This is a genomic window from Azospirillum sp. P4_B5, from assembly GCF_056402275.1.
This window is the reverse complement of record NZ_JBFUHT010000014.1, coordinates 1-99,313: the sequence shown is the minus strand read 5'-3', so window position 1 is coordinate 99,313 and position 99,313 is coordinate 1. Positions and strand designations below refer to the sequence as shown.

The window sequence follows — 99,313 nt, the reverse complement described above, 5'->3', positions numbered from 1 at the left end:
GGTTCTCGCTTCGGATCCCGCCTCAGCAATCGCTGTTCAGGCCAGAAAAGCGTGTCGTTCTGGCGTCATCAACCGAAACGGCGACCCACTACATATAGATGGGCGGCTTCACGCAACTTCATTACCTTTGCATTCCCGGTAGTGACGATGGCTTATGCATGAGTTTTTGCTGTCCTATGCTGATAGCCCTCATGCTGTGGAGGCGGTGCGGAAGCTTTCTGTGAATCCAAAGAGAGAGAAGTTCGAGAAGTACTTGTATTCTCACTGGACATTGGCCGACTGGTTTAATTACACATCGCTAATTTATAATTTGCGGTATCGCAACATCAGCCCTCATCATATGGCGCTTCTTTTGGATGCTATTACTACTGGGTTTGTTCTAAAGCACACGTAAAATTTTGACGTTCTAAGTCTAGGTCGGCCTTTGCCAGCGGAGAGTCTTTTGAGTTCTGTTTTTTTAAGGGCTCCCGCCGCTTCCTTCTGGTCTGCGCTGGCCTGATGCGTCGGTGCATTGGCGCCGCGGTACTCTTCCTCTGCATTCATTCGACTGCTAACTGTCCTTCTCAACAGGTTGCAGCCTACACAGGTCTATAGGATGCGAGGCATATTCGGCTAGCGCTGCAGTATTCGCGGCGTTTAGAGACAATATAAGCGGCGCGTAGTTGACGAGCGGGAGATCAAGGCGACGGCATGGCTCCCGCTATCGTCTGCGCGGTCAGCCAGTCGCGGAACTGTGGCGCCTCGGTGTGGCCGCGCTGGCGGCTTTCCAGCAGGTAATAATGGCCGGACACCACCCCCTCGGCCCCCAGCGGCGCCGTCAGCCGCCCCGTCTCCAGCGGGCGCTCCACGAACAGCCGCGGCACGATGGCGACGCCCAGCCCGTCCTCCGCCGCCTGGATGGCGAAGTAGGTGTGGTCGACCTCCATCCGGTTGCGGAAGGCGTCCAGCTCCAGCCCGTGCGCCGTGCTCCAGGCCGGCAGCAGGTCGGCGCGGGCGCGGATGGTGATGACCGTCCGCCGCGTCAGGTCGGCGGGGCTGCGCAGAGTCTCCAGCCCCGGCAGGGACGGGCTGCACACCGGCACGCAATGCTCGCGCATCAGCGGCAGCGGCTTCAGTCCGGCGAAATGGGCGGGGTCGCGGCGGATGGCGTAGTCGAAGGGCCGGCTGGTGTCGATCGGGCCGGGGGCGGTGGACAGCGACACTGCCAGCTCGGGGAAGCGCTGCTGGAACAGGGGCAGGCGCGGCAGCAGCCAGTGCATGGCGAAGGTCGGGATGCAGTCCACCCGCAGCGTCCGCCCCCCGTCGCCGTCGAGCAGCGTGTCGGTGGCCTGCTGGATCTCGGTGAACAGGTCGGCGATGCGGGTGAAGTAGCGCGCCCCGGCCTCGGTCAGCCGGACCTGCCGCTGGCTGCGGTCGAACAGGGGAACGCCGAGGAAGAGTTCCAGGCTGCGGATCTGCCGGCTGACCGCGCCGGGGGTGACATTCAGCTCCTCCGCGGCGAGGCGGAAGCTGGAATGGCGGGCGGCGGCGACGAAGGCCCTCAGGGCGTTCAGCGGAGGAAGGCGGGACGGCATCCGTTGAGTTTTTCTCACCGGTCGGCGGAAGACAAGTCGTTTGTCGGTGTCCGACCGGCTGGCTAGGGTGCCTGCCGCTTTCCGTGCTCCCCTGGTCCGTCATGTCGCACATCACCCGCCGGCTGGTCTGGTTCCTTGGCGTCTCGCAGCTCTTGTGCTGGGGGATTTCCTATTACCTGATCGCCATCTTCGGGAACCCCATGGCCGCCGACCTGGGCCTCAGCCTGCCGGTGGCCTTCGGCGGCTTCACGGCGGCGCTGCTGGTCATGGGGGTGGTGTCGGGCAGCGTCGGGCGGGCCATCGATCGCTGGGGCGGCCGCCCGGTGATGGTCATCGGCTCGCTGCTGACGGCGGCGGGCTGCCTGGGGCTGGCATTCTCGACGGGGTTGGTGAGCTACTACGCCTCCTGGCTGGTGCTCGGGCTGGCGATGCGGGCGAGCCTGTACGAGGCGGCCTTCGCCGCCCTGGCCCGGTTGGGCGGCCCGCTGGCGCGGGTGCCGATCTCGCAGATCACCCTGCTGGGCGGGCTGGCCTCCACCGTGCTGTGGCCGGTGGGGCAGGCGATGGCCGACGCCTGGGGCTGGCGCGGCGCGCTGGTCGCCTACGCGGTGATCGCGCTTCTGACCATTCCGCTGCACGCCACCATCCCGTCCGACCGCTACGTGCGCCCGCCGGTGCCGGCCGGGACGGAGCCCGCCGGACCCGCCGACCCGCGGCGGCGGAGCTGGGTGGCGCCGCTGTTCTACATGGTGATGACCACGGCGGTCGGCGTGCTGACCTCGGCGATGTCGGCGCACATGATCGGCATCCTGGTCGGGCTGGGGGCGGCGCCCGCGGCGGCGGTGTGGATCTCCACGGTGCGCGGCATCGGCCAGTCCTCGGCCCGGCTGTGCGAGGTGCTGTCGGGGTCCCGCCTGCACCCCACCGCCCTGGCGCTGCTCGCCTGCGGCCTGCTGCTGCCCGGCTTCCTGATCGGGCTGTGGAGCGGCGAGGCGCTGGCCGCAGGCGTCGCCTTCTCCCTGCTGTTCGGAGCGGGGGCCGGGCTGGCGACGATCGTGCGCGGCACGCTGCCGCTGGTGCTGTTCGACCCGCAGAGCTACGGCCGGACGGTCGGGCGGCTGCTGGTGCCGAGCTTCTATGCCGCCGCTCTGGCGCCGATGGGCTACGCGGTCATCATCGAGCGGGCGGGGGAGACGGCGGCGCTTCTGCTGTCCGCCGTCCTGGCGCTGGTGGCGGTGGGAGCGGCGGGCGTGCTGTGGGCGACCGGCCGCCGCTGATCCTCGAACGGCGTCGGTCAGTCGCCGCCGTTCAGGCGCTTGTTCCAGTCCTCGACGCCCTGGGTCAGCCGGCGTTCGGCCAGCGTGCGCCACGTCTGGGCCAGCACCGGCAAGGCGGCCATCTCGGCCAGCGCCTCGCGGTTCAGCGTGTCCACGTAGAGGACGTGCAGCAGCCGGGCGAGCGTCCATTGCGGATAGGGGCGCTCCACCAGGGTCAGCCGGTCGCCGGGGCCGATCCGGCCGGGTTCCGGCACGCGATAGTACCAGCCGGTGCGCCCGGTGGTCTGGACGCGCTTGGCCATGTCGGACACGGCGAAGCGGTGGTTCAGCTTCCAGCAGGGCTGGCGGGCCTGGGCGACCTCCAGCAGGGCGGTGCCGGCGCGGAAGCGGTCGCCGACGCAGACGTCGGCCTCGGTCAGCCCCAGCGTCGCGAGGTTCTCGCCGAAGGCGCCGGGCTGGCCAAGCAGCGGCACGTCCCCGCCCAGCTCGTCCCGCCACGCCGGGTGGTGGTCCAGCGGGTAATGGTGGATGGCCTTGTCCGGCCCGCCATGGACGCGGCGGTCGGCCTGCTCGTCGTCCAGAAAGCCCTCGGGGCCGACGGCGCGCGGGCCGTCCACCGGGAGCTTGGCGATGGCGCTGGTCCGCCCCGGCGGGCCGAAGGCGGCGGCCTTGCCGACGAGCACGGCGGTGATGGTGGTTTCGGTCACGGTGTCTTCTTCCCTTTGGGCGGCTTCGAGGCCCTGGCCTGTTCCTGCAAGGCCACGTAATGGTGCCAGACGAGCTGCGCGGCGAGGCTGCGGTGCGGGCGCCAGGGCTCGGCGACGGCGAGGAGCTGTGCCTGGGTCGGCTTCTCTGCCCAGCCTTTCAGCCGCTGCACGCCGAGCTGGATGGCGAGGTCGCCCACCGGCCAGATGTCCGGCCGACCGAGCGCCATCATCAGGTAGATCTCGGCGGTCCAGCGCCCGATGCCCTTCAGCGCGATCAGGGCCGCGATGGCCTCCTCGTCGTCCATCCGGTGAATGGGGTCGAAATCGAGTTGGCCGTCCGCGACGGTCCGGGCCAGCCCGCGGGCGTAGCCGATCTTCTGGCGCGACAGGCCGCAGGCCCGCAGATCCTCGTCGGGAAGGGCCAGGATGGCGTCGGGTGTTACCACCCCGACCATGGCCTGGAGCTTGGCCCACAGCGCCGCGGCGACCGTGGTGGAGAGCTGCTGCTCGATGATCAGGCAGAGCAGGCCGGAGAAGCCGTCCGGACGGCGGAAGTCGCGCACCGTCGGGCCGCCGACGCGCAGGGACTCGGCGAAGATGGGATCGAGCGCGGAGAGATGGTCGATGGACATGGTCGAACGAAAATGGGGGATGCGCAGCGGTTGCGCATCCCCCATTTTCCGACAGGCAGGATTGAGCGCGGACGGCCTCAGGCCACCAGCTCGATCGCGTAGTCTTCGATCACGGTGTTGGCCAGCAGCTTGGTGCACATGGCCTCGACCTCCTTGCGGGCGGCGGCCTCGTCGGTGCTCTTGAGCTGAAGCTCGATGACCTTGCCGGCGCGGACGTCCTCGACGCCGTCGAAGCCCAGCGTGTGCAGCGCGTGCGCGATGGCCTTGCCCTGGGGGTCGAGAACGCCGCGCTTGAGGGTGACGTGAACCTTCGCCTTCATCGGATGTCCGCTCGCTTGATGGTGCTGATGGGTTGGGGAAAACTGATTACTGGACCGTCGTTTACTGGACCGTCTTGGGGCCCTTGACGTCCACCGGGCCGCCTTCGGGCAGGATGCCGAGGCGCCGGGCGACCTCCTGGTAGGCCTCCTCGACCTGACCGAGGTCCTGGCGGAAACGGTCCTTGTCCAGCTTCTCGTTGGTCTTGATGTCCCACAGGCGGCAGTTGTCGGGGCTGATCTCGTCGGCCAGGACGATGCGCATCTCCTCGTTCTCCCACAGCCGGCCGAACTCCAGCTTGAAGTCCACCAGCCGCAGGCCGATGCCGAGGAAGAGACCCGACAGATAGTCGTTCACGCGGAGCGACAGCGCCACCATGTCGTCGAGGTCCTGCGGAGCCGCCCAGCCGAAGGCCGTGATGTGCTCCTCGGTGACCATGGGATTGTTCAGCTCGTCGGACTTGTAATAATACTCGATGATCGAGCGCGGCAGCGGGGTCCCCTCGGGGATGCCGAAGCGCTTGGACAGCGAGCCGGCGGCGGTGTTGCGCACGACCAGCTCGATGGGGATGATCTCGACCTCGCGAACCAGCTGCTCGCGCATGTTCAGACGGCGCACGAAGTGAGTCGGCACGCCGATGTCCGACAGACGGCTCATCAGGTACTCGGAGATGCGGTTGTTCAGCACCCCCTTGCCGGTGATGATGCCCTTCTTCTGGTTGTTGAAGGCGGTCGCGTCGTCCTTGAAGTACTGCACCAGCGTGCCCGGCTCGGGACCTTCGAACAGGACCTTCGCCTTGCCTTCGTAGATGCGCCGACGTCGTGTCATGAGAGATCGTCCAAAAACGTGTAGCCTGGACCGGCGGGTGACCGGTCCAGGGGATATGCACAAGTGATATAGCAAGCTGGCCCAGGGAACACAATGCGCGGGGTCCGCGGCGGCTCCTACCCCAAGGAGACGGGCTGCCACGGTGCCTCGTGAGGACGGCCGGCGGCGAAGTGCCAGACCGGGTCCAGATCCGGGCGCTCCACGGCGGGCAGGGCGATCAGCGCGCTCGACACCGTGCCGAAGCCGGTCGGCAGCAGGAAGTTCATCGCCCCGCGCTCGCCCCGCTCGCCGTCCCAGATTCGGCTGGCCAGCAATTCCGGCCAGCCGCCCCACCGGTCGCCGGCCTCGCCCCGCTCCGGGTCGGGCGGTGCTGCGTGCTGGAAGAGGGGCAGATACTGGGCCTGCCGCGGGTCCTCCGTCATGTCGTCCAGATCGCTGGCGGTGACCATGTGCACACCTGCGGGGATCTCGATCACCTCCGGGCGGTTGCGCGGGGAAGGGCCGCGATGAACCAGCAGCCGGGCGTCGCGGTTGTCGGCGATCAGCAGGTTGAAGGGGCGATAGGCCCGCGTGTCGAGCTGCGCCATGGCCAGCGCCGCCTCCGCCGCATCGGCGAAATCCAGCGCGTCGAGCACCAGTTCACCGCGGGAGCGCTTGCCGGCCTCCGGCCCCAGCGTGCCCATGCGGTTCAGCACGGCGGCGACCACCCCTTCGTCGTTCATGCCCAGCCAGGAGCCGCCGGCCAGCTCGTCCAGCCCGGCGACGACGTTGGGGCGGTCGGGCCAATGGCGCGCCGGCGCCTGCCAGGGCCGTCCGGCCATTTCGTCGCGGTTGGCGCCCAGGATGAGGGGCCATGTTGCGTCCGGTCGTCGCAGGAGGATCACGCTGCACATGGGGAATCTTGCCTTCCGCTTCCCTCTTGGGTATGTCGCCGCACGCCGGATTCGTCGATTGGCCGGTGGGTAGGGGCGATGACGACGCCCGATCCACCGGCTATATAGTCTTGTATCTGGGAGCGCAAAACCAATCCAAGGAGCCGGGTCCCATGACGACCTTCGACGAGCGCGAGAGGGCCTTCGAGAACAAGTTCCAGCACGACCAGGACCTGCTCTTCAGGATTCGCGCGCGCCGCGACCGGCTGGCGGGACTCTGGGCGGCAAGCCTGCTGGGCCTGACCGGGGGCGAGGCCGACGCCTACGTCCGCCAGATCATCGACGCCGACATCGGCGCCACCGGACCGCACGACATCCGCGACCGTCTGGCCGCCGACCTGCACGCCAAGGGCGTGGACATCTCCGACCACCGGGTGGAGAAGGAGCTGGCCCTGCTTCTGGACGTCGCCCGCCAGCAGGTGCACGCGGAGTAGAGTTGTCGCGTGGGGGAGGTGTTGCCCCCTTCCTGACCCTCCCCCGCTCTCGCAGGGGAGGGGATAAAGCTCCCTCCCTTGCCGAAGGCGGGGGAGGGAAGGGGCCCGCGAAGCGGGAAGGGTGGGGGCTCCGAAGATCATCGAAGCCCCCGAACCCTCACTCGCCGAACACGCGCTTGAACACCATGTCGACGTTCTTCGTGTGGTAGGTCATGTCGAACATCGGGGCCAGCGTCTCGCGGGAGATGTGCTTCACGACGTCGGCGTCCGACGACAGCAGGTCCAGGAAGTTGCCGCCCTTTTCCCACACCTGCATGGCGTTGCGCTGCACCGCCTTGTAGCTGTCCTCGCGGCTCATCCCGGCCTGGGTCAGGGCCAGCAGGACGCGCTGCGAGAAGACCAGGCCGCCCAGATCGTCCAGGTTCTTCTGCATGCGCTCCGGATAGACCACCAGCTTGTCCATCATCCCGGTCAGGCGGGCCAGCGCGAAGTCCAGCGTCACCGTGGCGTCGGGGCCGAACATGCGCTCGACCGAGCTGTGGGAGATGTCGCGCTCGTGCCACAGGGCGACGTTCTCCAGCGCCGGGACGACGGCGGCGCGGACGATGCGCGCCAGACCGGTCAGATTCTCCGACAGCACCGGATTGCGCTTGTGCGGCATCGCCGAGGAGCCCTTCTGGCCCGGATGGAAATACTCCTCCGCCTCGCGCACCTCGGTGCGTTGCAGGTGGCGGATCTCCACGGCCAGATTCTCGATCGACGAGGCGATGACGCCCAGAACCGAGAAGTAGAAGGCGTGACGGTCGCGCGGGATGACCTGGGTGGACACCGGCTCCGGCGTCAGCCCCATCTTGGCGGCGACGTGCTGCTCGACCCGCGGGTCGATGTTGGCGAAGGTGCCGACGGCGCCGGAGATGGCGCAGGTGGCGATGTCGGCGCGGGCCTGGACCAGACGCTCCCGCCCGCGGGCGAAGGCGGCGTAATGGCCGGCCAGCTTCAGGCCGAAGGTCGTCGGCTCGGCGTGGATGCCGTGGCTGCGCCCGATGGTGACGGTGTCCTTGTGCTCGTAGGCGCGGCGCTTCAGCACGGCCAGCAGCTTGTCCATGTCGTCGAGCAGAAGGTCGGCGGCCTGGGTCATCTGCACGGCGAGGCAGGTGTCCAGCACGTCCGACGAGGTCATGCCCTGGTGGACGAAGCGCGCCTCCGGCCCGACATGCTCGGCGAGGTTGGTCAGGAAGGCGATGACGTCGTGGCGGGTCTCCCGCTCGATCTCGTCGATGCGGTCGATCTCCCACTTGCCGCGCTCCCACACGGCGGCGGCGGCCTCCTTCGGGATGACCCCCAGCTCCGCCTGCGCGTCGCAGGCGTGCGCCTCGATCTCGAACCAGATGCGGAACCGGTTCTCCGGCTCCCAGATGCGGGACATTTCGGGGCGGGTGTAGCGGGGGATCATCGGACTCTCCGGGGGTGGCGGACCTGAACGCTTGGGGGCGGGCGGGGCGTATCGGGACTTTGCAGTGGCGGAAACCGCCCCCTGTTGCTCGCGCGCGGGACCATAACCGCGCCGGACGGCGCTGCAAAGCCCCTTCGCAGCCTTGATGGACGCGGGGGGCGCGTCATAAGGTTTCCAAGGACGGGCTCGTCTTCCCGGAAAAATCGCAAAGACTGGCAATTGGTCGCGCCGGCTGCTTCACCTTGATCTTGCCGAGCCCCGGCCACGCGCACTAATGATGTGGCATATGCGCCGCGGACGGGCAACGCCGGGCGTGGTTCCAGGAGGGCTTTCGTTGTCCGATCCGATCGCCGAGTTGATGCGCGAGCCGTCCCGGACTTCGGACGAGAGGCGCCTTTACCGTCTGCAGTTCCTGACCTCTCTGTTTCTGGTCGCGGCGGTGGTGGTGGGCTTGGGCGCCTACTTCATTTGGCAGCACCGGCTGGATTTCGACGCCGACCTGAAGCAGACCGAAGCCCGCTACCTGGAAGTGCAGCGCCAGACTCTGCAGGAGGAGCTGGAGAACGCGCGCTCCTACCTCGCCTACATGCGGTCGCGCACCGAACCGCTGCTGCGCGCCGAACTGCGCGCCAAGGTGGACGAGGCCTACGGCATCGCCTGGACCATCTACGAGCGTGAGAAGGAGTATCTGCCCGAGGCGTCGATCCGGCAGTCGATCAAGGAAACCCTGCGGCCGCTGCGCTTCTTCGGCGGACGCGGCTACTACTTCATCGACGACATGCAGGGCACCTGCGTGCTGCTGCCCACCGAGCCGCAGCGGGAGGGCAGCTCGCTGCTCGACAACCGCGACGACCAGGGGCGCCCGATCATGCGCAACCTGATCCGCGCCGTGGACGATCCGGAGATGCAGGGCTTCACCCGCTACCGCTGGTACGCGCCGGGCAACCCGCACAGCATGTCCGACAAGTTCGCCTACGTCCGCCGCTTCGAGCCGTTCAACTGGCTGATCGGGACCGGCGACTATGTCGGGGCGGTGGAAGAGAAGCTTCAACGCGAGACGCTGGAGCGTTTGCGCGCCCGACGTTTCGGGGATTCGGGTTTCATCGCCGTGCTGCGGGAGGATGGCGAGGTGCTGCTCTCCCCGACCTCCCCGGCGGCGGAAGGCAAGAACGCCCGGGACCTGCCCTGGGAGACCGAGCGGGATCTGGTCACCCGACTGCTGGAGGCCGGCCGGCAGGGTGGCGGGGAGCTGCGCTTCGACTGGGTGCATCCGGTCACCGGGCGCCCGGCGCCGAAACTGTCCTACGCGACGGCGCCGGACGTCTGGGGATGGGTGCTGATCGCCGGCTTCTACACCGACGACATCGATTCCGTGCTGGCGCAGCGGCGGGCCGAGATCGGCGCCGGCATGAAGAAACGCATCCTGACCACCCTGGCGGTGCTGGCGCTGGCGCTGGGGGCATCGGCCGGGGTGTCCTGGCTGGTCACCGGCTGGGTCCGCCGCATCGTCCGCGGCTACCAGTCAAACATGCGGGAGAGCGACAGCATGCTGCGCGAGCGGGCGCGGCAGCTCTATCTCGCCAACTTCTTCGTGGACCATGTGTCCGAGATCGTCGTGCTGGCGGATGCGGAGCTGCGCATCGCCTACGTCAACCCCTTCGGCTGCGACGCGCTGGGCGAGCCGCTGGCCGGGCTGGCCGGCAGCCACGCCGACCTTCTGGAACGTTTCCGCGACGAGGCGGCGGAGGCGTCGGCCCATTACGAGACGCTCTACCACACGCGCGACGGGCGGGCGCTGGAGCTGGAGGTGACGGCCAGCCGCGTCACCTACGAGGGCGACGCCTACTACTGCGCGATCGCCCGCGACATCTCGGAGCGCAAGCGCGCGGAGTGGGAACTGCGGCTGTCCGCCAAGGTGTTCGACAACGCCGCCGAGGGCATGGTCGTCACCAACGAGAGGAACCGCATCGTCGCGGTCAACGACGCCTTCTGCCGCATCACCGGCTACAGCCGCGAGGAGGTGATCGGCGGCGATCCGGCCATGCTCGCCTCGGGCCGGCAGGACGGCGCCTTCTACGCCGCGATGTGGGTGAAGCTGAGGGAGGAGGGCCACTGGTCCGGCGAGATCTGGAACAAGCGCAAGTCCGGCGAGGTCTATCCGGAATGGCTCAGCATCCAGATGGTGCGCAACGAGGCGGGGGAGGCCGTCAACTACATCGCCGCCTTCTCCGACATCACCGAGAAGCGCGCCCAGGAGGAGCGCATCCGGCATCTGGCGCAGTATGACTTCCTGACCGACCTGCCCAACCGCTTCCTGCTGCGCGACCGGCTGGAGCGCGCGATGCTCGCCGCCGACCGGCACGGCACGAAGGTGGGGCTGCTGTTCGTCGATCTCGACCGCTTCAAGACCATCAACGACAGCCTGGGGCACGGCGTCGGCGACCGGCTGCTGCGCGCGGTGGGGGCGCGGCTCCTGGAGACGGTGCGGGCCAGCGACACCGTCAGCCGCCAGGGCGGAGACGAGTTCGTCATTCTGGTCAACGACCTGGACGGACCCGACGCGGCCTGTTCGGTGGCCCGCAAGGTGCTGCGCGCGATGGCCGAGTCCTTCCCGGTGGACGGGCACGAGCTGCAAATTTCCCCGTCCATCGGCATCGCGCTCTATCCCGACGACGCGACGACCATCGACGCGCTTCTGAAATGCGCGGACATGGCGATGTACGCCGCCAAGGAGGCGGGGCGCGCCAACCACCAGTTTTTCACGCCGGCGCTGAACAAGCGGGCGTCGGAGCGGATGTGGCTGGAGAGCAACCTGCGCCACGCCCTGGCCGACAACGAGCTGGAGCTGCATTTCCAGCCGCAGTTCGCGGTGGACGGCCGCCGTCTGGTGGGGGCGGAGGGCCTGCTGCGCTGGCGCCGCCGCGACGGCACGATGATTCCGCCCGGCCAGTTCATCCCGGTGGCCGAGGACACCGGCCTGATCCAGCCGATCGGCGACTGGGTGCTGGGCGAGGCCTGCCGCCGCGCCGCCGACCTGCTCGCCCGCGGCCATCCGCTTCTCATCGCCATCAACCTGTCGGCGGTGCAATTGCGCCGCCCCGGTCTGGCCGACCGCGTGGCCTTTTGGCTGGACGCCTACAAGGTGCCGGCCCGCTGCCTGGAACTGGAGGTGACGGAAAGCGTCCTGATGGACGAGTCCGACATGGTGACCAACACCTTCGCCCGGCTGCGCGAGATGGGGGTGGCGCTGGCCATCGACGATTTCGGCACCGGCTATTCCAGCCTCAGCTATCTGAAGCGCTTCCGCGTCGACAAGCTGAAGATCGACCGTTCCTTCGTGACCAGCCTGACCGACGGGTCCGACGGCGGGGCCATCGCCGAGGCGATCATCGGCATGGCGCGCTCGCTGCGCATGCAGACCCTGGCCGAGGGGGTGGAGACGGAGGAGCAGTTCGGCGGGCTTGCCCGGCTGGGCTGCGACCAGATCCAGGGCTATCTGCTGGGCCGCCCCATGCCCTACGACGATTTCGTGGCCTTCATCGCCCGTCACGCCGCCCCGGAAGCGGTCGGGGTGGTCGGCTGACGGGCGATGCGCCGCGAGGTCGGGCTTACGCGCCCAGCACGCTGCGGTCGTTTTTGGCGACCAGCGCCTGGAAGTAGGGGCCGAGCTTGGCGTCGTCGAGGCCGAAGGCCTGCTGAAAGCGTGCGATCAGGTCACGCTCGCCCTGTTCGGCCTCGCCGTCGGCCATGGCGCTGTCGAGCATGTTCAGCAGGATGCACAGCCGCTGCTGCTCGCTCAGGTTCGGCGTGGCGGCGGCCAGGAAGGCGTCGGGCGGGGTGCTGCGCGCGTATTTGAAGCAGCGGTCCAGCTCCTCCCGCGTGGCGCTGCGGCCCATCACCGACAGCAGGTGGCCGACCTCCTCCGGGTCCAACTCCCCGTCCGAACCCATGCAGTAGATCAGCGAGACGACCAGCGCCCGGCGGGGGGTGAGATCCAGCGGCGCCGATCCCTTGAACATGTCGAAAAGGCCCATGGTGTTACCTCTGTGGTCACGAACGCCGCACATATGGGGGCGCCGATCCAGGCGACAAGATGGAACTGCGGGACAGGGTTGCGGCTACATCAACCCTTGGGCTTTGAAGCTGACATGCTTGCCCTTGCCGACGATGACGTGGTCGTGGACCGCGATTCCCAGGCTGTGGGCGGCGCGCAGGATCTCCTTGGTCATCTCGATGTCGGCGCGGCTGGGGGTGGGGTCGCCGGAGGGGTGGTTGTGCACCAGGATGATGGCGCTGGCCGACAGTTCCAACGCCCGCCGCACCACCTCGCGCGGGTAGACCGGGGTGTGGTCGACGGTGCCGGTCTGCTGCACCTCGTCGGCGATCAGCTTGTTCTTGCGGTCGAGGAAGAGCAGGCGGAACTGCTCCATCGGTTGGTGCGCCATGGCGGCGGTGCAGTAGTCCAGCAGCGATTGCCAGTTGGCCAGCACGGGGCGGTCCATCACCCGCTGCCGCATCCCGCGCAGCGCCGCCGCCCCGACCGCCCGCAGCGTCGCGACGGCCTTGTCGGAGGCCAGCGAGACCTCTCCGACGCAATAGCCGCGCAGGCGGGGCGGCGGGGCGTTGACGACGCTCCAGAGGTCGCCGAAATCGCGGATCAGCGCCTTGGCCAGCGGCTTCACGTCGCGGCGCGGGTTCACCGCGAACAGGATCATCTCCAGCAGTTCATAGTCCTGCAGCGCGTCCGGCCCGCCGTCGAGGAAGCGGCTGTAGAGACGCTGGCGGTGGCCCTTGTGATGGGCCTCGTGATGGGCTTCCTCTACGGAGACGTCCGGGGGCGGCTCCAGCCCGGGAAGCCCTTGAGCCTCCTCCGCATCCCCCGGCCGCTTCGCGCTCTTCCGTCCCGCCATCCCGACGCCACCATACGAATGTGTGCGTCGGGACTATACCTCTTTCGCGCGAAAATCACAGCCGCGGGAACATCATACGGCCGCGGTCGCCTCCTCGGCCGGGACGGCGTAGGGGGGCTTGTGGAAGCCGGCGGGGGACAGGGTGAAGATCTCGCAGCCGTCCTTGGTCACGCCGATGGAATGCTCGAATTGGGCGGACAGCGACTTGTCCTTGGTCACCGCGGTCCAGCCGTCGCCGAGGATCTTCACGTCGTAGCGGCCGGCGTTGATCATCGGCTCGATGGTGAAGATCATGCCCTCGCGCAGGACGGCGCCGGTGCCGGGGTTGCCGAAATGCAGGACCGACGGCGGCTCGTGGAAGACGCGGCCCAGCCCGTGGCCGCAAAAGTCGCGGACGACCGAATAGCGGTGGCCTTCGGCGAAGGTCTGGATGGCGTGGCCGATGTCTCCCAGCGTGGCGCCCGGCTTCACCTGGGCGATGCCGATCATCAGCGCGTCGTAGGTGACATCGACCAGCTTCTTCGCCTTCACGCCGACGTCGCCGCACAGATACATGCGGCTGCTGTCGCCGTACCAGCCGTCCAGGATCGGGGTGACGTCGATGTTCAGGATGTCGCCGTTCTGCAGCCGCTTGTCGCCGGGGATGCCGTGGCAGACCACATGGTTGACGGAGATGCAGTTGGCCTTCGGGAAGCCGCGGTAGCCGAGCGGCGCCGGGACGCCGCCATGGTCGCGGATGTGCTGCTCCAGCAGCCGGTCCAGCTCGCCCGTGGTGACGCCCGGCTGGACGTAGGGCGTGATGAAATCGAGCGTGGCCGCGGCCAGCCGTCCGGCCTTGCGCATGCCCTCGAAATCCTCCGGCCCATGAATCCGGATGCGATGGGAATCGAGGTCGTCGTGGTCCAAGAGAGTCGTCCCTTACAGATCAGGTCCCAGGAAAACGCGCCGGAAGGCCCGGCGGTGAACGAAGAGCGCGGTCAATCCGTGCGGATCGGCCCATGCAGGATCGGCAAAGGCCGTTCCAGCTCGATCGCCTGCGGGGTGATCCTACAGGACCAGCACACGGCTTCCACCCCCGATTCGAGCGCGAGGCGCAATCCTGCGGCGTAGGCGGGGTCGATGTCGGCGGCGACTCGGAAGTGGGTGCAGTCGGCGCGCTGCACAAGATAGACCATGACCGCCCGCGCGCCCTGGCGGACCATCTCGGCCATCTCCACCAGATGCTTGGCGCCGCGGGCGGTCACGCAGTCGGGGAATTCGGCGGCCCGCCCGTCGCCCCGCGCGGGGCGGCGCAGATGGACGTTCTTCACCTCGACATAGGCGGGCGGCCGGGCCTCGTCCTCCAGCAGGATGTCGATGCGGGAGTTGCGGCCGTACTTCACCTCGCGGCGCAGCCGGGCGTAGCCGGCCAGTTCCGGGATGGTGCCGGCGGCGATGGCGGCGGCGACCAGCCCATTGGGATGCGACGTGTTGACGCCGACAAGACAGGGAGTGTCGGGCTCGTCCAGCGCCTCGACCAGCTCCAGCGTGTGAGCGAGCTTGCGCTTGGGGTTGTCCGACCGCGACAACCAGACGGCGGCGCCGGGAGCGTTCAGCCCGATCATGCTGCCCGAATTCGGCACATGGGCGGTGACCAGGGTGCCGTCGAGGTCCACGTCGGCGAGAAACCGCTTGTAGCGGCGGACGAGGCGGCCTTGCAGGAGGGGGGTGGGGAAGCGCATCTTGGGCCCCAGGTTAAAGCGCGCCCCCGCCGCCCGGCAAGCCCGCCATCCCCGCCACAACCGAGAACGGAGCCGACTCCGCATGTCCGCGCCCTCCCCGAATCCCAACCCGACCGCCGCCGTCCTCGTCATCGGCAACGAGATCCTGTCGGGCCGCACCAAGGACGCCAACCTGCCGCACATCGCGGAGAAGCTGGCCGGCATTGGTGTCCGCCTGCGCGAGGCCCGCGTCGTCCCGGACGTGGAGGAGGAGATCGTCGCGGCGCTGGACGCCCTGCGCGGCCGCTACGGCTACGTCTTCACCACGGGCGGCATCGGGCCGACCCACGACGACATCACCTCGGCCTGCGTCGCCAAGGCCTTCGGCGTGCCGCTGGAGCGCAACGCCGAGGCCGTGGCCCGGCTGGAACGCCATTACGGCGATCCGTCGAAGCTGAATGAGGCGCGGCTGCGCATGGCCAACATCCCGGCGGGCGCGTCGTTGATCGACAACCCGATCAGCGCCGCGCCGGGCTTCCGCATCGGCAACGTCTTCGTCATGGCGGGCGTGCCCAACATCATGCAGGCGATGCTCGACGGCGTCCTGCCGCAGCTGGAGGGCGGGCCGGACCTGCACGCCCGCACCGTCGCCTGCGAACTGGCCGAGGGCCAGATCGCCGCGGATCTCGGCGCCCTGCAGGATCGCTACGCGGATTTGGAGATCGGCAGCTATCCCTATTTCCGCAACGGCTTCTTCGGCGTCAGCCTCGTGCTGCGCGGCACCGACGAAACGCGCGTGGTGGCGGCCACGGAGGAGCTGGCGGGCATCGTCCTGCGCTTGGGCGGTACGCCGAACGTCACGGTGGGGACCAAAGGCTAGAGAAACCCTTAGGACGCCAAGCCACCCTTGGTCATATTGTCGCCGCCCTGGGTAATTCTATGTTGAGGACTGGGATGTGACGGTCATGAAAAGTCGTGCCATGAAACCCTTCGAAAAAGCGGCGATCCTGTTCTTGCTGAAGCATCTGGCATCCGGCGTGGCCGGGGCTGTTGTTCTGGCGACGGGGCTTTTGGTTCTTGACGTCGCCAATCTGGCGACTCTGATGGGAAACAGCGATCACGGCATTATTGCCGCGATCATGCTGTATGCCAGTCTCATCCTCACCTTCGGCAGCGTGGCGATGGGCATCGGCATCATGACCCTGAACGAGGACACGCGCCCCTGACCGGCGCCGGACACCCGTTTGGATGAAGCCCGGCCGGGCCTGGGCCGCTCAGAACGGCCCGAAGCTGTCGTACGCCCAGACCAGCGCCACGATGGCGGTGATCCAGACCGCCGCGTAGGGCAGCCAAGTGTTGCGGTTGCGCCGCAAGGCCGCCGGGACGACCAGCACGGCGATCATCAGCACGCTCACGACACCCAGCCAGTTGATCGATTCCAAACTCACCTCCCTTGAACGCCAGGGTTGCGGGGATTTTTGCGTGTCCGGCGCCTCAAGCGCGCTCAATCCTTGACCAAACGCCCGCCGATTGTCTAAGTCAATCCAGCGGAACGGTGGGGTGCATACAATGATATGCAACTCCGGCGGGCGGGGGCAACCCGTTCTCCGAGCCGATCCGCGACGGTGCGCGGGCGTGGCGGAATCGGTAGACGCAAAGGACTTAAAATCCTTCGCTTAGGCATGCGGGTTCGAGTCCCGCCGCCCGCACCATAAATCCAACAATGGCGATATCCAGGATCTCGCGCCGATGGGCGTGGACCGGGCTGGTGGCGGGCTACGATTGCCCCGCTTTGGGCTTCCGTGGGTTCTGTTGCTCTTCACGAGCATTGCAGAGCCGGCATCCGAAACTTCCCATATTTCAAGAAAAGTCGTGTTGATATCGCAGATTCATGAAGTAAAACTGTCAAAATTCGTTGGGTTGATTTTCTGCATCTCACTTCATCGTACAGCCTTACCGGCATTGTTTTTGATATTCACTCGCAATTGCGATGGCTGTTCTGATGCGGTGTGGAGAATTTGTTCTGTCGACTGCCGTCCAGCCGGTTGCCAAGGCTCGACAAATGGGGCATGGTCATTCCAGAAACGTCGCGATTCGACAAACAAACCGCATGGAGGCAGGGCGTGAAGGGCGATCCGCAGGTCATCACCCATTTGAACAAGATCCTGACCAACGAGCTGACGGCGATCAACCAGTACTTCCTGCATGCCCGCATGCTGAAGAACTGGGGCCTGAAGCGCATTGCGCACAAGATCTACGAAGAATCCATCGACGAGATGAAGCACGCCGACAAGATGATCGAGCGCATCCTGTTCCTGGAAGGTCTCCCCAACCTTCAGGACCTGGGCAAGTTGATGATCGGTGAGGACGTGCCGGAAATGCTCGGCAACGATCTGAAGGTGGAGCACAAGGCCCGCACCGATCTGATCGACGCCATCACCCTGTGCGAGCAGGTCCGCGACTACGAGACGCGTGCGCAGCTCACCGAGCTGCTGGACGACACCGAGGAGCACATCGACTGGATCGAGACGCAGCTCGACCTGATCCAGCGCGTGGGCATCGTCGCCTACCAGCAGGAGCAGATCTACGGCGAGAGCTGATCCGCTCGAAGCCGCTCGAAGCCGCTCGGGACTGATCGGAGGGGCGTGGACACGGGCCGCGCCCCTTTGCGTTTCCCCCCTTTTTCGCAGAGTGGCGGGGCGGTGTCGGCAACGCCTTGTTAACCATGTTGCCGTAGATTGCGGGTTTCCGCTTCAGTCTGTACGGGAACCGCCATCATGCTCCCCATCACGTCCTTGCAGGTTGACGACCTGACGCCGAAGGAGACCGCCGCCGTCGCGCACGCCTATCTGGCGGCGCTGGATGAAAGCGACCTGGATCAGGGCGATCATGAGAGTGCCTTCGACCGGGCGCTGGAGACGTTGCGCGGTTACCGTCCCGGCTTGCCGCTGAACGTTGCCGCGGCGGAGCTGGAATTGCTGCTGGCCTCCCTACCGGCCGCCGTCTCCGCCGCGCAGGAGCCCGCTCTGGCGTAAGGCGCGCCCGGCCGTTTTCTCTTCGGCTTACGATGAAGGCCCGCTCCGGTTTTCCGGGGCGGGCCTTTTCACTGTCCGGACCGGCGGCCCCAGCGCGCCGGTCACAGCCCCGTCGTTCACAACCCGGTCTGCGGCTTGCCGGTGTCGGCCGTCTTGGTCACGCCGGGGTCGATGAGGGGCTGCAGCGCCGGGGCGATGCTCTTCAGCAGCTGGGCGGGCAGGGCGCTGGTGAAGCGGTAGTTGTCGGCCTCCGGGCCATGGACGAAGGCCGTCATGGTGCCGAAGAAGCGGTCGCCGATGTAGAAGGCGAAGGTCGCCGTCCGGTTCACCGCCCGCGACTCGATCAGGTGTCCGCCGGGGCCGTAGCGGTCCAGCCGGTGGTCGCCGGTGCCGGTCTTGCCGCCGATCGGGATGACCGCCCCCGCCGAGTCCTTGAAGGAGCCCCAGACCCGCTTGGCCGTGCCGTTCTGCGCCACGTCCATCAGCGCCTTGCGCAGGGTGGCCGCGACCTCCGCCTTCATCACGCGCTGGCCGCGCAGCTCGCCCAGGCCGACGATGGCCTCGTAGGGCGTGCCGGCGGCGAAATGCAGCTTGCGCACGCGCACGGTCGGCTGGCGCACCCCGTCGTTCTGGATGATGCCGACCAGTTCGGCCAGGGCAGCCGGGCGGTCGGCGGAGCTGCCGATGGCGGTGGCGAAGGACGGGACGAGCGTTTCGAAGGGGTAGCCCAGCTTGCGCCACTGCTCGGTGATGCGCTGGAAGGCCTCCTCCTCCAGCCCGATGCGGATGCGGGTGTTCTGGGCCGACTGCCCCTTCTTGAACAGCCAGCGGTAGCTTTCCTGGCGCTCCTGCACGCTGGCCTCCAGCACCTCCTGCCGCTTGGCGTCGGGGCGCTTCTGCAGGTAGGAGACCAGCCACAACTCCAGCGGATGGACGCGCGCCAGATAGCCGAGGTCGTTCAGCGGGAACTTGCCCGGCCCGTATTTGCCGTAGAGCGACGCGATGTCGCCGTCGTCCAGCTTGGCGTCGGGCAGGCGGGCGCGCAGGAAGGCGCCGAACTCCTTCACCCCGGCCTGCGGGCGGGCGGTGCGGAAGATCACCGACAGGCGGTGCGGCATCGGCCGCGACCGGGCGGCCAGCATGGTCAGCATCGCGTCCGGCGTGTGCTTCCGGTAGCTGTTGTAGAAGCGGTTCAGGAAGTCGCTGCCTTCCTTGTCGGCGAAGCGGGCGAGATAGGCCTGGCGGGCGGGGTGGTCGGGGTTGTGCAGGATGTCGGTGCTGTCGTCGCCGCCTTCGGACAGATAGAACTGCACGACGTCGCGCATCATGCGGATGAAGGGCAGGTTGACCGAATTGCGCAGCGACTCGGTCACGGTCAGGATGCTGCCGTTGTCTTTGGCGTTGAAGTTCACGAAGCTGTGCAGACCGCCACCGGTGAAGAAGGCCTCGCCGGGGTTCGCCGAATAGCGGCGCTCCATGGCGGCGTCGAGCATGGCGCTCAATCCGCGGTTGCCGGACGTCGACAGCCAATTCGCCGCCCAGCGCGTCAGGTTGTCGGACGCCTCCTCCTCCACGTCGGCGAGGAAGTCCTTGGGCAGATGGGCGTAGCGGGTGTGCAGCTCCGCCACGATCTCCAGGTAGGTGGCCAGGGTGCGCAGCTTCGCCGTGGAGCCGAGGTCGAGCTTGGCGCCCTCGTTGATGTCCAGCGGCTGGTCGAGGTTGTCGGCCTGGACGCGCAGGTAGTTGGCGTCCGGCCCGCGTTCGTAGAGCGTGACCGAATAGATGATCTTGGACAGGTCGCTGCCCTTGACGTCGAGCAGCCGCTCGCCGGTCAGCCCCATCTGCGCGGCGAAGGCCGGATCGCCCAGCTTCGCCAGCACCTCGACCACCCGCTGCTGCGCCGGGGCGTCCAGCGTCGATTCGGCGGTCAGGTCGATGCGGTCGAGCTGGTAGAGGCTGGACACGCCGAGCATGGAGAGAAGCCGGGCGCGGATGGCGTTGGGGGCCTTCTGCTCCACGAAATTGGCGGTCTGGGCCTGCGGCGGGTCCTCGCGGAACTTCAACGTCAGGCCGAGGGCCGCGTCGCGCAGCGCGGTGTCGATCACGCCCGCGTTGTGCAGCACGCGCAGATGGCTGTCGGCCAACCGCTCCAGCGCTTGGCGGTCCTGAATCAGGTAATAGGAGGGACGGCGCTGGGCGAGCAGAAGGCTCAGCACCTGCTTGTAGGCCAGCGCCTTCACCTGCAGGGCGCGGTCGTCGGCGGGCTCCTCCGACAGCACCTTCTCGGCGATGGCGAGGTCGGTGCCGAACCAGGCCCACAACCCGTCGCCCAGCCCGTTCACCTCGCCGAAGCCGGGGCGCCCGGTCAGCGGGGTGGAGTTCAGATAGTCGATCAGGATGCGGCGGCGGTGGGCGCCGGTGTCCTCGCCGTCCAGATAGGCGCGGGTGCTGGCCGAGATCATCTGGCGCAGCTTCTCCGTGGCGCCGCTGGTCTGGCCATCGGGGGAGTGGCGGTACTTCTCGATCTGCGTCGCCAGGGTCGAGCCGCCGGGCGAGCGCTGGCCGGGCTTGACCCACTGCACCGGCAGCATCGCCACGGCGCCGGCGAAGCGGTCCCACTCCACGGCGGGGTTGCGGCGCGGCTCGTCGGTGTTCAGCAGCTCGCGGTTCTCAATGAACAGCAGCGTGGCGGCGACCAGCGGCGGCACGTCCTCGAACTTTGCGAAGACCCGCTCCGGGTAGCGGGCGGAGAACAGCGCGGTGCCGTTGCGGTCCAGCAGGGTCAGGCCGGCGCGCGTCTTCTCGTGGTAGATCGGGAAGCCGCCGGCGGCCATGAACTGGTCGAGCGTCGGCGACAGATGCGCCTGCATCTCCACCGCGTACATGTCCGAGGTCAGCGAGCGCAGATAGCCGGGCAGCCCGACATAGCCCATCCGCTCGTTGTAGGGACCCTGGGTGGGGTGGCGCGCGGCGGGGTTCGGTCCCTCGCTCAGCGTGTAGGTCATGTCCTTGGCGTAGCCGGCGAGCAGGCGGGCCTGCAGCCGCGACGTGCGCATCTCCTCCTGCGCCAGAAGGGCGCCGCCGCCCAGCGTCGCCGCCAGCGTCACACCCCAGATCGCGCGCCGCACCCACAACCGTGTCATGTCCGGCTCCAGCCATGACCGCGGGCGACGCCCGCGAATTGGTTAAAATGCCCGGCAAGCTGGCCGAGCGATATGGCCGGAATGTAGAGGTGCCTTGGTTAACAACCGGTGTAATCCCCTGACCTTCGGGGGTGCGAGTCCGCCCCGAAATCGGTGTAACTCAAATTCGTAGCGGACCGTTGCGGCGGCGCCACGAATGCGCCCAGTGGTTGTGGGGTTAAGGGGCGTGACCGCGCGCCGCCACGAAATCCGTTAACGCGGTGCGCAGGCGGGCAACCACGCCGGACCAGTCGCCGGAGCGGTCCTGGCCGAACACCCGCATGGTCGGGTACCAGGGGTTGACCTCCCGGTTGCCCAGCCAGCGCCAGCAGGCGTCGGCGCGCGACAGCGTCCAGGTGAGCCGACCCAGCCCGCCCGCGAGGTGGCAGACGGAGGTGTCCACCGTGATGACGAGGTCCAGCGTCATGGCCAGCGCCGCGGTGTCGGCGAAGTCGCGGACGCCGCTCATGGGGTCGGCGATGTCCATGCCCGCCGGGGCCTCGGCCAGCTGCGCCGCGCCCGGCCCCATCTGAAGGCTGACGAAGCGCACCCCCGGCACCTCGGCCAGAGGAGCCAGGGCGGCCAGAGGCAGGCTGCGCCGCCGGTCGATCGGGCTCGCCACCCCGCGCACCGTGCGCGGCGACCCCGCCCAGACCAGCCCGACGCGCAAACGCCCATCCTTCACCGGAAGGCGCTCGCGCCACGCCGCGACGTCGGCGGGATCGGCGCGCAGATAGGGCACCGTGGCCGGGATGCTGTGCAGATCGGTCGCGAAGGCGCGGGGCAGGCTCATCATCGGGATGTGCAGGTCGAAGGCAGGAAGCTCCCCGCCCCAGGCGACGGCGGCGGACACGCCGTCCACCCGCTCCATCAGCCGGACCAGCGCGGGCGAGCAGCCGACGACCACCCGCGCCCCCCGCCCGGCCAGCAGCGGCGCGTAGCGGACGAACTGCAGGGTGTCGCCCAGCCCCTGTTCGGCGTAGAGCAGGATGGTCCGTCCCGCCACATCCTCCGCCCCCGTCCATTGCGGCTGCGGAAAGCTGCGGTGCACGGGGTCGAGCTGCCGGGTCTCCCACCGCCATTCGAACTCCTCCCAGCCCTCGCGCAGTTGGCCGGAAGCGAGCAGGGCGACCGCGAGCGCCAGATGGGCCTCGGCGTCGGCGGGGGCGCGGCGGATGGCCTCCCGCCCGGCGGCGACGGCCTCGTCGCGGCGGCCCTCGTGCAGCAGGAGCGACAGACGGTTGCGGTGGAAAGCGGCCCGTTCCGGGGCGATGCGCGTCGCCCGCCCGCACAGGCGCAGCGCCTCCGCGACGCGGACGGTCTGTTCGAACAGCGGCACCATGTTGCCGTAGGCGTCGGCGTTGCCGGGGTCCAGGACCACCGCCCGGCGCCCGGCGCGCTCGGCGTCGTCGAAGCGCCCAAGCGTGACCAGAAGATGGACGAGGTTGGTCTGCGCGTCGGCCAGCGTGGGGTCGAGCCGCAGCGCCTCGCCCAGCGCTTCCACGGCGCCCTCCGGGTCGCCCGTCTGGGCCAGTGCGGCGCCGAGCATGCGGTGCGCCTCGGCGCGCTGCGGGGCGAGGCCGCGCGCCTTGCGGAAGGCGTCGGTGGCGCCTGCCCAGTCGGCGGCGGCGTAGAGCCGCAGGCCGGCCCGCTCGAAGGCTTCGGCCAGCGGCTCGCTGTCGGTGGCGGCGCTGGCCGTCAGGGCGCGGGTCAGGGCGCGGCGGGCGGCGGGACCGTCGCCGGCCTCGGTCAGGGCGCCGCCCAGGGCGAACCAGTCGCCGGCGCCGTCGGGTTGCAGGGCTAGGACGCGGCGGAAGGCGGCGGCCGCCTGCGCCGCCCCGTCCGGCGTGCCCAGCGCCATCAGCGCCTTGCCGAGATTGCCGTGGATGTCGGCGGCGAGCGGCAGGAGGGCCGCCGCCTTGCCGATCATCGCCACCCCGTCCGCCACCGCGCCGGTCTGGGCCGCCAGCAGCCCGGCGAAATGCAGGGCGTGGGGGTTGTCCGGGTCCACCTCCAGGATGCGGCCGTAGAGCAGCCGCGCCTCCTCCAGCCGCCCGGACAGATGATGGTCGAGCGCGAGGTTCAGGGCTTCGGCGACGCTGGCCATGGGCGGGGGCCCTCTGTGGTGGGGAGCTATGACCCCAGCAGTTCCTTCGCCTTGGCGGCGAGATCGGCCAGCGGGACTTCGACCTGCTCGCCCTTCACCAGATGCTTCAGCGTCGCCGTGCCGCGCGCCTTCTCGTCGGAGCCCATCAGGACGACCAGCGGGATGCCCGCCTTGTCGGCGTACTTGATCTGCTTGGCGAGCTTGCCGCCGTCGAGCTGGATTTCCGTGTTGAGGCCCGCCGCCCGCAGCGCCGTCGCCAGACCGTAATAGTCGGCGGACAGGGCCGGGTCCATCTGCGTCACCAGGACCTGGGCGGTCGCCCCGCCGTCCTTGATGATGCCGGCTTCCATGAGCTGGTAGAACAGCCGCGTCGCGCCGATCGAGATGCCCACACCCGGCAGCTTCGACTTGGTGTAGTGGCTGGCGAGGTTGTCGTAGCGCCCGCCGGAGCACACGCTGCCGATCCCCGGATGGTCGTTCAGGAAGGTTTCGTAGACCGTGCCGGTGTAGTAGTCGAGGCCGCGCGCGATGGCGAGGTTGATGCGCACCACGCCGTCCGGCACCTGGAGGGCCTTCAGCCCCTCGATGACGGTGGTCAGCTCCGCGACACCCTGGCGGAAGGTCTCGTTGTCGATGCCCAGCGCGCCCAGCGCGGCGAGCGTCTCCTCGTTGGTGCCCTTGGCGTCGATCAGGGACAGGATCTTCTCCGCGGCGTCGGCGGCCATGCCGAGGCCGGTCAGGCTGTCGCGCACCTTGTCGCGGCCGATCTTGTCCAGCTTGTCGATCTCGCGCAGGACCAGGACGCGCTTCTCCGCGTCGTCCACGCCCAGCCCGTCGAGCAGGCCGAGCAGAACCTTGCGGTTGTTCACGTTGATGGTGAAGCCGCCGAAGTCCAGTTCGCGGAAGACGTGGTAGATGACCGCCGGGATCTCCGCGTCGTAATGCGCGGACAGGCTGTCCTTGCCGATCACGTCGATATCGCACTGGTAGAATTCGCGGAAGCGCCCGCGCTGCGCCCGTTCCCCGCGGTAGACGCGCTGGATCTGGTAGCGGCGGAAGGGGAAGGCGAGGTCGCGCTCATGCTCCGCCACGTAGCGGGCGAGCGGCACCGTCAGGTCGAAGCGCAGCGCGATGTCCGGCTTGTTCCCCTGCTGGAGGGCGCCGGTGGACTGCACGAAATAGACCTGCTTCTCGGTCTCGCCGCCGGACTTGGTCAGCAGGGTGTCCACCGTCTCGAACACCGGGGTTTCCACCGGCACGAAGCCGAACCGCTCGTAGCCGCGGCGGATGGTGTCGAGCAGACGCTGGAAGGCCACTTGCTGGCGCGGCAGCAGCTCCATCGTTCCGGGCGGGGTGCGGGGGGTAATGAGGCTCATCGGCGCGGGTCCGGCTTCGAATGTCCCTGGGGATTCGGCTAGGGTTCTAGCGGCTTTCGCCGGTCCCGTCACCATTGCAGTGGCCGGATACCGCCCCGATACCGCCCCGATACCGCCCCGATACCGTTGAGCGGGGGGCCGTAAGGGGCTAGAACTCCGGCACCCCCCATGCATCCGTGCCGGAGCCGCCATGCCCACCGACCGTCTCGTCCTCCGCCGTCCCGACGACTGGCATGTGCATCTGCGCGACGGCGCCATGCTGAAGGCGGTGCTGCCCTTCACCGCCCACCAGTTCGGCCGCGCCATCATCATGCCGAACCTGAAGCCGCCGGTGACCAGGACCGCCGACGCCGTGGCCTACCGGGAGCGCATCCTGGCCGCCCTGCCGGAGGGCCACGCCTTCACGCCGCTGATGACCGCCTACCTGACCGACGGCACCGACGCCGAGGATCTGGCCCAGGGCTTCGAGGACGGCGTGTTCGCCGCCGCGAAGCTCTACCCGGCCAACGCCACCACCAACAGCGCCCACGGCGTGACCGACCTCGGCAAGATCGCGCCGGTGCTGGAGCGCATGGCGGAGATCGGCATGCCCCTGCTGATCCACGGCGAGGTGACCGACGCCCATGTGGACATCTTCGACCGCGAGGCCGTCTTCATCGAGCGCACCCTCGGCCCGCTGCTGGAGCGTTACAAGGCGCTGCGCGTGGTTCTGGAGCACGCGACCACCGCGGAGGCCGTGGCCTTCGTGCGCGAGCACGCCGCCTCGGGCCGGGTGGGGGCGACCATCACGGCGCATCACCTGCTGATCAACCGCAGCCACCTGTTCGCCGGCGGCATCCGCCCGCACCTCTACTGCCTGCCCATCGCCAAGCGCGAGACGCACCGCGTGGCCCTGGTCGAGGCGGCGACCTCGGGCGAGGGGCCGTTCTTCCTGGGCACCGACACCGCCCCGCACACGGTGACCGCCAAGGAGAGCGCCTGCGGCTGCGCCGGTTGCTTCACCGCCGCCAACGCCCTGGAACTCTACGCCGAAGCCTTCGAGGAGGCGGGCGCGCTGGACAAGCTGGAGGCGTTCGCCAGCCTGAACGGCCCGCGCTTCTACGGCCTGCCGGCCAACGAGGACAAGGTGGTTCTGGAGCGCACGCCGTCCACCGCCCCGGACATCGTGCTGACCGCCGACGGCGAGGCCGTGCTGCCCTTCCGCAGCGGCGAGACGACGCGCTGGAGCTTCGTCGGCGCGGCTTGAGGCGCCGGCGCGGGCGTTGCCGCTGCGGGTGCCCCCACCCCGGCCCTCCCCCGCTATCGCAGGGGAGGGTGCCTTCTGCGAAGCGGCGTCCGTCCCCTCCCCTGCGATAGCGGGGGAGGGTTAGGGTGGGGGCAAGGTTCCCCCTCAGAACAAACTCCCCTGAACCGGCGGGCGCTGCGGCTTCTTCGGTTCGGGCTTGGCCTTGGTGGCCTTGGGCTTCGGCTCCGGAACCGCGGCGGGCGGCGCCTCCACCCGCGGCCCACCGTCCACCGTCGCGGCCGCCTGGCCGTCGGCGAAGACCAGCGACACCGCCAGACCTGGCGTGGCCTGGGCGGCCCTGGTCAGCGGCTTGCCGTCGCCGGACTGCACCAGGGCGAAGCCGCGCTCCAGAACGCCCTTGTAGGAATAGCTTTCCAGAAGCTGCCCCACCGCCGCCAGCTTCGCCGCACGCTCCTCCACCGCCTTGCCGTAGCTGCGGTCCAGCCGCGGCGTCAGGTCGGACAGCCGTCGGCTGCCATCGCCGAACTTCACGCGGATCGGGCCGAGCGTCAGCCGCCCGCTCACGCGCTCATACTGGCCGCGCGCCGCGACGACGGCGTGGCGCAGCGCGCCGTCGAGCGCCCGGGACTCCGACGCCAGCCGCTGCCCGGCTTCCGCCAGCTTCTCGCGCGGGTGGCGCAGCGCGGCGCCCAGCTCGTTCAGGCGGGTGCGGCGGCGGTCGAGGAGCGAAGCGGCAGCCAGGGCCAGCCGCTCCGCCCGGTCGTCCAGCCGCTGGGCATGGCTTTCCAGCAGGGCGCGCGGGTCGCCGAGGCCGCGGGCCAGCCCCTCCACCCGCGTCCGCCGCTCGGCCAGCAGGCGGGTGGCGGCGCCGACCATGCGCCGCTCGTCGTCCAGCACCTGGGCCAGCAGTTCCGCCCGCACCGGAACGGCCATCTCCGCCGCCGCGGTGGGGGTGGGGGCGCGGCGGTCGGACGCGAAGTCGATCAGGGTGGTGTCCGTCTCGTGCCCGACCGCCGAGATCAGCGGAATGCGGCTGGCCGCCGCCGCGCGGACGACGTTCTCCTCGTTGAAGGCCATCAGGTCCTCCAGCGAGCCGCCGCCGCGCGCCACGATCAGCAGGTCCGGCCGCGGCACCGGCCCGCCGGGCGGGATGCGGTTGAAGCCGTCGATCGCCGCGGTGACCTCCGCCGCCGCCCGCTCCCCCTGGACGGCGACCGGCCAGAGCAGGACCCGGCGCGGGAAACGGTCGTGCAGCCGGTGCAGGATGTCGCGGATGACCGCCCCGGTGGGGGAGGTGACGACGCCGATCACGTCGGGCAGGAAGGGAATGGGCTTCTTGCGCCCGGCGTCGAACAGCCCCTCCGCCGCGAGGCGCTTCTTGCGCTCCTCCAGCATCTTCAGGAGGGCGCCCTCGCCGGCCAGCTCCATCGACTCGATGATGAGCTGGTATTGCGAGCGTCCGGGGTAGGTCGTCATGCGCCCGGTGACGATGACCTCCAGCCCCTCCGCCGGCTGGACGGCCAGCTTCGACGCGGTGCCGCGCCAGCACACCGCCTCGATCACCGCCGTGTCGTCCTTCAGGCGGAGGTAGCAGTGGCCGGAGCTGTGGCGCTTCGGCTGGGAGATCTCGCCGCGCACGCGGACGAAGCCGAACTCCTCCTCGATGCTGCGCTTCAGGCGCCGGGCGAGGTCGCCCACCGAGAATTCCGGAAGGTTCGAGCCGGGGCGCGGCTCGGGAGCGATCAGCGGAGAGGTCATATCAAGGTCTTGAGTCATGGCGGCACCATGATACAAGGCGCGGTGTCGGCAACAAGCGTGGAAGGACGAGGTGCCATGAAAGTCCTGGTGGTCGGGTCGGGTGGGCGCGAGCATGCGCTGTGCTGGGCCATTCAGAACTCGCCGCTGTGCGACACGCTCTACTGCGCACCGGGCAACGCCGGCATCGCGGATGTGGCCGAATGCGTCGCCATCGGCGCGGAGGATGTGGACGCTCTGGTCCGCTTCGCCCAGGACAAGGCTATCGACTTCGTGGTCGTCGGGCCGGAAGGGCCGCTGGTGCTCGGCCTCGTCGACAAGCTGACCGCCCTCGGCATCAAGGCCTTCGGCCCCAGCGCCGCGGCGGCGGAGCTTGAGGGCTCCAAGGGCTTCATGAAGGACATCCTGGCCAAGTACGGCGTGCCGACCGCCGCCTATGGCCGCTTCAAGGACGTCGAGGCCGCCAAGGATTTCGTCCGCAAGAACGGCGCCCCCATCGTGGTCAAGGCCGACGGTCTGGCTGCTGGCAAGGGCGTGACCGTCGCCCGCACCGAGGAGGAGGCCTTCGCCGCCATCGACGAGGCCCTGGTCGAGGGCCGCTTCGGCGCCGCCGGGGCCGAGGTGGTGGTCGAGGAGTTCCTGGACGGCGAGGAGGTCAGCTTCTTCGCGCTGTGCGACGGCGAATCGGCGCTGCCGCTGGCCTCGGCCCAGGACCACAAGGCGGTGGGCGACGGCGACACCGGCCCGAACACCGGCGGCATGGGCGCCTACTCCCCGGCCCCGGCGCTGACCCCGGACCTCCAGGCCCGCGTGATGCGCGAGATCGTCGAGCCGACGGTCAAGGGCATGGCGGCGGAGGGACGTCCCTTCAAGGGCGTGCTGTTCGCCGGCCTGATGATCGGCAAGGACGCCGCCGGCAAGCCGGTGCCGAAGACGCTGGAGTTCAACGTCCGCTTCGGCGACCCGGAATGCCAGACGCTGATGATGCGCCTGAAGTCCGACGCGCTGGCCGCGCTGATCGCGGCGGCGGACGGCCAACTGAAGAACATCGACCTGCGCTGGCACGACGAGACGGCGCTGTGCGTCGTCATGGCGGCGAACGGCTATCCCGGCGACTACGTGAAGAACACCGAGATCAAGGGCTTCGACGCCGCCAACGCGGTGGAGGGCGTGACCGTCTTCCACGCCGGCACGAAGCTCTCTGAGGGCCGGGTGCTGTCCACCGGCGGGCGCGTGCTGGGCGTGACCGCCAAGGCCCCAACCGTGGCCGAGGCGCAAAAGCGCGCCTACCAGGGCGTCGACGCGCTGAATTGGCCGGACGGCTTCTGCCGCCGCGACATCGGCTGGCGGGCGGTGGGGCGCTGACGGCGCCCCGCTTCGGCGCTATATTGGAAGGATGGCGACGGCGCTGCAATTGCCGGCTGGCGTGTCAGCCGAAGACATCAAGGCTCTGGCTTCCCGCTTTGGGGCCAGCAACCTGCGCGTCTTCGGCTCCCGTGCCATGGGGAGAGCACGGCCCGACAGCGACCTGGACCTTCTCGTGGAGTTGGAGCCGAGGTTCGCTTTGGAGGAGCGAATCGGCGCTGCCGTTGATGTGGTGACGGAGTGTGGCCTATCCCCCTAAATGCGCGAAAGTATTCTTCAGTCGGCACGGTCCTTGTGACCCCATACAGCTCTTATTTGGAATACGTCCGCGAGGCGATCCGCCGTGTGATGGAGTATACGGCAACCGGACACGATGATTTCTTCGCCGTACGCTCCTTCAGGATGGCGTGATCCGCAATCTGGAGATCATTGGCGAAGCGACGAAGAAGCTGTCGCCGGACCTGCGGTTGCGCTAATCCGAGTTGTCATGGAGGGAGATGGGGCCGCTTAATGATGTGCTGGCTCCAAACTAAAGTGGATGCTGAACGTCGGAAGTTCCGTTTTGGTGTTGGAGATACTGCAAGTATACCAATAATAAGGATGAAATTAATTCTGGGTATTAATTTGTTATCTATTTTGATGTGATCTCAGAGTTTTCTAGCTGGCGTGCAATTTCTTGAATGTTTCGGAGAATTGACGGGTGTATTTCGTTAGATGATGGACAAATTTTTGGGTTACTGATAGCTTTATTAAGCAATGGGATGGACAGGTATGAACGAATTTTGTTATCGTAGCTAATAGATTTAGCATAAAAAAGTAATTTAATTAAAAAATACTTATTTTCTTTATCTTTGCATGCTAATTTTACTAGGAGATTAGTTCTGATTGCTGTGGTTGATATTAAAGACGCCTCGGTTATTATTCTGCGAACTCTGAGAATGTACTCCATTTCTCTCTGATTGTGTTCTGTTTCGGCTAGGTATTGTAAGCGTCTTGCGACCAAATAATCTTGAGAAAGAGGCGGGTATTTTTGAAATAAAGCTTCTATCATTGAGGCGTAGCTAGATGATTCATCAATCACTAAGCCCTGATTTTCTTCAAGGATAAAGATATTGTCAATCACTGCGCCTCCAAAGCGCGTTTTCCATACCATATTTTTGTATAGAAAAGCGCCCTGTAGTTGAGAATCCGCGAGATCGGCTCCCTGAAGATGGGTATGAGCAATAATTGAACCATGAAGCAGAGATCTTATAAGTGCTGCTCCCTGGAGGTGTGTATCGACGATTTTTGCTCCTTGAAGCTGTGTTCCTGTAAGATTTGCCCCTTGCAGCTGAGCGTTGTTGATATCTGCCCCCTGAAGGGAAGCGTAAGTGAGATCTGCTCCCTGGAGGTAGGTTTCAAAAAGGTGCGCTCCTTGAAGTTGCGCCCTGGGCAGGCGTGCGCCATTTAGTTTTGATTTAACTATGTAAGAATTCTGCAGTTGAGCTTCTGCAAGTTCCGCTCCCTCGAGCTGTATCATTTCAAGATAACAATCTTGAAATTCTGTTCTGTTGAGCTTCGCCCTTTGAAACTGAGTTCTTTCCAATTTTGCTTCTTGTAGCTGAGCTCGGGTAAGATCTGCTCCGTTGAATTGGGTGTCAGTCAGATTGGCTCCTTTAAGAGAAGCATAAAGAAGATTAGACCCATTTAGCTGAGTGCCTTGCAGGTCTGCGCCTTGAAGTTGAGCTCCAGTTAGTATAGACCCGCTCAGATTCATGTCTGCCAACTTTGCCTTGCGTAAGCTGCGCCGTGAAAAATCGCGGTGGCTTAGCTCCAAGCGCGGCAGCCCGGCTTTGCTGATGTTGTCCGCATCGCTGTCAGTGCGTGCAATCGCCAAACGCGCGTTCGGGGCGCGTGGACTCAGGCTGCGCGGAACCGTGCCCTCAGCCAGCAGATCGCCCAAAGGGCGCCCTTCGACCGTTACGCCGTCGGATAGGAACTCGCCCGGCGTGGTCGCGACCAGCAGGGAAGCGGCCACCACGGCCGGCACCGCATTGGCGGCCAGCCGGCGGGACAGGCGATCGGGCCATCGCTCGCCCTCCGGCCGTCTGCGCTCGGCGTGGCGGCGCAGCAGCCCCCCGAAGAGCCCCGTCCCCAGGTCGCGCATCGCACGCGCCGTGCCGGCCCAGGTGAGGCCCGCCTCCCGCGCCGCCGCCGCCGACAGCGCCAGACCGGCGAACAGGCTGACCCGGTGCCACCACGTGATCCATTCGTGCTGATAGGCGAGGAAGCGGATCTGGAAAGCGCCGTACAGAAGCACCGGGGCCAGCACCAGAGTCACCGCCGCGGCCAGCACGGTCAGCGCCTGCGGCAGGGGTGGGGTCGCCGGGCCGCAGGCATCCCCGCAGCGCACGGTGTCGAACCGCGCCAGCAGGCGGGTGACGACGAAGCCGTCCACCCGGTGGCGCAACGCCTCCAGCACCGCGCCGGGCGAGGCCGCGTGCTTGGCCGCTTCCCGCTCGGCAACGGTCAGGTAATGGCGCACCGCGTCGGCGATCACCGACACCTTGCGCACCATGTACAGCTGAACCAGCCAGAACAGGGCCGGCGCGCCGATGAAGAACTTCAGGAGCCCGACCTCCAGGTCGAAGATCGGCAGCTTGATCGGCTTCTCGACCAGCAGGTCGTAATCGGTGACCGCCGTGACTGTGAAGATCAGATAGAGCCACAGCAGGAGATAGGTCAGCGATTGGGTCGCGGCTGCCTTGCTGAGATCGTTCAGCGAGCCCTCAAGCTTGTCCAGACCGGGAGTGTCCACCACCGGATGGGGCAAAGTCGGCCGGCTCCCATGATCCGATGGTTCATCGTTGCGCAGCATAGTGATGTTAGGGTTGTTTCGACGAAAGGATATGCAATTCCATTCGGCGCGGCAACCTCCTGCCTCAACCGGGGCGGCGTTTCCTGAAGAATTCCCGCAGCATTTCCCCCGCCCGCGTCTCGTCGATGCCGCCATAGACCTCCGGGGCGTGGTGGCAGGTCGGCTGGTGGTAGAAGCGGGGGCCGTGCTCCACCCCGCCGCCCTTGGGGTCGTAGGCGCCGAAATAGACCCGCCGCAGCCGGGCGAAACTGATCGCCGCGGCGCACAGCGCGCAGGGTTCCAGGGTCACATAGAGGTCCAGCCCCGGCAGGCGCGGCTCGTCCAGGGCCGTGCAGGCGGCGCGGATCGCCAGCACCTCGGCGTGGGCGGTGGGGTCGTTCAGCTCCTCGGTCCGGTTGCCGGCGCGGGCCAGAACGGTCCCGGTCGCCGGATCGACCACCACGGCACCCACCGGCACCTCCCCGCGGGATGCGGCGGCCTCGGCCTCGGCGAAGGCGATGTCCATGGGGGAGGGGGGGCGGCTCATGCGGGGCACCCTGCCCGGCGGTCCCTGTTTTCGTCAAGCCGCGGAACGCCCTCCGGCGTTGTTAAGCATCGGACGAAACTGGGAGGACATCCATGAGCAACCATGTCTACAAGAAGGTGGAAATCGTCGGCACCGCCGAGACCACCATCGACGACGCCATCCGCAACGGCATCGAGCGGGCGTCCAAGACGCTGAAGAACGTCGACTGGTTCGAGGTGGGCGAGATCCGCGGCCACGTCAGCGGTGGCAAGGTTGCCCACTTCCAGGTGGTGATGAAGGTCGGCTTCCGCCTCGAAGAATAACGGCGGGGACCCCGTGCCGTGGGTTGCGGGCGGGGCTTGCAAGCCCTATGGTCCGTGCCCATGGACACCCCCGATTTCGAACATTCCAAAGCCATGCCCGGCGCCGCCGATGCGGACGCGGGCGAGCCCGATGCCGGCGAGCGCATCGCCAAGCGGCTGGCGCGCGCGGGCCTGTGCTCGCGCCGCGACGCCGAGCGCTGGATCGCCGACGGCCGCGTGGCCGTCAACGGCACGACCCTGGACAGCCCGGCCTGCGTCGTGCGGTCCGGCGACGTCGTGCAGGTGGACGGCAAGGTCATCCCCGAGCCGGAGCCGGCGCGGCTGTGGCGCTATTACAAGCCGTCCGGGCTGGTCACCACCGCCCGCGACGAGAAGGGACGCACCACCGTCTTCGAACGGCTGCCGCCGGACATGCCGCGCGTCATCTCGGTCGGTCGGCTCGACCTGACGACCGAAGGGCTGCTGCTGTTGACCAACGACGGTGAGCTGGCCCGTTTCCTGGAACTGCCGGCCACCGGCTGGACCCGCCGCTACCGCGTGCGCGTCTTCGGCGAGGTGAACGAGGTGAAGCTGGCCGAGCTGGCGAAGGGACCGACCATCGAGGGGGTGAAGTACGGTCCCATCGAAGCCGTTCTGGACCGCATCCAGGGCCGCAACGCCTGGCTGACCGTCAGCCTGAAGGAAGGCAAGAACCGCGAGATCCGCAAGGTGATGGAGGCGTTGGACCTCCAGGTGAACCGGCTGATCCGCGTGGCCTACGGCCCGTTCCAGCTCGGCAAGCTGGAGGAGAGCGCCGTCGAGGAGGTGCCGAAGCGCGTCGTGCGCGAGCAGGTGTCCCGATTCTTCACCGGCGCCGATCCGGCGGAGGAGGGCAAGGCCAAGAGCGGCGGGAAGACCGCCGCTGCCAAGGCCGCCGCCAGGAGCGGGAGCGCCGGCGCCGAAGGCTCCACGAGCCGCCCTGCCGCTCCGGCGAAGGCGCCCAAGCCGCGCGACGCCAAGGCCGGCTGGGCCAAGGCGGAACCGAAGGCAGCGTCCGACCGGCGCGGCCCGGCCAAGCCGTCCTCGGGCGGCTTCGCCTCCGGCAAGCCCGCTTCCAACAAACCGGACGGCAAGCCGGCGGGCAAGCCCGGCACGCTGACGCTGAAGGGCGGAAAGCCCGGCGGCGGGAAGCCGGGGCCGAAGCCGCGCGGCACCGGTGGCGCGTCCGGCGGTGGCGCGTCGGGTGGCCGGGGACCGGAGCGGACCCGTGCGGATCGTCGGCGGTAAGCACCGCGGGCGGCGGCTGGCCGCCCCGGCGGGGAGCGACACGCGGCCGACCACCGACCGCACCCGCGAGTCCCTGTTCAACATCCTGTCCCACGCCGACTGGGGGCCGGACGGCGCCGACCTGCTGGAGGGCGCCGTGGTCGTGGACGCCTTCTGCGGAACCGGCGCCCTGGGGCTGGAGTCGCTGTCCCGCGGAGCCGCCCACGCCAGCTTTCTCGACATGGGCCGCGCCGCTCTGGAGGCCGTGCGGGCCAACGTCGCGGCGCTGGGGGAGGGGGCGAACACCGCGGTCCTGCGCGCCGACGCCACCCGCCCGCCGCCGCCGCTCCGCCCCTGCACGCTGGGCTTCCTCGACCCACCCTATGGTCAGGATCTGGCGCCGCGGGCTCTGGCCGGGCTGGCCAAGGCCGGCTGGCTGGCCCCCGGCGCCGTCCTGGTGGTCGAGGTCGCCGGGCGCGACCCGCTGCCCCTGCCGCCCGGCTTCACGGACCTGGACGAGCGCCGCTATGGCGACACCCGCATCCAGTTCCTGCGCTACGCGTCGCCTCAGCCGTAGGTGAAGAAGGACGAGGCGACCTGGATCGGGGCGATCCCGGCCAGGAGCAGCCGGTCGCCGCCGCCGAAGTCGAGCAGAGCGCTGCCGCTGCCGTCCGATCCCAGGCGGTAGGTCATGTTGGACGCGATCTGGATGCGGTCGTTCTGCGCGCCGCTGAAGTCGGCGATGCGGTCCTGACCGCCGCCGCGCGTGAAGACGAACAGGTCCGCCCCGGCGCCGCCCCACAGCGCGTCGTTGCCGGCATCGCCCCACAACGTGTCGTTCCCCTCGTCCCCCATCAGCAGGTCGGCGCCCGAGCCGCCGTGCAGCGCGTCGTTGCCGGCCTGCCCGCGCAGCGTGTCGTTTCCGGCGTCGCCCCACAGCAGGTCGTTGCCGGCACCGCCGAACAGCTGGTCGTTGCCGCTCAGCCCGCTCAGCGTGTCGTTGCCGGCCCCGCCATAGAGGCTGTCGGCCCACGTGTTGCCGGTCAGCGTCAGGTTCTTCGGGATCTCCACGATCTGGAAGCTCTTGCCGGTGAACTGCTCGGCGTAATAGTCGATGGAGTTCATGTAGTTGGGGCGCAGCGTCGGGGTCAGGTCCGACATGATGGTGCCGGTGGCGGCGAAGTTGCCGTAGGTGGCCCCGCCCGCATACTCGTCGAAGGCGCCGATCATGTGCCCGAACTCGTGGGCCGCCAGCTCGTCCTGGTAATCGGGGCCCCAGTCGGTCTGGGTGCACCAGTTCAGCATGTCGCAGCGCCCGTAGCTGTTGCTGACGTTCACGTTGTAGTGCTGGTTCCCGGCCGCCACGAACTGCACGTCGAAGCGGATGGCGTAGCTGTTGGCGCCGTCCGACAGGCTGTACTTGTCGCCCCAGATCCCCTCGATCCCCTGCTCCCAGACCTGCTTCATCGAGCCGGCGTCATCGCCGGTCAGATGGATGCGGGTCTGCACGACGAAGGCCGTGCCGTCGAAGGCGAGGTCGTACTTCACGTCCCAGCCGAAGCCGCCGTCCGCCCGCGTTTCCGCGTAGTTGATGGTCACCGGGGCGAAGCTGGTGGGGACCGGCGCCGCGGGAGTCGCCGCCAGGGCGCCGGCGTTGTTCCCGTAGGCGTAGCTGACGGCCTGCGTCGTGGTGGTCTGGCTGGCGCCGTTCTGGGTGGCGCTGCCCTTGGCGGCGTTCTGGCGCATGGCACGCTTCATGGCACGATTCCCCTGGTTCTGTGCGTCTTGGGGGACATCATGCGGGCAGGATTGAAGGCTTTCTTGTGACCTTAACTATACATTAACCTTTTTCCTAAGGGCGTAGGACACCCCCTTACGGTTGGCTCGGCGTGGTGGAGGGACCTCGGCCGGTCAGCCCTGTTATGGCCTAGGCAGTTTTGTGTGGGGGCGGGCCATGATCAAGGATCTCTGGTACAAGAACGCGGTCATCTACAACCTGTCGGTCGGCAGCTTCATGGACGCCAACGGCGACGGGATCGGCGATTTCCAGGGTTTGCAGCGCCGGCTGGACTATCTGCAGGGGCTGGGCGTGACCTGCCTCTGGCTGGGGCCGTTCCAGCCGTCGCCGATGCGCGACCACGGCTATGACGTGGCCGACTACTACAACGTCGATCCGCGCTATGGCACGTTGGGCGACTTCGTGGAGTTCAGCCACGCCTGCAAGCAGCGCGGCATCCGCGTCATCATCGACCTCGTGGTCAACCACACCTCGGACCAGCATCCCTGGTTCCAGGCGGCGCGCAAGGACCCGGAGTCCCCTTACCGGGGCTGGTATGTCTGGTCGGACAAGAAACCGCCCGACGCCGACGAGGGCGTCGTCTTTCCCGGCGTGCAGAAGACGACCTGGAGCTGGGACAAGGAGGCCCGCGCCTACTACTTCCACCGCTTCTACGAGTTCCAGCCGGACCTGAACACCGCCAACCCGGAGGTGCAGGCCGAACTGCTGAAGGTGATGGGCTTCTGGATCGAACTGGGCGTGTCGGGCTTTCGCGTGGACGCCGTGCCCTTCGTCATCGCGACCAAGGGACCGGAGGTGAAGAAGCCCAAGCAGCAGTTCGACATGCTCCGCACCTTCCGGGAGTTCGTGCAGTGGCGGTGCGGCGACGCGATGCTGCTGGCCGAAGCCAATGTGCTGCCGGACATCGACCAGGAGTATTTCGGCGACGACGGCGACCGCATGCACATGGTCTTCAATTTCCAGGTCAACCAGACCCTGTTCTACGCGCTGGCCACGGCGGACACGCGGCCACTGGCCAAGGCCCTGGACATCACCCGGGTGCCGCGTCCCAGCACCAACCAATGGGGCCTGTTCCTGCGCAACCACGACGAGCTGGACCTCGGGCGCCTGACCGAGGCGCAGCGCAAGCGGGTGTTTGACGCCTTCGGCCCGGACAAGGACATGCAGCTCTACGACCGCGGCATCCGGCGGCGGCTCGCCCCGATGCTGCGCGGCGACCGGCGGTGGCTGGAGCTGGCCTACAGCCTGCTGTTCACGCTGCCCGGCACGCCGGTGCTGCGCTACGGCGACGAGATCGGCATGGGCGACGACCTGTCACTGCCGGAGCGCGACTGCGCCCGCACCCCGATGCAGTGGTCGGACGAGCCGCAGGGTGGCTTCACCAAGGCGGACGACCCCGTGCATCCGGTCATCAGCGGCGGCGCCTACGGCTACGAGCGGATCAACGCCGCCCACCAGCGCCGCGAGCCTTCGGCCCTCCTGAACTGGACCGAGCGCATCATCCGGATGCGCAAGGAATGCCCGGAGATCGGCTGGGGGGACTACCGGGTGCTGCCCACCGGATCGAACGCGGTTCTGGCGATCCGCTACGACTGGCGCAACAACTCCGTGCTGGTCGTGCACAACCTCGACGACCGTCCCCACGAGGTGGCGTTGGCGGTCGATGGCACGGGGGAATCGCCGCGGCTGGTCAATCTTCTGGCGGAGGACCACAACGACCCCGAGGAGGACGGGCGGCATCGCCTGGTGCTGGAGCCCTACGGCTACCGCTGGTACCGGCTGGGCGGGCTGGACTATCTGCTGCGCCGCACGGAGGGGCCGGTCGGCGGGGCAAAGCGGTCTTGACTTTTTCCGGCCCGCTGGGGGACGCTGGCCGTGCCGTCCCCATCCGGGGGCGGCGCATCAGACGCTTGTTCTCAGGGCAGGGTGAAAATCCCGACCGGCGGTAGCCTCTCGCAAGAGGGGGAGCCCGCGAGCGCTCCCGGCCGTCAGGCCGGGAGGTCAGCAGATCCGGTTCAAGGCCGGAGCCGACGGTGACAGTCCGGATGGAAGAGGACGAGCCGGTCATCGACCGTGGTCCGCCCGCAACGCATGGCGTTGGGCGCGGTCCGCGTGCGCTGGCCTGCGACGGCGGTCCGCGCGGGGCATCCCGCGCGCCGCCGGATGTCTCTTTGCGCCCTGATTCAGGCTCGCCCCAACCGGAGTGAGAACCATGAATCAGACCTTTGCCAGCAACCACCTCTCGAGCGGCCTTCTCGACCGCTTCGGCACCGCCGAGGAACGGGTGATCCGCGCCGTGGAGGCGATCCGCCAGGGTGGCGGGGTCGTCGTCGTGGATGACGAGGACCGCGAGAACGAAGGCGACGTGATCTACGCCGCCGAGACCATCACCCCCGAGCAGATGGCCCTGCTGATCCGCGAAGGGTCGGGGATCGTCTGCCTGATCCTGACCGACGCCGACGCGCGCCGCCTCGACCTGCCGCCCATGGTCGGCAGCAACACGGCGCGTTTCGGCACCGCCTTCACCGTCTCCATCGAGGCGCGGGAAGGGGTGACCACCGGCGTGTCGGCGGCGGACCGGGTGACCACCATCCGCACCGCCATCGCCGACGGCTGCCGGCCGGAGGACCTCGCCCGGCCCGGCCACGTCTTCCCGATCCGCGCGCACGCGGGCGGGCTGGCGGCACGGCGCGGCCACACCGAGGCGACCGTCGAGCTGACCACCCTGGCCGGGCGTCGTCCGGCGGGGGTGCTGTGCGAGGTGATGAACCCGGACGGCACCATGGCCCGCCTGCCCGAACTGGTGGCCTTCGCCGAGCGCCACGGCATGCCGATCGTGAGCATCGAGGATCTGGTCGGGGCGATGCGTTTGCGCGCCGCGGCCTGACCGGCCTGGGTTGAGTGAGTGGGACCGGTTCCGCCGTCGTGGGCGGGGCCGGTCCCATCGATCTGTTGGAACGGTCGACTTCCGCTTCCGCCGGAGCGTTATCACACCCGCCCGCTCTTTTCCCATTGAGGGCAACCGGATTGCCCTGTACGCGGTGCCCGGCGATATGCGGAGGCCGCCCTTCGCCGTGCCGCCGCGTGAACGGTCGTGCGCGCGATCCCGGGAATTGAGTGGAGACGGTTGATGAGGACGAGGCTGCGCGTGTGTTTGGCGACGGTGGCGCGATTGATGGTCGCCGCCTTGCTTGTGGCTTCGGCCCCGGCGCGCGGGGAGAACTGGACGGTTGCCTCCGAAGACTATTTCCCGCCGTACAATTTCACCGAGCGCGGCAAGCGCACGGGGATGGACACGGAGATCGTCGATGCCATGCTGAAGGACATCGGCGTCTATCCGGTTCATCGTCCCATGGCCTGGCCGGAAGTGGTGCGTGCGCACGACGAGAACGACGTGGACGTCGCCTTCCAATTCTTCACGTCGCCACGCCGTTTGGAGCGTGGCCATCTGATCGGTCCCTACCGTGTCGGGGCGACCGTTCTCATGGTCCGCAGCAACTCGGAGATCGACTACACGCGCATCGACGACTTGCAAGGTCTGCGGATCGGCGTCGTCGACGGCTTCGAATACACCCCCGAGTTCGACAAATCATCCCTGTTCGAAAAGGTCCGCAGCAGCAGCAACGTCGTGTCCTTCCGCCGTCTGCTTCTCGGCCGCGTCGATGCCATCGCCGGCGACCTGCAGGTGCTCAAATATCTGGCCGAGAGCGAGGGCCGGGCGAGTGCGGTCAAGATCCTGCCCAAGCCGCTGGCCATGGTGCCGCGCTACATCTCCGTTCCCAAATTGCGGGCGGAGAAGGCGGAGCGATTGCAGGCGGCCTACGAAAAGCTCAAACGGGACGGCACCATCGACGCCATCGTCCGCGCCTGGGAGCGGTAGGGACCATTGATGCAGGACACGCGCCGGCAGCGTGTCTGAAGGTCCCGCCGTTGTCGGGCCACCGATGGACCAACCTCCTCCCAGCCGAACCCGAAGACCCGGCTGCCGGCGGAGGCTCAATGCCCCGCCAAAACTTCCAGGCAGGCTGCGGGTGGCTCGGGGATGGGCTTGGGTGGCCGGGGCGCCGGCGCTTCCTTCGGAGGCTCGAACCAGCTCAGAAGGTCCTGGCCGCAGCCGTCGCCCGGCGGAATGGGGGCTTGCGGAACGCAGGCCGTCGATCCGGCCGGGCAGTTCATCCGCACATGGAAGTGCGAGTCGTGTCCGGCCCAGGGGCGAACGGTGTTCAGCCAGGAGCGGTCGCCGTGCTCGCTCTGGCACAGCGCCAGCTTGATCGCCGGGTTCACGAACACCCGCGCGACCTTCGGGCTCGTCGCCGCCAGTTGCAGCAGGCGCGCCTGCCGGGGGCCGAACCGCTCCGGGAGAACGCGCTGCGTCTGCCGGTTCACCATGGTCGGGAAATCCGTTCGCTCCCGCGCATCCCGCGCGAGAGGCGGCTGGTCGAGATCGAACCACACGTCCACGTCGAGGCCGATCTGGTGACTGGCGTGACCGCTTTCCATGCGGCCGCCATAGACCTTGGAGATGTCGCCGATGGCCAGCCGCCCGAGCCGCTCGGCCTGTGCCCGGCGGGCAAGCTCCTGGACGAACGCGACGGTGTCGGGGTGGCCGTGGTTCCGGTTCCGCGACAGGTTGACCGCCTGATAGCCGAGGCCCTCGGGAGGCAGCGTCTGCGCGCCGCGAATGCAGCCGTTGGCGTAGCTGCCGATCGGCTGTGCCGAGAGGGACGGCATCGGCGGCTGCAAGGCCACCCTGCTGAAATCCGTCGGGACCGCGCCGGAAGCCGAGGGTGCCGACCGGGGAACCGAGTCGGCCGCCGGCGCGTCACGGGTGATCCAAACCCCGCAAAGGATCGTCAGCACAGCGAAAGACCATCGTCGAGCCATGACCGGCCTGGACCCTTTCATCGTTGAGCCGATCCGACATTAGCACGGGGCTTGTGGTCTGGGCGTGCATTGGGTGGGAGGTCAGGGTCTCATCACCAAAGCCGCCCGGCACCAAAGCCGCCCGGCGCACACCCGCGAACGTTGGCCCGGGGCGTGCGCCGGCAGCGGCGGGCGTTGTCAGAGACCGTGCTGATCGAGTAGCAGCTGCCCGTCGCGCGCCACGTCGTCGCCATGGTCGAACAGGTTGCGCCAGGACGCGACGCCCGCGGTGATGTCGGGGTGCGACACGGCGGAGGAGAAGGCTTCGACGCCGATCAGGCCCTGATAATTGGCCGCCTTCAAGCGGCGCAGCATCGGGGCGAAGTCGATGGACCCCTCCGTCAGGCGGCCCCGGTGGTTCTGGTCGATCTCGAAATAGCCGAGATGGGGCATCGCCAGTTCAAGCGCGCCCAGCAGGTCGTTCTCCTCGATGTTCATGTGGAAGGTGTCGAGGTGGATGCGGACGTTGTCGGCGCCGATCAGCTTGACCATCCGGACGGCCTGTTCCGCCGTGTTGATCAGGTTGCTCTCGTAGCGGTTGACCACTTCGAGCGCCAGCAGCATTCCGTAGGACGCGGCCCGTTCGGCGACGATCCGCAACCCGTCCGCCGCCGCCTGGAAGTTGGCGTCGCTCGGCACCTTCGACGCCTTCCCGAAGGCGCTGTAGAGAATGCCGCCCATGCGGTCCGCGCCCATGTCGCGCGCCAGGGCGAGCGCCGCGCAATGCCGCTCGATCCCGCGGCGGTGCACGTCCGGGTCGGTGCTCGAAATGTCGTTGTCCACCTGAAGCGGCGAGGTCGCGACCGGCCGGATCCCGGCCCGCTGGCACAACGCGGCGATGGCCGCCGGCTCGATGCTGTCATGGTCGCGGATCGGCACGACGAGCTGGCCGTAGCCGAAGGCCGCGGCGCGCTCGGCCGCGTAGGCGCCGTCCTCGGTGGACCACTTCGGAATCCAGGTGTAGCTGTGGATCGACCGTCTGTTCATCTCGTTTCCTCCTGATCGCGCCCGCGTGCGGGGTCGTTGGTCTTGCCGACGGCTCGCAAAGGGCAAGCGGCCTCCGTCCCCGCAGGTTGTGCGACCGGCTTGGCCTTGCGTTCGTCAGCGATGTCTGGATGAACCGTCCGGTGTTGGGCTCCCTCGGCGGGGCTCCCGGACGGGGTCTATTCGAAGAGAATGTCGTGACGCTTGAGGATGTCGTCGCGCATCGCCTCGATCATCTTCAAATGCGCCAGCAGGAGCGATTGGGTCCCCGCGACGTCGTTCGCCATGATCGATCGCATCAGCTTGACGTGGTCGGCGATCGCATCGTCCTCATGATGGGCCTCCCGAAGCTCGAGGAAGCGCACCCGTGTCAGATGCGTCCTCACGTCGCTCAGCATCTCCTGCAGCATGGCGTTTCCCAGAACCCCGATGACGGTGTCGTGGAAAGCCACGTCCAGTTCGGTGAAACCGACATAGTCCTTCTCCCGCACGACTTGTCTTTGCTGCTCGATCAGCGACAGCGCCTTGGCTTGCGCCGCGCTGTGATCGGCGGTCCTGTTCCAGATGCGCGCCACCTCTCCGAACGCCGACACCTCCAGTGCTTCCCGGATGAACTGGGCCTCCTTCACCTTGGCCGCGGACAGGCGAGAGACCTGCGCGCCGCGCTGCGGCAGAATGCTCAGCAAACCTTCGTTCGCCAGCCGGGAGAAGGCCTGACGGACCGGTGTCCGGCTGACGCCGTACTCGTCGGCGACGGCGTTTTCGTAGATCATCGAGCCGGGCTGGAGCGACAGCGAAATGATCCTCTTCCGCAGTTCCTTGTAGATCACGCTGTCCAGTGTGTTGCGTTCCAACACCAGCCGTTCGTTCTTCACCGTGTGCCCCCAGCCGCTGCGTCAGCGGACATCGCCCTTCCCGAGCCCAGAATCGCGATTATCGCCGGATCGGACGGACCCACGCAAGGTCGCGGCGCCGCTGAACACAGCCCGGAACACGGGTGGAAACGAGCCGACGTCTGGTGTGGCTGGTCGAGCACTTTGACATTATTGGTTGCGCCTCCCTTCCACCACGCCGCCCCCCCACCTGACGGAATTCCGTCCGAAACCGCGTTCGATCAGACACTGATCATGACGCCTTGTGGATGATCCGTAGCATCTTGCATCCTTGGATACAAGTGTGCAAGATGGCCGCAAGATGCGTTGGCTGGGCCGTTCACCGTCCGCGCGTCGACCGTTCGCTCCGCACGAGCGAACAGTAAAAGGTGGCATAAGGGCATTCTCAGGCTCCGCGCTCAAAGCAACGGGCGCCCTTGATCTCAGAACTCATAAGACATTCTAGGGAGTAGGAAGTGACCAACATGTCCAAGCGCCTTGGCGCTTTTCTCGGAGCCACCGCGCTGACGCTGATCGCCGGCATGGGCATGGCCCAGGCCCAGGAAAAGCACATCCTGCGCATGAACCACGTCCACAGCCCGGTCGAAGCCTATCATTCGGCGTTCCAGGAATGGGCCAAGCGCGTCGAGGAGCGGACCAAAGGCGGCCTCAAGATCGAGGTGTTCCACAGCGCCCAGCTCGGCAACGAAGAGGACATCATCGAGCAGATCCGCCAGGGCGCCAACATCGGCCAGAACACCGACGCGGCGCGCCTCGGCAACTATGTCCGCGAGATCGCGGTCCTGAACGGCCCGTACTTCGTCGATACGCTCGACGAGGCCTTCGCGCTGTCGAAGCTCGACACCGTCAAGAAGTGGAAGACGGAGCTGGCGGACAAGCACGGCCTCCAGGTCGTCTGCTTCGACTTCGTGCAGGGCAAGCGCCATGTCTTCGCCAACAAGCCGGTCCGTAACCCGGGCGACCTGTCCGGCCTGCGCATCCGCACCCCGCCGGCCCCCATCTGGCAGGAATCGGTGCGCGCGATCGGCGCGGCCCCGACGGCGATGAGCTTCGGCGACATCTACCCCGGCCTTCAGCAGCGGGCCGTCGACGGCGCGGAACTGACCTACGCCAACATCCGTCCGGGCAACCTCCAGGAGGTCGTCAAGAACGTCAGCGAGACCGGCCATATCACGCTGATCAACTTCGAGGTCGTGAGTTCCGCCTGGTTCAAGAAGCTGCCCGCGGACTACCAGACCGCGCTGGTCGAGGAATGCAGCGCCGCCGGCCAGAAGGTGTCGAAGGTGCTCGCCGACGCCGCCGAAAGCGAGAAGGCCGCGCTGGTCAAGGGTGGCATGAAGGTGACCGAGAACGTCGATCTGGAGGCCTTCCGCAAGGCCGGCGACGCGGCGTATCAGAAGCTCGGCCTCACCGAGGTGCGCGCGGCCGTCTACAAGGAAATGGGTCGCTAAGTCATCCGAAGCCGGCGAGGCCTGCCTTTATGAAGACTCTCTACGACTACGTCCTGAAGCTGGAGGCGATCCTCGCCGGCTTGTTCCTGATGCTGATGGTGGGGTTGCTCCTGCTGGGCGGTGTGGCGCGGATGATGCAGCACCCGCTCAATTGGACCATCGATCTGGCGACCTGTTTCTTCGCCTGGGCGGTGTTCCTGTGCGCCGACATCGCCTGGCGCAAGGACATGCTGATGTCCCTCGATCTGGTGACCGCGAAGCTGTCCGAGCGGTACCAGCGGACCCTGCTGTTCGTGAACTACGCGGCGATCGCGCTGTTCCTCTGCTACGCCATCTACGGTGGGACCCTGCTCGCCTGGACCAGCCGGTCCCGGACCTTCAACGGCATTCCCGGCGTCAGCTATTCCTGGGTCACCGCCAGCATCGCCGTCGGGGCGGCCCTCATGCTCATCACCACGCTTCTCAAAATTCGGACGCTGATGCGGTCCGACGGCGTCCCGTGCACCGCCGCCGCCAGCGGGGAGGCCGCCTGACCATGCTGCTTGTCGTTCTGGCCTTCGCGGTTTTCCTTCTCATCGGCATGCCGGTCGCGTTCGCGATCGGCATCTCGGGGGTCCTGTTCTTCCTCCAGCACCCGGAGCTGCCCTTCACCATCCCGCTTCAGGTGACGGTGTCCCAGACCCAGAATTTCGCCCTGCTCGCCGTTCCCCTGTTCATCATGGCGGGCAACTACATGAACCGGTCCGGCATCACCGAAAGCCTGTTGAATCTGGCGTCGGTGGCCACCGGACACTTCAAGGGCGGGCTCGCCCAGATTTCCATCGTCCTGTCGGCGCTGATGGGCGGCGTGTCGGGGTCGGCCATCGCGGACGCGGCGATGCAGTCGCGCATCCTCGGCGAGGAGATGACGAAACGGGGCATGTCGCGCGGCTTCACCGCCGGCGTGATCTCCTTCACCTCGCTCCTCACCCCGCTGATTCCCCCGGGCATCGGCATGATCCTCTACGGGACCATCGGCCAGGTGTCGATCGGGCGGATGTTCGCGGCGGGCTTCGCCCCGGCGCTTCTGCTCGGCATCGCCATGAGCATCGCCGTCTGGTACACCTCCAACAAGCGCGGATACCCTCCCGAGCGGGCGAAGCGGGCGTCGCTGGCCGAGGTCGGCAGCGCCCTGAAGGGCGGCGTCTGGGCGCTGCTGTTCCCGGTCATCCTGCTCGTCGGGTTGCGCATGGGCATCTTCACGCCCTCGGAGATCGGCGCCTTCGCGGTGCTGTACGCGCTGTTCATCGGCTTCGTGGTCTACCGCAGGCTCAAGACGAAAAGCTTCATCGAGGCGCTGGAGATCAGCCTTGCCGACGTCGGCTCCGCGATGTTCCTCATCAGCCTGTCGGCGATCTTCAGCTACGGCATCGTCTTCGAGCGCATTCCGGAAGTCATCGCCTCGTCCCTGACCAGCCTCACCGACAACGTCCAGCTGGTGATGGTCCTGATCGTCCTCCTGGTTGTGGCCGCCGGGCTGTTCATCGACGCGACGGTGATCATCATCATGATGACCCCGATCTTCCTGCCCGCCGTGCGGGCGATGGGCGGCGATCCGGTGCATTTCGGCATCGTCTTCATCGTCGCGGCGACGATCGGCAACTTCACGCCTCCGGTCGGGGCGGCGATGTTCACCGTCTGCTCGATCCTGAGGGTGTCGGTGGGCGCCTATGTGCGGGAGTCCCTGCCCCTGATGGTCGCCATCGGGCTGACGACCCTGCTTCTGATCTTCGTGCCCGAGTTGATCCTCCTGATCCCGAACCTGCTCTTCGGATGATGGCGGCGTGCCGGTTGCGGCGGCGGAAACGCCGCCCTCCCGGCCCGTCCGATGGAGACACCGAATCCCTGCATCCAAACCGGCGCCCCGTACGGCGCCGACTGGTGGAGTTCCAAACACGATGACCGGCAGACTAGACGGAAAACGCGCCCTGGTGACCGGCGCGGGACAAGGCATGGGACGGGCCATCGCGCTCGCCTTCGCCCGGGAGGGGGCCAGCGTCGTCGCGGCCAGCCGCACGCTGTCCAAAATGGAGGACCTGCCCCGCATCGATTCCCGGATCACCCCGATCGCGCTCGACGTGACCGATCCGGTGGCGGTCCGGCGCGTCGTCGCCGAGGCCGGGCCGCTCGACATCCTCGTCAACAACGCCGGGTGGGTCCACAACGGCACGATCCTGGACTGCAGCGACGAGGATTGGGCGCGCAGCCTCGACCAGAACGTCACCTCGATGTTCCACACCATCCGCGCGGTGCTTCCGGGCATGATCGAGCGGCGCCGGGGCTCCATCGTGAACGTCGCCTCGGTGGCGTCGAGCCTGACCGGCGTCGCCAACCGCACCGCCTACGGGACCAGCAAGGCGGCGGTGATCGGCCTGACCAAGGCCGTGGCCCGCGACTTCATCGGCGCCGGCGTCCGCTGCAACGCGCTGTGCCCCGGCACCACCCACTCGCCATCACTGGAGGAGCGCATCCAGTCGAGCGCCGATCCCGAGGGCATGCGGGCGCAGTTCGTCGCGCGCCAGCCGATGGGCCGCCTGGGCACCGTCGAGGAGATGGCCGCCGCCGCGGTGTATCTGGCCAGCGACGAGTCCGGCTTCATGACCGGCGGCCTGCTCGTCGCCGACGGAGGGCAGACGCTGTGACCGGACAGGCTCAGCCGACCGCGCGCTACCACGCGGATTCCCTGGACTCCTTCTGCCGCGCGGTGTTCCTGGCCGCGGGAGCGGACGAGGCGACGGCGGACGCGGCCACGCGCGCGATGATGCACGGCTCCCGGCTTGGGGTCGACAGCCACGGCGTGCGGCTGCTCGGGCATTATGTGGCCACGATGACCCGGGGACGGGTGAACCCGCGTCCTGCATTGCGCGTCCTGTCCGAGTTCGGGGCCGTCGCCACGCTGGATGCCGACCACGCCCACGGCGCGCTCGGCGCCTACCGCGCGCAGGAAAAGGCGGTCGAACTGGCCGGCCGGTTCGGCATCGGCGCGGTTGCCATCCGCAACAACTCCCATTTCGGTCCGGCCGGCGCCTTCGCGCTCGCCGCGGCGGAGGCGGGCTGCATCGGCATGGCTTTCTGCAACTCCGACAGCTTCATGAGGCTGCACGACGGCGCCGAGCGCTTCCACGGCACCAACCCGATCGCCATCGCCGTTCCGGTGAAGGACGGCGATCCGTGGCTGTTCGACATGGCCACCAGCGCCATTCCCTACAACCGCGTCCAGCTCTACCGCAGCCTCGGGCTTGCGCTTCCCGAAGCCACCGCGTCGGACCCCGAGGGGCGCAACACCACCGATCCCGAGCGGGCCGAAATGCTGGCGCCGCTGGGCGGAGAGTTCGGCTTCAAGGGGGCCGGGCTCGCGGGCTTCGTGGAAATCCTGAGCGCCGTCCTGACCGGCATGAAGCTGAGCTTCGAGATCCTGCCGATGCCGGGGCCGGACATGAGCACGCCGCGCGGCATGGGCGCCTTCGTGATGGCGATCCGTCCGGACGCCTTCCTGCCGCGGGAAAACTTCGAGGACAACATGGCGCGTTATCTGGCCGCTCTGCGCGGATCCCAGGCCGTGCCGGGCCGAACGGTCATGGCGCCCGGCGACCGCGAATGGGCCGAGGCGGGGCGCCGCAGGACGCTTGGCATTCCCATCGACCAGACGACCATCGACACCTTCAACCAACTTGCCCAGGCCTATGGCATTCCCGCTCCGGTCCCGGCGGGCTCGCCAACATAAGGCCGAGTGGGACTGGACGGCTCTGTCGCACACTCGTCGTGCGCGCGTAATGATGGCAGGGCGGGTCCCTGTTTCCCGAACAGTCGGGTAAGCTCGGTTCGCCCAGGATGAAAGGCGAACCCGGCGACGGGGAAGCGGGGACCGGATCAGACCCCCTGGAACCGAACGATTCCAGGGGACTGTCTGTTATGAGGGCGGAAAAGCCCTGGATTGTTGAGACGCAACCGGTTGCCCGAGGCTGCGCCATTCACGGCTGTTGCCGGTTTCCAACGCCGTTCAGCGTGCTCTGACAACGGTGAGGAAGGCGGGGTTGTCGAGGGCTTGGTCGATGGCCGCCTGCATGCTGTCGTTGGTCAGTTTGCTCAGCTCCTCAACCGAACCGAAGACACCGGTTACGAACGGGTTTCCCGTGTCCTCGCGGTCGTCTTGCACGACCTTGCTGTAGACCGGCTGGCCCGTGCTCTTATCCAAAACCGCGACACGGAACCGCGCGTGCGCCTCCTTGCGGACCAACTGACTGCAATCGAGCTTCTCGACCGTGATGTCCAGGCCGTAGCTTCCGCCATTGGTCGAGGCGAGAAGGCCGCGCGCGTTGAGAGCGTCCTCGAAAGCCTTGTGCACCACGTCCTTGACCGGGCCTGACGCTTCGATGGTCTTCAAGGCGTTGCCATAACCGCCGCGGATCGCACCCAGATGCTTGCCGGTGTATTTGCGCGCGTCCGTGACGGTGAGCACCTCGACGTTCGGCTTCGCCAACGGTGGTCTCTGCACGGCGGCAGGACTGTAGGTCATCGGGACCTGATGCGTCGAGCATGCGCCCAGCAAACTTGCCGCCATCAGCGCACACAGCGCGGCCATTCGCATTCCAATTTCCCCTTCGGTTGTCGAGGCGGTCTCCTCATGCGCATTCATGAACGGAAAAACCACCGGGGCGAGCATATCCATGGATGCGGGGTAGGGGAACTGAAAATGGCAGGCAGGCCATTGACTGCAACCATTCAAACAGGAAGTATGCCGTCCTCGCGTCACATCGACAAAGGACAGGCCTGTGCGCAATATTCTGGCGGCCGCCGCCATTCTCTTTCTCGCCGCCTGCCAGACCCGGCCGATCACGACGACCCAGGAACACGCTGTGCCCCCTGGGGCGCAGGCCCTGCCGCTGAACGCCATCGAACTCGCCATCGTCGAGGCCGGTGCCCGGCGCGGCTGGCGTTTCCAGCACCTTACGGATGGACAGGTCCGCGCCACCTACACCAAATGGCCGTGGGTGGCCGAGGCCGATGTGCTGTTCTCGAACCGGAGCTACCGCATCCAATACGTCAGCGCCAAGAACATGGAGCGCAGCAACGACGGGGTGGAGCGGGCCTACAACCGCTGGGTTGGCAACCTCGAACGCGACATTGCGGCCAAGCTGGACCAGATCGCAGATCGCCGCTGAGTTCGATCGCTTGACGTTGCTCCGCCAACAGGGGTAGGAGGTCGCTTCTCCGACCGGCAAGCCTCATGGAGACGGCATGAGCATCCGGGCCTGCGCCATCATCCCCAGCCACAATCACCATACGGCGCTCGGCGGTATCGTCGCGGCGCTGCGGGGGCATGGGCTGGAGGTCATCCTGATCGATGACGGCAGCGGTGAACCGGCCCGCACCGCCATCGCGGCACGGCACGCCCCCGCGGACGGGGTCGAGGTGCTGCGGCTGGAGGTGAACCGGGGCAAGGGCGGCGCCGTCATGGCCGGACTCCGGCGCGCTCATGAGCGCGGTTTCACCCACGCGGTGCAGGTGGACGCCGACGGGCAGCACGACCTTGCTGCCGTTGCCGACCTCCTGTCCACCGCGGCGGCGCATCCCGATGCGCTGGTCAGCGGCCGGCCGGTCTATGACCACTCCGTCCCCTGCTCACGGCTGATCGCGCGCTGGGCCACCCATGTGTGGATTTGGGTGGAGACGCTGTCGCTGCGGGTGAAGGACAGCATGTGCGGCTTCCGCGTCTACCCCCTGGCCCCCACCATGGCGGTGCTGGACAGCGAACGGCTCGGCACCCGCATGGACTTCGACCCGGAAATCGTCGTCCGCCTGTTCTGGCGTGGCGTTCCGCTGATCCACATCCCCGTGCGGGTGGTCTATCCCGAGGGAAACACCTCCAACTTCAACCTCCTGCGGGACAACCTGCTGCTGACGCGCATGCACACGCGCCTCGTGCTGACCATGTTGCTGCGCCTGCCCTCGGTGCTGCGCAACCGTCCGCCAAGAACGGGAGCCGACGCGCACTGGTCGACCGTGGGGGAGCGGGGCGCCTGGTGGGGCATGAGGCTGGTGACGCTGGTCTACCGGCTGCTCGGCCGGCCGGGCTGCATCGCGCTCCTGTGGCCGGTGGTCAGCTATTTCTATGCGACCAACGCCGTGGGGCGGCGGCATTCGCTGGACTTCCTGGCGCGAGCCAACGCGGCGAAAGGCCTGCCCGCTCCTTCCTGGCGGGACGGGCTGCGTCACCACATGAGTTTCGCCGTCAAGGCGCTTGACACCTTCATCGCCTGGGCCGCCCCGGAGCGCACCGGTCCCATCGCCGTCGACGGCGCGGAGGCGCTGAGCCGCCTCGCCGCGGAGGGGCGGGGGGCGCTGCTGATCGTTTCGCACCTGGGCAACGCCGAGTTGTCGCGGGCCCGCCTGGGGACCCGGTTCGAGAAGGACATCAACGTGCTGCTGCACACGCGGCACGCCGTCCGCTACAACCGGATGATCCGCTCCGTCCGTCCCGACGCCGCGGACCACACCATACAGGTCACCGACATCGGCCCGCAGACCGCCATCGATCTCAAGGAGAGGGTGGAGCGTGGCGAGTGGATCGCCATCGCCGGGGACCGCACACCGGTGGAGTTCAACGGCCGGGTCAGCCGGGTTCCGTTCCTCGGCCGGGAAGCCGCCTTCTCGCAGGGGCCTTACGTGTTGGCGGCGTTGATGGGCTGCCCGGTCTATCTCCTGTTCTGCCTGCGCGAGGGGCAGGGCCACCGCGTCACCTTCGAGCCCTTCGCCGAGCGCATCGAATTGCCGCGGCGCGGGAAGGACGACGCGCTCGCCGCGCTTGCCGCACGCTATGCCGCAAGGCTGGAACACCATTGCTTGCGCGACCCACTGCAATGGTACAACTTCTTCGACTTCTGGGCCGACCCGAAGGCCGGACAGCGGTGAGACCACTCTACGGAATTTTACAGCCTGAGATGGCATTGCGTGGGGCGTGGCGTTTAGAATGTTGGGCTCTCGTCCTGCATTGCCCGGCTTTCCTTCCATGACGCATCGTCCCTCGTCCGGTCAGTCCTCGGCGTGGCCGATGCCGACGTTCGGCGGTTGGCCGGCCGGGGAGCACGAGCATCATGCGGTGGTGGTCGGCGCCGGGATCGGCGGGCTGTCGGCCGCGGCGACCCTGGCGGCGCGCGGCCTGAAGGTGCTGGTGGTTGAGGCGCACGACCGGCCGGGAGGCTACTGCTCGTCCTGGCTGCGCAAGGTCCGCGGCCGGGACGGTTCGGTGGGGCGCTACGTCTTCGACGCCGGGGTGCAGGATTTCAGCGGGCTGGGGCCGCGTGGCCCGCTGCGGCGGCTGCTGGACGGCCTGGGCGTGGCGCAACGCATGGATTGGCGCCGGGTCCGCCACCGCTATGTGCAGGACGGCCTGTGCCTGGATGTGCCGGACCACCCGGCGGATCTGGTGACGCGCCTCCAGGCGCTGTTCCCGCAAGAGGCTCAGGGGATCGCCGCCTTCTTCGCGGAGATGGGGCGCGTCTATGCCGATCTCTACGCCGATGTGGACGAAACCGGCGGCGTGCCGACGCCGCCCGCCACGTTGGAGGCCATGCGGTCCTGGACCGCCCGCCGGCCCGACGCCTGGCGTTGGATGCACCGCCCCTACGCCGAGATGCTGGACACCCATCTGCGCGACCCGCGGCTGAAGGCCCTGCTGACCACCATCAGCGAGTACGTCACCGACCGCCCCGAACTGCTGCCCGTGCGTGAGATGGCCCCGCTGTTCGGCTACTATCTGGAAGGCGGCTGGTACCCGGCCGGCGGCTCTCAGCGGCTGGCGGACCTGCTGTGCGCGGTGGTGCGGGAGCGGGGCGGCGCTGTCCTTCTGCGCACCCGCGCCGAACGCATCCTGACCGAGGGCGGCCGGGCTGCCGGCATCGCCACCGCCGACGGAACGGTGCACCGGGCGCCGCTGGTGCTGGCCAATTCCGACGTGGTCGGCACGTTGACGCGGCTGGTGGACCCGGCGCTGCTGCCCAAACGCTACGCCCAGCGTGTGAAGGGTCTGAAGCGCGGCCCTACGGCGGTGCTGGTCAGCCTCGCCGTGGATGGCGTTCCGGACCTGCCGGCCCGCGTGTTCGTCGGGGCGGACGGCCTGCATTTCGGAATCGGCAACCCGAGCGCGATCGATCCGTCCCTGGCCCCCGAGGGCCACGCTGCCGTCACCATGCTCTGCCTGCGGCCCGAACCGGAGGCCGCGGAATGGTTCGCCGCCGACAAGGCCGCCAACCGCCGGCGCAAGGAAGCCTTCGCCAACCGTCTGGTCACCGCTGCGGAGAGCGTGCTTCCCGGGCTGCGGGGGCGCATCCTCTACCGTCAGGCAGCCAGCCCGACGACCTTCACCCGCTACGCGCTCGCCGACAACGGCGCCATCTACGGCGCCGCCCGCGGCCAATGGTGCCCGCCGAACAAGACGCCGTTGCCGGGGCTGATGCTGGTCGGCGCCGGCTGCCAAAGCGGTCCCGGCGTCGAGGCGGTGGTGATCTCCGGCATGAGCGCGGCGAACCTGGCGACGGGGGTCCCGGCGGAGGCCAAGGCGGCGGAGTAGGCGCCCGTCTACCCGCGCCGGAACACCAGCGACGTGTTGATGCCGCCGAAGGCGAAGTTGTTGGACATCAGGAACTCGGTGTCGATCCGCCGGCCCTCGCCCATGACGTAGTCCAGCTCGGCGCAGCGTTCGTCCACATTGTCCAGGTTGGCGGTGGGGGCGAACCAGCCCTCGCGCATCATCTCGATGCCCAGCCACGCCTCCAGAGCGCCGCAGGCGCCCAGCGAATGGCCGAAATAGCTCTTCAGCGAATGGATGGGCGCGCGCGGGCCGAAGACGGCGTGGGTCGCCGCGGTCTCGGCGATGTCGCCCCACTCGGTGGCCGTGCCATGGCCGTTGACGAAGCCGATGGCGTCCGGAGTCAACCCGGCGTCCTCCAAGGCCATGCGCAGGGCGATCTCCATGGTCCCGGCCTGCGGCTGGGTGACGTGGCTGCCGTCGGAGTTGCAGGCGAAGCCGACGATCTCCGCATGGATGTTGGCGCCGCGGGCAAGGGCGCGCTCGCGTTCCTCCAGGACCAGGGTGGTGGCGCCTTCACCGATCACCAACCCGTCGCGGTCGCGGTCGTAGGGGCGGGGGCTGGTGTGCGGGCGGTCGTTGCGGGTGGAGGTGGCGAACAGCGTGTCGAAGACCGCCGACTCGGTCACGTCCAACTCCTCGGCGCCGCCGGCGATCATGGCGTCGGCCTTGCCCCACTTGATCGCCTCGTAGGCGTAGCCGATGGCCTGGCTGCCGGAGGTGCAGGCGCTGCTGGTCGGGATGATGCGGCCGGTCACGCCGTAGAACAACCCGATGTTCACCGCCGCCGTGTGGCTCATCATCTGGATGTAGCTGGTGGCGTTGAGCGTCTTCGACGCGCCCTGGGTCATCAGCTCGGCGAAGGCGATCACCGGGGCGGGGCTGCCGAACGACGATCCGTAGGCGATGCCCATGCGCCCGCCGCGGACGAACGGATCGTTCAGCAGGGCCGCGTCGTTGAGCGCCTTTTCGGTGGCGTAGACCGCCATCCGGGAGACCGGCCCCATGGTCCGCGTCTTCTTGCGCGGGTAGCGGTCGTCCACCGTGAATCCGGTCACCGGGGCGGCGAGGCGCGTGTTGATTCCGTGGAAACGGTCCCATTCCGCCATGGTGCGGACGGCGGTTTCGCCCTTCGCCATGCGGGCGCGGATGGTCGGCCAGTCCTCGCCCAGCGCGCTCACCCCGCCCATGCCCGTGACGACAACCCTGCGCATCACACCATACCCCCGTTCACCGCGATCACCTGCCGCGTCACGTACGCCGCCCCCTCGGAGCAGAGGAAGGACACCACCGACGCCACCTCCTCCGGCTGGCCGGCCCGGCGCATGGGAACCAGCTTCAGGGCCTCCTCCATGGGCAGCCCGTCGGTCATCTGCGTTTCGATGATGCCGGGCGCCACGCAGTTCACCGTGATGTTCCGTTTCGCCAACTCGATCGCCAGCGCCTTGGTGGCGCCGATGATGCCGGCCTTCGCGGCGCTGTAGTTGACCTGTCCGCGGTTGCCGATCAGACCCGACACCGACGACAGCGTCACGATCCGCCCGCCCCGGCGGGCCGAGACCATCGGCATCACCAGCGGCTTCAGCACGTTGTAGAAGCCGTCGAGGTTGGTGTTCAGGACCGAATCCCAATCGTCGTCCGCCATGGCCGGGAAGGCGGCGTCGCGGGCGATGCCGGCGTTCAGGACGGCGCCCCAATAGGGGCCGTGCGCCTCCATGTCGGCCTCCAGCGCGGCGCGGGTCGCATCGCGGTCGGCGATGTCGAAAGCGAGCAGCCGGCCCTCGCCGCCGGCCCTGCGGACGTCGGCCAGCGTCGCCTCGCCGCCGGCCGCGTCGCGGCCGTAATGCACCACCATCGTGAAACCGTCGGCGGCCAGCCGTTCCGCGACCGCGCGGCCGATGCCCTTGCTGGCGCCGGTGACCAGGATCGTCTTCTTCATCGTTTGACCTGTACCCCTTGACTGGCAAGCAGCGCGGCCGTGTCCTCGGGCTGGTAGACGGTGAGCTGCGCCTTCGCCAGTTCCTCCCCGGTGCCCGCGCGCGTCACCACACAATCGAAAGACCCGATGTTCTCGTCCCGGAAGACCGGGGCCACCGACACCTCCAGCCGCTCGCCGACGGCGAACCAGGGGACGGAGGCGCGGAAGTCGCGCGTGCCCAGCAGCAGCCCGAGGCGGACGTCGCCGCCGGCTTCCCTGGCCTCGGCTCCGACCTGGGCGCCGCAGGTCTGCGCCATCCACTCCACGGCGACATGGGCCGGGACGCCACGCCCCGTCACCACGAAGGGCGCCCCCTCCCGCACGGTCAGCGCCGACACGAAGCGGCCGTCCACCTGTCCGACCGCCTCGTCCAGCAGGATCATCGGGCGTGCGTGCGGCAGCAGATCCTCGATGGGCCACGGATACGCGCTCATCGCCATTCCCCCCGGCCCAGCACCAGGGCCACGTTGCTGCCGCCGAACGCGAAGGAGTTGCTGAGCATCGCCGCCGGCCCGTCGGGAAGCGTGGCGCCCGGTTTGATGGCGCCGGTTCCGATCAGGTTCAGCGGCGGAATCTCCGGGTCGGCCACGCCGTCCCACAGGTGCGGGGGCAGCAGGCCGTTCGGGTTGTGCGCCGGGTTCAGCGTCAACCACAGGAACGCCGCCTCGCAGGCTCCGGCGGCGCCCAGCGTGTGACCAGTCATCGCCTTTGTGGAACTGCACGGGGTTGCTCCGCCGAACAGCGCGTGCACCGCCTTGCCCTCCATGGAATCGTTCAGCGCCGTCGCGGTGCCGTGCAGGTTGACGTAGGCGATGTCCGCCGGCGTCAGCCCGGCGTCGTCCAGCGCCGCCCGCATGGCGGCGAAGGCGCCGCGGCCCTCCGGGTCGGGGGCGCTGACATGGTGCGCGTCGGAGCTTTCGCCCACGCCCAGCAGCCGCACCGGGGCGTCCTCCGCGGTCAGCAGGAAGACCGCCGCCGCCTCGCCGATGTTGATGCCGTCGCGATTGGCGCTGAAGGGATTGCAGAGGCCCGCCGACACCGCTTCCAGCCCGCTGAAGCCGCCGAGCGTGGTGCCGCACAGTGTGTCGGCGCCGCCGACGAGGGCGGCGTCGCACAGCCCGGCGCGGATCAGCCGCCGGGCGGACGCGAACACCTTGCCGCTGGAGGAGCAGGCCGTCGCCACCGTGTAGGCCGGCCCCGGCAGGTCGAGCGCGCGCGCCGCGAACTCCCCCGGCCCGCCGGTGGCAAGCTGGTCGTAATGGAACGGCCCCGTCCACGCGCCGTCGCGGCGCATCGCCGCGAAGCCAGCCTCTGCCTCGGCCATGCCCGAGGTGCTGGTGCCGATGACCACGGCGATCCGGTGCCGGCCGTGGCGCGCGGCCGCCGTTTCGACGGCGTCGCGGATCTGCTCCAGGGCCAGCAGCAGCAGGCGGTTGTTGCGGCAGTCGTAGGTCTCCAGCCCCGCCGGCACCGGCGGCAGCGGCGCGTCCACCGAACCGACATGCACGGCGCGGCCGGGCACGAAGCCGGAGCGCGGGCGCAGGCCGTCGCGGGTGCCGGCAAACAAGGCGTCGGCGACCGCGCCCGTTCCGGTGCCGATGGGGGTGGCGAGGCCCAGGGCGGCAAGTCCGAGTGGACGGCTCATTGCGCCGCCGCCGTGGATGCCGGCGTGGGCGCCGCTGTGGACTGCACTTCGATCTCGTAGCCCCAGGCGAGGTTGGCGTAGCGCAGCGTGCCGTTCCACGGCGCGCCGTCGGCCCAGCTGCGTTCGGCGCGCAGCACCTCCTCGCCGCCGATGCGCACGCTGCGCCGGTGCGCGTCGGCGCTCAGCGTGCCGCCCGCGGGAGCGAGCGCCTGCCGCACGACCGCCTCGGGCCAGTACAGCACGACGATGTCGGCCAGCATGCTGCCCGGCCGGAGCGCCGGGGGCAGCCAGGGGGCCGTTTCCACCTCCAGCCCGGCATCGCTCCAGGTGACGGTCATGGCGCGGCGGCCCAGGCTGTCCACCCCGACCAGCAAGAAGCGCTCCGGCGTGACGCTGATCCGCCCCTCGAACACGAAGGTCTGCCCGTCGCGGCTGGCGGTGATGAGCTGCGCCGCCTCGACGCTATGCCCGAGATCGGACGGGCGCGGCAGGGCCAGCGGCTCACCGGGGGCGAGCAGCGGCGTGCTTGGGTCCGCCGGGCCGCTGCCGGGCACGGAGGCACACGCTCCGAGCAGGAACAGGAGCGCGACCCACCCCTTATGCATGGTCATGACGTGAGGTGATTTCCCAGAAGCGAATCTGACGTAAAGCATACACCAATCAGAGTAGGCGCGCATTGTTTGTGGTTTCATTATGGCGTGTGCCGCGCGCGGCCAGCGGTGCGAAAAGAAAGGCAATGGAGATTCCAACCAGCATGGTCACGCCGAAGCTGTGCACCGCCGGAACGGCGCTGAAGGCCAGAAGCCCGAAGGACAGCAGGGTCGTCAGCGTCGCCAGCCACACCGCCAGCATGGTCACCGGCTGCTGCTCCACGCCGCTCTCCGCGCAGAAGACGGCGTAGTCCACGCCGATGGAGAGGATCAGCACCAGCGCCATGGCATGGAAGAAGGTGAAGTCCTGGCCCATCAGCCCCACCGCCGCCGGCGCCAGGAGGAGCGCCGCCCCGGGTGGCAGCAGCGCCCACAGCCCCCCGCGCCAGCCGTAGCGCCACATCAGCACGGGCAGCATCAGCAGCCCCGCCAGCCCGGTCAGCAGCAGCGCCCGGTGCCGGTACTTGGCGAGCAGCGCCGAGAAGTCCGCCGTCGGATTGACCAGCCGGACGCCCGCCGTGCCGGCCACCGCGGCGCGCACGGCGTCCGGATCGCTCAGCCCCTGCAAGGCCACCACATGCAATCCCGGCCCGAGCACGAGTTCGCGCAGGAACGGCACGCTGTCCGCCGCCAGCGCATCGTCCAAAGTCAGCACCCCCTCCGGCGCCTTATTTCGCTCGGCCGGCGGCAGGCCGAGGCTGGCGCGCTGCGCCGCCAGCAGCGGGGCGTCGAGCGCCGTGGCGACCAGCGCGCGGTTTTCCCGCTGCGTCCGGGCGGACGGCACGAAGGCGGCCGGCATCTGGTAGCCGGCGATGCTTCCCTTCGCCTTCAGCCCGGCCAGCGTGGCGGCGAGGTCCTCCTGCCGCCGCAGCGCCGCCTCGTCGTCCGCGGCCTGCACCAGCAGGAACTGCGCGGCGGTGGTGGCGCCGATCAGCCGTTGGATCTCGTCCTGCTCGTGCCTCAGGTCCGCCGAGACCGCCTGCAACCGCCGGACGTCGTCGTCCGCCGACAGCCGCGCCAGCCCGACCGCTCCGGCCAGCGCGCAGGCCAGCACAAGAACGAGGCGCACGCCACGCCAGCGCCGCTCCTCCCAGAAGCTCCACAGGCCCGCCGCGGCGCGCAGCATCCAGGCGCCGTGCGTCAGCCGTCCCGCCCGGTCGAGCGACGGCAGCCACAGCACCACCGTCAGGAAGGCGCCCACCAGCCCGATGATCGAGAAGGCGGCGATCTGCCGGAGCCCCGGAAAGGGTGCCAGCATCAGCGCCGCGTAGCCGATCAAGGTGGTGACCAGCCCCAGCGCGATGCCCGGCAGCACGTGGCGCAGCCGGTCGCGCGGGCTCCCCGACAAGGGGTCGAACAGGCTGGCGTTGTAATGCAGGCTGTAGTCCACCGCCACGCCGATCAGGCCGGACCCGAACAGCAGCGCCGCCACATGCAGTTCGCCGAACAGCAGCAGGCTGCCGCTCAGCCCGACCATCATCCCGACGCCAAGGGCCAGCAGATTGTGCAGCAGCGGCCCCGGCCGGCGGAAGGCCAGCCCCACCAGCAGTATGGTGCCGACCAATGACAGCGTGCCGAGCGTGGACGCCTCGGCGATCGCGGTCTTGGAGCCGGCATGGGCGAAGAACACGGCGCCCAGCCGTTTCACCGTAACGCCCGGCATGTCCCGAACGGCGGCGTCGAAGGCACCGACCAGCCGGTCCTGCAGGTCCAACTCGAACGGCTCGCCGGCGAGCACGGCGCTGACCAGCACCCAGGTCGTGCCGTCCTCGGTGACGCTGAGCATCCCCTCGTCGGGGGTGAGGCGCGACAGCGGGAAGGGCAGGTTGGTGAGGAAGGAGGGCAGCAGCAGGAACGGGTCGTTGCGCAGCAGCCCGGCATCCACGAGCCCGGCGAAACCGAACGCCTGGGACAGCGCGCGGGTGGCGACCTCCTCCCCCTTGCCGGCCGCCAGGAGCGCCCGGTCGCCATCGCTGAGCAGGCTTTGGCGATGGGGGAAGTAGAGAGCCCCCAGCCGTTTCAGCCGGTCGACGTCGATGCCCTCGCCGATCCGCTCCACCTGTCCCGTGGCCAGAAGGGCGTCGCCAAGCGTCGCCGCCGCCTTGCGGGCGGTTTCGCGGTCGGCGTGGCCGACCAGCGCCAGCACCCGGCGACCCAGCGCCTTGGTCACCGCGTCGTTGGCGCGCTGCAGGACAGGGTCCTGCTCCTCGCGCGGCAGCAGGGCCAGCAGATCGGTGCGGAAGCCCAGCCCGTCGTGGAGGCGCAGCGCGAGATAACCGCTGGCCAGCAAAACGAGCGCGAGCCAGAGCAGCGCGCCCAGACGTCTCACGGGCGCGCCGCCGAGGCCAGCAGCGCCGCCTCGTCCACCGTCGGCGGCTCCGCCTTCAAAAACTGGTCGCGGAAGGTCAGGCGGTCGCGGTCGCCGTCGGGCTTGACGATGTCCACCTCGTCCACGAAGCGCCCGCCGCGCACGTCGATGGCGCGGATCGGCATGGTCGGGTCGTCGGCCCGGCGCGGCGTCAGGTGGAGGGTCCAGGCGTCGGTGCTGCCCCCGCGCTCCACCGCGAACATGTCTTCCAGCGCGTTCCAGTCTCCGGTCAGCGCGCCGCCCAGCATGGTGTAGAGCTTCGACATGAAGGGCAGGCGCGCGGCGGGCAGGCGCATGGTCTCGTTGCCCTTCACCTCCTGCACGAGACCGGCGGGGCTCATGACGGTGGTGACGGCGAAGGGGGTTTCGGTGCGCCAGATCAGCCCGCGGCCGGGCGCCAGGGCGAAGCGGCCCTCGCTCTTCAGCGGCGCCTGGAAGCCCTTGAGGAAACGCTCCTGCACGAAGGCGCCGCGCAGCACCTGCCCCTCGCTCAATGTTTCGGCGGCCAGCGCCGGAAAGGCGGCCAGCAGCGCCAGGAGGAGAACGACGATGCGCGTCACAGCAGAGCCCTCACCTTGTCCGTGAACACCGCGGGGCATTCGAAGCACAGCTCCCCCCCGTCCTCCTTCACCGCGAGCTGCACGGTGCGCGCCTTGGTCAGCAATTCGCCGCTCGGCTCGTCGTGGATGCGGTAGTCGATGCGGATGCGGTTTTCATACTCGACCAGCGTGGCCGTGATCCGGATCGACTGGCCGAAGCGGATCGGCCGCACGTACTTCACATGGAGGTCGACGATGGGGAACACGTATCCCGACGACGCCATTTCCGGGTAATTGTAACCGATGCGGTCGAGCAGCGCGCAGCGCGCCTGCTCCAGATACCGGGCATAGTTGCCATGCCAGACCACCTGCATGGGGTCCAGGTCGTAGAACTGCGCGCGGGTGCTGACCTCTGCCGAAATCATGGGGCGATCCCCTCCACGCCGATGGAGCCGGAGGACAGCGTCTCGTCCCCGCAGCGGTACTCGAAGGTCAGGCGCCGCCGTGCCGGGGCGTGGCGCAACGCCAGCGTCACCAGCGTGTCCGGAACGGTGACGCGCCGAAACTTCACCTGGAGCGACTGCGCCGCCTCGATCCCGAGGCCGAGATGCGCGTTGGCGAACATCACCGCCCAATCGATCTGCGCCACGCCCGGCACGATCGGCATGCCGGGGAAATGACCATCGAGCTGCGCAAGGCCGCCGGGAATGAAGAGGTCCAGTTCCACCCCGTCGGCAAGCGGCCGGACGGCGCGAACGTCGGGGGCGGTTGGCCGATGTGTGGCGATCTCAGACAGGGCGGTCTCCTGGAACAGGGCGGCGATGTCGGCCTGCCGGCGCTTGCCCAGCGCGCCATCCGGCAAACGGCTCACGAAACGCCAGCGGCGCGGCAGGCCGGCGGGCTCCTGGACGGCGGACAATTCCCGCCGCAGCAGGCGGCCGAAGCGGAAGGCGCCGAGGTCCGCCAGGCGCGCCGCGCCCTCGGCGCTCGGCACCACGACGGCGCAGAGCTGCTCCAGCATCAGAGCGGTGGCGTCGGCCACCAGGGGGGAGCGGCGCAGCTGCGCCTCCACCTCGGGCAGGCTGACGCGCTTGCCCTCCACCTTCGCGATCCGGTCGGCGCGGCCAAGGACGCGGAAGCCGCCGTCCTCAGCCATCTCCACGAGGTCCGAGCCGATATGCTCCCGACCCTCGACGTGCGTCGCCCCGACCCGCAGGCGACCGTCCGGGGTGCGTCCGGCGACGACGCCGGGCAGCGGGCGCCAGGACGGATCACCGGCCTCTCGGCGGCGGTGGGCGATGGCTCCGGTTTCGGTGCTGCCGAAAATCTCGGTGATCGGCGTGCCGAAGAGGGCCGCCGCTTCGCGCGCGGCCGGCTCCGGGAGAGGGGCTCCGGCCGACAGCACCAGCGCCGGACGCCGCGACGGCGGCAGCGGCGCGATGCCTGCCAGCCGCGTCAGGTGCGCCGGGCTGGTGACCAGCACGGACTCCGCGTCGAGCGCGGCCAGCGCCGTCTCCCACAGTTCGTGCATGGCGCTGGCGAAGGGACGGCCGGTGACCAGCGGCCACAGCAGGCGGAAGTTCAGACCGTAGACGTGCTGGTGGGGGACCGTGGCGTGCACGCGGGCGGCTGGCCCGGCGAGCCGTCCGAGCACAGCCTCGGTCGCCAGCGCTTCGGCCTCCAGCATGCCGAGGGTGCGCACCACCCGCTTCGGCTCGCCGGTCGAGCCGGAGGTGAAGAAGGTCAACGGCGTCTCGGGGTCGAGCGGGGCCAGCGTCATCCCCTCGCCACCGGGGCGTAGGTCGTTGCCGACCGGCACGGCCCCGTCCACGGTCAGGGCGGCCAGCGTTCCCGGCTGGGCGTTGGGCGGTATCGTCACCTCGGCGCCGGCGTGCAGCAGCGCCAGCAACCCGACCGCCCCCCAGTAGCCGTCCGCCGCGACCAGAAGCCCGCGCCGGCATCCCTTCAGCCGTGCCGCGTTGCCGGCCACGTCGGCGCGGAAGCGGGCGAAGGTGACGCCGTCGGCAACCGGCGCGTCGTCCGGCCGCCCCACGGCGAACAGGCGGGAGAGCGGGATGGCGCTCATGCCCCGGCGTGCCTCCGGCGCAGGGAGCGGCGGACCAGGATTTCGCCGCCGAACAACAGGCCCATGACGATGTAGGCGATGAGTCCGGTCCACAGCGCCCACGCCTCGTCGCTGCCCCACAGGGCCAGCGCGCCGGCAACGGCGGCGTTGAACACCAGCCAGACGGTCCACACCACGGTGACGGTGCGGCAGTAGGCCTGACCCGCCGGCGGCAAGTCGGGCTCATGAAGACGGGCGAACCGCTCGACGAGGCTGGGCGGCTGCCGCAGCGAGGCGCCGAACACCGCCGCGGTGCCGAGGCTGAGCGCGACCGGATAGGCCTTGGCCGCCAGCGCGCCATCGAGCGCGGCGAGCAGGCCGACCAGGGCCGCCGCCGCCGCCAACGGCAGGCGCCAGACCCGTGCCTCAGGCGCGGAGCAGGCGGCAATGCGTGCGCCGATCAGCACCAGGGCCACCGCCACGAAAGCCAGCGGCGGCACCAAAGCCCGACCGCCATAGACCAGCACGGGATAGAGGGCCCCGGCGACGACCAGGGCCGCGACGCCGAAGGGGACCGGCCTATTCCTGGAGGAGGGCATGCACGCGGTCGAGAACATCGCCGACCGTGCGGACGCTCTTGAACTCCTCGGGCTTGAACTTGCGGCCGGTCAGTTCCTGCAGCTTCACCACGAGGTCGACCGCGTCGATGCTGTCGAGGTCGAGATCCTCGAAGAGCCGCGCCTCGCGGGAAATCTTCTCGGGCGGCACCTCGAACATGTCTTCGAGATAGCTCTGCAGACGTGCGTAAATCTCATCCGGCGTCAGCATGGCCCTTACTCCGCACGCTGGGATTGAATAAAGCGGGCGAGGGAGCGCACGTTGGCGAAGTGCTGCTTCACGTCGTCGGTCACGGACTCGATCTTGATGCCGTAAGCTTTGCGCAGCGCGACACCCAATTCCAATGCGTCGATGGAATCGAGGCCCAACCCGTCGTTGAAGAGCGGTTCCTCGCTGTCAATCTCTCCCGGGTCGATGTCTTCCAGCTTGAGCGCGTCTACAATCAAGGTCTTCAACTCACGTTCAAGCTTTTCCATCGGCCAACCGTTCCGCAAAATAATCCTCGAGGCTGCGCACCAACTTCCTGGCCGCCAGCGAGCGGTACTGATAGCCGAGCAACCCTGTAACGTCCAGACGATCCCCTACCATGACGCGAAAAATCGGTCGGCGCGGCGGGATCATCCACCATTTTTCGCCCTTTATGAGCGTGGGCGGATCGCAGGTTATCGTGACCGGTTGCACCTCGGCTTCCAGCAGGGTTGCCAGATTGGCGAAACCGCGGCGGAAGCGGACCGGCTCGCCGGGGACGGTGCGCGTGCCTTCGGGGAAGATGATGATTCCGTCTCCGGCCTCCAGCGCGGCGCGGCAGGCGTCGAGCAGCGCCTCGGGGTCGAGGTCGTTGCGGATGTAGCCGGCGCCGCGCACCATGCCGCCCAGCCAGCGGCTCTCCCACAGCTCCTTCTTCACGATGCACTGGGCGCGTGGCATCAGCGCCATCAGAAGCACCACGTCGAGCAGCGAGGGATGGTTCGCCACCACCAGCTTGCCGCGCCCGTCGCGCAGCCGCTCGGCGCCCTCGACCTCCACGTCGATGACGCGCAGCACGCGCAGCATCCGGATGTAGAAGCGGAAAATGAGATGGACGAGATGTTGGCAGCGCTGGCGCCGCACCGCGCCCGCCGGGCTGGTCAGCGCCACCAGCGGAAAAACGGTGGGCGCCAGGATCGCGCCGCCGCCGAACAGGAAGGCGAAGGCGAAGCCGGTGGCCGCGCGCCGCCACAGCTTGTCGAAAAACCTAGTCAGCACGGCGCCACACCCAGTCGAGCCGCGCCCCGTGCGAGGTCGCCTGCGGTGCCCCGGACAGCAGGAAGCGCAGGAAATCCACGGCCGTGGACTCCGCAGGCAGCTCGCCGTTCGCGGGCGCGCACCGCAGTGCGAGTCCTTCGCCCTCTCCATCCGCGGGGCCGAGCACCAGGGCGACCGCCAGCGGCAGGGCTTCGTCGGCGGCGGTGCGGAACGGCGCGTACTCTTTAGGCATCGGCGCGTCGGCGTAGAGCAGCAGCACCGGCTCCGACGGGGTTTCGGCCACGCTGGCGGCGGCCTCCAGGAGTCCGAAGCCGAAGCTGTCGGGACCGGCGGCCAGCGCCGTGTGGCCGCGGCGGTTGCCGGTGTGGATGGACAACAACCCGGCCAAGCCGTGATGCACGGACAGGCTGAACTCGGCCGGCGACGGCAATTCGCCCTGCCGCAGCGAATCGATGATGCCGACGGTCCGCGCCAGTTCCCCGTGGCCGGAGGCGAGGACGTAGCGCGCCGTGTGCGCCGCGTCGCCGCAGGCCAGCGCGGCGGCGATCAGCTTCTGCCCGATGGGCGAGGTGCGACGGCGCAGCATCATGGGGAGCGCCGGCGGTTGGGCATCGTCGGGGATTGCCGGCGCACCCGCCCAAGCCCGCCACGCAGCCCGAGTGCTGCGGTCCGGTGCCCAGGCACACCAGCCGCGGATGGCGACACGCAGGGTTTCAGTCATGGTGCGGGCCGGACTCAGTGTTTGGCTTGGCGCAGGCGCCGTTCGATCTCGTCTTCCAACGCGCGCACCAACGTGTTGTAAGCGTGATGAACGGTTTCACCACGCTCCCGCAGGTTGGTCGTGGACACATGATCGATGGTGTAACTTTCATGCGAATACCGGATTTCAACGACCGCCTCGTGTTCCTTCCATGCCTTCGTCGCCAGAATCTCACCGGGCGCCTTCCACTCCGCGGACCAGCCGCGGTCGGTCGCCGCCTCCATGATCGTCCGCTGGAGCGCCGCGGCGGGCAAATCGCGCGATGCCGCCGGGATGGGGTGGTCGGTTACCCTGTAGATGGGTTGCCGACGGCTGCAGCCGCCAAGCACGGCGACCGTCGCCAGAATTAGGAAAAGCGTGCGGATACCGGTCTTCAAAGTCATATCCTGACGTTACCGGACGCCACGGGGGCGAGTCGGGACCCTATCATGACAGGGTCACGTTGTGGATAGAGGCCCGCATCAATTCTGCGGTGCGGTGGCCGGCGTGGGCAGGCGGCTGCCGGTCTTGCCGTCGATGGCCGGCTTGGGAGCGCGTTGGGCGGCCGCCGTCCGGGGCGGGGGGCAGCCGCGGTTCGGCCTGGTCATCAGAGCCGGGCATGCCTGGGCGCGCGCGTCGGCGCCGCTTGGCAGGGCGCGCCGCGTGTCGGACACCCACGCGGCCACGTCCTGCGTCACCCGGTCGCCGTCCAGCGTGCGCATCAGCAGGTGCCGCCCTTTCGGATAGAGCGCAATGCGCGTGTCCGGTGGCAGAGACCGGGCCAACGCCGCCACCCCGTCGCGCGGCACATGCACATCCAGGTCGCCCAGCATCAGCAGCACCGGAACGTCCACCTTGCGCGCCTCGAAACGGGCGTCGTGCATCAGGTCCACGATGCCGGCCAGCGTCTGGAAGCGCGTCCGATGGATGATCAGAGGGTCCTCGCGCATGCGCCGCAGGACCACGGGATCGTCGGTGGAGGGGGTGGCCACCCGGAGCGGCGGCACGGTCATGTCCGGCACCAGCGAACCGAGGATCATGGCCGCATCCAGCGTCACCGTCGCCCGAAAGCCGGTGCCCCAGACCGCCGGAGCGGACAGCACCATGCCGGACAGCAGTCCCCGCTCCGCCCGCGCCGCCGCCAGAACGACGACCGCACCGCCCATGCTTTCGCCCAGCAGATAGACGGGCACGCCGGGATGGCGTTCGCGCGCCAGCCTGGACAGCGCGACGATATCGTCGGCCATGCGCTCGCCGCCGTACCAGCGACCGCGCTCCATGGCCTTTCCGAAGCCACGCTGGTCGATGGCGTAGGTGGTGATGCCCGCCCGCGCCCACAGCCGCGCCGGCCGGTCGAACGCAAACCCGTAATCGTTCATGCCGTGCGCGGCGACGATCACCGCGCGCAATTCGCTCTCTGCCCGCCAGGTGTGAAGCGGTATCGGCGTGCCGTCATCGGCGATCATTGCTCCGCCCATCAGCACCGGAGGTGCGGTCACGGCCGGCGACGGGGACGGCGGATCAGCGGTGCAGGCGCCGGTCAGCACCGTCGCCGCAAAGGCCACCGCCAGCAACAGCCGACGCCGCATCGTTCGCTCCTCGCCTTCCGTACCCGTGCAGGGATTGCCGCCGCCGCAAGGCCCATGACGGCCGCCCTATTTGGCGCCCAATTTGACCACGGTTCCCTTGAGCGCCACGCCGGCCATGATGCTGCCGGCGCCGCACATGTATTCTGTGTTGCTGAATGTCTCAGTGTTCTTGTAATTGCTTTTGATGTTGATCACCGCATCGCCGCCCTGTTTGCGGGCGCGCTCCTGCAGTTCCAGAACGGCGCTGAGGAAGACCCACTCGCAGGCTTCCCGGTCGGATTTGTTGAATGCGTTGGTCTTCTTGTTGGTCGCCCACTCGCCGAGGTTGGCAACGGGCTTGGGGTGCTTCTGCTCACCGAAATAGAGCCTCACGCCCCTGTCCAACTTATCCTGGGCTGCGGCTGTGCTGAGCGCAGCCTCCACCGGGAACATGAGGCGCTCATCGCGGGCCAGCGCCGGAGAGTTGGCAGTAACGATTATGGCAATCAGCGTCAATGTGGCGGTATGGTTCACGAATCCCCTCAGAGTAGGAGCTTTTCACAAGGCGCTCTATTTTAAGGAGAGCCATTGGCTATGCAACCGCTTTGAAAGAGCGCCGGCTGGCAAACGCACCAGCCTGCGGCCATTTGCTACGGCGCGTGCGGCGAAACAGCGCGCCCGGATCGCCAGCCGCCTCGCCCCGGAGATCAGGTGGACGCCTCGAAAAACCGCAGTGCTGTCAGCGTTGCCGCGATTCCCTTGGGCTGGGCAGAACTGACCGGATTCCGGCATTTCCACAACAAGATCGGCCCGGTTCGGATCATTTTCATGAGCCAACGCCGTTAAGAAGGCCGTTGTCGGGTGGTTCAATTTAGAGACGGGCTCTCCGCGGTTTTCGCCCCGTACCGGCCGCCGCAAAGGCAATGGATTGCTTTGCGAGGGTCTCGGGAATGGGGCAGGGTTCTCCGGCCTGGCCTAAGGTGCAGGCGGTGAGGTGGTTCGCGCGGGACGACCCTCGATGGGGTAGGCAGGGTCGTTGTAGCCTGGAGACGACGGATGTCCGGTCGTTACCAGCCGGTCGATCAACGCCTCGTCCTCGGCAGTGAAGGCGTAATCCAGCGCGCCGAGGTAAGCGCGCCATTGCTCTTCCGTGCGCGGCCCGGCAATCGGAGCGGTCACAAGGCGATTGTTGAGCACCCAGGCAACGGCGAATTGCCCCGCCGTGATCCCGCGCGATTCGGCATGGCTCTTGATCTCCTGGGCGATTTCCAGACTTTCCTTGCGCCATTCCGTGTTCATCATGCGCTGGTCCTTGCGGCCGGCGCGGGTGTCGGCGGGCGGCTCATCCCCAGGGCGATATTTGCCGGTGAGCACGCCGCGGGCGAGCGGGCTGTAGGGGACCACGCCCAAACCGTAGTGGCCGCAGGCGGGCAGGATTTCGACCTCGGGCATGCGATTGAGGGCGTTGTAGTAGGGCTGGCAGGCCACCGGCCGGTCAATGCCCAGACGGTCGCACAGACGGCAGATCTCGGCGATGCGCCAGGACCGGAAGTTCGACACGCCGAAGGTGCGGATCTTGCCGCTGCGGATCAGGTCGCCCAGCGCGGCAACGGTCTCCTCCAGCGGGGTGTCGGGGTCCTCACGGTGCAGGTAGTAAAGGTCGATCCATTCCGTGCCCAGGCGCCGGAGGCTCGCGTCGCACGCCACGTTCAGCCGGCGCCGCGAGAGGCCCCGCTGGTTCGGGCCCGGTCCCGTAGGATTGCCGACCTTGGTCGCCACCACCCAGCGCTCGCGGTCGCTCCTCACGGCGCGGCCGACGACGTCCTCCGACCGGCCTTCGTTGTAGACGTCGGCGGTGTCGATAAAGTTGATGCCGGCCTCCGCGGCATGCGCGATGATGCGCACGGCCGTCGGCTCGTCGGTGGGGCCGCCGAACATCATGGCGCCAAGGCACAGCGGCGACACCTTCACGCCACTGCGGCCGAGCTTGCGGTAGTTCATCCTTGCCATCCTCCCGTTGTGGTGTTTTGGCCGGCTCCGCCCGTCATCCTGGCCGCGGGCGATGCGAGTTGCCAGGGAAATGCCTTGCCGAAACGATGACGGAGTCTGAAGCCCACGTTCGGGGAGACAACCGTTTCGCGCAAAGCACACTCCATTGAGATGTTTGCGAAAAACCTGGCGCGATTCAGCATCAGCCCCCCAAAAGATTGGTGCGAACCTGCAGCAGATGCTCCTGGAGGGCGGCACGGGCCTGATCCCCGTCACGGTCCTTGAGCGCGCTGACGATGCGCCGATGCTGGTCCTCATAGACGGCGCGCCGCGCCGGCGTGAGGCTGCGCACCTTGAGCCGCGCCCATTCCGGCTGGTTTCGGATGGCGTTGATCGCGTCGTAAACATCCGACAGCAAGCCGTTCTTGGCTGCGCCGATGATCGTCACATGCAGCATGCCGTCCCAGTGTTCGAACTCCGGAATGTCCTGGGCGCGCTCGGCATGGCCCAGGCATTCCTCGATCCGGTGGAGATCCTACCGTCGTGTGCCAGCATCTCGCCGTCCGCCAGCCGGAGCGGGTGCGCAGCCTGTCGTTGATCGGACCGCTTCACGCGCCGCCCGAAGCCGCCCGGCCGGCTCTTCGCGACCGCGCCGCCAAGGCGCGCGCCGAGGGCATGGTGGGCATCGCCGATGCGGTCGTCCAGGGCGGCACCTCGGCCGACACCAAGGCCAACCGGCCGGAGGTGGCGGCGTTCGTGCGCGAGATCCTGATGCGCCAGGACCCGGAAGGCTATGCCCGCACCTGCGAGGCCTTGGCCGCCGCCGAGCCCGCCGACGTGGTGCGGATCGCCTGCCCGACGCTGCTCATCACGGGCGACGAGGACGGCACGGCGCCACCCCCGGCCGTGCGGGCGCTGGCGTCGAAAATCCCGGGATCGCGCCTGCGCATTCTCGATCGCTGCGGCCATTGGACGACGTTCGAGCGTCCGGCGGTGGTCAACGAAGCGCTGGTCAACTTCCTGTTCTCCGTCGCCTGAGCGCCTTGCGGATAAGCGGGAAGTCGACGGCGCTGTCGTCGATGATGCGGCCGGGGCGGGTGCTCATCACGCAGACGCGCGAGGCGAGGAAGCCCGCCTCCTTCAGGTCGTGGGTGATGTGCAGGACGGTGGGCTTGCGCTTCAGCCACAGGGACTGCATCGTCCCCCACAGCTCCTCGCGCGTGAACTGGTCGAGCGCGCCGAACGGCTCGTCGAGCAGCAGCAGGCTCGGCTCATGGATGAGGGCGCGGCACAGGTTCGCGCGCTGCAGCATCCCGCCCGACAGCTGCCAGGGATAATGGCCGGCGAACTTATCGAGCCCGACATCGGCCAGCAGGGCATGCACGCGGTCGCGATAGTCCGTCTTGCGCTTGGCGCGATAGTCGGAACGGAAGGGCCGCACGATCTTCAGCGGCAGCATGACGTTCCGCTCGATGGTGGGTCAGGGCAGCATGGTCGGATTCTGGAAGGCCATGCCGATGCGCAGCGCCTTGGCCGCCACCTCGCGCCCACCAACGAGGACGGCCCCCCGGTCGGCTGCAATAGGCCGGCCGTCAGCCGCAGGATCGTGGACTTCCCGCAGCCCGACGGGCCGACCAGGGCGACAAATTCGCCATCGGCAATCCGAAGGTTCGTCTCCTGCAGGGCTGCGACCGACTTGCCCGGCGTGCCGAACGAAACGGCGGCCTGGGAAAGCTCGACGGCGATGGCGGAACGGCCTTGCTGGATGGCTTGGGATGGAAACATGCGGCGCACCTCGTGACGGGCTGGTGAACTGTATGCAACAGGTGCGCCAGTTGCCCGGGCAGGCCGCCCCCCACGTCCGGGTTGATGGGCGTTTGGCAAGGAAAAGTGTGTACAATCAATGCATGCAACTGATCTGTGCAGGGTGGTGAGGCTGTTGCATTCAAATGCGGCACTTGGCGAGTTGAATTCCCGCTTGACCTCCCTTATGCAGAGCGGGGTTGGAGAGGGCGGTGATGGCCGAGGAAAAGCGTTCGAGAAAAACCGGAGGCGACCGTGTCGCGGTGATCTGCACGGCCTTGCGGCGGGCGATCATCGAACGGGCGCTTTCACCGGGGGACCGGCTGCCGGAGGATTCGTTGGGCGAACGCTTCGGCGTCAGCCGGACCATCGCCCGCAGCGCGCTCGGGCAGTTGGCGGCGGAAGGCCTTGTCGATCTGCGCCGGAACCGCATCGCCGTGGTCGCCGTGCCGTCCTTCGAGGACGCGCGGGACATCTTCGACATCCGGGTCGATCTCGAGCGTCAGGTCGTCCGGCATCTGGCCGGCAAGCTGACCGAGGCACAGGTGAAGCAGCTGAAGGCCATCGTCGACGCCGAACATCAGGCCCGGCATGGCGCCGAGGGGATTTCGATCCGCCTGGCGACGGAGTTCCATGTCCGGCTGGCGGAAATGACCGGCAAGCCCGTTCTGATCCGCTATGTGACGGAGATCTGCTACCGCGCGGGATTGTCGCTGGCCGTCTTCAGCCGACCCCATTCGTCGGAATGCGCGGTGAATGAGCATCTGGAACTGATCGAGGCGATCCGGACCGGACCCGCCGACAAGGCCTGCGCCCTCATGGATGAGCATTTGGAGGCGGTGGCCGCCCGCGCGCTGCTGCAAAGTTCGGGCGCCAAGAGCCGCGACCTCATGGATATCCTGGCGCCCTACACCGAATAAGGGCGCCAGATATCCCGGTCAGCGCAGTCAGGTCAGCGGGCGCAGGAGGGGTCGAGGATCCATTCGGCGCTGTCGTTCCAGACATCGGTTTCGACGATCAGCCCGTCCCGCACCACGAAGCGGTCGACATAGCGGTTGTTGTCGAAGGGCGTGCCGTCCGGCCAGGCGCCGTACAGGAAGCCGAGGCTGTAGACGATGGTTTCCGTCTCGCCCGGCACGACGTCGTAGCGCTCGATCCGCTTCTTCACCCACTTGTAGCGGGCGGCGTTGAAGCCGGTCGGCCCGCTCGGCGTGTCGAAAACGCGATGCCCGGTGAACCGGCAGATGAAACCCGGGGCCACATGTTTCGCCGCGCGCACGGGATCGGGGGCCATGGAGGCCTCCAGATAATCCTTCACGGCCTGCAGATCGCGTTCGGTCATCTCGCTCATTGGGAACTCCGCAAGTGTGGTCGGTCTGGCATCGAAAGTGCATACTGTTTGTGCATGCAAATGTCACGCCGGATCTGAGATGACGCAAAACCAGATTTTCGACCTTCTCTTGCGCAACGCCCGCCTGAGGGGAGGGCAAGGCCTGCAGGATATCGCGGTCAGGCTGGGACGGATCGCCGCCATCGGCCCTGCCTTGACCGGTACCGCCGTCGTCGAGGAGGATGCCGGTGGGCGTCTCGTCCTGCCGGGGCTGGTCGATACGCACATCCATCTCGACAAGTCCTGCCTGCTCTGCCGGTGCCGCGATGCCGGCGGCGGACTCAAGGGGGCAATCGCCGCGGTGTCCCGCCTGAAAAGGGATTTCACGGTCGAGGATGTCTATGAGCGCGGTGCCCGCACCCTGGAGCGCGCGATCACGCAGGGCACCATGCACATGCGGGCCCATGTGGAACTCGACCCGCTGGTTGGCCTGCGCAGTTTCGAGGCCATGAAGCGGCTCAAGCGGGATTATGCCTTCGCCGTCGATCTATCGATCTGCGTCTTCCCGCAGGAGGGCATGACCCATGATCCGGAAGTCGAAGGATTGCTGACCCAGGCCCTGGCGGAGGGGGCCGATCTCCTGGGTGGCTGTCCTTACACCGATGCCGATCCGTCCCTGCAGATGGAACGGATCTTCGCCCTGGCGGTGGCGCATGACGTCGATCTCGATTTCCATCTGGATTTCGATCTCGACCCCAGCGGGTCCCATCTCGAGGAGATTTGCCGGCGGACGACGGCGGCGGGCTGGCAGGGGCGGGTCGCCGTCGGTCATGCCACCAAGCTTGCGGCCATCGATGATGCCGCGCTGGAGCGGATCATCGCTCTCCTGGCCGATGCGGGGGTGGGGGTGACGGCCTTGCCCGCGACGGATCTCTATCTCAACGGGCGCGATGCCAACCACCGGGCCCCGCGCGGGGTGGCGCCGGTTCATCGGCTGGCGGAAGGCGGCGTTGCCGTCTCGGTCGCGACCAACAACGTCCTGAATCCCTTCACGCCCTTTGGCGATGGCTCGCTGATCCGGATGGGCAATCTCTATGCGAACCTCATGCATCTGGGGCCTGAGAGCTTCGGCGATTGCCTCGATATGATCTCCAGCGGGGCCGCCCGACTGATGCGGATCGCGGACTATGGCATCACGGTCGGCGGACAGGCGGACATGATCGTGCTCGACGCCGACGACGAGGCCGACGCCTTCGGCGGAATAGCCGCGCCCCTCATGGGGTTCAAGCGCGGCCGCAAGAGCTTTGTGCGACCGGCAGCAACGCTGATGAGGTGACGGGTGCCCCAGCCACCAGCCGTTGGGGGTACGAGCGTGCCGAGTTTCGGCGTGCGGGTCATCAATTCCGTCAAGGCCGGTTCTGCCTGGAGGATTCTGACCGCCTCGATGGTGGTGTTGCCGAAGCGGGCCGTCTCCGGGTCGGTTCAATTGTGGTTCAGGGTCGGTCCATCTGTGGTCCGACACCTTACCGGCGTCCGAACAGCCGTTCGATGTCGGAGAGCTTCAGTTCCACATAGGTGGGGCGGCCGTGGTTGCACTGGCCGCTGTGGGGGGTGGCCTCCATCTGGCGGAGCAGGGCGTTCATCTCCTCGACGCTGAGCGACCGTCCGGCGCGGACCGAGCCGTGGCAGGCCATGGTGCCGCACACGTCCTCCAGCCGCTCCTTCAGTGACAGCGCATCGCCCAGCTCCGCCAACTCTTCGGCGAGGTCGCGGACGAGGCTCTTGACGTCGCTCTGCCCCAGCAGCGCTGGCACCTCGCGCACCAGGATGCAGCCCGGACCGAAGCCCTCCACCGCAAGGCCCAGCTCCGCCAGTTCCGCAGCGCGGCCCAGCAGGCGGTTGGCGGAGGGCTCGTCCAGTTCCACCAGCTCCGGGATCAGGAGGGCCTGCCGCTTGACGCCACCCTCCAGAAGGGCGGTCTTCATCCGCTCATAGACCAGCCGCTCGTGGGCGGCGTGCTGGTCGACGATGACGATGCCCTCGCTGGTCTGGGCGACGATGTAGGTGTTGTGGACCTGGGCGCGGGCCGCGCCCAGCGGGTGGCTGTCCAGCGGCGGAGCGGCGGCGGCCTGCGCCGAGTAATCCGGCGGGCGCGCGGCGGGCGCGGCCTGCCAGCCGGCGAGGCGGCCCTGCAAGGGGGGGGGCGGCGCCTGATGGGGCGCCTGGAAGGCGGTCGCCCGGTCGGCCAGCCCGCGCGGCACGACGGAGCCGTAGCTGCCGCCCCAGGACGGCGCCGGCTGCTGCGCCGGGCTGCGGTAGGGCAGGGGGGAGGGCGACGGAATGGCGCCGTCCGCGTCCACCCCGCTCTCCGGGCGCAGCGCCCCCAGCGTCGCCAGCCCCACGGTGGTCGAGGCGCGATGTCCGGCCTCGGCCAGCGCGTGCTTCAGCGCCCCGACGATCAGCCCGCGCACCAGACCCTGGTCGCGGAACCGCACCTCCGCCTTGGCGGGATGGACGTTCACGTCCACCTCCTGCGGGTCGAGGTCGAGGAACAGCGCCAGCATGGGGTGGCGGTCGCGCGGCAGGAAATCGGCGTAGGCGGCCCGCACCGCGCCGACCATCAGCTTGTCCCGCACCGGGCGGCCGTTGACGAACAGATGCTGGTGGCGGGCCGTGGGGCGGTGCAGGGTGGGCAGGCCGATCCAGCCGGCGAGTGCCACCCCCTCGCGGGCAGCCCGCACCGGCACGGCGTTGTCCTGGAAGTCGCGGCCCATCAGGGCGCCCAGCCGGGTCAGCCGGGCGTCGAGCAGGTCGCCCTGCGCCGCCGACAGGCGCAGCGTCGAACGCCCTTCGCCGTCCAGCGTGAAGGCCACGCCGGGATGGGCCATGGCCAGCCGTTCGATGCAGTCGCCGATGTGGTCGAACTCGGTCCGGGCGGCCTTGAGGAACTTCAGGCGGGCGGGCACGGCGGCGAACAGGTCGCGCACCTCGACGCGGGTGCCCTGGGCCAGCGCGGCCGGCTGCGGCGCGCCCTTCAGGCCGGCGTCCACGGTCAGCGCCCAGGCGCTGTCGGCGCCGCGCGGGCGGCTGGTCAAGGTCAGGCGGCTGACCGCCCCGATGGAGGGCAGAGCCTCCCCGCGGAAACCCAGCGAGCGGATATCGAGCAGGTCGTCGGACGGCAGCTTGGAGGTGGCGTGCCGCTCCACGGCGAGCGCCAGCTCGTCGGGGCCCATGCCGCAGCCGTCGTCGGTGATGGTGATGAGCGACTTGCCGCCGTCACGCACCACCACATCGATGCGGGTGGCCCCGGCGTCGATGGCGTTCTCCACCAGTTCCTTGACGGCGGCGGCGGGCCGCTCGATCACCTCGCCGGCGGCGATACGGTTGACGAGCGTGTCGGGCAACATGCGGATCGGCATGCGCCAAATATAGTAGGCTCACGTCAGGAATGCCACCATGTGCGGCAGGGGTTACGCCTTGGCGAACAAATCCTTCAGGCCCTTCAGCAGACCCGTGGCCACCTCAGCGGCGACATCGTCCATACCCACGGACCGGACCGAAGCGAGCAGAGGGGCGCTTGGACCGTCACCACCATCGGTCACCGCCCACAGGCTGGCGCCCTGGCCGGGTCGGGTGTCGGTATAGCGCCCCAAGGCGCCTCCCTTGACGGCGCCGAGCAGCGGTGCGGTGCGCCCGTCACGATCGTTCAGCGCGACCATGCGCAGCGGCTTTTCCGGTTTGCCGGATGGCGAAGCGCTGGTCAGGGCTTCAAGGCCGGACAGGTCGAAGGCTATTTGCAGCGTGTTGGTGCTGTTCGGCATGCCGATGCCGATCATCCCGGCGCCGGACTTGGCGTTCTCCTCGAAGGGGTCCTTGAACCCGGCGGCGCGCAGTTTCTCCGGCAACTCGGGCTTGCTCAGGCCGTTCTTCGCCGCGACCTTGTCCAAAAAGACGGACGCCGCGTCGGCCAGCACCAACGGCTGGTCTTCGGGCAGCTTGAGCGTCTGGCGCAGCAGCTCAAACGACTGCCGGACATATTCGCCGCGCTGCAGGTTGAACTGGCCGTAGGCAAGGCGGTTTTCCATCTCGACCGCCACCGGGTCGGAGGATGCCCCGGTGTCCCCCTTCGGCGGAATAGGGATGGAAAAAGGCCGTTCGTTCAGAGCTTTGGCGGCTTCCGGGGACAGGCTCACAACATCCTCGAGCCCCCGGCGGCCGACCGGACTGGACCCATCCGATGGTTTCGCCGAGGGATGCTTCGGGGCACTGCCGCCGACGCCGTAGCCAATGATCGCCGTGCTCGCGGTGGCGGTGACGGGCATGAAGATCCTCCGAATTCGGACGCCATCCTCCCGAAAATGCACTTGGAGGTGGCGAAAAAGATGGCCGATTCGAGAGGGGTTGTCCACACCGTTCCATCCGGCCCGAGCGGGTCACGCCGGACCGGTCTTGTCGGCGGGACGGCCATCCTCCTGGGGCTCCGGCTCAGCGGGAGCGGTGGGGCAACTGGCGCGGGACGGGCCGGTGACGACGTCGAAATCGAAATCGGACATGATGGGACCTCCGGTTCGTAAGGGAGGCCGCCGTGACCGTCAGGAGGATTTTGCGTGCACCGCGTGCTGAAAACACAAAAGCCGCCTCGGGTCGGGCGGCTTCGGGTGCATCGTGGGTGTGCGATACCTAGGCCGCCGGTGTGTACCAGCGGTACCAAAATCGCCCCAGGAGGGCGGGAGAGGTGAGGCGCACGGGGTTCATGGCGTGCACCCTACGCCGGATCGCCGCGCCGAACAAGGATTTCCTGCGGGGGCGTCGCCCGGCGCCTCGGTCATGCCGACGTCAGGCGACCGCCTCGCTGATGTCGTCGTACAGCTCCTCCGCGGCCTGGGCGGCGCCCCAGGCGATCTCCACGATCTTGTCGGCCTGGGCGGACAGGTCGGTGAAGGAGAGGCCGAGGTCGAGCAGGACGAGCGATTTGTCGAAGACCTTCAGCCAGCCCGGCTTGCCCTTCTCCAGCATCTCCAGCGCCTCGTCCATCCGGTTCGCCCACTCGCGGCCTTCGTTGATCATCTCCTGCTTGGCGACGATCTTGACGATCAGGTCGTTGATCTGCTCTTCCAGCTTGGGCAGCGCCGCGGCGAGCGCCTTGTTGTTCTTGGCGACGGTCTTCATGTCCTTCATCGCCCGGTCGAGCTTGGACATCACCTTGCCGAGTTCCCGCGAGATTTCGTGAGACTTCACGTCCACGCCGTCGAGCTTGCTCAGATACTGCTTGATGTCGCCGCGGCACTTGCCGATCGTGCCGAGTTCCGTCCCGAAGACCGCGTTGATCACCTCCTTCGCGGAGTCGGAGCTGTTGCGCGCCACCGACTTCTTCGCGTTGTAGGCCTTGACGAGCTTGGTGACCTGCCCGTTGATCGCCGTGCGGAACTTCTCGGCGGACAGCCAGAGCTTGACCAGATCCTTGAACAGCCCGAGGCAGCTCTTGACCATGCCGTAGATGCCGATGACCGCAGACACCCCGCCGGTCGCCACGGCCCCGCCGATCCCGGCGGCGGAGATCGCGACGCCGCCGATCTGGAGCCCGACATGGACGGCGGCCCGCCACTTGTACTTGCTGTAGTCCTTGTTGGTCTTGATGATCTGTGCCCACGCCTGCTTGACGTTGGCGTCCACCTCCTTGGTCAGGTTGGACGCCTTCATCTTGAGGCCGGCGTAGCAGACGTCCGCCGCGGCCTTCTGCATGGTGGGGTCGCCGACCAGCCGGCCGATCACCTTGTCCGTCTTGACGACTTCGGCGACCGCCTCGGCGATGAAGTCCTTGTAGGCCGAGGAGGCGGCGTCCTGGAGCTTCTGCCAGGACAGCGGATCGTCCTGGAGCTTCTCGATGAATTCCTTCTCGAACTCGACGCCGATGCCGATGTTCAGCTTGCCGTTGCCGAAGGTGATGTTCTTCGGCTTGGCTTCCGCCAGGATGGCCTTGGCGGCGTTGACCTCGATGAATTTCAGGATGGGCATCAGCGTCTCCACACGCACGGGGGCTTCCGAGGCGGTCCGGAGAAGCGTGGCGGTGGAGGATTGATGGCGCTACAAGCGATTGCACCAAATTGGCGGACGGGTGGGGCCGGCGCCCGGATGGACGCCGCATTGTCCATCCAACCTGACCTCATCCGCCCCGCTGCGCTGACTCAACCGCCGTTCCGCCGCATGATCTCGGCCCTATGCGACGCCTGTTCCTGCACCATGTCAGCCACGTTGTCTTCGGCCATGCCGCGGGCGGCGTCCGTGAGGCTGGACAGGGAGACCCCGGCCTCCTTCAACTTGTTGCGTGCCGCTTCCTCTTCACCGCTGCGGATGAAAAAAGGATCGCCCAACTTCATGTAATAGGGAGAGAAGAGCCGGGTCTGGCGTAAATGGGCGTTCGCCCGGCTGTTGCCATGGGGTTCCGCGCTCGGTTGCCTGGTGTCCGCGCCGGGCTCCACTCCGGAAAGGGCGCGCAGGATCTCGCTGTAGTCGTTGGAGCCGCCCTGGCCGTTCTTGTCCAATTCTCCCAGCCGCGCGACCAGTTCCTTGCGCCGGGCCAGCGTGTCGTCCGTCGCCTTCAGCATCTCATCCGCGGTGACGGTGGCGGCGCGGGCGAAGAGGCCGCGATTCTGGGATTCGAACATCCGGCCTCCGTTCGAGAAGGCCGTGGACCGAGCCATTTTCAGGCTGCCCATCAGCGCATTGTTCACGTCGTCTCCGGTGACCTTGCCGCTGTCCACGAGGCCGCTGAGCAGGGTGCGCTCGTTCTGCTTCAGCTTGTTGAACAAATCCAGCGAAGGCCCCTTCAGGCTCGCCGCCAGGGGGCTCAGGGACAGCGTGTCCTTGGCGCCCGTAACGGCAGCGGCGGTTGCCGCACCGGACAGGGTGCCGCTGGCGCCTTGGGTCGCCGATGTGGTTCTTGCGGCGCCAACGGCGGAGGTGCCAGCCAAAGGGGACAAGGAATCCATTAAAGCATCCTCCACGGATAAAGAGACCGCGGAGGAAACTTTATGGTTGTTTTTCACCTTTGGCAACAAAACTGGAAGGACCGTTGGCGCCGCTCAGCGGTGCTTCCGGTACCAGCCGATCAGCCCGTTGGTCGAGCTGTCGTGCCCCAGCGCGGCGGTCGGGCCGGTCTGGAGTTCGGGCAGGATCTTGCCGGCCAGCTGCTTGCCCAGCTCCACGCCCCACTGGTCGAAGCTGTTGATGGCCCACACAATGCCCTGGACGAACACCTTGTGTTCGTACAGCGCAATCAGGGCGCCCAGCGTGTGCGGGTCGAGCTTCTTGAACAGGATGCTGTTGGACGGCTTGTTGCCCTCGAACACGCGGTGGGGGACCAGCGGCTCGATGGCCTCGGCCGGCTTGCCGGACTTGGTCATCTCGGCGCGCACCTCGTCGGCGGTCTTGCCGCGCATCAGGGCTTCCGGCTGGGCGAAGAAGTTCGACAGCAGGATGCGGTGATGATCGCCGATCGGGTTGTGGGTTTCCGCCGGGGCCAGGAAGTCGGCGGGCACCAGCTCCGTCCCCTGGTGGATGAGCTGATAGAAGGCGTGCTGGCCGTTGGTGCCCGGCTCGCCGAAGACCACCGGGCCGGTGGCGTAATCCACCCGCGCGCCCTGCCGGTCCACCGACTTGCCGTTGCTCTCCATGTCCAACTGCTGGAGATAAGCGGGGAAGCGGTGCAGATACTGGTCGTAGGGCAGAACGGCGTGGGACTTGGCGCCCCAGAAATTGACGTACCAGACGCCGAGCATCGCCATCAGCACCGGCATGTTGCGCTCCAGCGGCGCGGTGCGGAAATGCTCGTCCATGTCGTGGGCGCCGGCCAGCAGCTCGGTGAAGCGGTCCATGCCGATGCCGAGCGCGATGGACAGCCCGATCGCCGACCACAGCGAATAGCGGCCGCCGACCCAGTCCCAGAAGCCGAACATGTTGGCCGGGTCGATGCCGAACTTGCGCACCTCCGCCTCGTTGGTGGAGACGGCGACGAAATGCCTGGCGACATGGGCGGGGTCGCCGGCGCTCTCCAGGAACCAGCGCCGCGCGGTGTGGGCGTTGGTCAGCGTCTCCTGGGTGGTGAAGGTCTTGGACGCGATGACGAACAGCGTCGTCTCCGGGTCCAGCCATTCCAGCGTCTCGCTGATGTGGGTGCCGTCGACGTTGGAGACGAAATGCACGCCGATCTGCGGGTGCAGGTAGGGGGTCAGCGCCTCCGTCACCATCACCGGGCCGAGGTCGGACCCGCCGATGCCGATGTTGACGATGTCGGTGATCGGGTGGCCGGTGTAGCCGGTCCAGGCGCCGTCGCGGACCTGCCGGACGAAGCGCTCCATGCGGTGCAGGACGGCGTTCACCTCCGGCATCACGTCCTGGCCGTCCACCAGCACGGGGCGGTTGGAGCGGTTGCGCAGCGCGGTGTGCAGGACGGCGCGGTCCTCGGTGATGTTGATCCGCTCCCCGGCGAACATGCGGTCGCGCCAGCCCTCCACGTCCTGCTGGCGGGCGAGGTCGAGCAGAAGGGTCCGAGTCTCCTCGGTGATGCGATTCTTCGAATAATCGAACAGCAGGCCGCAGGCTTCCAGGGAGAGGCGGTTGAAGCGGTCGGCGTCGGCGGCGAACAGGTCGCGCATATGGAGGGTCGAAACGTCCTGGCGGTGACGGGCCAGGGCTTCCCAGGCGGGCGAACGGGTGAGCGCTGACATTGGGATTTTGCCTCCTTCTCGCGTGCGCGGAGCCTAACACCGATCGGTGCGCGCCGGGTACGCGCCAAAGCGGCGCATCCAACGTGCACAAAGGTCTAGGTGAAGCGGTCTAGGTTGAGCGGACTATGCGGGGCGGACGATGAAACCGGCAACCGCTGCCCTGTGTTCTTTTCGGGACAGGAGGTGACCATGAGCGATCCGAACAAACCCGAATTGAACCCGCCGGTTCCGGCAGCCCCGGTTCCAGCGGACGAGGAACGCCGCGAGGACGAGCGGCCCGATCAGGTGGGGATCATCCCCGGCAAGGTGCCGGGCCGCCCCATCGATCCCGGCGATCCGCGCTTTCCGGGGAGCCAGCCGGACTTGGCGTGAGTGAAGTGGTCGCGGCGGGCCCCCCTCCCGACCTCCCCCCGCTGCGCAGGGGGAGGAGAAAAGCCCTCCCCTGCTAAGCTCTCGCGCAAACCAGAGGTTTGCGCTGACGCGGCAGGCGGACCTTCGGTCCGCTGAGAGCGGGGGAGGGTTGGGTGGGGGCAACGGCGGCGCCGTCCTCAGCTCCCCCCGTCGATCGTCCGCGTCGCCGTCACGCCCTCCGGACGGCCGACCAGCACGGTCAGCAGCCGGTTGGGGTCGAGCAGCCGCTTCGCCACGCGCTGCACGTCGGCCTGGGTGACGCCGTTGATAAAGGCGTCGCGGCGGTCGAGATAGTCGATCCCCAAGTCGTCGCGCTTGACTTGGAGCAGGATGCCCGCGATCGCCTGCGTGCTGCCGAGCTGCAGCGGGAAGCTGCCGGTAAGATAGGTCTTGGCGTCGGCCAGTTCCTCCTCCGTCACGCCCTCGTCGGCCATGCGCTTCCATTCCTGGCGCATGATGTCCAGCGCCTGCCCAGCCTTGGCGTTCACCGTGTTGCCGCCGGCCATGACCAGCGCGGAATGGTCCATCGGGATCAGGTAGCTGTAAACGCCGTAGCTGAGTCCGCGCTTTTCCCGCACCTCCTCCATCAGGCGGGAGCCGAAGCCGCCGCCGCCCAGCACGTAGTTCATCACGGTCGCCGCGTACCAGTCGGGGTCGGCGCGCTTGAGCCCGGTCTGGCCCATCAGCATGACGGTCTGCGCGGTCGGGCGGGTGGCGACCAGCGTTTCGCCCAGCCCCTTCGGCTCGACGTCGGGGATGGCGGCGTTCGTGGACGTCGCCGGCAGGCCGCCGAACACATGGTCGAGCGCGCGGCCCAGATCCTCCGGGCTGATGTCGCCCGCCGCGGCGACGACCAGCCGGTCGCGCCCGAAGCCGGCCTTCACGAAGCCGCGCAGGTCGTCCGGCGTGATCGTCGGCAGCGACTCCAGCGTGCCGCGGATCTCGTCGCCGTAGGGGTGGCTGGGGAAAGCGGTGGAATAGAACAGCCGCCGCCCGACATAGTTGGGATCGGCCTGATCGCGGCGCAGGCTGGACAGCACGGCGGCGCGCATGCGCTCCACCGCCTCCGCGTCGAAGCGCGGCTCGGTCAGCGACAGGCGGGTCAGCTCGAACGCCTCGTCGCGGCGGTCGCTCAGCGTGCGCAGGCTGCCGCCGAAGCCGTCGCGCCCGGCGTCGTAGCCCAGCGCGATGGCGTTGTCCTGAAGCCGCGCGGCGAAGGCCTGGCTGTCGTAGGGACCGGCGCCCTCGTCCAGCGTGCGCGCCGCGAGGTTGGCTAGGCCCTCCTTGCCCTTGGGGTCGGACGCGCCGGCCCCTTCGAAGGCCCATTCCAGGGCGATGATGGGAACCTTGTGGTCCTCGACCAGCCACGCCTCGATCCCGCCGGGGCTGACCACCCGCTTGATCTCGATGGCGGCCGCCGGCGTGGTGACGGCGAAGGCGAAAAGGAAAAGACAGGCGCCGAAGACGCGCTTGGACATGAGGCGCTTGGATAGGACGATCATCTCAGCTTCCCTTGTCCTGGAGCGGCAGCAGAAGGCCGGTGACGTGGTTGGTCTGGCCGAGAACGGCGCGGGCGGCGGCGTTGACCTGATCGGCGGTCACCGCGTCGATGCGCACCGGCCAGTTCTCCACGTCGTCGATGCTCTGGCCGGTGGCGACGGCGGCGCCCAGCGTCTGGGCCGGGCCGGTCAGGCTGTCGCGGGCGTAGGCGGCCTCGGCCAGCATGCGCTTCTTGGCGGTGGCCACCTCCTCCTCGGTCACGCCCTTCTCGACGAGCGTCAGTATGTCGGCCTCCAGCGCCGCTTCCAGTTTCTCCATGGTCACGCCGGGAGCCGGCGAGGCGCCCGCCGCCAGCGAGGTCATGTCCCAGGCCGAGGGGCTGTAGCCCAGCCAGGCCGAGGTGGCGATGCGCTGCTCGACGACGAGGCTGCGGTAGAGGCGGGAGGTCGGGCCGCCGCTCATGATCTCCGACAGCACCTGGAGCGGGTAGGCGTGACCTTCCTTGTCGGTGCGGTAGGAGGGGGCGAGCCAGTTGCGGCGGATCGAGGGCTGGCGCACCTCGTCGTCGCGCAGGATGACCCGGCGGGCGGCGCTGATCGGCGGCTCCTGCACGCGGACGCGCTCCGGCACCGTGCGGGCGGCGATGCTGCCGTAGTATTTCTCGGCGAGCGGCTTCAGCTCCTCGGCCGTCACGTCGCCGGACACCACCAGCACGGCGTTGTTGGGCGCGTACCAGCTCTTGTAGAAGGACTCCGCCTCCTCCCGCGTCAGGGTGGCCATCTCCTGCGGCCAGCCGATGATCGGCGTGCCGTAGGGGTGGTGGACGTAGAGGGTGGCGTTGATCTGCTCGCCGATGCGGTCGGCGGGCTCGTTCTCGATGCGCTGGCGGCGCTCCTCGATGATGACGTCGCGCTCCGGATACACCAGCTGGTCGGTGAGGCGGAGGTTCGACATGCGGTCGGCCTCCATCTTCATCACCAGCTCCAGCCGGTCGCGCGCCACGTTCTGGAAGTAGGCCGTGTAGTCCCAGGAGGTGAAAGCGTTGTCGCGCCCGCCGTTCTTGGCGACGATTCGGGAGAAGGCGCCGGGCGGAACCTCCTCCGTCCCCTTGAACATCAGATGTTCCAGGAAATGGGCGATTCCCGACACGCCGCGCGGCTCGTCCGCCGCACCCACCTTGTACCAGACCATGTGGGTCACCACCGGCACGCGCTGGTTGGTCACCAGCACGACCTGCATGCCGTTGGACAGGGTGAAGGTCTCCGGAAAGAAGACCCCCTTCTCGGCGGCGAAAGCAGGGGTGGCGACGGGGATGGCGCCGGCCAAGGCGAGCGCCAGGACGCCCGCGGCGGCGAGCCGGCGCCAGGGCCGTTTCCAGGGAGGGGGAGCGGTGGGGCCGTTGGGGAGCATGGGCCTCTCGTTGGGAGCGAAGGGGACGGGAATGCAAAAGGGGGCGTCCCCGGCTGGGAACGCCCCCTAGATACTGGTGCGGCGAAGCACCCGGAACAATGCCCTGTGTTGGGGCCCTGAATTGGGCTCCTGAAAGCGGCTTAGAACAGCCCTTCCAGCGGCGCCCGGCGCTTGCGCTCGATGGTCGGGACGGTGCCGTCGTTCAGCGCCTTGCCGGTGGCCTGGGCCTCGCGCAGGCGCTGGTTTTCCTTCTTGGGATCGACGACCTCGTAGGGCTGCTCCTGCGTCTGCCAGAACAGCAGGGAGTCGATCCAGCTCTTGTCGGCGACGACGAGCTGGGTCGTCTCCTGATCGACCTTGTTGCGGATGCCCGGCTCGATGCCGCCCTTGGCGCCGGCCTGGGCGATCAGCGCCGACTCGCCGGCGGTGTGTCCGGCGGTGGCGGCTGTGGTGCGCGACGAACCGCCGAAGACCGAGGCGGCGGCCACCGCGGACGACGTGGCGTCCTGCGGCCGCGCCGCGCCGGGGCGCGGTTCCGGCAGGCGGGTCAGGCTGGGCGGCATGGTCAGCGGCGCGCGGGACACGACCGTGAACTCGTCCGGGCTCGTGCGGTCGAGGCCGATGGAACGGCGGACGTCGGTGCATCCGGTGAGCGCCAGCGCGACGAGCGCCAAGCCCAGCAGCGGGCCCCGCCCCAGGGAACGGGTGGTGCGCCGTGCGATGGAGGAGGCGGAGGAAAGCATGGTCACGTTCGAGTCCCGTCGTCTAGTCGTCAGGCCGCTTGTCGTCGGGCCGCGTCCCTTATAGCGGCTCCGTCGCGTGAACTATTACGACTTTTCGCGGCCCGCGAACAGCCCATCCAGCACGAGAAGCGCCACGCCGACGCTGATTCCGCTGTCCGCCACGTTGAAAGCCCAGAAATGCCACCCCCCGATGTGGAAATCGAGGAAGTCGGCGACGGCTCCGTAGAGGAAGCGGTCGATCACGTTGCCGATGGCCCCGCCGATGACCATCCCCAGGGCGAGCGCGAGGTAACGCCGGTCGGCCTGCCGCAGCCACAGCAGCAGCGCCACCACGATGGCGAAGGCCACCGCGGCCAGCACATAGGGCATCCAGGCGTGGGAGCTGCCGAAGGTGCCGAAGCTGACCCCGGTGTTCCAGGCCAGCACGAGATTGAAGAAGGGCGTGACCTCGACGACCCGTGGATAGGGCTGCATGACCACGTCGAGGATCCACCATTTGGTGAGCTGGTCGAGGACCACCACCAGCGCGGCGACGGACAGGCCGAAGACCGTGTAGCCGCGGCTGCCGGACGTGGAGAGGCTGCTCATGGAGTGCTCCGAAGAGTGAAAGGCGTCCTGGCCCCCTCCCTAACCCTCCCCCGCCTTCGGCAAGGGGGGGATCAAACTCCCTCTCCCGCGAAGCGGGGGAGGGATGGGGAGGGGGCCTGCTGCAAATCAGAACGCCGGTTCCGCGTCCACGGCTTCGGCGCAACGGAGGCACAGCGTCAGGTGTGCGGCGTTCGTGCCGACCTCCGGAAGGATCTTCCAGCAGCGCTCGCACTTGCCCCCTTCGGCGAGGCCGGGCACCACCGCGATGCCGGCCACGTCGGGCAGGACGAACGCCCCCTCGGGCGCCGTGCCCTCCGCCACGGTGATCTGCGAGGTGATGCAGATCTCGGCGAAATCCACGCCGTCGAGCAGCGCCTTGGTCGCCGCGTCCACGAAGACGGTCGGGTTGGCCTGGAGCGACGAGCCGATCTTCTTGTTGGCCCGCTCCAGCTCCAGTGCCCCGGTGACGGTGCGGCGGACGGTGCGGATGGACTCCCACTTGGCGGCGAGCGCGTCGTCGCGCCACTCCGCCGGGATGGCCGGGAAGACGCGCAGGTGGACGCTTTCCTCGCTCCAGCCATCGACGCCGGTCAGGCCCGCGGGACGGGCCAGCCACGCCTCCTCCGCGGTGAAGCAGAGGATCGGGGCCAGCCACGCGGTCAGGGTGGAGAGCAGATGCTCCATCACCGTGCGGACTGCGCGGCGGCGGACCGAGCCGGCCGCGTCGCAGTAGAGGCTGTCCTTGCGGACGTCGAAGTAGAAGGCCGACAGCTCCACGGCGCAGAAATTGTGGATCGCCACCGACAGGTCGTGGAAGTCGTAGGCCTCGATCTTGGCGCGGACCAGCGCGTCCAGCTCCGACAGGCGGTGCAGGACCCAGCGCTCCAGCTCCGGCATCTCGGCGACGGCGATGCGCTCCGCCGGGGTGTAGTCGGCCAGCGCGCCGAGGATGTAGCGCAGCGTGTTGCGCAGGCGGCGGTAGTGGTCGGCCTGATACTTGATGATCTCCGGGCCGATGCGTTGGTCCTCGGTGTAGTCGGTGCTGACCACCCAGAGGCGCAGGATGTCGGCGCCGTACTTGTCGCAGACCTCCTGCGGGGCGACCACGTTGCCCAGCGACTTGGACATCTTGCGGCCCTGCTCGTCGAGCGTGAAGCCGTGCGTCAGCACCGCGTCGTAGGGCGCCCGGCCGCGCGTGCCGCAGCTTTCCAGCAGGGAGGAGTGGAACCAGCCACGGTGCTGGTCGGAGCCTTCAAGGTACAGCGAGGCCGGCCACTTCAGCTCCGGCCGCTGCTCCAGTACGAAGGCGTGGGTCGAGCCGGACTCGAACCACACGTCGACGATGTCCTTGACCTGCTCGTAATCGTCGGCGCGGTAGGCGTTGCCGAGAAAGTCCTGCGCCGGGCGGGCGAACCACGCGTCGGAGCCTTCCTTCTCGAAGATGTCGGCGATGCGGTTGAACACCTCGGCGTCGCGCAGGATCGCGCCGTTGTCCTTGCGGACGAACAGGGCGATGGGCACGCCCCAGGCGCGCTGGCGGCTGATGCACCAGTCCGGGCGCTGCTCGATCATCGCGCGGATGCGGTTCTCGCCCTGGGCCGGGAACCACGTCGTGTCGGAGATCGCCTGCAGCGCCGTCTTGCGCAGGTCGTTCGTCTCCATGGAGATGAACCACTGCGGCGTGGTGCGGAAGATCAGCGGGGCCTTCGAGCGCCAGCTGTGCGGGTAGCTGTGCTTGACGCGGCCCTTGGCGAGCAGCGCCCCGACCTCCTGGAAGGCCTTCAGCACGGCGCCGTTGGCCTCGCCCGGCTTGCCTTCGGCGGTGTAGACGCGCAGGCCGGCGAACAGCGGGACGTGGTCGTAGTAGCGTCCGTCCTCGCCGACCGTCTGCGGCACCTCGATGCCGTTGGCCTGACCGAGATGGAAGTCGTCCTCGCCGTGGCCCGGCGCGATGTGGACGAAGCCGGTGCCGGCGTCGGTGGTGACGAAGTCGCCGGCCAGCAGCGGCACCTTGAAGTCGTAACCGCTGCGGGTCAGCGGGTGGTGGCAGTAGCCGCCGGCCAGACGTGAGCCGGGGAAACGGTGCAGCAGCCGCGCGTCAGCGATCTTGGTTTCCTTGAAGACGCTCTCGGCCAGCGCGGTGGCGACGACCAGCCGCTCACCGACCTCGGCGAGGCTGCCCTCCTCGACCGCCAGCACCTTGTAGGTCGCGTATTCGATCTCGTCGCCGAAGGCGATGGCGCGGTTGCCCGGCAGGGTCCAGGGGGTGGTCGTCCAGATGACGATGTTGGCGTCGTCGACCTCCGGCGCCGGCGAGCCCCAGATGGCGAAGCGCGCGAAGACGGTGGTCGAGGTGTGGTCGTGGTACTCGATCTCCGCCTCGGCCAGCGCGGTCTTTTCCACGACCGACCACATGACCGGCTTGGCGCCCTTGTAGAGGCCGCCGTTCATGGCGAACTTGTGGATCTCGCGGACGATCTGCGCCTCGGCGGGCAGAGTCATGGTCAGGTACGGGTCGGCCCAGTTGCCCTCGACGCCCAGGCGGCGGAACTCGCCGGCCTGCACGTCCACCCACTTCTGGGCGAACTGGCGGCACTCGGCGCGGAACTGGTTGAGCGGAACCTCGTCCTTGTCCTTGCCCTCGGCGCGGTACTTCTCCTCGATCTTCCACTCGATGGGCAGGCCGTGGCAGTCCCAGCCGGGGACGTAGTTGGCGTCGAAGCCCTGCATCTGGCGCGAGCGGACGATGACGTCCTTCAACACCTTGTTGACGGCGTGGCCGATGTGGATGTTGCCGTTGGCATAGGGCGGGCCGTCGTGCAGGACGAACTTCTCGCGGTCCTTGGCCGTCTCGCGCAGCCGCTGGAAGAGACCCATGTCCTCCCAGCGCTTCAGCAGCTCCGGCTCCTTGGTGGGCAGGCCGCCGCGCATGGGGAAGTCGGTGCGGGGCAGGAAGACGGTGGACTTGTAGTCGCGGGTCATGTCGGGGATATCCTGAACCTGAAGCAGAACCGTCGGGCGGCAGCGGTCAGGCCCCCGACGCACGCACAAACGAGGCGGTCCCGGCCCCCCTCAGGAGGCCGGGTTGGTAATTCGCGCCATACGCGCCATGACCCACGCCGGATGCAGCATCGCGCGGGATATTAGCGGTGTGGGCGGTGCGGTCAAGGCGCGGCGCCTCCGGGCGGCGTCAGTCGAAGCTGGCCTTGCCGCCGTGGGCGGCTGACCAGCCGACCGGGTCGTTCAGGAACTTCTCGACCTCCGACAGGGTGTTCTCGTCGAAGTATTGGTTCTCGCGGGCGACCTTCAGCACGTCCCACCAGGTGCACAGCTCGTGCAGGCGGACGCCGATGCGGTCCATGTTGGTCTTCGACTGCGGGAAGATGCCGTAATGGAAGATCACGAAGCTGTCGGTCACGGTGGCGCCGCCGTTGCGCAGCGCCGTGACGAAGTTCTCCTTGCTCTTGCCATCGGTGGCGAGGTCCTCGACCAGGATGACCCGCTGCCCCTCGGTCAGCACGCCCTCGATCTGGGCGTTGCGCCCGAAGCCCTTCGGCTTCTTGCGGACATACTGCATGGGCAGTTCCAGCCGCTCGGCGATCCAGGCGGCGAAGGGGATGCCCGCCGTCTCGCCGCCGGCCACCGCGTCGATGCTCTCGTAGCCGATCTCGCGCTCGATGGTCTGGACGGCGAAGTCCATCAGAGCCTTGCGGGCGCGCGGGAAGGACACGATGCGCCGGCAGTCGGTGTAGACCGGGCTCGCCCAGCCGGAGGTGAAGATGAAGGGCGTCTCGGCGTTGAAATGCAGCGCCTTGATTTCCAGCAGGATCTTCGCGGCGGTGGCGGCGATGGTCGCCCGGTCACCATTGGCAGGGGCGGGCAAAGCGGCGGTGGTCATGGCCTAACGGCTCCCAGGGAGGCTCAAACTGCCCCGTGTGTAGTCCCCCGGCGTGCGAATCGCAATGGGGCGGGCTCGCCCTTCGCCGTCACTTCCCCGGCAGGGCCAGCGCTATGCAGCGGGTCAGCACCGGGTTGCCGGTCATCTCGCGGTAGGCCTGGACGATGGCGGGCTCGGCGGCCTTGCACTGTTCCATCGTCTGGAACTCGATGGTGGTCGGGCCGCCCTGGTTCAGGATGAACAGCAGCAGAATAACGCGGTCCATCGCTCAACCCTCCGACCGCGGCTCCCGGGCCAGCACGGCGCGGGCCGCGGCGGCGTCCTGGACGATCTGGTCCTTCAGCTCGTTGAAGCTGCCGAACTTGCGCTCCGGCCGCAGGAACGCGATGAGCTGCACGCGCAGGTGCTGGCCGTAGAGGTCGCCGTCGAAGTCGAGGATGTGGGTCTCCAGCCGCTCCACCGTTCCGCCCACGGTCGGGCGGCGGCCCAGGTTGGCGACGCCGTTGCGCCAGACCGTGCCCGCCCCCTGGTCCACCCCGGTGCGCACCGCGTAGACGCCGAAGGCGGGGCGCAGATAGTCGGCCAGCTCGACGTTGGCGGTGGGGAAGCCGATGGTGCGGCCCTTGTGGTCGCCATGCTCCACGCGCCCCTCGATCTCCCAGGGGGAGCCGAGCAGCCGGGCGGCCTCGCGCGGGTTGCCGGCGACCAGAGCGTCGCGCACGCGGGTGGAGGAATAGACGCCGTCTGTATCGTCGGACACCGGCCCGACCTCGGTCACGCCGAAGCTGTGCACCACGCCGGCCTGCCGGAGCAGGGCGGGGTCGCCGCCGCGGCCGTGGCCGAACAGGAAGTCGTAGCCGCAGACGACGTGCCGCACGCCCAGCCCGGCCACCAGATCCTCGCCGATGAAGGCGTCGGCGGTCTTGTGCAGGAAGCTCTCGTCGAAATGGCAGACGAACAGCAGGTCGACCCCCAGCGCCTCGATGTGGCGGGCCTTGACGCGGAAGGGCGACAGGCGGAAGGGGGCGTCGTCCGGACGGAAGACCGAGCGTGGATGCGGCTCGAAGGTCATCACCGCCGAGGGCGCGCCGAGATCGCGGGCGATCCGCTGGGCGGTGGCGATCACCGCCTGATGGCCGCGGTGCACCCCGTCGAAGTTGCCAAGGGCGACGACGGCCCCGCGGGCGTCCTCCGGCAGGTCGGCGGTGTGTCGGAACAATCGCATGCGTCACGCCCTGATGGTCTGCGGGCCGCGGACGGCCCCCCGAAAAGACGGCGGCCCGCCGGGGCGGGCCATGCCATGGGCGTCTTATATAGACCGGAGCCGGCGCGTGGTCTACGCGCCGGCGACCGGCAAGTCATTTCGCTTGTTAAAGGCTTGGCCCCCGATGGTTTGGCGGGGACGGTCAGCCGCGCGACGGGACCATCAGCAGGGCCTCGCCCTCGATCACCACCGTCTCGCCGACGGTGCAGACCGTGCGGACGACGGCGCGGCGCTTCTCCGGGATGATCTCGGTGACGGTGGCGCGGGCGGTCACCGTGTCGCCGGCGCGCACCGGCGCCTTGAAGCGCACGGTCTGGCTCATGTAGATGGCGCCCGGACCCGGCAGCTTGGTGCCCAGAACGGCGGAGATGAAGCTGACGCTCAGCATGCCGTGGGCGATGCGGCCCTGGAACATGGTGCCGCTGGCGTATTCCTGGTTCAGGTGGACCGGGTTGGTGTCGCCGGAGATCCCGGCGAACAGCACGATGTCGGCCTCGGTAACCGTCTTCGCAAAGGACGCCGTCATGCCGACGGACAAATCCTCGATGCAGTGGCCCTCGTTGTCCTTCAGGACTTGGCGAACATCATCCATACCGCGGTTCCTTTTCATCAAGCACCGGCCGAGCGGTGCGACAACACGTATGGTGCAATGCGATATATGCACTGCAACCACGTGATGGCAACACGACTCGCCCGAAAAAGTGAAAAAACCGCTAACCTCTTTCGAAAGAGGAGGCAGTCGAGGCGTCCTGCCTATTTCCTCCGGTCAGGAAATTTCAGTTCCGTGACAGTAAAAGTCCGGAGCGGCTCCAGTTAATATGTACACTGACAATTCGGCCTGCTGCACCGCGGAATGCGGGGCGACTCGGGGGCGGATGGCTTGACTTCGCGCCGCCGCGGCCAACCGTCACCTTTCATCCCTTCCGAACCGCGATGGAATCCGACCCATGCCCCACCGCTTCGCGCTGGTCACCGGCGGCACCTCCGGCATCGGCGCCGGCTTCGCCCGTGCCCTGTCGGCCGACACCGGCCTGCTGCTGGCCGCCCGCAACGCCGAGGCCCTGACCACCGCAAAGACGGAGCTGGAGGCCGCCGGGCGCCGGGTGGAGGTGCTGGCCACCGACCTGACCACCGACGAGGGGCGGAACGCCCTGATCCAGAAGGCGGAGACGCTGGCGATCGACCTGCTCATCAACAACGCCGGGTCCGGTGCCTTCGGTCCGGTGCTCGACAACGCGCCGGAGGCGGAGCGGACGACGGTGGAACTGAATGTGGTGGCGACCACGGTGCTGACCCGCGCGCTGCTGCCCGGCATGATCGAGCGGGCGGCCCGCGACGGGCGGCGGGCGGGGCTGATCCTGCTGTCGAGCACGGCGGCCTTCCAGCCGATCCCGTTCCTCGGGACCTACTGCGCCAGCAAGAGCTTCATCCTGGCCTATGGCGAGGCGCTGGCGACGGAGCTGAAGCGCAAGCCGGTGGATGTGCTGGTCCTGTGCCCCGGCGCCACCCGCACCGCCTTCGGCAAGCGCGCCGGCTTCGCCCTGAACGCCCTGCCGGGGGCTGCCGATCCGCTGGACGTGGCGCGGGAGGGGTTGCAGGCGCTGGGGCGCCGCACGGTGCATGTGCACGGCTTCGGCACCCGCAACATGCTGCGCCCCTTCCTGTGGTCGCGCCACGCGGCGTCGGATGGGCTGGGCGCGCTGCTGGCCGCTTTCGACCGAGGGCAGCGCGCCGGCCGGTCCGGCCGGTCCGGCCGTCCGCCGCGCGAGGGGGCTTAGCGGTCGGACCCCGAACCGCTCTGCTGGTCGGCCTTGGACGATCCTGAGAGAGCGGCGCCGCTGCCCTTCTTCTGGGAACCGGGCTGTTCCGCCACTTGCGTCTGGTCGGCCTTCTCGGCCTTGGCCTCGACCTTCTCCTTCACGGCCTCGGTCGGCTGTTCGGATGGCTTGGCCTCGACGCGGACCGGGGCCACCCCGTCCTCGATCATGTCGAGCTGCTTGGCGGCCTTCTTCGACAGGTCGATGACCCGCCCGTCCACATAGGGGCCGCGGTCGTTGACGATGACGTCGATGCTCTTGCCGTTGTCCTGGTTGGTCACGGTGACCTTGCTGCCCAGCGGCAGCTCACGCGAGGCAGCGGTCGGCTTGTTCTGATCGAATCGCTCGCCGCTGGCCGTCTTCTTGCCGTGGAACGAGCCGCCGTAGAAGGACGCCTCGCCCTCATGGACGATCACCGGCTCGCCCTCGTCCGTGCGCTCCACGGTGATCGGTGGCACCGACGCGTCCTTGGGGCTTTGCGATTTGGAGGAGGGCTGGGCCTGGGCGGCCATGGGGGACAGGGTCAGGGACAGGGCGCAGAGCGCCATGGACAATGTACGCGCCATGTGCATTCGAATGTACCTCCCATTGGACCTCGACAACACCCGTGGAAGGACGGGGGTTCCATCAAATGGCCACCGGGTGGCCGGCGGATGGCCGCCGGACGCTGGACCCGCCCGGCCCGATGATGCTTCAATCGTTCGGTGAACAATGGAGAACGCAGGAATGGCCGTGAGCGTGGCGGACCTGGGTGTGGAGCCACGGTTCGGCTGGGCGACGATGGGGGACGGGACGCGGCTGCGCACCGCCCATTGGACGGCCACCACCGCCCCGCCGCGCGGCACCGCGCTGCTGTTGACCGGCCGGGCGGAGTTCATCGAGAAGTACGCCGAAACGGCGGGGGAGCTGCTCGCCCGCGGCTTCGAGGTCTTCGCCTTCGACTGGCGCAACCAGGGCCTGTCCGACCGGCCCCTGCCCAACCCCCAGATCCATCACCTGGACAGCTTCGACAGGCTGGCCGGCGATCTTGACGAGGTGGTGGAGCGGCTGGTGAGGCCGCGGCAGCACGTGCCGCTGCTGCTGGTCGCCCACAGCATGGGCGGGCTGGTCGCCCTGATGGCCCTGCTCCGCAACCCGGCCCTGTGCGACGCCGCGGTGCTGACGGCGCCGATGTTCGACATCTTCACCGGTCCGGTGCCGCGCCGCATGGCGGTCTGGCTGGCCGAACGCCTGTGCGCCCGCGGGCGGGCCACCGAATACGCCTTCGGTCAGCACGATTACGACCCGGTGGAGGGGCTGTTCACCCCGGTCAACCCGATCACCTCGGACCCCCGCCGCTACGCCACCTACCACGACGCCTTCCGGGACCGGCCGGAGTTGCGGGTGGGTGGGGTCAGCTTCGGCTGGGTGCGGGCGGCCTTGCGCGCCGCCGACCACATCCGCTTCACGGCGCCGCTGGAGCGGGTGATGACGCCCATCCTGTTGCTGAGCGCCCCGGCCGACGCCGTCGTCCGCGCGGAGTCGCACCGGCTGGCCGCCGCCCGGCTGGGCAACGCCGTATTGAAGGAGCATGCCGACGCCAAGCACGAGCTGCTGATGGAGCGTGACGACATCCGTGACCGGGTGTGGGCGGACGTCGACGAGTTCCTGTCCACCGTGCCTCTGTAAGCCGGGCATCTATAGGACGGGCTGTGCTAGGTCCTTGGCGCGGGCGCCCGTGCGCCCACATGAGGGACGCTTTGCGACCGCTTTTCTGCTCAAGGGTCTGCCTTCCATGTCCGATTTCTGGAAAGAGTCCGGTTTCCATCTGCTGACGCGCGATGCCGACGGCTGGCTGGCGGTCACGCCGGACTTCCTGCGCGCCTATCTGATGCGGCCGGAGATGCGCCCGCCCGAGGACGCCTGCGAGACCGAGCACACGCTGTTCGCCGGTCTCCTCGACGATCCCGCCCGCCCCGTCCCGCCGGGCATGGTGGAGGCGCTGGCCGATGCGGATGCGCGGGAGAACTGGGCGGTCTGGCTGGGTTTCCGCGACCGGCTGCTCGCCGCCGGCACGGTCGAGGGCTGCTACCTCCGCCTGTTCCGCGAGGGCGCGCGGGGCGTGCCGGGGCTGTTCATCGACCAGATGGCCCATGTGATCCTGCGCAACATCCTGGACGGCACGCCGTCGGGCCTGCGGGCGCGGGCGGGTGAGCTGTTCTTCCGGCCCCAGACGGTGTCGGTGGACGACGGGCGGGTCCGGCTGGCCGACAGCGAGACGGTGGAGATGCTGGCCGCGACCGGCGGTTTCGGCAGCCTGGGCCGGCTGGTGGTGGAGGCCGGGACCGCTCCGCGCTCCGTCGATCTCGACATCCTCGACGAGACCAACCACCCCCGCTACTGGGAGCGCGATTCGCGGCACGACACCGTGCTGGACGTGACCTTCGCCGCGGCCGGTCTCGACGCGCTGTGTCGCGTTCTGGAAGGTTGGGTACGGCATTTCCTGGGGGTGGCGGTGTCGATCCAGCCGGTGCAGCGGATCAGCGACGAGCGCTGGGTCTGGCATGTCGGGCTGGACGGGGAGGCCACGGCGATCCTCAACGACCTCTACAACGGGGCCGAGGTGGGGGAGGAGCGGCTGGCCCGCATCCTGTCGCTGTTCCGGCTGGAGTTCGCCGATCCGGCGGCTATGCGCGCCGACATCGCCGGGCGGCCCGTCTATTTGGCCCTGGCGATGACCGCCGACCGCAAGCTGCGCCTGAAGCCGCAGAATCTGCTGGTCAACCTGCCGCTGGCACAGATGAACTGATACCGAAGGCGTTTGATGGTCTCCATCAAACGCCTTCGGTTCAAACCCGACAGCACATGGCGCAGCCATGTGCGAAAGGGTCATACGGCCGGCCGTATGACCGGCAATCCTATAACCATATTGTGCGTGTGACTATCTGTCGCCCCGGCTGCGGGTGGGCGGCGGCTTATAAGGATGTTTCCTGAAGGGGGGAACGTCATGCAATTAAACACAACGCAGCCGAAGACGATGAAGCCGAACCTTGCCGACCCGCGCTGGGAAACGATGGCGTGGCAGGACGGCTTCGGCGTCGGGAACGCCGTGATCGACGCCGACCACAAGCGCCTGTTCGAGCTGTTCAATGAATTCGTCACCGCGGTGAACGAGTTCCGCGCCGACAGCGAGATCCAGGACGTGCTGGGGGAGTTGCTCGACTACACCGACACCCATTTCGACCGGGAAGAGACGCTGATGCGCGAGCACGGCTATCCCGACTACTCCGCCCACAAGGCGCTGCACGACAGCTTCGTCCGCCAGCTTCACGACGTGAACAGCGCGCTGGACGCGGGTGGGGAGAAGGGCGCCTTCGTGCTGGGTTTCCTCGCCAAATGGCTGTCGGGCCACATCCTGGGCGTGGACAGCAAGCTGGGCGCCTACCTGCGCGAGCACGGGGTGGAGGCGTAAAGGGCAAAATCCCTCTCCCGGGGCGGGAGAGGGATTGTCCCTTGATCCTTACTGCTTGTTCGGCTCGCCGCTGTTCTTCGGGCCGCGGTTCAGCGAGGTCATGCTGTCGCTGTACTGGAACTCCGGCATGTCGCGCACGCTCGCCTGTGTGACGTCGCGCAGCGTGATCGGGCCGTTGCCCGGCAGCACGTCGGCCAGCGCGATGTCCGCGGCGATCTCCTTGCCGCCGATGCCGAGGAAGCCGCCGCTCTGAATCACCAGGAGCTGCGCATTGCCGTCCGGGCCGAGGATCACGTCGGACACCTTGCCGACCTTCTCGCCGTCGGCGCCGATCACCGTGCGGCTCATCAGATGCTCGACGCTGGCGCTGCCCGTGGAGCCGCTTGTGGGGCCGGCCGGCCGGGCGCTCTGCCCCTGGTCCATGATGACCGAGTTCGGGGCCTGGGCGCCCGGGGTTTGGGCCGAACCGCCGGTGCCGGTCTGGGCCGCGGCGGCGCCGGTCATCAGCGCCAGGGCGGACAGGGTCGCGATCACCGTCTTGTGCATGGATGGTCTCCTCGTTGCACGAAACCGACCCTTCCAACCGGAGGGAGCGGGAAAGGTCACGCGGAGCCGCCTGTGACATCGTGGGGCGACTCGGGGCGCCGTCCGGGTGCCTCGCCACGGGGCCGGTCCAGCGGGCAAAAGTGGGTTCGCGGGTATGGGGGCCGGAGAAGGGCGTACCGCCGATTCGCCCCCGGTGACTCCTGCGGTCTGAGGGTCCCGGCGACCCCGCGGAAGTGACGGATTCCTTACAGAAATCGGGCGCCGGAGGCTTTCAGCGCGGGACTAGATGTGGGGGTTGGTCGATTTTTCTCGGGAACCCGCGGCGGCTTGGCCCGTTGACCGGAAGCGCCATATCTAGGAGGTAGGCCCGCGTCAAGCACACAATATCTTGGGCCGGGTCTTGCTTGGCCCAAAGCTTGAGGCTAGGATGCGCACCAACATACAGGGTGTTGCGTTCGTCAGCCAGCGCGAGCTGCGCCGCACGGAGCGCGACACCTTTGTTCGCCAGCCAGAGGGAGCACGAGTCACATGCGGGTCCAGCGTCGTTTCACGAAAGAGGGTCAGGATGCTTACGCCGCTCTCGGCTTCCGCCGCACGACGAGCGAGATCCGCAACCCTGACGGCTCTGTGGTCTTCCAGCAGACGGACATCGAGGTTCCCGACAATTACAGCCAAGTCGCCAGCGACATCCTGGCCCAGAAGTATTTCCGCAAGGCCGGCGTTCCGGTCGCCCTGAAGGCGGTCGAGGAGAACACCGTCCCGTCCTGGCTGTGGCGCAAGACCGCCGATGAATCGGCTCTGGCAGCGCTGCCGAAGGAGAAGCGCTATTCCGGCGAGAAGTCGGCCAAGCAGGTCTTCGACCGTCTGGCCGGCACCTGGACCTACTGGGGCTGGAAGGGCGGCTATTTCGACACCGAGGCCGACGCCCGCGCCTTCTTCGACGAGATGCGCTTCATGCTGGCCGCCCAGATGGCGGCCCCGAACAGCCCGCAGTGGTTCAACACCGGCCTGCACTGGGCCTACGGAATCGACGGCCCGAGCCAGGGCCACTTCTACGTCGATTTCAAGACCGGCCTGCTGACGTCGTCCGCCTCGGCCTACGAGCACCCGCAGCCGCACGCCTGCTTCATCCAGTCCGTCGCCGACGATCTGGTGAACGAGGGCGGCATCATGGACCTGTGGGTCCGCGAGGCGCGCCTGTTCAAGTACGGCTCCGGCACCGGCTCCAACTTCTCCCGCCTGCGCGGCGAGGGTGAGAAGCTGGCCGGCGGCGGCAAGTCGTCGGGCCTGATGAGCTTCCTGAAGATCGGCGACCGCGCGGCGGGCGCCATCAAGTCGGGCGGCACCACCCGCCGTGCTGCCAAGATGGTCACGGTGGACATGGACCACCCGGACATCGAGGCCTACATCGACTGGAAGGTGACCGAGGAGCAGAAGGTCGCCGCCCTCGTCACCGGCTCCAAGATCTGCCGCGAGCACCTGACCGCGATCATGGCCGCCGCCCAGAACGGCCAGGACCCGAAGGTCAACAAGGAGCTGAAGAAGGCCATCGTCGCTGCCCGCAAGGCGCAGGTGCCGGAGAACTACGTCCAGCGCGTGATCCAGTTCGCCGGCCAGGGCTTCACCAGCATCGAGTTCAAGACCTACAACACCGATTGGGACTCCGACGCCTACCTGACGGTGGCCGGCCAGAACTCCAACAACTCGGTGCGCATCTCCGACGACTTCATCCAGGCCGTCCTGAACGACGACGAGTGGAAGCTGATCCGCCGCACCGACGGCACGGTCCACCGGACGCTGCGCGCCCGCGACCTGTGGGACAAGGTCGGCTACGCCGCCTGGGCCTGCGCCGATCCGGGCGTGCAGTTCGACACGACGATCAACGACTGGCACACCTGCCCGGCCTCGGGGCGCATCAACGCCTCGAACCCGTGCTCGGAGTACATGTTCCTCGACGACACGGCCTGCAACCTCGCCTCGCTGAACCTGATGTCGTTCCGTCTGAAGGACGGGTCCTTCGACGTCGAGGCGTTCGAGCACGCCTGCCGCCTGTGGACCATGGTGCTGGAAATCTCCGTGCTGATGGCGCAGTTCCCGTCCAAGGAGATCGCCCAGCTTTCCTACGAGTTCCGCACGCTGGGCCTGGGCTTCGCCAACCTCGGCGGCCTGCTGATGTCCTCCGGCCTGCCCTACGACTCGGCGGAAGGCCGCGCCTACTGCGCCGCCATCTCCGCGGTGATGACCGGCGTCGCCTACGCCACCTCCGCCGAGATGGCGCAGGAGCTGGGCGCCTTCCCGGCCTATGAGCAGAACCGCGACCACATGCTGCGGGTCATCCGCAACCACCGCCGCGCCGCCTGCGGCGAGATGGAGGGCTACGAGGGCCTGTCGGTCAAGCCGGTGCCCTTCGTCGCCGACGAGTGCCCGGAGCAGGAACTGGCGATGGCCGCCGTCCGCGCCTGGGACATGGCGCTGGAGCTGGGCGAGCAGCACGGCTTCCGCAACGCCCAGGCCACCGTCGTCGCCCCGACCGGCACCATCGGTCTCGTCATGGATTGCGACACCACGGGCATCGAGCCGGACTTCGCGCTGGTGAAGTTCAAGAAGCTGGCCGGCGGCGGCTACTTCAAGATCGTCAACCGTCTGGTGCCGGAGGCCCTGCGCACGCTGGGCTACACCCCGGATCAGATCGCCGCGATCGAGCGCTACGCGGTCGGCCACGGCACGCTGAAGGGCGCGCCGGGCGTCAACCACGAGACGCTGGCGGCCAAGGGCTTCCCGGCCGAGGTGCTGGAGAAGCTGGAGGGCAACCTCGCCACCGCCTTCGACATCAAGTTCGCCTTCAACCGCTGGACGGTCGGCGCCGATGTCATCGTCGACACGCTGGGTATCCCCGCCGAGCAGATGGACGCGCCGGGCTTCGACCTGCTGACCGCTCTGGGCTTCACCAAGGCCGAGCTTGAGGCGGCGAACACCTTCTGCTGCGGCGCCATGACGCTGGAGGGCGCGCCCTTCCTGAAGGACGAGCATCTGCCGGTGTTCGACTGCGCCAACCCCTGCGGCCGCATCGGCAAGCGCTTCCTGTCCTGGGAATCGCACATCACCATGATGGCCGCTTCGCAGCCCTTCATCTCCGGCGCCATCTCCAAGACCATCAACATGCCGAACACGGCGACGGTGGAGGAGTGCAAGGACGCCTACCTGCTGTCCTGGCGCCTGGGCATCAAGGCCAACGCGCTGTACCGCGACGGCTCCAAGCTGAGCCAGCCGCTCTCCGCCGCCCTGCTGGACGACGAGGAGGACGCGGTCGAGGAGATCGTCGAGGCGGCCAACGCCACCCGCACCCAGATGGTGTCCGAGCGCATCATCGAGAAGGTCGTGGAGCGCATCATCGAGCGCAAGCGCACCGAGCGCGAGCGCCTGCCGCACCGCCGCAAGGGCTACACCCAGAAGGCGACCGTCGGCGGCCACAAGATCTACCTGCGCACCGGCGAGTACGAGGACGGCCGCATCGGCGAGATCTTCATCGACATGCACAAGGAGGGCGCCGCCTTCCGCTCGCTGATGAACAACTTCGCCATCGCGGTGTCGATCGGCCTGCAGTACGGCGTGCCGCTGGAAGAGTTCGTGGAGGCCTTCACCTTCACCCGCTTCGAGCCGTCGGGCATGGTGACCGGCAACGACACCATCAAGATGGCGACCTCGGTCATCGACTACATCTTCCGCGAGATCGCCATCTCCTACCTGGGCCGCACCGATCTGGCGCACGCCACGCCGGAGGATCTGGTGCCCTTCACGGTCGGCAGCGGCGACAAGCAGGGCGACCTGCCGGAGACCGGCGCGGTCCAGCCGTCGGACATCGTCCGCAAGGTTGCGTCCACCGGCTATGTCCGCAACAACCTGCGCGTCCTGAACGGCGGGCAGACCCAGCGGGTCTCGGCCGCGGCGGCCCTGGCCGCCACCGGCACCGCGGCCCAGGCCACGGC

The 99,313-nt window shown here is 68.1% G+C and carries 95 protein-coding genes, 1 tRNA gene and 1 riboswitch; of the genes, 35 read left to right on the top strand and 61 right to left on the bottom strand.

Annotated elements, in window-relative coordinates; genetic code table 11:
- Nucleotides 1-677: 677 nt before the first annotated feature.
- Entirely contained in the window at nucleotides 678-1,574 is an 897-nt protein-coding gene (locus tag AC1DVI_RS13700; protein ID WP_476958433.1) for a LysR substrate-binding domain-containing protein, read from the bottom strand.
- 83 nt (nucleotides 1,575-1,657) lie between these two features.
- On the opposite strand from AC1DVI_RS13700, the gene AC1DVI_RS13695 reads away from it, so the two are divergent.
- The gene (locus AC1DVI_RS13695; RefSeq protein WP_476958432.1) at nucleotides 1,658-2,851 is read left to right on the top strand and encodes an MFS transporter; all 1,194 of its coding nucleotides are present in this window, start codon (nucleotides 1,658-1,660) and stop codon (nucleotides 2,849-2,851) included.
- A gap of 17 nt (nucleotides 2,852-2,868) precedes the next feature.
- On the opposite strand, the gene AC1DVI_RS13690 is transcribed toward AC1DVI_RS13695, so the two are convergent.
- The 5 genes from AC1DVI_RS13690 to AC1DVI_RS13670 form a co-directional block, all read right to left on the bottom strand.
- The gene (locus tag AC1DVI_RS13690) at nucleotides 2,869-3,558 is read right to left on the bottom strand and encodes an MOSC domain-containing protein (protein ID WP_476958431.1); all 690 of its coding nucleotides are present in this window, start codon (nucleotides 3,556-3,558) and stop codon (nucleotides 2,869-2,871) included.
- Nucleotides 3,555-4,190, bottom strand: coding sequence for a DNA-3-methyladenine glycosylase family protein (locus AC1DVI_RS13685; protein ID WP_476958430.1), 636 nt, complete (start codon nucleotides 4,188-4,190; stop codon nucleotides 3,555-3,557). The genes AC1DVI_RS13690 and AC1DVI_RS13685 overlap by 4 nt, the downstream gene beginning before the upstream one ends.
- Before the next feature lie 77 nt (nucleotides 4,191-4,267).
- Nucleotides 4,268-4,510 carry a phosphoribosylformylglycinamidine synthase subunit PurS gene (gene purS / locus AC1DVI_RS13680; protein ID WP_038529315.1) on the bottom strand — a complete coding sequence of 81 codons (243 nt, stop codon included), beginning with the start codon at nucleotides 4,508-4,510 and terminating at the stop codon, nucleotides 4,268-4,270.
- A gap of 61 nt (nucleotides 4,511-4,571) precedes the next feature.
- Complete coding sequence (gene purC / locus AC1DVI_RS13675; protein WP_476958429.1) at nucleotides 4,572-5,336, bottom strand: phosphoribosylaminoimidazolesuccinocarboxamide synthase; 765 nt, start codon at nucleotides 5,334-5,336, stop codon at nucleotides 4,572-4,574.
- Between the two features lie 116 nt (nucleotides 5,337-5,452).
- Nucleotides 5,453-6,229 (bottom strand): NRDE family protein, encoded by a 777-nt coding sequence (locus AC1DVI_RS13670; RefSeq protein WP_476958428.1) that lies wholly within the window; start codon nucleotides 6,227-6,229, stop codon nucleotides 5,453-5,455.
- 152 nt (nucleotides 6,230-6,381) lie between these two features.
- Here AC1DVI_RS13670 and AC1DVI_RS13665 point away from each other — a divergent pair, with 152 nt between their 5' ends.
- On the top strand, nucleotides 6,382-6,702 hold the full coding sequence (locus AC1DVI_RS13665; RefSeq protein ID WP_149164316.1) for a DUF1476 domain-containing protein: 321 nt from the start codon (nucleotides 6,382-6,384) through the stop codon (nucleotides 6,700-6,702).
- Nucleotides 6,703-6,859: 157 nt separating this feature from the next.
- Here the strand turns inward: AC1DVI_RS13665 and purB are convergent, their stop codons facing one another.
- Nucleotides 6,860-8,155 (bottom strand): adenylosuccinate lyase, encoded by a 1,296-nt coding sequence (gene purB / locus AC1DVI_RS13660; protein WP_476958427.1) that lies wholly within the window; start codon nucleotides 8,153-8,155, stop codon nucleotides 6,860-6,862.
- 334 nt (nucleotides 8,156-8,489) lie between these two features.
- Between purB and AC1DVI_RS13655 the strand changes: the two genes are divergently transcribed.
- Nucleotides 8,490-11,738, top strand: coding sequence for a bifunctional diguanylate cyclase/phosphodiesterase (locus tag AC1DVI_RS13655; RefSeq protein WP_476958426.1), 3,249 nt, complete (start codon nucleotides 8,490-8,492; stop codon nucleotides 11,736-11,738).
- Nucleotides 11,739-11,763: 25 nt separating this feature from the next.
- On the opposite strand, the gene AC1DVI_RS13650 is transcribed toward AC1DVI_RS13655, so the two are convergent.
- From AC1DVI_RS13650 to sfsA, 4 genes are all read right to left on the bottom strand, one after another.
- Nucleotides 11,764-12,189, bottom strand: a complete 426-nt coding sequence (locus AC1DVI_RS13650; protein WP_476958425.1) for a tellurite resistance TerB family protein — start codon at nucleotides 12,187-12,189, stop codon at nucleotides 11,764-11,766.
- Nucleotides 12,190-12,273: 84 nt separating this feature from the next.
- The gene (gene radC / locus AC1DVI_RS13645) at nucleotides 12,274-13,065 is read right to left on the bottom strand and encodes a RadC family protein (RefSeq protein ID WP_476958424.1); all 792 of its coding nucleotides are present in this window, start codon (nucleotides 13,063-13,065) and stop codon (nucleotides 12,274-12,276) included.
- A gap of 72 nt (nucleotides 13,066-13,137) precedes the next feature.
- On the bottom strand, nucleotides 13,138-13,908 hold the full coding sequence (gene map, locus AC1DVI_RS13640; RefSeq protein WP_425599238.1) for a type I methionyl aminopeptidase: 771 nt from the start codon (nucleotides 13,906-13,908) through the stop codon (nucleotides 13,138-13,140).
- 134 nt (nucleotides 13,909-14,042) lie between these two features.
- A complete protein-coding gene (gene sfsA, locus AC1DVI_RS13635; protein WP_476958423.1) occupies nucleotides 14,043-14,786 on the bottom strand; it encodes a DNA/RNA nuclease SfsA in 744 nt (247 codons plus the stop codon).
- Between the two features lie 82 nt (nucleotides 14,787-14,868).
- Here sfsA and AC1DVI_RS13630 point away from each other — a divergent pair, with 82 nt between their 5' ends.
- The gene (locus tag AC1DVI_RS13630) at nucleotides 14,869-15,645 is read left to right on the top strand and encodes a competence/damage-inducible protein A (RefSeq protein WP_476958422.1); all 777 of its coding nucleotides are present in this window, start codon (nucleotides 14,869-14,871) and stop codon (nucleotides 15,643-15,645) included.
- 85 nt (nucleotides 15,646-15,730) lie between these two features.
- The gene (locus AC1DVI_RS13625; protein WP_247890446.1) at nucleotides 15,731-15,991 is read left to right on the top strand and encodes a hypothetical protein; all 261 of its coding nucleotides are present in this window, start codon (nucleotides 15,731-15,733) and stop codon (nucleotides 15,989-15,991) included.
- A 48-nt stretch (nucleotides 15,992-16,039) separates the two neighbouring features.
- Here AC1DVI_RS13625 and AC1DVI_RS13620 read toward each other — a convergent pair whose 3' ends face one another.
- Entirely contained in the window at nucleotides 16,040-16,207 is a 168-nt protein-coding gene (locus AC1DVI_RS13620; protein WP_476958436.1) for a hypothetical protein, read from the bottom strand.
- Nucleotides 16,208-16,394: 187 nt separating this feature from the next.
- On the opposite strand from AC1DVI_RS13620, the gene AC1DVI_RS13615 reads away from it, so the two are divergent.
- The 3 genes from AC1DVI_RS13615 to AC1DVI_RS13605 all read left to right on the top strand — a co-directional run bounded on the left by AC1DVI_RS13615 (nucleotide 16,395) and on the right by AC1DVI_RS13605 (nucleotide 17,800).
- Nucleotides 16,395-16,477: transfer RNA gene (locus AC1DVI_RS13615), tRNA-Leu, on the top strand.
- A 411-nt stretch (nucleotides 16,478-16,888) separates the two neighbouring features.
- On the top strand, nucleotides 16,889-17,365 hold the full coding sequence (gene bfr, locus AC1DVI_RS13610) for a bacterioferritin (RefSeq protein ID WP_035671636.1): 477 nt from the start codon (nucleotides 16,889-16,891) through the stop codon (nucleotides 17,363-17,365).
- A 177-nt stretch (nucleotides 17,366-17,542) separates the two neighbouring features.
- The gene (locus tag AC1DVI_RS13605; protein WP_145624975.1) at nucleotides 17,543-17,800 is read left to right on the top strand and encodes a hypothetical protein; all 258 of its coding nucleotides are present in this window, start codon (nucleotides 17,543-17,545) and stop codon (nucleotides 17,798-17,800) included.
- Nucleotides 17,801-17,916: 116 nt separating this feature from the next.
- Here AC1DVI_RS13605 and AC1DVI_RS13600 read toward each other — a convergent pair whose 3' ends face one another.
- From AC1DVI_RS13600 to hisS, 3 genes are all read right to left on the bottom strand, one after another.
- Entirely contained in the window at nucleotides 17,917-20,943 is a 3,027-nt protein-coding gene (locus tag AC1DVI_RS13600; RefSeq protein ID WP_476958421.1) for a transglycosylase domain-containing protein, read from the bottom strand.
- Between the two features lie 217 nt (nucleotides 20,944-21,160).
- On the bottom strand, nucleotides 21,161-23,089 hold the full coding sequence (locus tag AC1DVI_RS13595) for a tetratricopeptide repeat protein (RefSeq protein WP_476958420.1): 1,929 nt from the start codon (nucleotides 23,087-23,089) through the stop codon (nucleotides 21,161-21,163).
- Between the two features lie 26 nt (nucleotides 23,090-23,115).
- Nucleotides 23,116-24,465, bottom strand: coding sequence for a histidine--tRNA ligase (hisS, locus tag AC1DVI_RS13590; RefSeq protein ID WP_476958419.1), 1,350 nt, complete (start codon nucleotides 24,463-24,465; stop codon nucleotides 23,116-23,118).
- A gap of 190 nt (nucleotides 24,466-24,655) precedes the next feature.
- Between hisS and pyrC the strand changes: the two genes are divergently transcribed.
- A complete protein-coding gene (pyrC, locus tag AC1DVI_RS13585) occupies nucleotides 24,656-25,711 on the top strand; it encodes a dihydroorotase (protein ID WP_476958418.1) in 1,056 nt (351 codons plus the stop codon).
- Nucleotides 25,712-25,855: 144 nt separating this feature from the next.
- On the opposite strand, the gene xseA is transcribed toward pyrC, so the two are convergent.
- Complete coding sequence (gene xseA, locus AC1DVI_RS13580) at nucleotides 25,856-27,469, bottom strand: exodeoxyribonuclease VII large subunit (protein WP_476958417.1); 1,614 nt, start codon at nucleotides 27,467-27,469, stop codon at nucleotides 25,856-25,858.
- 75 nt (nucleotides 27,470-27,544) lie between these two features.
- On the opposite strand from xseA, the gene purD reads away from it, so the two are divergent.
- On the top strand, nucleotides 27,545-28,831 hold the full coding sequence (gene purD / locus AC1DVI_RS13575; protein WP_476958416.1) for a phosphoribosylamine--glycine ligase: 1,287 nt from the start codon (nucleotides 27,545-27,547) through the stop codon (nucleotides 28,829-28,831).
- A gap of 31 nt (nucleotides 28,832-28,862) precedes the next feature.
- Nucleotides 28,863-29,090, top strand: a complete 228-nt coding sequence (locus tag AC1DVI_RS13570) for a nucleotidyltransferase family protein (RefSeq protein ID WP_476958415.1) — start codon at nucleotides 28,863-28,865, stop codon at nucleotides 29,088-29,090.
- A 372-nt stretch (nucleotides 29,091-29,462) separates the two neighbouring features.
- Here AC1DVI_RS13570 and AC1DVI_RS13565 read toward each other — a convergent pair whose 3' ends face one another.
- Entirely contained in the window at nucleotides 29,463-31,688 is a 2,226-nt protein-coding gene (locus tag AC1DVI_RS13565; RefSeq protein WP_476958414.1) for a pentapeptide repeat-containing protein, read from the bottom strand.
- 64 nt (nucleotides 31,689-31,752) lie between these two features.
- Nucleotides 31,753-32,193: a nucleoside deaminase gene (locus AC1DVI_RS13560; protein WP_211102425.1), complete on the bottom strand. Its 441-nt coding sequence runs from the start codon at nucleotides 32,191-32,193 to the stop codon at nucleotides 31,753-31,755.
- 113 nt (nucleotides 32,194-32,306) lie between these two features.
- On the opposite strand from AC1DVI_RS13560, the gene AC1DVI_RS13555 reads away from it, so the two are divergent.
- The 3 genes from AC1DVI_RS13555 to rsmD are packed head-to-tail and all read left to right on the top strand — an operon-like array spanning nucleotide 32,307 to nucleotide 34,338.
- A complete protein-coding gene (locus tag AC1DVI_RS13555; RefSeq protein ID WP_014239544.1) occupies nucleotides 32,307-32,516 on the top strand; it encodes a dodecin in 210 nt (69 codons plus the stop codon).
- A gap of 60 nt (nucleotides 32,517-32,576) precedes the next feature.
- The gene (locus AC1DVI_RS13550; RefSeq protein WP_476958413.1) at nucleotides 32,577-33,782 is read left to right on the top strand and encodes a pseudouridine synthase; all 1,206 of its coding nucleotides are present in this window, start codon (nucleotides 32,577-32,579) and stop codon (nucleotides 33,780-33,782) included.
- Entirely contained in the window at nucleotides 33,763-34,338 is a 576-nt protein-coding gene (rsmD, locus tag AC1DVI_RS13545) for a 16S rRNA (guanine(966)-N(2))-methyltransferase RsmD (protein ID WP_476958412.1), read from the top strand. Before AC1DVI_RS13550 ends, rsmD begins: the two co-directional genes overlap by 20 nt.
- On the opposite strand, the gene AC1DVI_RS13540 is transcribed toward rsmD, so the two are convergent.
- Nucleotides 34,329-35,519: a calcium-binding protein gene (locus AC1DVI_RS13540; protein ID WP_476958411.1), complete on the bottom strand. Its 1,191-nt coding sequence runs from the start codon at nucleotides 35,517-35,519 to the stop codon at nucleotides 34,329-34,331. The genes rsmD and AC1DVI_RS13540 overlap by 10 nt on opposite strands.
- Nucleotides 35,520-35,715: 196 nt before the next feature.
- On the opposite strand from AC1DVI_RS13540, the gene AC1DVI_RS13535 reads away from it, so the two are divergent.
- From AC1DVI_RS13535 to AC1DVI_RS13525, 3 genes are all read left to right on the top strand, one after another.
- Complete coding sequence (locus AC1DVI_RS13535) at nucleotides 35,716-37,404, top strand: alpha-amylase family protein (protein ID WP_476958410.1); 1,689 nt, start codon at nucleotides 35,716-35,718, stop codon at nucleotides 37,402-37,404.
- Nucleotides 37,405-37,467: 63 nt separating this feature from the next.
- A riboswitch (FMN riboswitch) is annotated at nucleotides 37,468-37,620 on the top strand.
- A 151-nt stretch (nucleotides 37,621-37,771) separates the two neighbouring features.
- Nucleotides 37,772-38,446: a 3,4-dihydroxy-2-butanone-4-phosphate synthase gene (gene ribB / locus AC1DVI_RS13530; protein ID WP_476958409.1), complete on the top strand. Its 675-nt coding sequence runs from the start codon at nucleotides 37,772-37,774 to the stop codon at nucleotides 38,444-38,446.
- Between the two features lie 243 nt (nucleotides 38,447-38,689).
- Nucleotides 38,690-39,439 carry a substrate-binding periplasmic protein gene (locus tag AC1DVI_RS13525; protein ID WP_476958408.1) on the top strand — a complete coding sequence of 250 codons (750 nt, stop codon included), beginning with the start codon at nucleotides 38,690-38,692 and terminating at the stop codon, nucleotides 39,437-39,439.
- A gap of 116 nt (nucleotides 39,440-39,555) precedes the next feature.
- On the opposite strand, the gene mepA is transcribed toward AC1DVI_RS13525, so the two are convergent.
- The 3 genes from mepA to AC1DVI_RS13510 form a co-directional block, all read right to left on the bottom strand.
- Entirely contained in the window at nucleotides 39,556-40,308 is a 753-nt protein-coding gene (gene mepA, locus AC1DVI_RS13520; protein ID WP_476958407.1) for a penicillin-insensitive murein endopeptidase, read from the bottom strand.
- 312 nt (nucleotides 40,309-40,620) lie between these two features.
- Complete coding sequence (locus AC1DVI_RS13515) at nucleotides 40,621-41,469, bottom strand: sugar phosphate isomerase/epimerase family protein (protein WP_476958406.1); 849 nt, start codon at nucleotides 41,467-41,469, stop codon at nucleotides 40,621-40,623.
- A 176-nt stretch (nucleotides 41,470-41,645) separates the two neighbouring features.
- Nucleotides 41,646-42,341, bottom strand: coding sequence for a GntR family transcriptional regulator (locus AC1DVI_RS13510; RefSeq protein WP_476958405.1), 696 nt, complete (start codon nucleotides 42,339-42,341; stop codon nucleotides 41,646-41,648).
- Between the two features lie 482 nt (nucleotides 42,342-42,823).
- Between AC1DVI_RS13510 and AC1DVI_RS13505 the strand changes: the two genes are divergently transcribed.
- From AC1DVI_RS13505 to AC1DVI_RS13485, 5 genes are all read left to right on the top strand, one after another.
- Nucleotides 42,824-43,810, top strand: a complete 987-nt coding sequence (locus AC1DVI_RS13505; protein ID WP_476958404.1) for a C4-dicarboxylate TRAP transporter substrate-binding protein — start codon at nucleotides 42,824-42,826, stop codon at nucleotides 43,808-43,810.
- A gap of 29 nt (nucleotides 43,811-43,839) precedes the next feature.
- On the top strand, nucleotides 43,840-44,343 hold the full coding sequence (locus AC1DVI_RS13500; RefSeq protein ID WP_476958403.1) for a TRAP transporter small permease: 504 nt from the start codon (nucleotides 43,840-43,842) through the stop codon (nucleotides 44,341-44,343).
- A 2-nt stretch (nucleotides 44,344-44,345) separates the two neighbouring features.
- Complete coding sequence (locus tag AC1DVI_RS13495; protein ID WP_476958402.1) at nucleotides 44,346-45,626, top strand: TRAP transporter large permease; 1,281 nt, start codon at nucleotides 44,346-44,348, stop codon at nucleotides 45,624-45,626.
- A 121-nt stretch (nucleotides 45,627-45,747) separates the two neighbouring features.
- A complete protein-coding gene (locus AC1DVI_RS13490; protein ID WP_476958401.1) occupies nucleotides 45,748-46,491 on the top strand; it encodes an SDR family oxidoreductase in 744 nt (247 codons plus the stop codon).
- Nucleotides 46,488-47,573 carry an Ldh family oxidoreductase gene (locus AC1DVI_RS13485; protein WP_476958400.1) on the top strand — a complete coding sequence of 362 codons (1,086 nt, stop codon included), beginning with the start codon at nucleotides 46,488-46,490 and terminating at the stop codon, nucleotides 47,571-47,573. The genes AC1DVI_RS13490 and AC1DVI_RS13485 overlap by 4 nt, the downstream gene beginning before the upstream one ends.
- Nucleotides 47,574-47,849: 276 nt before the next feature.
- Here AC1DVI_RS13485 and AC1DVI_RS13480 read toward each other — a convergent pair whose 3' ends face one another.
- The gene (locus tag AC1DVI_RS13480) at nucleotides 47,850-48,650 is read right to left on the bottom strand and encodes a YajG family lipoprotein (protein WP_476958399.1); all 801 of its coding nucleotides are present in this window, start codon (nucleotides 48,648-48,650) and stop codon (nucleotides 47,850-47,852) included.
- Between AC1DVI_RS13480 and AC1DVI_RS13475 the strand changes: the two genes are divergently transcribed.
- From AC1DVI_RS13475 to AC1DVI_RS13465, 3 genes are all read left to right on the top strand, one after another.
- A complete protein-coding gene (locus tag AC1DVI_RS13475) occupies nucleotides 48,622-49,011 on the top strand; it encodes a hypothetical protein (RefSeq protein WP_476958398.1) in 390 nt (129 codons plus the stop codon). The two genes, AC1DVI_RS13480 and AC1DVI_RS13475, sit on opposite strands and share 29 nt — an antisense overlap.
- Before the next feature lie 76 nt (nucleotides 49,012-49,087).
- Complete coding sequence (locus AC1DVI_RS13470; protein WP_476958397.1) at nucleotides 49,088-50,761, top strand: glycosyltransferase family 2 protein; 1,674 nt, start codon at nucleotides 49,088-49,090, stop codon at nucleotides 50,759-50,761.
- Between the two features lie 97 nt (nucleotides 50,762-50,858).
- Nucleotides 50,859-52,418, top strand: coding sequence for a phytoene desaturase family protein (locus AC1DVI_RS13465; RefSeq protein ID WP_476958396.1), 1,560 nt, complete (start codon nucleotides 50,859-50,861; stop codon nucleotides 52,416-52,418).
- A gap of 8 nt (nucleotides 52,419-52,426) precedes the next feature.
- Here AC1DVI_RS13465 and AC1DVI_RS13460 read toward each other — a convergent pair whose 3' ends face one another.
- The 17 genes from AC1DVI_RS13460 to AC1DVI_RS13380 form a co-directional block, all read right to left on the bottom strand.
- Nucleotides 52,427-53,650, bottom strand: coding sequence for a beta-ketoacyl-ACP synthase (locus tag AC1DVI_RS13460; RefSeq protein WP_476958395.1), 1,224 nt, complete (start codon nucleotides 53,648-53,650; stop codon nucleotides 52,427-52,429).
- Nucleotides 53,650-54,375 (bottom strand): 3-ketoacyl-ACP reductase FabG2, encoded by a 726-nt coding sequence (locus AC1DVI_RS13455; protein ID WP_476958394.1) that lies wholly within the window; start codon nucleotides 54,373-54,375, stop codon nucleotides 53,650-53,652. Before AC1DVI_RS13455 ends, AC1DVI_RS13460 begins: the two co-directional genes overlap by 1 nt.
- Nucleotides 54,372-54,848, bottom strand: a complete 477-nt coding sequence (locus AC1DVI_RS13450; RefSeq protein WP_476958393.1) for a hotdog family protein — start codon at nucleotides 54,846-54,848, stop codon at nucleotides 54,372-54,374. The genes AC1DVI_RS13455 and AC1DVI_RS13450 overlap by 4 nt, the downstream gene beginning before the upstream one ends.
- The gene (locus AC1DVI_RS13445) at nucleotides 54,845-56,059 is read right to left on the bottom strand and encodes a beta-ketoacyl-[acyl-carrier-protein] synthase family protein (protein ID WP_476958392.1); all 1,215 of its coding nucleotides are present in this window, start codon (nucleotides 56,057-56,059) and stop codon (nucleotides 54,845-54,847) included. The genes AC1DVI_RS13450 and AC1DVI_RS13445 overlap by 4 nt, the downstream gene beginning before the upstream one ends.
- A complete protein-coding gene (locus AC1DVI_RS13440; RefSeq protein WP_476958391.1) occupies nucleotides 56,056-56,670 on the bottom strand; it encodes a DUF3261 domain-containing protein in 615 nt (204 codons plus the stop codon). Before AC1DVI_RS13440 ends, AC1DVI_RS13445 begins: the two co-directional genes overlap by 4 nt.
- Before the next feature lie 49 nt (nucleotides 56,671-56,719).
- Nucleotides 56,720-59,038, bottom strand: coding sequence for an MMPL family transporter (locus tag AC1DVI_RS13435; RefSeq protein WP_476958390.1), 2,319 nt, complete (start codon nucleotides 59,036-59,038; stop codon nucleotides 56,720-56,722).
- The gene (locus AC1DVI_RS13430; RefSeq protein WP_476958389.1) at nucleotides 59,035-59,637 is read right to left on the bottom strand and encodes an outer membrane lipoprotein carrier protein LolA; all 603 of its coding nucleotides are present in this window, start codon (nucleotides 59,635-59,637) and stop codon (nucleotides 59,035-59,037) included. Before AC1DVI_RS13430 ends, AC1DVI_RS13435 begins: the two co-directional genes overlap by 4 nt.
- A complete protein-coding gene (locus tag AC1DVI_RS13425) occupies nucleotides 59,634-60,041 on the bottom strand; it encodes an acyl-CoA thioesterase (RefSeq protein WP_376962904.1) in 408 nt (135 codons plus the stop codon). Before AC1DVI_RS13425 ends, AC1DVI_RS13430 begins: the two co-directional genes overlap by 4 nt.
- Nucleotides 60,038-61,702: an ApeI family dehydratase gene (locus tag AC1DVI_RS13420; protein WP_476958388.1), complete on the bottom strand. Its 1,665-nt coding sequence runs from the start codon at nucleotides 61,700-61,702 to the stop codon at nucleotides 60,038-60,040. Before AC1DVI_RS13420 ends, AC1DVI_RS13425 begins: the two co-directional genes overlap by 4 nt.
- Entirely contained in the window at nucleotides 61,699-62,280 is a 582-nt protein-coding gene (locus AC1DVI_RS13415; protein ID WP_476958387.1) for a COG4648 family protein, read from the bottom strand. Before AC1DVI_RS13415 ends, AC1DVI_RS13420 begins: the two co-directional genes overlap by 4 nt.
- The gene (locus AC1DVI_RS13410; protein ID WP_104675341.1) at nucleotides 62,261-62,509 is read right to left on the bottom strand and encodes an acyl carrier protein; all 249 of its coding nucleotides are present in this window, start codon (nucleotides 62,507-62,509) and stop codon (nucleotides 62,261-62,263) included. The genes AC1DVI_RS13415 and AC1DVI_RS13410 overlap by 20 nt, the downstream gene beginning before the upstream one ends.
- A gap of 5 nt (nucleotides 62,510-62,514) precedes the next feature.
- Entirely contained in the window at nucleotides 62,515-62,775 is a 261-nt protein-coding gene (locus tag AC1DVI_RS13405) for a phosphopantetheine-binding protein (protein WP_149167682.1), read from the bottom strand.
- Nucleotides 62,762-63,544, bottom strand: coding sequence for a lysophospholipid acyltransferase family protein (locus AC1DVI_RS13400; RefSeq protein ID WP_476958386.1), 783 nt, complete (start codon nucleotides 63,542-63,544; stop codon nucleotides 62,762-62,764). The genes AC1DVI_RS13405 and AC1DVI_RS13400 overlap by 14 nt, the downstream gene beginning before the upstream one ends.
- Nucleotides 63,534-64,265: a beta-ketoacyl synthase chain length factor gene (locus AC1DVI_RS13395; protein ID WP_476958385.1), complete on the bottom strand. Its 732-nt coding sequence runs from the start codon at nucleotides 64,263-64,265 to the stop codon at nucleotides 63,534-63,536. Before AC1DVI_RS13395 ends, AC1DVI_RS13400 begins: the two co-directional genes overlap by 11 nt.
- Nucleotides 64,266-64,279: 14 nt before the next feature.
- On the bottom strand, nucleotides 64,280-64,687 hold the full coding sequence (locus AC1DVI_RS13390; RefSeq protein WP_476958384.1) for a hypothetical protein: 408 nt from the start codon (nucleotides 64,685-64,687) through the stop codon (nucleotides 64,280-64,282).
- Nucleotides 64,688-64,765: 78 nt separating this feature from the next.
- The gene (locus AC1DVI_RS13385) at nucleotides 64,766-65,872 is read right to left on the bottom strand and encodes an alpha/beta fold hydrolase (RefSeq protein ID WP_476958383.1); all 1,107 of its coding nucleotides are present in this window, start codon (nucleotides 65,870-65,872) and stop codon (nucleotides 64,766-64,768) included.
- 66 nt (nucleotides 65,873-65,938) lie between these two features.
- Nucleotides 65,939-66,385, bottom strand: a complete 447-nt coding sequence (locus tag AC1DVI_RS13380) for a hypothetical protein (protein ID WP_476958382.1) — start codon at nucleotides 66,383-66,385, stop codon at nucleotides 65,939-65,941.
- Nucleotides 66,386-66,562: 177 nt separating this feature from the next.
- Here AC1DVI_RS13380 and AC1DVI_RS13375 point away from each other — a divergent pair, with 177 nt between their 5' ends.
- Nucleotides 66,563-66,697, top strand: coding sequence for a hypothetical protein (locus AC1DVI_RS13375; RefSeq protein ID WP_476958381.1), 135 nt, complete (start codon nucleotides 66,563-66,565; stop codon nucleotides 66,695-66,697).
- Nucleotides 66,698-66,826: 129 nt separating this feature from the next.
- On the opposite strand, the gene AC1DVI_RS13370 is transcribed toward AC1DVI_RS13375, so the two are convergent.
- Nucleotides 66,827-67,852 (bottom strand): aldo/keto reductase, encoded by a 1,026-nt coding sequence (locus tag AC1DVI_RS13370; protein ID WP_476958380.1) that lies wholly within the window; start codon nucleotides 67,850-67,852, stop codon nucleotides 66,827-66,829.
- A 190-nt stretch (nucleotides 67,853-68,042) separates the two neighbouring features.
- Nucleotides 68,043-68,363, bottom strand: coding sequence for a FadR/GntR family transcriptional regulator (locus AC1DVI_RS13365; RefSeq protein WP_476958435.1), 321 nt, complete (start codon nucleotides 68,361-68,363; stop codon nucleotides 68,043-68,045).
- Nucleotides 68,364-68,383: 20 nt separating this feature from the next.
- On the opposite strand from AC1DVI_RS13365, the gene AC1DVI_RS13360 reads away from it, so the two are divergent.
- Nucleotides 68,384-68,878: an alpha/beta fold hydrolase gene (locus tag AC1DVI_RS13360; protein ID WP_476958379.1), complete on the top strand. Its 495-nt coding sequence runs from the start codon at nucleotides 68,384-68,386 to the stop codon at nucleotides 68,876-68,878.
- Here the strand turns inward: AC1DVI_RS13360 and AC1DVI_RS13355 are convergent.
- Nucleotides 68,853-69,299 (bottom strand): ATP-binding cassette domain-containing protein, encoded by a 447-nt coding sequence (locus tag AC1DVI_RS13355; protein ID WP_476958378.1) that lies wholly within the window; start codon nucleotides 69,297-69,299, stop codon nucleotides 68,853-68,855. The two genes, AC1DVI_RS13360 and AC1DVI_RS13355, sit on opposite strands and share 26 nt — an antisense overlap.
- Entirely contained in the window at nucleotides 69,287-69,625 is a 339-nt protein-coding gene (locus AC1DVI_RS13350) for an ATP-binding cassette domain-containing protein (RefSeq protein WP_476958377.1), read from the bottom strand. Before AC1DVI_RS13350 ends, AC1DVI_RS13355 begins: the two co-directional genes overlap by 13 nt.
- A 233-nt stretch (nucleotides 69,626-69,858) precedes the next feature.
- Here AC1DVI_RS13350 and AC1DVI_RS13345 point away from each other — a divergent pair, with 233 nt between their 5' ends.
- The gene (locus AC1DVI_RS13345; RefSeq protein ID WP_476958376.1) at nucleotides 69,859-70,563 is read left to right on the top strand and encodes a GntR family transcriptional regulator; all 705 of its coding nucleotides are present in this window, start codon (nucleotides 69,859-69,861) and stop codon (nucleotides 70,561-70,563) included.
- 32 nt (nucleotides 70,564-70,595) lie between these two features.
- Here the strand turns inward: AC1DVI_RS13345 and AC1DVI_RS13340 are convergent, their stop codons facing one another.
- On the bottom strand, nucleotides 70,596-70,994 hold the full coding sequence (locus AC1DVI_RS13340; protein WP_476958375.1) for a nuclear transport factor 2-like protein: 399 nt from the start codon (nucleotides 70,992-70,994) through the stop codon (nucleotides 70,596-70,598).
- Nucleotides 70,995-71,073: 79 nt separating this feature from the next.
- Between AC1DVI_RS13340 and AC1DVI_RS13335 the strand changes: the two genes are divergently transcribed.
- Entirely contained in the window at nucleotides 71,074-72,309 is a 1,236-nt protein-coding gene (locus tag AC1DVI_RS13335) for an amidohydrolase family protein (protein WP_476958374.1), read from the top strand.
- A 187-nt stretch (nucleotides 72,310-72,496) separates the two neighbouring features.
- Here the strand turns inward: AC1DVI_RS13335 and mutL are convergent, their stop codons facing one another.
- From mutL to pgi, 5 genes are all read right to left on the bottom strand, one after another.
- The gene (gene mutL / locus AC1DVI_RS13330; protein WP_476958373.1) at nucleotides 72,497-74,392 is read right to left on the bottom strand and encodes a DNA mismatch repair endonuclease MutL; all 1,896 of its coding nucleotides are present in this window, start codon (nucleotides 74,390-74,392) and stop codon (nucleotides 72,497-72,499) included.
- A 51-nt stretch (nucleotides 74,393-74,443) separates the two neighbouring features.
- Nucleotides 74,444-75,295, bottom strand: coding sequence for a hypothetical protein (locus tag AC1DVI_RS13325; RefSeq protein WP_476958372.1), 852 nt, complete (start codon nucleotides 75,293-75,295; stop codon nucleotides 74,444-74,446).
- Between the two features lie 514 nt (nucleotides 75,296-75,809).
- Nucleotides 75,810-76,988 carry a hypothetical protein gene (locus tag AC1DVI_RS13320; protein ID WP_476958371.1) on the bottom strand — a complete coding sequence of 393 codons (1,179 nt, stop codon included), beginning with the start codon at nucleotides 76,986-76,988 and terminating at the stop codon, nucleotides 75,810-75,812.
- 170 nt (nucleotides 76,989-77,158) lie between these two features.
- Nucleotides 77,159-78,019, bottom strand: a complete 861-nt coding sequence (locus AC1DVI_RS13315) for a hypothetical protein (protein WP_476958370.1) — start codon at nucleotides 78,017-78,019, stop codon at nucleotides 77,159-77,161.
- Nucleotides 78,020-78,055: 36 nt separating this feature from the next.
- A complete protein-coding gene (pgi, locus tag AC1DVI_RS13310) occupies nucleotides 78,056-79,699 on the bottom strand; it encodes a glucose-6-phosphate isomerase (RefSeq protein ID WP_476958369.1) in 1,644 nt (547 codons plus the stop codon).
- Nucleotides 79,700-79,888: 189 nt separating this feature from the next.
- On the opposite strand from pgi, the gene AC1DVI_RS13305 reads away from it, so the two are divergent.
- Entirely contained in the window at nucleotides 79,889-80,071 is a 183-nt protein-coding gene (locus AC1DVI_RS13305) for a hypothetical protein (protein WP_476958368.1), read from the top strand.
- A gap of 176 nt (nucleotides 80,072-80,247) precedes the next feature.
- Here the strand turns inward: AC1DVI_RS13305 and AC1DVI_RS13300 are convergent, their stop codons facing one another.
- The 9 genes from AC1DVI_RS13300 to AC1DVI_RS13260 all read right to left on the bottom strand — a co-directional run bounded on the left by AC1DVI_RS13300 (nucleotide 80,248) and on the right by AC1DVI_RS13260 (nucleotide 90,105).
- Nucleotides 80,248-81,612, bottom strand: a complete 1,365-nt coding sequence (locus AC1DVI_RS13300) for a M16 family metallopeptidase (protein WP_476958367.1) — start codon at nucleotides 81,610-81,612, stop codon at nucleotides 80,248-80,250.
- 1 nt (nucleotide 81,613) lies between these two features.
- A complete protein-coding gene (locus AC1DVI_RS13295) occupies nucleotides 81,614-83,020 on the bottom strand; it encodes a M16 family metallopeptidase (RefSeq protein WP_476958366.1) in 1,407 nt (468 codons plus the stop codon).
- A 140-nt stretch (nucleotides 83,021-83,160) separates the two neighbouring features.
- Nucleotides 83,161-83,763 (bottom strand): DUF3035 domain-containing protein, encoded by a 603-nt coding sequence (locus tag AC1DVI_RS13290; RefSeq protein WP_476958434.1) that lies wholly within the window; start codon nucleotides 83,761-83,763, stop codon nucleotides 83,161-83,163.
- Nucleotides 83,764-83,847: 84 nt separating this feature from the next.
- Nucleotides 83,848-84,351, bottom strand: a complete 504-nt coding sequence (gene lspA / locus AC1DVI_RS13285; protein ID WP_035671957.1) for a signal peptidase II — start codon at nucleotides 84,349-84,351, stop codon at nucleotides 83,848-83,850.
- A 126-nt stretch (nucleotides 84,352-84,477) separates the two neighbouring features.
- Entirely contained in the window at nucleotides 84,478-87,333 is a 2,856-nt protein-coding gene (gene ileS, locus AC1DVI_RS13280; protein WP_476958365.1) for an isoleucine--tRNA ligase, read from the bottom strand.
- Nucleotides 87,334-87,541: 208 nt separating this feature from the next.
- Nucleotides 87,542-88,249 (bottom strand): orotate phosphoribosyltransferase, encoded by a 708-nt coding sequence (locus AC1DVI_RS13275; RefSeq protein WP_145689012.1) that lies wholly within the window; start codon nucleotides 88,247-88,249, stop codon nucleotides 87,542-87,544.
- Between the two features lie 88 nt (nucleotides 88,250-88,337).
- Nucleotides 88,338-88,514, bottom strand: coding sequence for a hypothetical protein (locus tag AC1DVI_RS13270; RefSeq protein ID WP_014239676.1), 177 nt, complete (start codon nucleotides 88,512-88,514; stop codon nucleotides 88,338-88,340).
- Between the two features lie 3 nt (nucleotides 88,515-88,517).
- Nucleotides 88,518-89,474: a bifunctional riboflavin kinase/FAD synthetase gene (locus tag AC1DVI_RS13265; protein ID WP_476958364.1), complete on the bottom strand. Its 957-nt coding sequence runs from the start codon at nucleotides 89,472-89,474 to the stop codon at nucleotides 88,518-88,520.
- Between the two features lie 181 nt (nucleotides 89,475-89,655).
- A complete protein-coding gene (locus AC1DVI_RS13260; RefSeq protein ID WP_476958363.1) occupies nucleotides 89,656-90,105 on the bottom strand; it encodes a MaoC family dehydratase in 450 nt (149 codons plus the stop codon).
- 355 nt (nucleotides 90,106-90,460) lie between these two features.
- On the opposite strand from AC1DVI_RS13260, the gene AC1DVI_RS13255 reads away from it, so the two are divergent.
- Nucleotides 90,461-91,291: an SDR family NAD(P)-dependent oxidoreductase gene (locus AC1DVI_RS13255; protein ID WP_476958362.1), complete on the top strand. Its 831-nt coding sequence runs from the start codon at nucleotides 90,461-90,463 to the stop codon at nucleotides 91,289-91,291.
- Here AC1DVI_RS13255 and AC1DVI_RS13250 read toward each other — a convergent pair.
- Nucleotides 91,288-91,902, bottom strand: a complete 615-nt coding sequence (locus AC1DVI_RS13250) for a septal ring lytic transglycosylase RlpA family protein (RefSeq protein WP_476958361.1) — start codon at nucleotides 91,900-91,902, stop codon at nucleotides 91,288-91,290. The genes AC1DVI_RS13255 and AC1DVI_RS13250 overlap by 4 nt on opposite strands.
- Before the next feature lie 154 nt (nucleotides 91,903-92,056).
- Between AC1DVI_RS13250 and AC1DVI_RS13245 the strand changes: the two genes are divergently transcribed.
- The 3 genes from AC1DVI_RS13245 to AC1DVI_RS13235 all read left to right on the top strand — a co-directional run bounded on the left by AC1DVI_RS13245 (nucleotide 92,057) and on the right by AC1DVI_RS13235 (nucleotide 94,781).
- Complete coding sequence (locus AC1DVI_RS13245) at nucleotides 92,057-92,998, top strand: alpha/beta fold hydrolase (RefSeq protein ID WP_476958360.1); 942 nt, start codon at nucleotides 92,057-92,059, stop codon at nucleotides 92,996-92,998.
- Nucleotides 92,999-93,104: 106 nt separating this feature from the next.
- Complete coding sequence (locus AC1DVI_RS13240; RefSeq protein WP_445958593.1) at nucleotides 93,105-94,118, top strand: DUF6352 family protein; 1,014 nt, start codon at nucleotides 93,105-93,107, stop codon at nucleotides 94,116-94,118.
- A gap of 198 nt (nucleotides 94,119-94,316) precedes the next feature.
- Nucleotides 94,317-94,781 (top strand): bacteriohemerythrin, encoded by a 465-nt coding sequence (locus tag AC1DVI_RS13235; protein WP_476958359.1) that lies wholly within the window; start codon nucleotides 94,317-94,319, stop codon nucleotides 94,779-94,781.
- A gap of 48 nt (nucleotides 94,782-94,829) precedes the next feature.
- On the opposite strand, the gene AC1DVI_RS13230 is transcribed toward AC1DVI_RS13235, so the two are convergent.
- Complete coding sequence (locus AC1DVI_RS13230; RefSeq protein WP_476958358.1) at nucleotides 94,830-95,327, bottom strand: PRC-barrel domain-containing protein; 498 nt, start codon at nucleotides 95,325-95,327, stop codon at nucleotides 94,830-94,832.
- A 528-nt stretch (nucleotides 95,328-95,855) separates the two neighbouring features.
- Here AC1DVI_RS13230 and AC1DVI_RS13225 point away from each other — a divergent pair.
- On the top strand, nucleotides 95,856-99,313 hold a 3,458-nt coding region (locus tag AC1DVI_RS13225; protein ID WP_476958357.1), incomplete at its 3' end, for a vitamin B12-dependent ribonucleotide reductase.

Coding starts and splice junctions, on each gene's coding strand:
- AC1DVI_RS13335 (WP_476958374.1), top strand. CDS start 71,074: ATGACGCAAAACCAGATTTTCGACCTTCTCTTGCGCAACGCCCGCCTG.
- AC1DVI_RS13345 (WP_476958376.1), top strand. CDS start 69,859: ATGGCCGAGGAAAAGCGTTCGAGAAAAACCGGAGGCGACCGTGTCGCG.
- AC1DVI_RS13265 (WP_476958364.1), bottom strand. CDS start 89,474: ATGCGATTGTTCCGACACACCGCCGACCTGCCGGAGGACGCCCGCGGG.
- AC1DVI_RS13455 (WP_476958394.1), bottom strand. CDS start 54,375: ATGAAGAAGACGATCCTGGTCACCGGCGCCAGCAAGGGCATCGGCCGC.
- AC1DVI_RS13515 (WP_476958406.1), bottom strand. CDS start 41,469: ATGAACAGACGGTCGATCCACAGCTACACCTGGATTCCGAAGTGGTCC.
- purB (WP_476958427.1), bottom strand. CDS start 8,155: ATGATCCCCCGCTACACCCGCCCCGAAATGTCCCGCATCTGGGAGCCG.
- AC1DVI_RS13235 (WP_476958359.1), top strand. CDS start 94,317: ATGCAATTAAACACAACGCAGCCGAAGACGATGAAGCCGAACCTTGCC.
- AC1DVI_RS13350 (WP_476958377.1), bottom strand. CDS start 69,625: ATGTTTCCATCCCAAGCCATCCAGCAAGGCCGTTCCGCCATCGCCGTC.
- AC1DVI_RS13685 (WP_476958430.1), bottom strand. CDS start 4,190: ATGTCCATCGACCATCTCTCCGCGCTCGATCCCATCTTCGCCGAGTCC.
- map (WP_425599238.1), bottom strand. CDS start 13,908: ATGCGCAAGGCCGGACGGCTGGCCGCGGCCACGCTCGATTTCATCACG.
- AC1DVI_RS13245 (WP_476958360.1), top strand. CDS start 92,057: ATGGCCGTGAGCGTGGCGGACCTGGGTGTGGAGCCACGGTTCGGCTGG.
- sfsA (WP_476958423.1), bottom strand. CDS start 14,786: ATGCGCTTCCCCACCCCCCTCCTGCAAGGCCGCCTCGTCCGCCGCTAC.
- pyrC (WP_476958418.1), top strand. CDS start 24,656: ATGCCCACCGACCGTCTCGTCCTCCGCCGTCCCGACGACTGGCATGTG.
- AC1DVI_RS13560 (WP_211102425.1), bottom strand. CDS start 32,193: ATGGACATCGCCTTCGCCGAGGCCGAGGCCGCCGCATCCCGCGGGGAG.
- AC1DVI_RS13270 (WP_014239676.1), bottom strand. CDS start 88,514: ATGGACCGCGTTATTCTGCTGCTGTTCATCCTGAACCAGGGCGGCCCG.
- AC1DVI_RS13665 (WP_149164316.1), top strand. CDS start 6,382: ATGACGACCTTCGACGAGCGCGAGAGGGCCTTCGAGAACAAGTTCCAG.
- AC1DVI_RS13450 (WP_476958393.1), bottom strand. CDS start 54,848: ATGAGCGCGTATCCGTGGCCCATCGAGGATCTGCTGCCGCACGCACGC.
- AC1DVI_RS13295 (WP_476958366.1), bottom strand. CDS start 83,020: ATGCTCCCCAACGGCCCCACCGCTCCCCCTCCCTGGAAACGGCCCTGG.
- AC1DVI_RS13440 (WP_476958391.1), bottom strand. CDS start 56,670: ATGACCATGCATAAGGGGTGGGTCGCGCTCCTGTTCCTGCTCGGAGCG.
- AC1DVI_RS13255 (WP_476958362.1), top strand. CDS start 90,461: ATGCCCCACCGCTTCGCGCTGGTCACCGGCGGCACCTCCGGCATCGGC.
- AC1DVI_RS13425 (WP_376962904.1), bottom strand. CDS start 60,041: ATGATTTCGGCAGAGGTCAGCACCCGCGCGCAGTTCTACGACCTGGAC.
- AC1DVI_RS13250 (WP_476958361.1), bottom strand. CDS start 91,902: ATGCACATGGCGCGTACATTGTCCATGGCGCTCTGCGCCCTGTCCCTG.
- AC1DVI_RS13525 (WP_476958408.1), top strand. CDS start 38,690: ATGAGGACGAGGCTGCGCGTGTGTTTGGCGACGGTGGCGCGATTGATG.
- AC1DVI_RS13600 (WP_476958421.1), bottom strand. CDS start 20,943: ATGACACGGTTGTGGGTGCGGCGCGCGATCTGGGGTGTGACGCTGGCG.
- AC1DVI_RS13565 (WP_476958414.1), bottom strand. CDS start 31,688: ATGCTGCGCAACGATGAACCATCGGATCATGGGAGCCGGCCGACTTTG.
- AC1DVI_RS13355 (WP_476958378.1), bottom strand. CDS start 69,299: ATGCTGCCGCTGAAGATCGTGCGGCCCTTCCGTTCCGACTATCGCGCC.
- AC1DVI_RS13385 (WP_476958383.1), bottom strand. CDS start 65,872: ATGCGGCGTCGGCTGTTGCTGGCGGTGGCCTTTGCGGCGACGGTGCTG.
- AC1DVI_RS13290 (WP_476958434.1), bottom strand. CDS start 83,763: ATGCTTTCCTCCGCCTCCTCCATCGCACGGCGCACCACCCGTTCCCTG.
- AC1DVI_RS13240 (WP_445958593.1), top strand. CDS start 93,105: ATGTCCGATTTCTGGAAAGAGTCCGGTTTCCATCTGCTGACGCGCGAT.
- radC (WP_476958424.1), bottom strand. CDS start 13,065: ATGGCGGGACGGAAGAGCGCGAAGCGGCCGGGGGATGCGGAGGAGGCT.
- AC1DVI_RS13410 (WP_104675341.1), bottom strand. CDS start 62,509: ATGCTGACGCCGGATGAGATTTACGCACGTCTGCAGAGCTATCTCGAA.
- AC1DVI_RS13625 (WP_247890446.1), top strand. CDS start 15,731: ATGAAAAGTCGTGCCATGAAACCCTTCGAAAAAGCGGCGATCCTGTTC.
- AC1DVI_RS13420 (WP_476958388.1), bottom strand. CDS start 61,702: ATGAGCGCCATCCCGCTCTCCCGCCTGTTCGCCGTGGGGCGGCCGGAC.
- AC1DVI_RS13390 (WP_476958384.1), bottom strand. CDS start 64,687: ATGACTTTGAAGACCGGTATCCGCACGCTTTTCCTAATTCTGGCGACG.
- AC1DVI_RS13505 (WP_476958404.1), top strand. CDS start 42,824: ATGTCCAAGCGCCTTGGCGCTTTTCTCGGAGCCACCGCGCTGACGCTG.
- AC1DVI_RS13480 (WP_476958399.1), bottom strand. CDS start 48,650: ATGGCGGCGGCCGCCAGAATATTGCGCACAGGCCTGTCCTTTGTCGAT.
- AC1DVI_RS13630 (WP_476958422.1), top strand. CDS start 14,869: ATGTCCGCGCCCTCCCCGAATCCCAACCCGACCGCCGCCGTCCTCGTC.
- AC1DVI_RS13275 (WP_145689012.1), bottom strand. CDS start 88,249: ATGACCACCGCCGCTTTGCCCGCCCCTGCCAATGGTGACCGGGCGACC.
- AC1DVI_RS13535 (WP_476958410.1), top strand. CDS start 35,716: ATGATCAAGGATCTCTGGTACAAGAACGCGGTCATCTACAACCTGTCG.
- AC1DVI_RS13460 (WP_476958395.1), bottom strand. CDS start 53,650: ATGCGCAGGGTTGTCGTCACGGGCATGGGCGGGGTGAGCGCGCTGGGC.
- AC1DVI_RS13490 (WP_476958401.1), top strand. CDS start 45,748: ATGACCGGCAGACTAGACGGAAAACGCGCCCTGGTGACCGGCGCGGGA.
- AC1DVI_RS13465 (WP_476958396.1), top strand. CDS start 50,859: ATGACGCATCGTCCCTCGTCCGGTCAGTCCTCGGCGTGGCCGATGCCG.
- AC1DVI_RS13470 (WP_476958397.1), top strand. CDS start 49,088: ATGAGCATCCGGGCCTGCGCCATCATCCCCAGCCACAATCACCATACG.
- xseA (WP_476958417.1), bottom strand. CDS start 27,469: ATGACCTCTCCGCTGATCGCTCCCGAGCCGCGCCCCGGCTCGAACCTT.
- AC1DVI_RS13495 (WP_476958402.1), top strand. CDS start 44,346: ATGCTGCTTGTCGTTCTGGCCTTCGCGGTTTTCCTTCTCATCGGCATG.
- AC1DVI_RS13670 (WP_476958428.1), bottom strand. CDS start 6,229: ATGTGCAGCGTGATCCTCCTGCGACGACCGGACGCAACATGGCCCCTC.
- AC1DVI_RS13550 (WP_476958413.1), top strand. CDS start 32,577: ATGGACACCCCCGATTTCGAACATTCCAAAGCCATGCCCGGCGCCGCC.
- AC1DVI_RS13605 (WP_145624975.1), top strand. CDS start 17,543: ATGCTCCCCATCACGTCCTTGCAGGTTGACGACCTGACGCCGAAGGAG.
- AC1DVI_RS13340 (WP_476958375.1), bottom strand. CDS start 70,994: ATGAGCGAGATGACCGAACGCGATCTGCAGGCCGTGAAGGATTATCTG.
- AC1DVI_RS13230 (WP_476958358.1), bottom strand. CDS start 95,327: ATGCACAAGACGGTGATCGCGACCCTGTCCGCCCTGGCGCTGATGACC.
- AC1DVI_RS13405 (WP_149167682.1), bottom strand. CDS start 62,775: ATGGAAAAGCTTGAACGTGAGTTGAAGACCTTGATTGTAGACGCGCTC.
- AC1DVI_RS13395 (WP_476958385.1), bottom strand. CDS start 64,265: ATGACTGAAACCCTGCGTGTCGCCATCCGCGGCTGGTGTGCCTGGGCA.
- ribB (WP_476958409.1), top strand. CDS start 37,772: ATGAATCAGACCTTTGCCAGCAACCACCTCTCGAGCGGCCTTCTCGAC.
- AC1DVI_RS13415 (WP_476958387.1), bottom strand. CDS start 62,280: ATGCCCTCCTCCAGGAATAGGCCGGTCCCCTTCGGCGTCGCGGCCCTG.
- AC1DVI_RS13570 (WP_476958415.1), top strand. CDS start 28,863: ATGGCGACGGCGCTGCAATTGCCGGCTGGCGTGTCAGCCGAAGACATC.
- AC1DVI_RS13540 (WP_476958411.1), bottom strand. CDS start 35,519: ATGAAGCGTGCCATGCGCCAGAACGCCGCCAAGGGCAGCGCCACCCAG.
- AC1DVI_RS13500 (WP_476958403.1), top strand. CDS start 43,840: ATGAAGACTCTCTACGACTACGTCCTGAAGCTGGAGGCGATCCTCGCC.
- ileS (WP_476958365.1), bottom strand. CDS start 87,333: ATGACCCGCGACTACAAGTCCACCGTCTTCCTGCCCCGCACCGACTTC.
- AC1DVI_RS13445 (WP_476958392.1), bottom strand. CDS start 56,059: ATGAGCCGTCCACTCGGACTTGCCGCCCTGGGCCTCGCCACCCCCATC.
- AC1DVI_RS13305 (WP_476958368.1), top strand. CDS start 79,889: ATGAGCGATCCGAACAAACCCGAATTGAACCCGCCGGTTCCGGCAGCC.
- AC1DVI_RS13325 (WP_476958372.1), bottom strand. CDS start 75,295: ATGCCCGTCACCGCCACCGCGAGCACGGCGATCATTGGCTACGGCGTC.
- AC1DVI_RS13320 (WP_476958371.1), bottom strand. CDS start 76,988: ATGCCCATCCTGAAATTCATCGAGGTCAACGCCGCCAAGGCCATCCTG.
- AC1DVI_RS13370 (WP_476958380.1), bottom strand. CDS start 67,852: ATGAACTACCGCAAGCTCGGCCGCAGTGGCGTGAAGGTGTCGCCGCTG.
- AC1DVI_RS13595 (WP_476958420.1), bottom strand. CDS start 23,089: ATGGCCAGCGTCGCCGAAGCCCTGAACCTCGCGCTCGACCATCATCTG.
- purC (WP_476958429.1), bottom strand. CDS start 5,336: ATGACACGACGTCGGCGCATCTACGAAGGCAAGGCGAAGGTCCTGTTC.
- purS (WP_038529315.1), bottom strand. CDS start 4,510: ATGAAGGCGAAGGTTCACGTCACCCTCAAGCGCGGCGTTCTCGACCCC.
- pgi (WP_476958369.1), bottom strand. CDS start 79,699: ATGTCAGCGCTCACCCGTTCGCCCGCCTGGGAAGCCCTGGCCCGTCAC.
- AC1DVI_RS13650 (WP_476958425.1), bottom strand. CDS start 12,189: ATGGGCCTTTTCGACATGTTCAAGGGATCGGCGCCGCTGGATCTCACC.
- AC1DVI_RS13700 (WP_476958433.1), bottom strand. CDS start 1,574: ATGCCGTCCCGCCTTCCTCCGCTGAACGCCCTGAGGGCCTTCGTCGCC.
- AC1DVI_RS13555 (WP_014239544.1), top strand. CDS start 32,307: ATGAGCAACCATGTCTACAAGAAGGTGGAAATCGTCGGCACCGCCGAG.
- mutL (WP_476958373.1), bottom strand. CDS start 74,392: ATGCCGATCCGCATGTTGCCCGACACGCTCGTCAACCGTATCGCCGCC.
- purD (WP_476958416.1), top strand. CDS start 27,545: ATGAAAGTCCTGGTGGTCGGGTCGGGTGGGCGCGAGCATGCGCTGTGC.
- lspA (WP_035671957.1), bottom strand. CDS start 84,351: ATGAGCAGCCTCTCCACGTCCGGCAGCCGCGGCTACACGGTCTTCGGC.
- AC1DVI_RS13260 (WP_476958363.1), bottom strand. CDS start 90,105: ATGGATGATGTTCGCCAAGTCCTGAAGGACAACGAGGGCCACTGCATC.
- hisS (WP_476958419.1), bottom strand. CDS start 24,465: ATGAGCCTCATTACCCCCCGCACCCCGCCCGGAACGATGGAGCTGCTG.
- AC1DVI_RS13300 (WP_476958367.1), bottom strand. CDS start 81,612: ATGATCGTCCTATCCAAGCGCCTCATGTCCAAGCGCGTCTTCGGCGCC.